Here is a 115343-nt window from a genome sequence, read left to right as displayed (position 1 = left end):
CCAGCCCGGCCTTCTTCATCCGCTCCGCCGCCTCGGCGAAGAGGTCCACCATGTCCTCGATCTCCGGCACGGTGAGTTCACGCGGGACCCCGAAGCCGGGACGCGGCATCTCCTCGAGCGGGATCGACGAGGCCGACACACCCGGCGGCACCTGGACGAGCAGCGGCGCCATCGGGCCGAGGTGGAAGATCTGGTGGAAGGCAAGGCAGTCGTACTTGTGGACGGCGTCGGCCCAGCGCTGCCAGCCCGGGATGTATTCATCGGTGAGGACCTTGAACCCGGGCATCTTGGCGTCCACGTCCCGGGTGAGCGGGCCGGTGGCGGAGGACACCAGCGCCGCACCGCCCTTGGCCAGGGCCTCGAAGAAGGCGATGTAGCGATCGTTCATGAAGCTGCCGGTCTCGGGGTCGTCCCAGAAGAAGCCGGTCCCGTTCTTCATGATGCGGTTCTTCAGACGCACCTTGCCGATGTCGATCGGCTGGGCGAGGGCCTCGAACGTCCCGCTCATTGCTTGCACCTCGTTGTGTGTGTGGACGGCGGCGACGGCAGACCGGCAACGATCGGCGGCGAGCGCTCCACGCAAGGGAGCGCTCGGAGGGGCCCCTAGGTCCTGTCGTCGGATTCCTGCCTGCCTCGCGGCGTCTGGCACGCACGCTCGCGGCGTTGCCGAACCGCCCACGTGGCTCCGCCACGAGGGCGCTCCGGCGCCTTGCGATCGCACGCACCAGACGCCGCGAGGCCCGCCCTTCGGGCGGACGACGGGAATCCGACGACAGGACCTGGGAGGGCGGACCGGCGCATCGCGCGCCGGTACGATCCCGGCGATCCGGACGGCCCGTCACATCTGCGGCGAGCGTAGGACCGCGGCGCTGGATGGTGAATTCCAGATATCGCATAGAAGCGGGGCGGCACGGGTTCCCCGCCGGCCGCCCTCCGCCATGGCCGGAACCGTCCCCCCGGCCCAAAGGTAAGGCTCAGCATACTTGACCTTCTGTGACGGCTGTCCCTCTGCTGTGCACCGTCATAACCACAACTGTTCTCATCCTGTGCCCCATTGCCTTTCGGGAATTGACAAGGGCCCATTAGGCCCTGTGCCGGAGTCCGGGCGGCGTCGGTCGTGGTGAGGCGTTTTATGCAAGATTTTGATTTCACCATCCGTCGAAAGTCAGCCAAATTCGCCTTCAGGCGCACAGGCCGTTCACGTCGGCGAGACGTGGCGCACGACCGAGGGCACACGGTTGCCCTCGTGCGTCCTGAGTGTCTCGCAGGCCCAGGCCACAACGCCGTGGGGTGCTTCCACGACGAAGTGGAACAGGAAGGAAGGATCGCCGTGGTCCATCTGAACATCGACGGGCAGACCGTCGATGCGCTACCAGGACAGACCGTCCTGGAGGCCGCCTTGGAGGCGGGCATCTACATCCCGCATCTGTGCGCCCACCCGGACCTCTCCGCGTCCGGAGGATGCAAGCTGTGCACCGTCGAGGTGGACGGCCACGACAAACCTGTCCAGTCGTGCGAGATCACTGTCACCGAGGGCATGGTCGTACGGACGTCCACGACCGCCGCCGAGCACGTCCGCTCGGTCGCTCTCGAACTGGTGCTGGCGAGCCACCCCAAGGACTGCACCACCTGTGCGGCCTACCTGAACTGCGAGTTGCAGGCGCTCATGCAGTACACGGGCGTCACCCACTCGCGTCTGAGGGAGATCGACAAGAAGAACGACGGCGTCGGCCAGTCCGACAGCATCTTCAAGAAGGAGATGTACCGCTGCATCCAGTGCACCCGCTGCGTTCGCGCCTGTGACGAGATGCGCGGTGTGGGCGTGCTCCAGCTGCAGCAGCGCAACGGCGAGACTTTCGTCGGGACCAAGGACGACGTGCCGATGACGGAGACCGACTGCCGGTTCTGCAGCGCGTGTGTCGCGGTGTGTCCGACCGGCGCGATCATGGACGCTCCCGGTCTCTTCGCCAAGGACGTGCCGCGGACGTCCGCCCAGGTCCCGTGCCAGAACAACTGTCCGGCCCGCACCGACATCCCCCTCTATCTGAAGCTGGCCGGCGAGGGACGCTACAGCGACTCCGTGGCGGTGTTCCGGGAGAAGCTCACCCTTCCGCTCGCCCTCGGCTACGTCTGCAACCACCCCTGCGAGTCCGACTGCAAGCGCGGCAAGCTCGACTTCCCGATCTCGATCCGCGAGGTGAAGAGGTTCGCGGTCGAGAACGACACCGAGCAGAGCTGGCGGGAGAAGTCCACCGTGGCCCCCTCGACGGGCAAGCGGGTGGCCGTGGTCGGCGCAGGCCCGGCCGGACTCACCGGCGCGTACTACCTCTCCCGCAAGGGCCACTCCGTGACCGTCCTGGAGCGCCTGCCCAAGCCCGGCGGCATGATGACCTACGGCATTCCGAAGTACCGCCTTCCGCAGCACGTGGTCGACTGGGAGATCGGGATCCTCACCGACGACGCTCCCTTCACCGTGGAGACCGGTGTGGACGTCACCGATGTCGGCGAGCTCAAGGACAGCGGCTATGACGCGGTGCTGGTGGCGGCGGGTGCGCAGGCGGGCCGCCGACCCCCGGCCTACCAGGGCTCCTGGACCAACGCCTACGACGCCGTGGACCTGTGCCGCCGCTGGAACCTGGGCGAGACTCCGCAGCTCGGCGACTCCGTCTCGGTCATCGGCGGAGGCAATGTCGCCTTCGACTGCGCCCGCAGCGCCAGGAAGCTGGGTGCGAGCACCGTGCGCATTCTGTGCCTGGAACCCCTCGACAAGATGCTCGCCGACCGTGAGGAACTGCGCGAGGCCCGCGCGGAGGGCATCGAGATCGTCAACTCCGTCTCCGTGGTCTCCATGGAGGCCGACGACGATCGCCTGACAGCGCTCACGCTGGCCAGGGTCAAGGAGTTCGGGTTCACGGCCGCCGGCCTGCGGCTCGAGCTCGAGGACGGGTCCGAGTTCGACCAGCCCATTGATTCGGTGATCTTCGCCGCCGGGCAGATGACCGACCTGACCTCCGACTTCGGAGTGGAACTCGGCCGCGGCGGCTTCGTGACGGCCGGGACCGACGCCGCCACCAGCCTCGACGGCGTCTTCGCCGCGGGCGACGTGGTGACCGGCACCAAGACGGTGATCGAAGCCATCGCCGGGGCCCGCAACGCGGCCTCCGCCATCGACCGGTTCCTCGGCGGGAACGGCGACATCGAGGACACGTTCTTCGAGCGCGAGGATCACGACCCGGAGCTGGGCGTCATCCCGGACTTCGCGAACCTGAAGAGGACCGACTGCCGGACGGAGGAAGCGATCCGGTGCGAGACCTCGCGCTGTCTGCACTGCGAACTCCGGCAGGACATAGACACGGTCAAGTACTGGACCGACGCCGCCTACCAGAACCCCAAGGGCGTGAAGTGATGAAGTGCGACATCGACGCGGCCGTACTCGCACCGCTGGACGACGCCGGGCTCGACGCCGGGACGGCCTGCCCGGTGGACCAGGCGCGACAGCAGATGGACCAGGCCTCCGCCGGCTCCTGCGGACGCGATGTGTTCTGCCGGGAGGGCACCCTCCAGGTGCGTGCCATTCTCGCCGACATCTCGAACGGCAAGGGCGAGAGCGCGGATCTCGAACTCGTCGAGGAGATCTGCTCCCTCATGGCCGGTACGGCCGGCTGCGGCATGGCCGCCACGGCCGCCGAGCGCACGCTCGATCTGCTGCGCGGCCGGTCCGAGGAGTTTGAGCTGCATCTGCGCCGCAAGCGCTGCACCAGCCTGACCTGCCGGATGTCCTTCACCATGTATGTCGCCCCGGGGTTCTGCACCGGTTGCGGCGACTGCGTCCCGGTGTGCCCGGAGAAGGCCATCACCGGAGGCGAGGGCCTGATCCACGTGATCTCCACCGATCAGTGCACCAACTGCCTGGCCTGTGTGCCGGCCTGCTCCGTCGACGCCATCCGCAAGGCCGGCCCGGTCAAGCCCAAGGTTCCTGCCTCTCCCGTCCCGGTCGGCAGCTTCGCCGAGGCGGACCGCGCCGGTGCCGGAGCCACCGGTATGACAAGGCGCCGCCGCAGGCGAAGCGAATGACGCCGGTCCCGGCACCACAGAACCCTCCCCGTTCCAAGTAAGAAGAGGTAGTCCCATGAGCGACGCCCGAGTCGAGGCAGACGTCATCATCATCGGTGGCGGAGCATCAGGTATCACCGCCGCGGTGGCCGCGGCAGAAAAGGATGCGAGCGTCATCCTCATCGAGAAAGGCAGCACCACCGGCGGAGCCGCCAACATGGGGATGGGATTCTTCGCCGTCGAGTCGAAGTACCAGAAGGCCCAGCTGGTCGACTTCTCCCAGGAGGACGCGTTCCGGCTGCTGATGGAGTACACCCACTGGCGCGTCGACGCCCGCCTGGTGCGTAAGTACATCGCCCAGTCCGCCAACACCATCGAATGGGTGGAAGGCATGGGCGTGGAGTTCCTGGGCGCCTTCAAGTATTTCTCCAAGTCGACGCAGACGTGGCATGTCGTGAAGTCGCACGGCTCGAACGCACCCGCCGAGCGTGCCGCCTCGAACCTCTACCGGGCTCTGACGGAACGCGCCGAGGAACTGGGCGTCAAGATCCTGTACCGCACGAAGGCCACCAAGATCCTCACGGAGGACGGCGCCGCGTCCGGCGTGGAGTGGGTCGACGAGCACGGCACCACCACGGTCGGCGAGTGCAACGCGGTCATCGTGGCCACCGGCGGCTTCGGCAACAACCCGAAGATGATCCACGACAAGATGGGCTACGACTGGGGCAAGGACCTGCACTCCTTCCGTATCCCGGGTGTCGAGGGCGACGGTCTGAACATGCTCTGGGACGCGGGAGCCGGCAGCACCACCCCGGTCATGGAGCTCACCTACACCACGCCGGGTGTGACCGACGTCTTCAAGACCATCAGCGAGACGATGCGTCAGCCCAACCTCATGGTCAACCTCGACGGCCGTCGGTTCATCGACGAAGAGATCATGAACAACACCGTCTACACCGGCAATGCCGTCGCACGGCAGCGTGAGCGGACCGCCTTCACGATCATCAGCGACAGCATCCTCCAGAACTACCGCAAGACCGGTCTGGACTACGTCACGGTGCACCACAACATCAAGACCGTCGACAAGTGGGACCGGGAGATCGAGGCATATCTCAGCGGTGCGGGAATCGAGGCGTCGGGCCTCAGCGAACTCCACAGCGAAGAGCAGAAGCACCAGAAGAACTTCTTCGTGGCCGAGTCCCTCGACGATGTCGCCGCGCAGACCGGTATTGACGCGGACAACCTCAAGGAGACCGTGGCCGAATACAACGAGGCCTGCCGTTCTGCCGACAACTTCTTCTTCAAGCCGCACAAGTATCTGCGTCCCATCGAGGGCGAGAAGTACTACGTCGCTCGCCATTTCCCGGCGGGCTACGGAAGCCTCGGTGGCGTGAATGTCAACGACAAGATGGAGGTTCTCGACCAGCAGGGCATCGCCATCCCCGGGCTCTACGCCTCCGGCACGGACGCCTGCAACATCTTCGGCGACAGCTACTGCTTCTACATGCCCGGCAACACCATGGGCTTCGCTGTCAACAGCGGCCGTATGGCGGGATACAACGCCGTGGACTACATGGAGTCCGACGAATTCTGACTGACTGAAATGCACTGATCCCACGGATCCCGGCAGTCTGCTGACGGATCCGCAGAAACAGCGACGAGGGTACCCGGAGACTTTTATCTCCGGCGATGCCCGAAATGTCCGCAAAGCCCCCGTCCCCACCCCGCATTTCCAGATGAATCAAAGGGGATTCATAGAAATGTCCACACCCAACAGCCCGGCCGAGCCTCGGTACCACTCCTTCCGTTGGTTCGTGCTGGCCACGCTGCTGATCGTCACCTCGACGACCGCCCTTGCCCTCATTTCCCCGGCACCGCTCACCGGGGAGATCATCAAGACGTCCGGCGGCCTCTCCGCGGGCGAGGTCACCTGGATGACCATGGGCACGTTCAACCTGTTCGTGGCCATCGCCGCCCTCACCGGCGGCTATCTCGTCGACAAACTGGGCTTCATCAAGATCTACATCGCCGGCGTCCTCCTCATCCTGACCGGCTGGCTGCTGATGCCGGTCATAGGCGGGGACTACTGGGGCATGGTCTTCATCCGCCTGCTCCAGGGCCTCGGCACCGGCCCGATCATGGCGTCCTCCGCCTCCGTCGCGGCGAACTACTTCCCGCGCAAGGAACGCGGCATCGTCACCGGAGTCCAGGGTGCCGCCATGTCGTTCGGCATCGCGATGGGCCTGGCTTTCGTTCCTCAGCTCTTCGACTCGTCCCACGACTGGCAGATCGCGCTGCGCAACCTCTGGCCCGTCGCCGTGGTCGCGCTGATCATGTCCCTGGTGGTGGCCTTCGGCCCCGCCGCGAGCCCCACGGCAGACGAAGGACCCGTCTCGGCCGAGGAGCAGGCAGAGCTGAAGGGCGCCCTGAAGGGGGCGCTCGCCAACCCGCTGACGTGGGTCGCCGTCGCCTGCATCGTCCTCCTGTCCTGGGTCTACCAGGCGTTCAACGACCTGACGCCCGGTTTCCTCGCCCTCAAGGCGCCGGTCGGCCTGGGCAAGGGCCCGCACGGCTCCGATCTGCTGGTCTGGGCCCAGGGCGCCAACGTCATCGGCTCGCTGGTCTGCGTCCTGGTGACCGAGAAGGTCTTCCGTGGCCGTGTCCGGCCCGGCATCATGATGGGCTTCCTGTTCGGTGCCCTCGGCGGTGCCGGACTGCTGCTCCCGGCCGTCCGGCACAGCGACGGACTGCTGATCATGGTCCTGGTCGTCGCGGCGTTCTTCTTCGCCTGGATCAACCCCAACGCCCTGGCCTACATCGCCAAGACCTACCCCGGGAAGATCACCGGCAAGCTCGGCGGTCTGGCCATGGGCATCGGGATCTTCGGCGGCACGGCCGGTGTGGCAGCCGGCGCGTCGGCCCTCCACAACACCGGGCGGTACACGCTCTCGATCATCATCATGTGCACCGTCTCCGTGGCGGGCGGCCTGGTCGCGCTGGCACTGAGGCAGTCCAAGAAGACTGAGCAGGTCGGCCCCGCGGCACCCGTGATCTCCGCGAGCCGTGTGGCGGACTCCCCGTCCTGACCCCCGTCCCCTCCCAGCGCGAGTGGAGTCCGGTTGCCACGAACCTCCGGACTCCACTCGCTGCCATTGCCGCGGGCAGGGCCAAAAGAATGCGGCGCCGCCTCGGAGAGCGATCCCATTGCCAGCCGATTCACAGGGGTGCCGGTCCGACAATTCAATTTCAAAGCGAAAGGCACTCGAAATGAGTCACTGTGTAATAGTCGCCTACGGCCGTTCCGCCATAGCGAAGGCCGGCCGGGGCAGCCTGGCACAGGTGCATCCGGTCGATTTCGGCGCCGAGGTCCTGCGGGGCGTACTCGCGAAGGTCCCTGAGCTGGATCCCGCCGACATCGACGACGTCCTGGTCGGCTGTGCCATACCGGAAGCCACGATGGGGCTGAACCCGGCACGCAACATCGTGCTGCGCGCCGGACTGCCGTTCGCGGTGTCCGGCCAGACCGTGAACCGCTTCTGCTCCTCCGGGCTCCAGACCATCGCCACGGGCGCTGCCCTGATCCGCAGCGGCATGGCCGATGTGATCGTGGCCGGCGGGGTCGAGCACATGTCCACGCCGGTCCTCAGCGACGCGCCGGAGCACCTCGACCCGTACCTGGTCGAGCACACCGACGGCTACATCTCCATGGGCATGACCGCGGAGCACGTCGCGGAGAAGTACGGCGTCTCCCGGCGCGACATGGAGCAGATGGCGGTCGACAGCCATGCCCGGGCCGCGGCGGCGAGGGAGAACCGTGTCTTCGCCGACCAGATCGTCCCGGTCCGGGGCGTCCTGCCCAGCGGCGAGGAGTACGTCTTCGACCGGGACGAGTGCATCCGGCCCAGCACCAGCATGGAGGCTCTGGCCGGGCTGAAGCCGGCGTTCGCGCCGGACGGTCTGGTCACGGCCGCGACCTCGTCGCAGCGGAGCGACGGCGCGGCGTTCGTCGTCATGATGACCAGCGCCAAGGCGCGCGAGCTCGGTCTGACCCCGGTGGCGAAGGTGTCCGGTTTCGCCGTGGCGGGAGTGGACCCGAAGTACATGGGCATCGGCCCGATCGCCGCCGTCCCGAAGGTGCTGCGCCAGACCGGTCAGCGACTGACCGACATGGACGTGGTGGAGCTGAACGAGGCGTTCGCCTCGCAGTCCATCGCGGTGATGCGCGAACTGGGGCTGGACTGGGCCGATGTCAACCGGCACGGCGGCGCGCTGGCCATGGGCCACCCGCTCGGTGCGACCGGGGCTGTGCTGACCTGCAAGGCGCTGTCGGAACTGCGCGCGACCGGCGGGACCCACGCCCTGGTCACGATGTGCATCGGCGGTGGTATGGGTGCGGCGGGCGTCCTCCAACTCCTGTGAAAACAGGGTCGGTTGCATGATCCGGACTGATGCCTGAATTGCATTTCTCTATTCGATGCACCAGGCCGAGAATCAATTTGCAAGCGATTCGGCGCGGCAAGGCCCGTGATTCCACCGGGCCTTGCTCCCGGCAATGGCGCCGGCGCAGGGAGGAACCAGAACATGACCAACGCCAAGTATGTGAAGTGGCCCAGCTTCGACGAAATCAAGGAGATGTTCAAGGAACTGTTCATCATGGACCGTCGTGAGGACGGCGTGGTGACGGTTCGGATGCACTGCAACAACGGGCCCCTCATCTGGTCGATGGAGCTGCACGACGCCATCGGGAAGATGTGGCGGATGCTGGGCACCTGCCGCGAGGTGGAGATGATCATCTTCACCGGCACCGACGACGTGTGGGTCACCGACTTCGAGGCGGAGAGCTGGCTCCCCGAGACGACCGACCCCGCCAACACCCGCTACGACCACATGTTCGTCGACGGCCGGCGCATGCTGATCGCGCAGATCCAGGACGTCGAGGTGCCCACCCTGGGTGTCCTGAGCGGCTCCGGCGGCCACACCGAGCTGGCGCTCATGTGCGACTTCGCGATCGCGGCCGACGACATCACGATCCTCGACCCGCACATGCTGGTCGGCAATGTGCCCGGCGACGGCATCCACAGCTGCTTCCTGGAGCTGATGCCGACCCGTCAGGCTGTCTGGTACCTGATGACCGGCGAGAAGATGACGGCGGAGCAGGCACTGCAGTTCGGCCTGGTGTCCGAGCTCGTGCCCCGCGAGAACCTGATGGACCGCGCGTACCAGATCGCCGACCTGCTCATGAAGCAGAACCGGATCGTCCGCCGTCTGGCCACGCAGGTCGTCCGCCGCCCCTGGAAGCAGCGGATCGTCGACGACCTGGACATGACCTTCGGCACCGAGATGTTCGGCTGCTTCACCGACTCCCACGAGCACTCGTTCATGCCGTCCATGAACGAGTACCTGGGTCTGAAGCCCAACTACCGCGGCAACACCAAGCTGCCGGCGGACTTCGAGGTGCCGGAGCAGAAGAAGGACTGACACCGCTCGGTCGCCGGGAAAGATGTGGGGAGCGCTCGTGGACTCGACATCACCGGGGTGCCCGGTGTTCCCCGCATTCCTTCCGCACCAGGTCCAGGAAATTGCCCAAGGTCTTCTGGTTGTTGTCCTTCCGGCGGATCAGCAGCATCGAGAACCGCGTGTCCAGATCGGACAGTTCGCAATGCCGGTACCGGCTGGTGTCGTAGGAATTCCTCAGTGTCGTCTCCGGAAGGAAGGTGACACCGATGCCCAGATCGACCTGGAGCATGGCGGTGCGGGTGTTGGGGACGTATTCGATCCCCGCGGCTGCCGGGGCGCCCTGCTCCTGGCCGGCCAGACGGAGCTGCCTCAGGAACGGCGGATCGACATGACGCGGGATGATCAGCGGCTGATTCAGCAGGTCGTGGATCGAGATGGTGTCGGCGTCATGGGGGAAGTCACGGCTCATGACCGCCACGAAATGGTCCTGCCCGACCGTCATGCTGTCCAGCTGGTCATTGTGCGGAACGGCGAAGTCGAGCGTGAACGCCAGGTCGTAGACGCCATGGATGATGCTGTCGGAGAGCTGGTCGAAGGGGATGTCGTCCATCCGCGTCTTGACTTTGGGATAGGCGGCCATGAACTGCTTCACGCGACGGGTGATGACCGGTCCGAAGTCGGCGACGGTCGCGATGCTCAACTGCCCGTCGTAGCCGCGCTTCGCGGCCTCGAGGAGCCGGAAGACCAGCTCATGGTGACGCAGCAGCAGATCGCAGTTGTCGTAGAGAATCCGGCCGGCGTCGGTCAGGTTGACGTTGCGGGTGTCCCGGTCGAACAGCTGGATGCCCAGCTCCTTCTCCAGATTGGCGATCTGCCGGCTCAACGCCGGCTGGCCGATGTAGAAGTGCTGCGCCGCCTTGCTGAAGTTGCGGTACATGGCAACGAACTGGAAGTACTTCAAAGACATCAAGTCCACAGAAAGTCAGCGCTCCTTGTCGGCGGTGGCTGCATATCGTAGGTGCGACGCCCGCACGTGTCAATGAATTGCGGCGTCAAACGATCTGAGGGAGCTGTTTCTACCGCAGAACGCGGTATGCACCAACTCATATCCTAGCCCGGGGAGTGCCCGATGAAGAAAATCTTCACCATCAACTGCGGATCGACCTCCACCAAGGTGGCTTATTTCGAGGACGCCGTCATGCGGCACAAGGAGTCCCTCGATGTGCCGCTCGCGGAACTCAGTACCATGCCGAAGGTCCTGGACCAGTTCGACTACCGGATGGACCAGGTCAGGACGTTTCTCAAGACCCATGAACTGCAGGCGGCGGACTTCGACATCATCGTCGCGCGCGGCGGCGCCATACCCCATGTCCCGTCGGGCGGCGCCTATGAAGTCAACGACTTGATGATCGCAACCCTGAAATACGCGCCGGCCGCGCAGCATGCGTCCACCCTGTCGTGTCTCATGGCCAAGGAACTGGCTGTCGGCCTCGACCTCCCGGTGATCATATACGACCCGACGGCCGTCGATTCGGTCGACGAGATAGCGAAGATCACGGGAATTCCCGAGCTGGTCAACATGCCCGTCTTCCATCTGCTGAACACGAAGATGGCAGGTATCACCTACGCGCAGTCCATCGGAAAGCGCTACGACGACCTCGACCTCATCATCGTGCAGCTCGGCGGCGGAGTCACCCTCGGCTTCCATGAGCACGGACGTGTCGCCGACTGGATATACGACGACGAGGGCCCGATGTCGCCGCAGCGGGCCGGACGCATTCCGACCCGCTATCTGGCGGACCTCTGCTACAGCGGCGAGAAGACGCACCAGGAAATGCGTATGTATCTCGCCGGGCGGAGCGGTCTCGCCGCGTATTTCGGCACCCAGGACGTGCGGGAGGTCGAAGAGCTCATCGAGGCGGGCGACGAGCGGGCCGAGCGGGTCTACCGCGCCATGGCTTATGGAGTGGCCAAGGGGATCGGCGAGCTGTCCGTCGTCCGCGGGGGCCGCGTGGACCAGATCGTCCTCACCGGCGGTATCGCCCACAGCCGGCTCTTCACCGGCTGGGTGAGGGAACTGGTGGAATTCATCGCACCCGTCACCGTTCTGCCCGGCGAGCGCGAAATGGAAGCTCTCGCGGCCGGTGGACTGCGCGTCCTGGAGGGAGAAGAGGACGTTCAGCCGTACACGGTCTATCCGCCCGGATACACCTCCCTCGAGGAAATCCTCGACCGACCGAGCTTCCTCGCCTGACGGAACACCGGCCAGGCAAGCGACCAAAGGGTCCGGGGCACCAATGCAGTCCGGACATTCCGGCTGGAGGAATTACACAATGGAACTGAAGAACAAGGTCATCGTCTCCGCCGCCCTGACAGGTGCAGTGACCCCGAAATCGATCAACGAGCACATTCCGCTGACACCGAAGGAAATCGCCGAGGACGCGTACCGGTGCTGGAAGGCCGGCGCGGCGGTCGTCCATCTGCACATGCGGGACGACGAGGGCCTCGGAACCATGGACAAGGAGAAGTTCAAGGAGACGATCGACCTCATCAAGTCCCACGAGGACTGCGACGTCGTCATCAACTGCACCACGGCGGGCGACAACCGGGCCACCGACGACGACCGCATGGCTCATCTCCCCTACGTGCTGCCGGAGATCGCCTCCTACGACTCGGGCTCCTTCAACTGGATGCCGGACGGCGTCTTCACCAACAGCCCCCAGTTCCTCGAGCGGCTGGGCCTGACCATGAAGGAGCTCGGGATCAAGCCGGAGCTGGAGATCTTCGACTCCGGGTTCATGGGCACCGCCGAGTACTACCTCAAGCGCGGCGTGCTCCTCGCCCCCCTGCACTACCAGTTCGTCCTCGGCGTCCTCGGCGGCCTGGAGGCCACGGTCGAGAACCTGCTGTTCCTCAAGAACCGGCTGCCCGAGGGCTCCACCTGGTCGGCCTTCGGCATCGGCCGCGACCACCTGAAGATCCTCTACGCGACGCTGGCGCTCGGCGGCCATGTGCGCGTCGGCCTGGAGGACAACGTCTACTACTCCAAGGGCGTCCTGGCCACCAACGTCAGCCTGGTCGAGCGAGCAGTCCGTGTCATCAAGGAGTTCGGCAAGGAGCCGGCGACACCGGACGAGGCCCGCCAGCTCCTCAAGCTGAAGTGATCGGGGCAGACAAATGACACTCGTCAACACCGTACGAGGTGAGCTGAGCCCCGAAGACCTGGGCCGCACCTTGATGCACGAGCACTTCCAGTTCGGCTACCCGGGCGTCGACGGCGACCGGACCATGTGGTCGTACGACGAAGAGGCGGTTGTCGCCACCGGGGCCAAGGTCATCGGGCTGGCACGCGGCGCGCAGTTCAGCACCGTCATCGACGCCACCCCGAACGACTGCCAGCGCAATCCCGAGGTGCTCCGGCGGATCGCGCAGGAGAACGACTTCAACATCATCTGCAGCACCGGCTTCTACTACGAGGCCGAAGGCGCCCCCGCCTACTTCAAGTTCCGCAGCCTCTTCGCCGACATCACCACGGAGATCTCCGAGCTGATGCAGAAGGAGCTCACCGAGGGCATCGCGGACACCGGGATCAAGGCCGGTGTCATCAAGGTGGGCACCAGCAAGGACGTCATCACCGACTACGAGGCCTGTCTGCTCAAGGCGGCGGCCCGCGCCCAGCAGGCCACCGGGGCTCCGATCATCACGCACACCCAGGCCGGCACGATGGGCCCGGACCAGGCGAAGATCCTCGTGGACGCCGGGGCCGACCCGAGCAAGGTCGTCATCGGCCACATGTGCGGCAACGTGACGGACCTCGACTACCAGGTGGACACCCTCCGCTACGGGGTCGGCATCGGCTACGACCGCATCGGCCTCAACAAGATGTTCAACGAGATCACCGACGACGACCGTATGGACGGCATCGCCGCCCTGCTGGAGAGGGGATACGGGGACCGCGTCTACCTCTCCCACGACAGCGTCAACCACTGGCTGGGCCGCGACGCGAGCGGATTCCACGAGCTGCCCGGAACGGCGGACTGGAGCATCTCCCGGATCGGGGACTACATCGTCCCGGGCCTGCTCGAGCGCGGATGTTCCACCCGCGACATCGACGGGCTGCTGATCGACAACGTCGCGAACCTCTGGGCCGACGGGCCGGGTGGCTCGCGGTGAGGGACTTCGAGGAACTCAAGCGCCAGGCCCTGACCGGGGACGTCAGACGGCGGTGCGCCGTCCCCGGGGCGGCCGACGCGCACGCCCTGGAAGCGGTCTTCCTGGCCCAGCGGCAGGGCTATGTGCACCCGGTGCTCATCGGTGATCCGCAGGAGATCCGCGAGATCACCGAGTCGCTGGGCTTCGGCGCCGACCTGCGCACCGTCGTCGAGTGCCCGCCCACCCGGAACCCCGCCGAGATCGCCGTCGAACTCGTCCGTGAGGGTCAGGCCGACTTCATCCTGAAGGGACGGCTGACGACGAAGGAGTTGCTGAAGCCGGTCCTCGACAAGAAGGACGGCCTCAACGACGAGGGCTTCGTCACCCACCTCGGAGTCATGCAGCTCGCGGGCTATCACAAGCTGCTCGCGATGAGCGACAGCGCGGTGATTCCCTACCCCACGGTGGACGACAAGCGCAGGATCGTGAAGGTCTGCACGGACGCCCTCCGCAAGCTGGGGATCGAGCGCCCGGTCGTCGCCGCCCTCTGCTCCGTGGAGGTCGTCAACCCGAGGATGACCGAGACCGTCGAGGCGCGTCGGCTCCAGGAGCTGAGCGAGAGCGGCGAGTTCGGTGACGCGGTGGTCGTTGGCCCGATCTCCTACGACTTGGCCACCAGCAAGGAGTCCGCGGAGATCAAGGGGTTCGCCTCACCCCACGCCGGCGATGTGGACATGCTGCTGGTGCCCCAGATGGTCACCGGCAATGTCATGAGCAAGATCTGGAACGCCGATCCGAAGAACATCCTGGCGGGCTGTCTGGTGGGGACACGGGCACCGGTGGCCCTCACCTCCAGAAGCGCCACGATGGAGGAGAAGATCCACTCCATTCTGCTGTGCAGCATGCTGAGCGGTGCTCCGGAACCGGCACTCACCCGGTCGAACGGACCGGCAGACGACCGGGCGGCCCGGTCGAGCCACGATGCGGAGTAGAACAGACATGCCATCAGCAACTAGCGAGAAGCTCCCGACCGACATCGTCGTGGTCGGTGCCGCACGCACCCCCCACGGCCGGTTCAAGGGAGGACTGGCGGCACTGACCGCCGTCGAACTGGGGTCCGTCGCCATCAAGGGTGCCCTCGAACAGGGCGGCATCGACCCCGCCGAGGTCGAGACCGTCGTGATGGGCAATGTGCTGCAGGCCGGCCTCGGACAGTGCCCGGCCCGCCAGGCGGCCATCGGCGCGGGCCTCGGCTGGGACGTGACGGCGAGCACCGTCAACAGGGTGTGCCTGTCCGGCCTGACCGCCGTCATCGACGCGGCCCGGATCATCCGCTCCGGCGGGGCCGCTGTCGCGGTGGCCGGGGGCATGGAGTCCATGTCCAACGCCCCCCACCTGCTGCTCAGGTCGCGATTCGGCTACGGCTACGGCAACGTCGACGTCGTCGACAGCCTGGCCAACGACGGGCTGTCGGACGCCTGGAGCCATGAAGCCATGGGCCTCGACACCGAGAAGCACCTCGCCGAGTACCCGGCCTCCCGCGCCGACCAGGACGCCCTCTCCGCAAGGTCGCACGAACTGGCCGCCAAGGCCTGGGCCGACGGTGTCTTCGACGCCGAGGTGGTCCCCGTGACCGTCAAGGGCAGGAAGGGCGACACCGTCATCGCCCAGGACGAGGGCATCCGCCCGGAGAGCACCGCGCAGTCCCTCGGCAAGCTGCGCCCGGCGTTCAGCCCGGACGGAAGCATCACCGCCGGCAATTCCTCGCAGATCAACGACGGGGGAGCGGCCGTGGTGCTGACCACCCGCGCGAACGCCGAGGCCAAGGGCTGGACCGTGATGGCGACGGTGAGGGCCGCGGGCCAGACCGCCGGCCCGTCCCCGGCACTGGCCCCGCAGCCCGTGAACGCCATCCGCAAGGCCCTGGAGGTCCAGGGCTGGACCGTGGACGACCTCGACCTCTTCGAGGTCAATGAGGCGTTCGCCGCGGTGGCGGTCCACACCACGCACGAGCTGGGGATTCCGCCGGAGAAGCTCAACGTCCACGGCGGCGCCGTCGCCCTCGGCCACCCGATCGGGCAGTCCGGTGCGCGGCTGGTCGCCCATGTCGCCCACGAGCTGGCGCGCCGCGGCGCGGGCCGTGCGGTGGTCGCGCTCTGCGGCGGCACCGGCCAGGGCGATGCCCTGCTGCTCGAAGCCTGACGTCCGACGGTCGATGCAACAGAGGATGAGACCGATGAACAAGCTCGTCGAGATCGATGAGGCAGTCTCGAAGATCACCGATGGAATGACGGTGATGGTGGGTGGCTTCATGGGGTGCGGCAATCCGCATCACATCGTGGAAGCGCTGGTGCGCAAGGGCGTCAAGGACCTGACGCTGATCTGCACGGACGCGTCGTCACCGGGCTACGGCGTGGCCAAGCTGGTCGAGGAGAAGCGGCTGCGGAAGCTGATCGCGTCCCATGTCGGCCTCAACCCCGCCGTCGCCGAGCAGATGAACTCCGGCGTGCTGGAGGTCGAACTGGTCCCGCAGGGCACCCTCGCCGAGCGCATCCGCTCCGGCGGCGCCGGACTCGGCGGAGTGCTGACGCCGACCGGCACGGGCACCCGGGTCGCCGAGGGGAAGCGGATCATCGAGGTCGGCGGACGGGACTTCCTGCTCGAGGAACCGCTTCGCGCGGACGTCGCGCTGATCAACGGATACCGCATCGATCCGAACGGCAATGTCTGGTACCGGGGCACGACCCGGAACTTCAACACCGTCATGGCGACCGCGGCCGACCTGGTCATCGCGGAGGCCGACTTCCTGGTCGGCCTGGGTGACATCCCCCCGGAGGACGTGGTGACGCCCGGTGTCCTCGTCGACTACATCGTGAAGGGAAGCGAGCTCTGATGGCCCCCGTCCTCGACAAGAACCTCATCAGGGCGATCATCGCGCGCCGGGTCGCCAGGGAGCTGAACGACGGCGACTTCGTCAATCTCGGGATCGGACTGCCCACCCTCGTCCCCGAATACCTGCCGGACGACGTTCATGTGACCTTCGAGTCGGAGAACGGGATCGCCGGCAGCGCGCCCGGGGGTGGGTCCGGATCCCGCTATGTCGTGGACGCCGGCGGAAAGCCCGGCACCTGCGTCGTCGGCGGTGCCTTCATCGACTCCGCGACCTCGTTCGGGCTGATCCGCGGCGGACATATCGATGTCACGGTGCTCGGTGCGCTCCAGGTCGACCAGGAGGCCAACCTGGCCAACTGGATCATCCCCGGGAAGATGGTGCCCGGCATGGGAGGTGCCATGGACCTGGTGGTCGGAGCCAGAAAGGTCATCGTGGCCATGGAGCACACCCAGAAGGGCTCACCCAAGATTCTCCGGAAGTGCACGCTGCCCCTGACGGCCCCGGCCTGTGTCGATCTGATCGTCACGGAGATGGGTGTCATGGCATTCGAGGACGGCAGGCTGGTGCTCAAGGAGATCAACCCGGAGTACACGCCCGACGAGGTGAAGGCCGCCACCGAGGCCGACCTCGTGATCGCGGAACCGCTGGTCGAGATGGTTTGAGGCGAGGCCGGACGCGAGGCCGGGACCCCGGTCGGGACGCGCGGTCGGGATGCCGGTCGGGACGCCAGGTCCAGGCGTTCCCGACCGCCGTCCGGGCACCCAGGCACTCGGTCATCAGGGTGTCAGGGCCGCGACAACTCCTCGCCCGCCGCCGCGTCGACACGCCGCCCGCAGCTGCGGGCGGCGTGCGCCACCGACCCGCGCCTCGCGCCCGCCCGCCGCATCCGCCGTAGCCACGCCGCCGACTGCTGTCCCCGCAGCCAGGCGCTCGGCTTCTGCTCCCGCAGCCGGGTGCCTCCACATACCGCCTGAACCGCCACAAATCCCTTGTGGTCCCAACCCGCACCTCCGAAAGGCACGGCATGTCACGTTTGACCCGACGTTCGGTTCTCGTCGCAGGCACGGTCGCCGCAGCTGGCCTGCTGGCACCGACCGCCGCTGTCGCCGCCCCCGCCACAACGACCTACCGCAGGATCACGGTCCGGGCCGGAGAAACCCTGGTGGTCAGCAAGACCACCAAGGTCGATGTCCTCACCATCGCCGAAGGAGGCACCCTCAGCGCACCGGACGGTTACAGCTTGACGCTCACCGTCGACGGCGTGGAGACCGGCCAGAAACTGACCGAGACGGGCGGCAGCAGAACGGCCGTCGTCGCCGGTACCTACCGCGGCGACGTGGTACTGACCGTGGCCACCGCCACTCCGCACGCCTACCAGAGCCTCACCTTCCCGTTCCGCCAGGGCCTGTATGTCGACTCCACCGGTGTCGTGACGGCCAAATCCGTGCTGGCGGGCGTCGTCGGGGGCCGGCTCACCGACACGTACGCCCGGAACATCGGGATCGCCTCGACCGGAGAGTCGTACAACGGCGTGTATGTGGCCGGTGGCGACTACCTGCTCAAGACCCCGCGGATCTCCCTCGTCGGCAATGGCCGCAGTGACTTCATCGGCTACGGCGCGGCCGTCCTGGGCTACGGCGACGACACCACGCTGGTGATCGACGGCGCCGCGATCAAGACCCAGGGCGTGGTCCGCACCGCGGTCATCGCCGACGGCGGCAGCAACGTGATCGTCAAGAACTCCCGCATCCTGACGAAGAACGGCGAACTGCCCGACGACTACGTGTCCACCGTCGAGACGGCCTACATGCAGGACGCCCCCTGGATGCTCGGCATCTCCGGCAACGTCCGTGCCACCAACCTGCTCGGCGAGAAGAGCCAGGCCACCTACATCAACTCCGCGGTGTACGCCGAGGGTTGGGGCGCCCTGTCGGTGGACAACGGCTCCAACTGCAAACTGACCGCCATCAACTCGGAGTTCGGCAACACCGGGGACGACGGCTACGGCTCGTACGCCATCGGCGACACCACCGAGCGCTTCCTCGGATGCGAACTGCATGTGTCCACCTACGCGGCCATCAACCGCGGCGGTGCGATCCACTACGGCGACAGCTCCCGCGCCACCGTCGCCGCGCTGAACGAGGAACTGGATCTCGGGCTGTCCGCGACCGAACTCGCCGGGCTCACCCCACGCCGTACCACGATCGACTCCCTGCGCTGGGGCGTGATGTGGCACGGCGCCGGCTCCGTCACCGTCGACGGCGGCACCGTCTTCAACACCGCCAAGAGCACCTTCCTCGACAAGGGCCAGAAGGTCTCGATCACCGTCGACGGCTCCGGAGGCGTCCGCCTCAACCCCGGCGACGGCATCATCCTCCAGGTGATGGAGGACGACGACCCGGGTCCGGTGATGGTCGACGGCAAGCTGATGAACACCGGTGTCTACAAGGAGCCCACCGGCGACCCGGACCGGGACAGCAGCTTCGACGTCGCCACCGTCCACGACGCGGACGCCACCGCGGCGTTCACCGACATCTCCGTCAAGGGCGACTTCTACAACGCCATGCGCGGCGGCAAGAACATGGCCGTGACGTTCACGGACTCCCGGGTCGAGGGCGTGATCTCGGCGTCCGCGGCGAAGCACGCCATCAGCACCATCAGCTCCGCGGAATACCGTCAGCTGGGCGAGATCACCAACACCGCCCAGGCCGTCGTCAACAACGGTGTGATCGTCGATCTGGCGGCAGGATCCCGCTGGGTCGTCACCGGCACCTCGTACCTCAGCAAGCTGGTCCTCGCCGACGACGCGAGCGTCACCGGCCCGCGCGGCCGGACCGTGACCCTGACGGTCGACGGCACGGCCACCGACATCACCCCCGGCACCACCTACACCGGCGCCCTCAAGCTGACGGTCGCCTAGCCCCCCTGAGCCCTAGCCCCCAGACCGCGAAGGCCGCCCCGCCACACCGGGGCGGCCTTCGCCTGGGTCATGAGGCCGTGAGGCCCCGAGGTCAGGAAAGACCCGACGCCCGGAGCACCGCCCGGGTCGTCTCGTCGTCGATGCGATGGCCCAGCCGGTCCAGGACATCGGCTCCCTGGCTGAGTGTCCCGCGCTCCAGCGAGCGGCGGACACCTGTGTCGAGTTCGTGCCAGAGCAGGGGGTTGGCGACGAGGACCCGGGGGTCGAGTTCCAGGTGCCCGCCGTGGACGTCCCGCAGGATGAGGTGGGAGGCTACGCCGTCGAATTGGTGCACCGATTCCAGGGCGTCGGTGCGGACGATGCGGCGGCGCCGCAGGCTGCGGACGGCGAGCCGGCCGGGGGCCGCGCTGACCCGTTGGGGGAGCAGGAGGACGCCCAGCGCGGCGGACAGGGTGACCCAGAGGAGGGCGCGCAGCGGTGTCAGGGTTCCCGCGTCCCAGTCGACCAGAAGGCTCATGGCGCAGAACACCAGGGCGCAGGAGAGCGCGAGCCGTGCGCTGCCTCTCCAGTGGCGGTCGCCGACCCAACCCGTTTGTTCACGCCGTCGCATGGCGCCGACTCTAGGTGCGGCTGTGGGGGTCGGCGACTGCCGTTGACGGGACGTTAGCGCTGTTCGGGCGGGTCTTGACGAGATCTTGACGCGGTCGCCCGGACGCCCCCGAGACCGAGGGTTTTCAGCCGACGTGCACGCGCGGGCGGAGGCGCCGGTTCGACTCGGCCCCGCGCAGGACTTCCCGGGTGACCGGGGCCACCTCGCCCTGGCCGAAGAGGAAGAAGCGCAGGAAGTTCGCGAAGGGGTGTCCCTCGGTCCACTCGAAGTAGATGTGCGGGGTGCGGCCGGTGGTGTCACGGACGTGGAGGACGAGGGCGGCGAGCGCGTTGGGGACGGAGGAGGACTCCACCGTCAGGACCCGGTACCGGTTGTGGAGCACCTCGCCGCGGACCATCAGTTCCGCCTCGAACTCGGAGGGGTCGGTGACCGTGACCTCGACGAAGACGAAGTCCTCCTGTTCGGGCATGTCGTTGTCGGCCCGGATCTGCTCCACCTTGTCGCGATACTCGGCCACATCCCGTCGGCCCGGTTCATTGGCGATGAAGCGGATCTTGCGGCTGGCGATGTCGCGGATGAACCGCTCGGCCAGGGTGTCGAGACGGACGCTGGTCACCCGCAGTTCGAAGGCGCGGGCCAGCCGGGACGTGAGGGAGACCAGGATGATGCCGACGATGAAACAGGCGCCGATCTTCACACCGTCCGGGCGCTCGATCACGTTCGCGACGGTCACGTAGAGAAGGACGGCCGAAACGACCGCGAACCCGATGGTCCAGCCCCGCTGGGCGGCCTTGCGGGCGGCGATGGTCACGGCGATGGCCGCGGAGGACATCAGGACCAGGACGCCGGTGGCGTAGGCGCCGCCCTGGGCGTCCACGTCGGCGTCGAAGATCCAGGTGACCAGGAAGGCGACCAGGGTGAAGACGATGACCATCGGGCGTACGGCGCGGGCCCAGTGGGGGGCCATGCCGTAGCGGGGCAGGTAGCGCGGCATGAGGTTGAGCAGTCCGGCCATGGCGGAGGCGCCGGCGAACCACAGGATGGCGATGGTCGACGCGTCGTAGACCGTGCCGAAGGTGTTGCCGAGGTATTCGTGCGCCAGATACGCCAGCGCACGGCCGTTGGCCTGACCGCCGGTCTTGAACTCGTTCTCCGGGATCAGCACGGTGGTGATGAAGCTCGTCGCGATCAGGAACACGCTCATGATCAGCGCGGCGGTCGTCAGCAGCTTCTTGGTGTCGCGGATCCGGCCCGTGGGGCTCTCCTCGGTGTCGGCCGGGTCGCCCTGGACGTGCGGCATCACCGCGACGCCGGTCTCGAAGCCGGACAGGCCGAGGGCCAGCTTCGGGAAGACGAGCAGGGACACGCCGATCATCGCGAAGACGCTGCCGTGCTCGGTGGTCAGGGCGCTGGTCCAGTCGGTCACCACGTGCCCGGCGGTCAGCACGTGCCACAGCCCGGTGACCACGACCACGGCGTTCAGCGCGAGATAGACCACGACCAGGGTCACCGCGACACCGATGGCCTCCAAGAAGCCTTTGAGGAACACCGCGCCGAGCAGCGCGACCAGCAGCAGGGTGATCAGCATCTGGCGGCCGTGCAGGACGCTGGTCAGGTGAGGGTTCTCTATCAGGTGGGTGGAGGCGTCGGCGGCCGACAGGGTGATGGTGATGAGGAAGTCGGTGGCGGCGAAGCCCAGCAGCGTGAGCACGAACAGCTTGCCCTTCCAGAAGGAGAGCAGCCGTTCCAGCATCGCGATGGAGCCCTCACCGTGCGGGCTCTCCTCGGCCACTCGCCGGTACACCGGGAGGGCGCCCGCAAGGGTGACGACGACCAGGACGAGGGTGGCGATCGGGGAGAGCAGGCCGGCCGCCAGGGCGGCGATACCGGGCTGATAGCCGAGGGTGGAGAAGTAGTCGACGCCGGTCAGGCACATCACGCGGTACCAGCGCTGGCCTCTGTGCGTGGGTTCGGGCTCGGCGTGGGGTGCGGATTGATCGCTGCCCTTGCCCATGTCGGACAGCCCTTCCAGCATCCACGTCCGTAGTCGGTCCGGCAGCGGCTGTTCGGTGGTGGCCATGGACGTGCTCTCCTGACATGCGGCTCAGCGTGGGATTCGGCCATCACCCGGACGGCCGCACCAGCGTAAGCAGGGAGCGCGGCAGGAGCCCCCGGGGCGCTCCCTCCCGGCCGTCAAGACGGTGTTAAGACTGCGGAGTCCGGCCGCCCTGCTCACGGATGCCGTAAGAAGCCCGTCAAGGCGGTGGCCGCGCACGTAAGAGACCCGTCAACGGCACTCGGATCCGGCCACCGGGCGGGGTTTCCTCTAACCGTCCGATCCGTTCGCGGATGGTTTCCCGCATCTGATCTAGGAGTTCGCGATGGCCGATCTGGCCTTCGTCGTCGCCGTGCTCGCCGGTTTCGCACTGGTGGCCCTTGTCGCCAAGGGGGTGACGAAGCTGTGACCGCCGAGAACGTCGTCGGCCTGATCGTGGCCGTCGCCCTGCTGGGCTATCTCGTCCTCGCCCTGATCTTCCCGGAGAGGTTCTGAGACACCATGGGTCCCGTCCTCGCCGGCGTGCTCCAACTGCTGGCCCTGGTGGGCGCGCTGGCGCTCGCCTACGTCCCTCTCGGTACCTACATGGCCCGGGTCTACTCCTCCGACAAGCACCTGCGGGTGGAGAAGTGGATCTACAAGGGCATCGGTGCCGACCCCGACACCGAGATGCGCTGGCCGGCCTACCTGCGCGGACTTCTCGCCTTCTCCGCCGTCAGCGTCCTCTTCCTCTACCTGCTCCAGCGGCTCCAGGGCGTCCTGCCCGGTTCGCTGCACTTTTCCGCGGTCAACCCGGCGCAGTCGTTCAACACGGCCGTGTCCTTCGTGACCAACACCAACTGGCAGTCGTACTACGGCGAGCAGACCATGGGGCACGTCGTGCAGACCGCCGGTCTCGCCGTGCAGAACTTCCTCTCCGCGGCCGTCGGCATGGCCGTGGCGGTGGCACTGGTGCGCGGCTTCGCACGCTCGCGTACCGGTGAACTCGGCAACTTCTGGTCCGACCTGGTGCGCGGCACCCTGCGGGTCCTGCTGCCGGGCGCGGCTCTCGCCGCCGTGGTTTTGGTGGCGTTCGGCGCGATCCAGAACTTCTCCGGAATCCATGAGGTCGGCCAGTTCCTGGGCGGCTCCCAGCAGTGGAACGGCGGCGCGGTCGCCTCCCAGGAGGCCATCAAGGAACTCGGCACCAACGGCGGCGGCTACTTCAACGCCAACAGCGCCCACCCGTTCGAGAACCCGACACCGTTCACCAACCTCTTCGAGATCTTCCTGATCCTGGTGATCCCCTTCTCGCTCACCCGCGCCTTCGGCGTCATGGTCGGCTCGGTGAAGCAGGGGTACGCGATCCTCGCCGCGATGGCCACCATCTGGCTGGGCTTCACGGCCTTGATGATGTGGACCGAGTTCGCCCACCACGGTGCGGCGCTGCAGGCCGCGGGCGGGGCGATGGAGGGCAAGGAGGTCCGCTTCGGTGTCGGCGGGTCGTCGATCTTCGCGGTCTCGACGACGCTCACGTCGACCGGTGCGGTGGACTCCTTCCACTCCTCCTTCACCGGGCTCGGCGGCGGGGTCGCGATGCTGGGCATGATGCTGGGCGAGATCGCGCCCGGCGGTACCGGCTCCGGCCTCTACGGCATGCTGATCATGGCGGTGATCGCCGTGTTCATCGCCGGTCTGATGGTCGGCCGTACACCCGAGTACCTGGGCAAGAAGATCGGCGCGCGGGAGATGAAGCTCGCGGCCTGCTACATCCTCATCACCCCGGCGCTGGTCCTGGTCTTCACGGGCCTTTCGACGGCGCTGCCGACCCCGCCGCACTCGATGCTCAATTCCGGTGCACACGGTTTCTCGGAGGTGCTGTACGCCTTCACGTCCGCCGCCAACAACAACGGCTCGGCCTTCGCCGGTCTGAACGCGAACACCGACTGGTTCAACACCATGACCGGACTCGCGATGCTGCTCGGCCGCTTCCTGCCGATGGTCTTCGTCCTGGCGCTCGCCGGTTCGCTCGGCGAACAGAAACCGGTCCCGGTCACTGCGGGCACCCTGCGCACCGAGAAGCCGCTGTTCACCGGGCTGTTGGTGGGCGCGATCCTGATCATCACCGGTCTCACCTACTTCCCCGCCCTGGCACTGGGGCCGCTGGCCGAGGGGCTGGCGTGATGACCACCCGCATAGAAAAGTCAGAGGGCTCCATGTCCACAGCCACTCCGACCCGGGCGCCGCACAGCGACGTACCCACCGGGCACAAGGCTCCCGGGGGCCGCGTCGGCGCGGGTCTCTTCGACCCCGGGCAGTTGGTCAGGTCGCTGCCGGACGCGGTCCGCAAGCTGGACCCGCGGGTGATGGCCAAGTCTCCCGTGATGTTCGTCGTGTGGATCGGTTCGGTCCTGACGACCGTGTTCTCCTTCAAGGACCCGGGGGACTGGTTCGGCTGGGCGATCAGCGCCTGGCTGTGGCTGACCGTGGTCTTCGCCAACCTGGCGGAGGCTGTGGCCGAGGGCCGTGGCAAGGCGCAGGCCGACACCCTGCGCAGGGCCAAGACCGACACCGTCGCGCGCCGCCTGCTCGCGGACGGCCCATCCGAGGAGCGGGTTCCGGGCACCGGGCTGAGGATCGGCGATCTGGTGGTCTGCGAGGCCGGTGACGTCATCCCCGGCGACGGCGATGTCGTCGAGGGCGTCGCGTCCGTCGACGAGTCGGCGATCACCGGTGAGTCCGCGCCCGTCATCCGTGAGTCCGGCGGTGACCGCTCGGCGGTGACCGGCGGCACCAAGGTCCTCTCCGACCGGATCGTCATCAGGATCACGACCAGGCCGGGCGAGACTTTCATCGACCGGATGATCAGCCTCGTCGAGGGCGCGGCCCGGCAGAAGACGCCGAACGAGATCGCCCTGAACATCCTGCTGGCCTCGCTGACGATCGTCTTCCTGCTCGCCGTCGCCACGCTGCCGCCGTTCGCCGACTTCGCCGGTACGCATCTGACGATGATCGTGCTGGTGGCTCTGCTGGTGTGTCTGATCCCGACGACGATCGGTGCGCTGCTGTCCGCGATCGGCATCGCGGGTATGGACCGCCTGGTGCAGCGCAATGTCCTCGCCATGTCGGGCCGTGCGGTGGAGGCCGCCGGCGATGTCTCGACACTGCTGCTGGACAAGACGGGCACCATCACGCTCGGCAACCGGCGGGCCGCCGAGTTCCTGCCGGTGCGCGGGGTGACCGAGGCGGAGGTTGCGGACGCGGCCCAGCTGTCGTCGCTGGCCGACGAGACGCCCGAGGGCCGCTCCGTCGTGGTCCTGGCCAAGGAGCGGTACGGGCTGCGCGAGCGTCATCAGGGTGAGCTGTCCGGTGCCGAGTGGATCGCGTTCACCGCTCAGACCCGTATGTCGGGTGTGGACGTCGACGGCCGCAAGATCCGCAAGGGCGCGGCCGGTTCGGTCATCGCCTGGGTGCGGGAGGAGGGTGGCGTAGTCGCCGAGGATGCGGACGGCATCGCCAACCGCATCTCCGAGGCGGGTGGTACGCCGCTGCTGGTCGCGGTCCACGACGAGCAGGGCGCCCGCGTGCTGGGCGTCATCCATCTCAAGGACGTCGTCAAGGACGGCATGTGGGAGCGCTTCGACGAGCTGCGCCGTATGGGCATCAAGACAGTCATGATCACGGGTGACAACCCGCTGACGGCGAAGGCGATCGCCGAGGAGGCGGGCGTCGACGACTTCCTCGCCGAGGCCACCCCCGAGGACAAGATGGCCTTGATCAAACGGGAGCAGGCGGGCGGCAAGCTGGTCGCGATGACGGGCGACGGAACCAACGACGCGCCGGCCCTCGCCCAGGCGGACGTCGGCGTGGCGATGAACACCGGCACGTCGGCCGCCAAGGAGGCCGGCAACATGGTCGACCTCGACTCCGACCCGACCAAGCTCATCGAGATCGTCGAGATCGGCAAGCAGCTCCTCATCACCCGGGGCGCGCTCACGACCTTCTCCATCGCCAACGACGTCGCCAAGTACTTCGCGATCATCCCGGCACTGTTCGCGGCGGTCTACCCGGGCCTGGACAAGCTCAACATCATGGGCCTGTCCTCGCCCGACTCCGCGATCCTCTCTGCCGTCATCTTCAACGCGCTGATCATCATCGCGCTGGTGCCGCTGTCCCTGAAGGGCGTGCAGTACAAGCCGGTCAGCGCCGACCGGATGCTGCGGCGCAACCTGACGGTCTATGGCATCGGCGGGCTGATCGCACCTTTCATCGGAATCAAGATCATCGACATGCTCATCTCCCTCATCCCCGGAATCGGTTGACCGGCATGAACAACTCCGTCATGAACACCGCCCGGCTGCTCGGGGCCGGTCTGCGCGCCCTCCTGGTGCTCACCCTGGTGACCGGCGTCGTCTACCCGCTGGCCGTCACGGGCATCGCCCAGGCCCTGTTCCACGACAAGGCGAACGGCTCCGAGATCAAGGCCGATGGCAAGGTCGTCGGCTCCTCCCTGATCGGACAGTCGTACAACCTGCCGCTGAAGAAGGGCCAGGACACCCCGGACGCGGACCTGAAGTGGTTCCAGGGCCGTCCGGCGAACGGGCTCGGCGCCAACAGCGTCAACACCCGGTACAAGCTGCTGTTGTCCGGTGCCACCAACCTGTCCGCCGACAACAAGGACCTGATCGCGCAGGTCGGCGCCGCCAAGGCCGCGGTGGTCAAGGACAACTCGGTGCCCGGCTACACCGTCAGGCCCTCGGACGTTCCCGCCGACGCGGTCACCTCCTCCGGCTCCGGCCTGGACCCCGACATCTCCCCGGCCTACGCGGAGTTGCAGGTCCACAGGATCGCCCAGGAGAACGGCCTGTCCGTCGCACAGGTGGACAAGCTGGTCGACTCCCACACCGAGGGCCGCACCCTGGGCTTCATCGGCGGGCCCCGCGTGAACGTCCTCGAACTCAACATCGCGCTCAAGGACCTCGTGGCGAAGCAGTGACGGCCATGCGACCCACACGGGGGCCGGCGGCTCCGGGAGATGCCCCGGAGCCGTCGGCTCCCGCCGCCCTGAAGCGGTCGCCTCGGTCCGGCACACGACAGGAGAGGCACGCCCCATGACCCGGGTACTCGTCGTCGAGGACGACCCGCAGCTCGTACGGGCTCTCGTCATCAATCTGCACGCCCGCCGCTACGGTGTGGACGCTGCCCCCGACGGGGCCGAGGCCCTGCGGCTGGCCGCCGCGCGGCAGCCCGATGTGGTGCTGCTCGACCTCGGTCTGCCCGACATGGACGGCGTCGACGTCATCAGGGGCCTGCGGGGCTGGAGCCGTGTCCCGGTCCTGGTCCTGTCCGCTCGGCAGGGGTCCGAGGAGAAAGTGGCCGCCCTCGACGCGGGCGCCGACGACTACATCACCAAACCGTTCAGCATGGACGAACTGCTGGCCCGGCTGCGCGCCGCGGTCCGCCGCACCGAGGACACCGCGCTCGTCCCCGAGACGACGCGGGTCGAGACGGCCGACTTCACCATCGACCTGCTCGCCAAGAAGGTCCAGCAGGACGGACGGGATGTGCGGCTGACACCGACCGAGTGGCATCTCCTGGAGATCCTCGTGGCCAGTCCCGGCCGGCTGATCACCCAGCAGCAACTCCTCCAGGAGGTCTGGGGCGTTGCCCGGCGGGACAAGACCAACTACCTGCGGGTCTACATGGCCCAGCTGCGGCGCAAACTGGAGAGGGACCCCGCCCACCCTCGCCATCTGTTCACCGAGCCCGGTATGGGCTACCGCTTCGAGGGATGACATGGGACGCGGAAAGCTACGGATCTACCTCGGCGCGGCGCCCGGCGTCGGCAAGACGTACGCCATGCTCTCCGAGGCGCACCGCCGTGTCGAGCGGGGCACCGACTGCGTGGTCGCGTTCGTCGAGCACCACCACCGGCAGCGCACCGAGGTCATGCTGCACGGCCTGGAACAAGTGCCGCGCAAGCAACTCGTGTACCGGGGCGGCACGTTCGACGAGATGGATGTCGACGCCGTGCTGGCCCGCCGTCCCGAAGTGGCCCTGGTCGACGAGCTCGCGCACACCAACGTCCCCGGCTCCCGCAACACCAAACGATGGCAGGACGCCGAGGAACTGCTCGCCGCGGGCATCGACGTCGTCTCGACCGTCAACATCCAGCACCTGGAGTCGCTGGGCGACATCGTCGAGTCCATCACCGGGGTGCGGCAGCGTGAGACCGTCCCCGACGAGGTCGTACGGCGCGCCGACCAGATCGAACTGGTCGACATGTCGCCGCAGGCGCTGCGCCGCCGCATGGCGCACGGCAACATCTACACACCGGACAAGGTCGACGCAGCCCTGTCCAACTACTTCCGGCCGGGCAATCTGACCGCGCTGCGCGAACTGGCGCTGCTGTGGGTGGCCGACCGGGTCGACGCCTATCTCACCGAGTACCGCAGTGAACACCATGTCTCCGCCATATGGGGCTCACGCGAGCGGATCGTCGTAGGACTGACCGGCGGTCCCGAGGGGCGCACCCTGATACGGCGCGCCGTGCGGCTCGCCGAGAAGGGCGCCGGCGGCGAGGTCATGGGCGTCTACGTGTCCCGCAGTGACGGCCTCACCACCGCCTCACCCGGAGAACTGGCCGTGCAGCGCACCCTCGTCGAGGATCTCGGCGGCACGTTCCACCAAGTCGTCGGCGACGACATCCCGGCCGCCCTGCTCGACTTCGCCCGAGGGGCCAACGCCACCCAGATCGTTCTCGGTGTCTCCCGGCGCAAGAACTGGCAGTACGTCTTCGGACCGGGCGTCGGCGCCACGGTCGCCCGCGCCTCCGGGCCCGACCTTGATGTCCATCTCATCACCCACGACGAGGCCGGCAAGGGCCGCGGACTGCCAGCGGCACGCGGCGCCCGCCTGTCACGGACCAGGGTCGTGTGGGGTTGGCTCGTGGGCGTGCTCGGCCCCGTCCTGCTCACCTGGCTCCTGACCGGCGTCACACCGTCGGTCGGTCTGGCCAACGACATGCTGCTGTTCCTGACGTGCACGGTGGCGGCGGCCCTGCTGGGCGGGCTCTTTCCGGCACTGGCCTCGGCCGTGGTGGGCTCCCTGCTGCTCAACTGGTTCTTCACCCCACCGGTCCACACACTGACGATCGCCGACCCGGAGAACATCGTCGCCATCGTGATCTTCGTGGGGGTCGCGGTGTCCGTGGCGTCCGTGGTGGACCTCGCCGCGAGGCGCACTCATCTGGCGGCCCGGCTGCGTGCCGAATCGGAGATCCTCTCCTTCCTGGCGGGCAACGTGCTGCGCGGGGAGGACACGCTGGATGCTCTGCTGGAACGCGTCCGCGAGACCTTCGCCATGGACTCGGTGGCCCTGCTGGAGCGCCCTGGTGAGACGGCCGCGTGGACCTGCGCGGGCAGCACCGGGCCCCGGCCCGCAACGATCCCGGAGGAGGCCGACGTCGACGTACCGGCGGGGGAGCACATGGCCCTGGCGCTGCGCGGCAGAGTGCTGCCGGCCGCCGACCGGCGGGTGCTGGCCGCGTTCGCCGCGCAGGCTGCCGTGGTGCTGGACCGTCAGCGCCTGCGCCGCGAGGCCGACCGGGCCGGGGAACTCGCCGAGGGCAACCGTATGAGGACCGCGCTGCTCGCCGCGGTCAGCCACGACCTGCGCACCCCGCTCGCCGGGATCAAAGCGGCCGTCTCCTCGCTGCGCGCCGACGACGTCGAGTGGTCCGACGAGGACCGGGCGGAACTGCTGGAGGCCATCGAGGAGGGTGCCGACCGGCTCGATCACCTGGTCGGCAACTTGCTGGACATGTCCCGGCTGCAGACCGGCACCGTCACCCCCATCATCCGTGAGACCGACATCGACGAGGTCGTGCCCATGGCGCTGGGCGGGGTGCCCGAGGACACCGTGGCGCTGGACATCCCCGAGACCCTGCCCATGGTCCAGGTCGACCAGGGGCTGCTGGAGCGGGCGGTCGCCAACGTCGTCGAGAACGCCGTCAAGTACAGCCCGCCCGGCGAGAAGGTCCTGGTCTCGGCGAGCGCCATCGCCGACCGGGTCGAGGTACGGGTCGTCGACCGCGGCCCGGGCGTACCCGACGAGGCCAAGGACCGCATCTTCGAGCCCTTCCAGCGCTACGGCGACTCCCCCCGCGGCCTCGGCGTCGGCCTCGGCCTCGCGGTGGCCCGCGGTTTCACCGAGGCGATCGGCGGCACCCTGCGAGCCGAGGACACACCCGGCGGCGGCCTCACCATGGTCCTCGCCGTACAGTCGGCCCCGCAGCGGGACGGCGCTCGGGGAGTATCCGCACCAGCGGTGGCGGAGCGATCTTGATTCCGGACCGGTGACGTGTCCGTTTTGCCTGGTCAGCGGAGTCAACCTCCTGGCTGTGCCCGCCGACTACCTGTCTGCTGGGCAACAGTGCGACCACATCGACTTCTTGGGCCGCCATGTCTTCAACCCGCCGACCGTGCCGGACCTGCGGCGATGTGTGACCCGCACACCGATGGCGGGACGCGGGCGGGTGCCGGGGCGGCACACAGAGGGCGACGGTGCTACGTTGATCGCAAGCGTGTTCGAATTGGTTGGGTGTTTGCCCGTTCGGGACGCTCAACCGCTGCACGGAGACGTACGCATCAGGAACGCCACCACGTGGAGATGACGCCATGCCGGCCATCAGCAGAACCCCGACCCCGTACAGTTACTCGTCCGCCGTCGCGGCAGGAGACTTCGTCTTCCTCGGGCTGCACCGTGGCTTCGGCACGGACTTCACCGAGCAACTGGACGACGCGCTCGACCGCCTTGACCAGACCCTCGGAGGTCACGGCCTGCCCCTCGCAGATCTGGTCAAAGTCAACGTGTGGCTCAAGAACATCGACGACCTGCCCACCATGGAACGGCACTTCGACCACCGCTTCCCTCCGGGCGGCTTTCCCGCCCGCATGACCGCGACCACCGAGTTCGTCGACGCCGACTGCCTGGTGATGATCGACGGTGTCGCGTATCGCGGCGCGACCCGCTGAGCGTCCTGATCGGCCATCATGGACGGGGCGCGGGTGTTTCCGGAGGTGGGTCGACTGTGCTGTCGCCGGAGCGGACCGCTGAGATCGGCGAGGTCATCGAACGGATCACGCATTGGGCGAGAGGCCGTGCGGACATCGTCGGTCTGCTCCTGGTGGGATCGTGCGCGCGCGACGCCGCGCGACCGGACTCCGACATTGACGTCGTCCTCCTCACCGCGGACGAGTCCCGCTATCTCAGCGAGGATGCCTGGATCCTGGAACTCGGGCTGGGCCAACCGATGCGCGCCCGCCAGTGGGGACCGATCACAGAGCGGCGCTGTTCCACGGCCTCGGGTCTGGAGGTCGAGCTGGGCATCGGCTCTCCGGCCTGGGCGAAGACAGATCCCGTCGATCCCGGAACACGTCGGGTCGTCATGGACGGCGCCCGAGTGCTGCACGACCCGGCAGGCATCCTCGCCGACCTGCTCGTCGCCTGCTGATCGGCGTCCTCTGCCATGAGCAGCCCACCCGTGCCGCTGTGGCGGAACGGGTGGGGGGGACCGCCGGGTCAGTCCGCCAGGCGGAAGGTGCCGAGTCGGCTGACCATCTCCGGGTCGCGGTGGCTGAAGAACAGTGAGCTGCCGGTGTCCAGGACGGCGATACGGGCCATCTGGTCGTCGGTGAGCTCGAAGTCGAAGACGTCGATGTTCTCCGCCATCCGGTCGGCGCGGACCGACTTGGGGATGACCACGACGTCCCGCTGGATCAGCCAGCGCAGTACGATCTGGGCCACGGACTTGCCGTGCTCCTCGCCGATCGCGCTGAGGACCGGGTGGGTGAACAGGTTGTTGCGGCCCTCGGCGAACGGGCCCCACGACTCGATCTGGACGCCGCGCTCGCGCATCAGCTCCTGGTCGGCCGTGCGCTGGAAGAACGGGTGGGTCTCGATCTGGTTCACCGCGGGCGTGACCTCGTTGTGGTCCATCAGGTCGACGAGCCGGTCGGAATAGAAGTTGGACACCCCGATCGCCTTGACACGGCCTTCGCGGTACAGCTCCTCCATCGCGCGCCAGGAGCCGTAGACATCGCCGAGGGGCTGATGGATCAGATACAGGTCGAGATGGTCCAGGCCGAGCTTGCGCAGACTCCTGTCGAAGGCCCGCCTGGCCCTCTCCTCTCCGGCGTCGGAGATCCACAGCTTGGTGGTGACGAACAGTTCCTCGCGCGGGATCCCGCTGCTCTTGATCGCCCGGCCGACGGCTTCCTCGTTCTGATAGGCGGCGGCGGTGTCGATCGCCCGGTACCCGGCGGCGAGCGCGTCGGCGACGGCCTGCTCGGTCTGCTCCGGCGGGATCTGGTAGACGCCGAAACCGAGGACCGGCATCCGGACGCCGTTGTTCAGGGTGACGGTGTGCATGGTGCTTCCTTCTTCGGCGAATCTCTGTGAACTTCTCTGCACTGCTCTGCGCTTCTCTGATCTTGGGTCACCGTTCGAGCATGCGCAGTCCGGCCTCGGAGTGGGTGGCGCCGGCGGCCGGGGGCAGACCGGAGAGCTTCTCCAGGATCTCCGGGCTGAGCCGCAGGCTGTCGGCGGCCGTGTTCTCCTCCACACGTGAGACGCGCTTGGTGCCCGGGATGGGCGCGATGTCGTCTCCCTGGGCGAGCAGCCAGGCGAGGGCGACCTGGGCGGGTGTGGCGCCCGCTTCGGCGGCGATCGTCTGGACTTCGTCGGCGATGCGCATGTTGCGCCGGAAGTTCTCGCCGGTGAAGCGCGGGTTGCCGCGGCGGAAGTCGCCTTCCTCGAAGTCGGCCTCGTTGCGGACGCTGCCGGTGAGGAACCCGTGCCCGAGCGGGGCGAAGGGGACGAGGCCGATGCCGAGCTCGCGCAGGACCGGCAGAACGCGGTCCTCGATCCCACGGGTCCACAGCGAGTACTCGGACTGCACCGCGGTGACGGGGTGGACGGCGTGGGCACGGCGGATCGTGTCCGGCCGGGCCTCGGACAGGCCGATGTACCGGACCTTGCCCTCCTCGACGAGTCCGGCCAGGGCGCCGACCGTCTCCTCGACGGGCGTGTCCGGGTCGACGCGGTGCTGGTAGTACAGATCGATGTGGTCGGTGCCCAGCCGCTTCAGTGAGCCTTCGACGGCGGTGCGGACGGTGGCAGGTCTGGAGCTGCGGTTCCACACGCCGCGGCCACCGTGGTCGATCATGCCGAACTTGGTCGCCAGTACGACCTTGTCGCGGCGGCCCTTGAGAGCACGGCCGACGAGTTCCTCGTTGATGTAGGGGCCGTAGATCTCCGCGGTGTCGATGAGCGTGACCCCGAGTTCGACCGCTCGGTGGATGGTGCGGACGGACTCCGCGTCGTCGGTTCCGGCGCCGGTCAGACCATGGGACATGCCCATCGCGCCCAGACCGATACGGGAGACCTCCAGATCACCCAGCTTGATGTATTTCATGCCTCTCAGCTTCTCCTGACGGGGTGTCGGGCCGGGGTTCACATTCCGGCCGGGTAGTCGGTGGACTTCGCCAGGTCGTGCTGCGTCTCGAAGTCGCCGATCCGCCGGCGCAGCACGCCGATGGTGGTGTCCAGAGCCTGTGACCCGAGCACCGTCCGCAGCGGCGCCGGTTCGATGTCGGCGGACTCGATGATGCGCGCGGCCATGCGCTGCGGGTCGCCCGCCGCCAGGCCGTTCGCGGGGTCGAGCATCGCCGTGAAGGCGTGCGCCGGAGTGCCGTCGTAGACGTCCATGAGGTCGGCGACCCGGGCGCTGCCGTAGCGGAACTCGGTGCGCGCACCGCCCGGTTCGACGATCGTCATGCCGATGCCGAAGCCCGCGACCTCTTGGGCGACCGACTCGACGAACCCCTCGATGCCCCATTTGGTGGCGTGGTAGAGGGAGTTGCCGGGGAAGGCGACCTGCCCGCCGTAGGAGGAGATCTGGATGACGCGTCCGCCGCCCTGGGCGCGCAGATGGGGAAGGGCCGCGCGGATCAGGGTGATGGAGCCGGTGAGATTGGTGGCGATGACGTGATCGACCTGGCTGTCGGTGAGTTCCTCCGCGGCGCCGAACAGGCCGTAGCCCGCGTTCGAGACGACCACGTCGACCCGCCCGGCCCCGAACGCCTCGTCCACCGTTTCGCGGACCGCGCCGGTGTCGGTCACATCCAGGATCTGTGCCCGGAAGGTGTCGGGGTACGTCTCGCGCAGACCGGCGACCTTGTCCATGGCGCGGACGGTGCCGATGACGCGGTCGCCGCGCGCCAGGAGCCGGGTGCTCAGGGCGAGGCCGAAGCCGCTGCTGACACCGGTGATGAACCAGGTCCGGGTGGTCACGCTTCTTCCTTCGCGGGCGCGGGCGCGGGCGCGGGCGTGGGCGCGGGCGCGGTGCCTGGGGCCGGGGCGACGGCGTCGACGGCGGCCAGGGCGTTGAGGGTGCGGGGGTAGCCGATGAACGGCAGCAGACCGGTCAGGACGGCGATCAGCGCGGCGCGGTCGTTGCCGACGTTCACATTCGCCGCCACGTGTCCCCGTACCTGGGGGTCCGCGCCGCCGAGCGCGGTGAGCAGGGCGAAGGTGAGCAGCTCCCGGGTGGGGACGTCGAGGCCCGCGCGGGTGTAGTGGTCTCCGAAGCAGTTGGCGCTCAGCAGCCGCTGGATGTGCTGCTCGTCGGCCGGAGCACGGGCGTACATGGCGTCCACCGCGGCGGCGCCGACGATCTCCTTCTGCACCGCCGATCCTCGCTCGAACCGGGTGGCCGGGCCAGTGGTGGACCGGCCCTCCAGCGGCAGCCGGATCCCGCGGTCGGTCAGGACGTCGTTGGTGGCGTGCAGGAAGTCGAAGACGCGGGCCATCCCGGCGTACGGCACCGCCTGGTAGACGATCTCCTTGGCCTCCACAGGGGTGACACCCACGGTGAGGGCGGCGCCGAGCATCACCCGGTACTCGGCGACCGCGCCGACGGCGATCATCGCGGCGAGCTGCGTCATCAGCCGGATGCGTTCCGGCAGCTGCGGCGTGTGCCGCAGCACCTCGTCGAAAGCGAAGTTGTCGAAGTACTCGATCAGCTCCGGATCCGTGACCGCGAGCCTGGACTCGTGGCCGGGAAAGAGCCGCTCGTGTACCGCCGCGGCGGCTTCGCCGGGCTTGCGGAACGTCACGGCCGCACCAGCACCTTCAGGTGCGAGCGGGAGCCCACCGTCCGGTAGGCGTCCGCGACGTCGTCGAGGGAGACCTCGGCGTCGAACCCCTTGCCCGGTTCGATACGCCTCTCCAGCACATCCGGGATCGCCTGCTCGATGTAGGCGCGCACCGGGGCGGGTCCGCCGGTCAGCCCGGCGTTCTTCCCGAACAGCGAGCCGAAGCCGACCGGGGCCTCCTCGTACTGCGGCACACCGACCCGGGAGATGACGCCGCCGGGACGCTGCGGCGGCCTGCGCGCAGCCGGTCACGCGTGCCGGCCGTGACCGGATACGCCGCAGACCCGCCCCGCCCGTCGCCCACGGGGTGGATCTTGCTGCTCGGCCCGGTGCGGGAGCGGCTGAGCCGGTGGTCTCGAGGGGCGGTCCCGCACGGCTCGCTCAGGCCGCTCTGCACAAACATCATTTGTAGGCCAAAATGGTGTTCGGCCTGATTGCTCCTGAAAGGGGGCCAGCGATGGCTGTGGAAATATCTCCACTTCTCAAGCCCTCCAAGCTCAGAAGCCGTGGAGGCCTGCTGGGTGAGTGCCTGGCAGAGTTCCTGGGGACCTTCGTCCTCATTTCGTTCGGTTGCGGTGTCGTGGCGATGGCCGTCGCGGCGCTGCCCGGGTCCGGGCGTGCGGCGACGTTCACGACGATCTTCCTCGCCGCCGGTGACTGGCTCCTGATCACCTTCGGCTGGGCCTTCGCCGTGACCTTCGGTATCTACGTGGCCGGCGGTGTCAGCGGCGCCCATCTGAACCCGGCGGTGACGCTGGCGTTCGCGGCGCGCCGCAAGTTCCCGTGGGCGAAGGTGGTGCCCTACTGGGTGTCGCAGTTGATCGGCGCCATGGCCGGGGCATCGCTCGTCTTTCTCGTCTACCACGACGCGATCAACGCCTTCGACGACCGCTCGATCGGGCCCAAGCACGGCGGGCACACTCTCGCCACCTTCTCGATCTTCTCCACCTTTCCGGCGCCGTACTTCCATGGCGGGAACTGGGGGCCGCTGATCGACCAGATCGTCGGCACGGCCTTCCTGGTCATGCTGGTCGTTGCGGTCATCGACGCGCGCAACACCGCCGTGGGTGCCAATATGGGGCCGTTCATCATCGGCCTGATCGTCGCCGCCATCGGCATGTCCTACGGGGCGAACGCCGGCTACGCGATCAACCCCGCCCGTGACTTCGGACCACGGCTGATCACCTGGTTCGCCGGATGGCAGAGCTTCGCATTTCCGGGGGACGGGGTGTGGTTCAACGACTACTGGTGGATTCCGATCGTCGGCCCGCTGATCGGCGGCCTGATCGGAGTGCTGATCTACGACCTGTTCATCGGCGACATCCTGCACGCCCGTCTCAAGCTGGGCGAGCTCCCGGAGCCAGGACGCACGCGGCCCACGATTGACGAGGGCTGACAGCGGCCAGGACTCCTTCGGCTATCCCGGTTGGCGACCCGCGGCGGGGGTTCCGGGAGAGGCATCACCCGGAACCCCGTGGCACTCAGTACCCGGAGGAAGCGTCGCCGCCCGCCAGAGGTGCGGCACCGGCGAGGCGACCCCGGAGGTCGTCCAGGATCGTGGCAGTGGCGGTCGCGCCGAAACGGGTGGCCCCCAGATGGTGCAGGTGCAGCAGGGCGTCGAGCGTTCGCACGCCGCCTGCGGCCTTGACCTGGATGTCCGGTGAGACCGTACGCCGCATCAGGGCAATGTCGTGGGCGGTCGCTCCCCCGGGGGCGAACCCCGTGCTGGTCTTCACGAAGGCAGCTCCCGCCGCTTCGGCCGCCCGGTATCCGGCGATCTTCTGGGCGTCGTCCAGATACGCGTTCTCGAAGATCACCTTGACTGTGCGGCCCCGCGCGGCTTCCACGACGGCGGCGATCTCGTCCCGGGTGTACGCAACGTCACCGCCGCGCAGCCGACCGATGTCGATGACCATGTCGATCTCCTGTGCCCCCAGAGCGACCAGCTCGGCGGTCTCGTAGACCTTGGCCGCGGTGGTCGCCCCACCGTGGGGGAAGCCGACCACGGTGCCGACCGCGACCCCGCTGCCGTCGAGTGCCACCACGGCGGCCGCTACGTCCGCCGGGCGCACGCACACCGAGGCTGTGCGGTACTCCAGCGCGGTCGCCACGCCCTGGGCGACCTCGGCCGGGGTCAGCTCGGGCCTCAGCAGCGAGTGGTCGATCATCTTCGCCACCTCTTCGCACGCGGGCAGCGGACCGTCCCAGCGTTCGACAGAGTTCGCGGCAGTAGGCATGGCGTTTCCCTTCAGTCGTCCATAAACTGTCTAGACAGTCTATACAGGCGAAGATGGTGTTGTCGTCAGGCCCGGCACGGACCCGCGACGAACACCCGACCCGGAGGACGACGCCCGCCATGGCCGCACCGCAGCCCCTGTACGAACGCATCGAGAAGCAGTTGCGCCGCCGCCTGGCCGACGCGGACGACGGCGATCCGTTCCCCTCGGAGCCGCGGCTGGCCGAGGAATTCGGCGTCTCACGCATGACCGTGCGGGCGGCTCTGGCACGGCTGGAACGCGACGGCCTGCTGGAACGTGTGCCCGGCCGGGGCAGCTTCGTCCGGAAGGCCGCCGCCGCACGCCCCGTCGGCACCCTGCTCAGCTTCCACGACCAGGCACTCGCGGCGGGCAGAACACCACGCTCCCGCGTCCTGGAGGCCGGCCTGCGTCCCGCCACACCGCCCGAGGCCGCCGCGCTGTACCCGGCAGACCCCGGTGAAGACGCGACCGTGATCGCGATCAGCCGTGTACGGTTCTTCGACGACCTGCCCGTCGCCATCGAGCACGCCACGTTCCCCGCGGCCCTCAAAACCCTGCTCACCGCAGATCTGGAGACCGGATCGCTCCACAACGCGCTGCGCCGGCTGGGCCTCCACCCGACCCTCGGCTCCTCCGTCCTGACGGCTCGCACCGCCGGTGACGACGCGCCCGAACTCGACGTGAGCGCCGCCACACCGATGCTCGTCGAGACACGCTCCATCACCGACCAGTACGGGGCCCCGCTGGAACACACGGTCAGCTCCTACGTGGCCCACCGCTACGCGCTCCAGGTCGACTTCTCCGTCGCCCTCCACGAGATCCCCTGACCGGATCTGGCGGGGCCGCAGCAAGTGACGCCACTCATAGCGGAGTTCGGTGAGCGGCGAGCCAGGTGTACGGGAGCCGGAGGGACGGGGTGTGACGTCAGGCCGCTCGTCGGGTGGGCTCGTCGGCATCCGGGACGGTGGTCTCCCGTGGGGGTGACGGGGCGGCCGGGGCCGCGCTGGGCAGCCGAAGTCCCTTGAGGGACAGGGCGTTGACAGCGACGATGAAGCTGGAGCCGGACATGGACAGTGCGGCGATCTCGGGGCGGAGGACAAGGCCGACGGCCGGTTCGAAGACGCCTGCGGCGATGGGCAGGGCAAGGGCGTTGTAGCCGATGGCCCAGCCGAGGTTCTGGCGCATCTTGCGCAGGGTGCCGCGGCCGATGCGCAGGGCCGTGGGCACGTCGAGGGGGTCGGATCGCATCAGGACCAGGTCGGCGGTCTCGATCGCGACGTCGGTGCCCGCGCCGATCGCGATGCCCAGGTCGGCCTGGGCCAGGGCGGGAGCGTCGTTGACGCCGTCGCCGACCATCGCCACCGTCCGGCCGGTGGCCTGGAGTTCGGAGACCTTGGCGGCCTTGTCGCCGGGAAGGACATCGGCGATGACGGTGTCGATGCCCAGTCGGTCGGCGATCCGCTCGGCGGTGGCCCGGTTGTCGCCGGTGAGCATGACCACCTCGACGCCGAGGGCGTGCAGTTCCCGCACGGCGGCGGCGGACGTGTCCCGGGGAGCGTCGGCGATACCGATCAGACCGGCCGCACGGCCGTCGACCGCGGCGATCACGACGGTGCGGCCCGTGGCGGCAAGTTCGTCCCGCTTCTTCGCCAACTCCGCGACATCGATGCCCTCGCGCTCGGCCAGGCGGCGATTGCCGATCACGATCCGGTGGCCGGCCACCTGCGCGACGGCGCCGTGGCCGGGGACGTTCTCGAAGGCGTCCGCGCGCAGGCCGATGAGTCCCTTCGCCTCGGCATGCCGTACGACGGCCTCCGCGAGGGGGTGTTCGGACTCCCGCTCGACCGCCGCCACCAGGCGGAGCAACTCGCTCTCGGTCATACGGCCTGCCGTGATGACGTCGGTCACCTCCGGCTCGCCCTTGGTGAGGGTGCCGGTCTTGTCCATCACGACCGTCTGGATACGGGCAGAGGTCTCCAGGCCCACGGCGTTCTTGAACAGCACGCCCCGCTTGGCCCCCAGTCCGGTGCCGACCATGATCGCGGTCGGCGTGGCCAGGCCGAGTGCGTCCGGGCACGTGATCACGACGACGGTGATGGCGAACAGCATCGCGGTGCCGAAGGAGCCGTCCGTCGCCAGCAGCCAGACGGCCAGGGTGGCGGCGCCGCCGATCAGTGCGACGAGGACCAGCCAGAACGCGGCGCGGTCGGCCAGCCGTTGGCCCGGCGCCTTGGAGTTCTGCGCCTGCTGGACCAGCTTGACGATCTGGGCCAGAGCGGTGTCCGACCCGACCTTGGTGGCGCGCACCCGCAGTGTGCCGTTGGCGTTGATGGTGGCGCCGACGACCGGGGCGCCGGGCTGCTTGTGCACGGGCAGGCTCTCGCCGGTGACCATCGACTCGTCGACCTCGCTGCTGCCCTCCTCGACCACACCGTCGACGGCGATCTTCGCGCCCGGGCGGACCAGCAGCAGGTCGCCGACCGCGATGTCGGCTGTGGGGACCTCGACGGGCTCGCCGTCGCGCAGCACCAGCGCCTTGGGCGGGGCCAGGTCGAGGAGTGTGCGGATCGCGTCGTTCGCACCGCCGCGGGCACGCATCTCGAACCAGTGGCCGAGCAGGACGAAGGAGGCCAGCACGGTGGCCGCCTCGTAGAAGACGTCCCCGCCGCCGGTGAGGGTGACGACCACGGAGTACAGCCAGCCGGAGCCGACGGCGACCGCGACCAGCACCATCATGTCGAGGGTGCGGGCGCGCAGTGCCCGCACGGCGCCGTCGAAGAAGATCGTGCAGGAGTAGAAGATCACGGGCAGGCTCAGCAGCAGCGCCCAGACGTCCTCGCGCAGCCCGAAGGGGACCGGTGCGTCGAGGCCGAAGACGTCCTCGCCGATCGGCGACCAGATCACGATGGGTATCGAGAAGAGCGCCGCGACCAGGAATCGGTTGCGCATGTCGGCCACCATGGCGTCCATGGACATGCCGCCGTGATCACCGTGGCCCATCACTGCGTGGGGTGATGGCACACCCGCCTCGTGCTCGTGGGCAGGGGGCCCGGCAGGAGGCGCCGGTGCGGTGAGGGCCGGTGGATCGGGCTCGGCCATCGGGTCGCACACATGGGCCGGGACGGACTGCCCCGCGCAGTGGTAGCCGCACTCCTCCACCCAGCGCCGCAACTCGGTCAAGGATGTGCGGCGCGGGTCGAAGACCACCGTCGCGGTCTGCCCCACCGGATTGGCCTCGACATCGAGCACCCCTGGGCGTCGAAGCAGGACCGCGGTGACGGTGCTCTGCTGGGAGGCCCAGCCGAGTCCGCGTACGTCGAGCACAGCGGTACTGCGTTCCTTCGGCGGGGGTGCCGGCTGCGGCTGCGAGGGACCGCCGTGATGCGAGTGGCCGGCATGTTCCTCGTGGTGGTCGTGCACAGTCACTTCTCCCTCGGCCGATCGTGTCGCGGGCGGGCGTGAAGAAGGTGCCTGGAAACATTGTGGCGCCGTGCGGGCTCATGGGCTTCGGGCGGCGCCACGTGGTGCCATGTGGCGCCACACGCCTGGGCCGCAACAGCTGCCTTCCTCACTGCACGGCCGGGTCGCGCATCCAGCCCCATCCGACGTGCGCTGCGCCATTGAGTCGGATTATGTGACGAGTGGCAACTCTCTGTGACTGTTGTGTGGCCGCGGGACGGTCGCACAACGCTGAGGAGGTACAACCCAGATGAAGCTTGTTTTCGCTTCGCGTCTCGCGGCGGTGGCCGTGACCGCGGCGACAGCGATCATGGCGGTGGGCCAGACGGCGACCGCCGTGCCGGCCGGCGGGGACGGGAACCCGTTCCTCGGGCCGCTGAACACCGTCTCGACCGTTGCGTCGACGGTCCCGGCCAACGGCGACCTGAACCCGTACGGCACAGCCCTGATCGAGAAGACCGTAGGCGACCTGCAACGCGGCAACGTGCTGGTCAGCAACTTCAACAACGCGGCGAACCAGCAGGGCACGGGGACCACGCTCGTGCAGGTCAGCCCGCAGGGCACGACCACGCTGTTCGCCCAGATCGACCCCCAGAACCTGCCGGGAGCGTGCCCGGGCGGCGTGGGCCTGACCACGGCACTATCCGTCCTGCCGGGCGGCTGGGTGGTCGTAGGCAGTCTGCCCACGGCCGACGGCACCTCCGCCACGGCGCAGGCGGGCTGCCTGCTCGTGCTGGACAGCCACGGAACGGTCCGGGAGACCTTCAGCGGCCAGGGGATCAACGGTCCCTGGGACATGACCGCGAAGAGCAGCGGCGAAAAGACCGATCTGTTCGTCACCAACGTGCTCAACGGCACGGTCGCTGGCGGCGGCGACATCGTACGACAGGGCACCGTGCTGCGGATCACCCTGCGTACCCACGGCAATCAGCCGCCGACCCGGATCGCCACGACCGAGATCGGGTCGGGCTTCGCCGAGAAGACAGACCCGGCTGCGCTCGTTATCGGACCGACGGGTGTCGGTCTGCGGGGAGAGACGCTCTACGTGGCGGACACCGTCGACAACCGCATCACCGCGATCCCGGACGCGCTCACCCGGCACACCAGCGCCGGCACCGGCCGGGTGATCACCACCGACCAGAACCTCAACGGCCCGCTCGGGTTGGCGATCACCCCGAAGGGCAACATCCTCACCACCAACGGCGGCGACGGCAAGATCGTGGAGACCACCCCACGCGGTGTCCAGGTGGCCGAGCGTACGCTCGACAGTGGCACCCCGCCGGGCGCGGGCGCACTGTTCGGGCTCGCGATCGCCCAGAAACCCGACCGGGTCTACTTCGTCGACGACGCGACCAACACGCTGAACCTGCTGAGCCGGCCCTGAACCTGCTGAGCCGACCCTGAACCCGTTTGCGCAGGGCCGATCCGGCCCTGCGTAAACCCAGGAGCACAGGCTCAGGAGCCGGCGGCTCCCTGGCCGCCGGGGTCCTACGGCTTCAGGATGCCGGCCAACTGTCTGACGTTCACTTCCTGCGGCCGCGGTCCGGGAGAAACGGGGCCGGTGCACCCTCCCGCCCCGGGGCCAATGGTCCCTGCCTGGCGTCCGCCCGCATGCCTACCATCGGATCATGTCCGACATGCGGCAGACGATCGGTCGGCTCGATGCCGTTCATCCCGACCGCGTTGGTCTCGGTCTGTGCGTCGCGACGCTGCGGCCGACGGGCGGGTGCATGGACCGCAAGCGTGAGAATCCCCTGCTTCGTGCGGACTTCCACGTCGTGCTGCTGTGCGCCGGCGGCTCGGGGGACCACGTGGTGGACCTGGCGACGCATCACCACCGGCCCGGGTCACTGCTGTGGATCCGCCCGGGCCAGGTCCACGAACGCCCGCCCGTGATCGAGGGAACGGCCGTCTGCTTCACCGACGACTTCCTGAGCGGCGAGATGCCCCTGCTCGTCGGGCCGTCGTCGTGGAACTTCGACCCGGCCGACCTGAGGGACGTACAGGCCCATCTCACGGTGCTCCAGAACGAGTACCGGCGCTATGTGTTCGGTCCGACCAGCAGGCGGCTCGCCACCGGCGAGCCGATGCTGCGCCACCTGCTGCTGGCGCTGCTGATGCGCATCGACCAGGTGCCGCCGCTCGACGAGGTCCGCCCCTTGCAACCGCACCCGGTGGCGCGAGCCTTCGTCGAGATGGTCGAGCGGTGCTTCCCGTCGATCCACACGGCCGAGGAGTACGCAGCCGTCCTCGGATACTCCCCGAGGACCATCGCGCGGGCGAGCGTCGAGGCCACCGGGCTGACGCCCAAGCAGGTCATCGACGCCCGGCTGGTCCTGGAGGGCCGTCGCCTGCTCGCCTACACCGACCTCTCGGTCTGCGCGGTGGGGCACCGCCTCGGCTTCGAGGACGCCGCCAACTTCTGCCGTTTCTTCGCCCGGGCCACGGGCATGTCCCCGGGCACGTTCCGAGCCTCGCACCGTTGGTGACCAGCCGCTCCCCGCGCCATCGGGCCGTGTCCGCAACCGACCACGACCGGTCCGGATCCCACCATGGTTCCCGCACTTCCGTGCCCTCCCGGTGAGCAGGCTGTGACGTGTCAGCCCGTACTGCCGCAGACCGCGGCAGCCGGACCAGGAACGCGGTGAGGACAGTGCGTTGACCAGAACAGTCGTGTGCGTCAAGTGGGTCGCCGACGAAGGCGAACTGAAGGTCGACCCCGCCACACGCGCGGTCGATGCCGGTCACGCACGCCGGAAGATCAGTGACTACGACCGCAACACCATCGAGGCGGCCCGGGTCGCCGCCGGTGAACTGGGCGGGGAACTCGTCGGCGTGACCTTCGGCGGGCGGGAGGCCAAGGGCGCGCTCAAGGACGTGCTCTCCCGTGGCGCGGACCGCGCCGTGCATGTGCTGGCCGACGGCGCCGCCCGCGTCGACGGCCACGTCACCGCGCACGCCCTGGCGGCCGGGATCGGCCGGGTCGGTGACGTGGGGCTGGTGCTGTGCACCGAGGGCGCGTCCGACACCTACGCCCACGAGACCGGCCCGCGGATCGGCGAGCTGCTCGGCTGGCCGGTCGTGACGAACGTGAGCAGCCTGACCGTGGACGCCGGACGGCTGCGCGCCACCCGGACCCTGGAACGGGAGACGGAGACCGTCGAGTGCGACCTGCCCGCCGTCGTCACCGTCGTACCGGAGATCGGTCCGGCGCCCATCCCCGGCCTCAAATCGGTGATCGCCGCGGGCCGTAAACCCAGCGAACAAGTGCCCCTGGCCGAACTCGGCCTGCCGCCCGCTGCCGCCACCGCACGCACGACGGTGACGTCGCTGCTCGGCCTCGCCGACGGACGCAGGCGCGTGCTCATCGCCGACGGCGACGCGCACGAGAAGGTCGCCGCGCTGATGTCCGCTCTCACCCGGGAAGGGGTGCTCTGATGACCCGTGCCTTCGTCTTCTCCGAGGATGCGCGTCTGGCGGCCGAGCTGGTTACGACCGCGACCACCATCGCGGACCAGGTACACCTCGTCTGCCTCGGCGCACCGCCCGCGACGCCGCCCGCCGGCGTGACCTCCGTCGTGGTGCTGGAAGACCCGAGCGACGCGCTGTTCGATGGCGGTGTCCGCCCCGAGGCCTACGCCCCCGCTCTCGCCCGGCTGGCCGGCGATCGGCACGCCAACGCCGTACTGATCGGAGCGACGGTGAGCGGCCGGGAGATCGCCGCCAGGGTGGCGGCGATCCTCGGGCTCGGCCTGGTCAGCGAGGCCACGACGCTGGATTCCCTGCCGGACGGCACCTGGCGGAGCGAACGCGTCACCTATGCCGGGGCGACCGTCCAGACCGAGACCTGGCAGGGTCCGGCGGTCGTGACGATGGCGCAGGGCCAGCGCGGGGACCGGACGGCCGCCGCGGAGCCGGGCGCGGGCGGCGTACCTGTCGAGACCGTCCCGGTGCAGGCCGATACCCGTGTCCGCGTCGTCTCCCGCGCCGTCCGCGAGCAGGAGGCCGTCGACCTGGCCAACGCCGCCCGGATCGTCTGCGTCGGCATGGGCCTCGGAGCGAGTGCCGACCTCGAACTGGCCACCGGGCTGGCCGACGCGCTCGGCGCGGAGGTCGCGTGCACACGACCGGTCGCGGAGGACCGCGAGTGGCTGCCGGCCGAACGGTACATCGGGATCTCCGGGGTCCGGGTACGGCCCGACCTCTACCTCGGCCTCGGTGTCTCCGGTCAGGTCCAGCACACGGTCGGTATCCGCGACGCCAAGGTCGTCGTGGGGGTCAACACCGACCCGGACGCGACCTTGTTCGGGGTGAGCGACTACGCGGTGGTCGGCGACCTCCGCGAGATCGCGCCGCTGCTCACCGCCGCGGTCCGTGCCGCCCGCGCCGCCGGCCCGGACGCGCGGTCATGACCGCCGACGACGCCTTCGACGTGATCGTCGTCGGCGCGGGCCTGGCGGGCACCGCCTGTGCCTACCGGCTCGCGCAGGCCGGCCGGTCCGTGCTGCTCATCGAACGCGGGACCACCCCCGGGTCGAAGAATGTGAGCGGCGGCCGTCTGTACACCTACGCACTGGAACTGGTCGAGGCCGGGCTCACCTGCGAGGCACCGTGGGAACGGCGGGTCGTCCGCGAGCAGTTGATGCTGATGGACGCCGACAGGTCGATGACGATCTCGATCGCGGGCGCACCCGCACCCGACGGCGCCCCGCCCGCCTCGGTCACCGTGCTGCGCGCCGGATTCGACGAGTGGTTCGCCGCAAGGGCGGAGGAGGCCGGGGTGCTCCTCGCCCCGGGCATCCGCGTCGACTCCCTGCTGGAGGAGAACGGGCGGGTCACCGGCATCATGGCCGGCGGGGAGGCGATGCACGCCGGTGTCGTCGTCGCGGCCGACGGAGTCAACTCCTTCCTCGGCCGGGAGGCCGGTCTGGTCGGCGAACTGTCCGCCCGCGCGGTCGGCGTGGGCGTCAAGGAGACCATCGCACTCGACGCCTCGACGATCGAGAACCGCTTCGCCGTGGCCCCCGGCGACGGCGCCGCCACCCTGATGCTCGGGTGCACCCACGGCGTGCACGGGGGAGCGTTCCTGTACACCAATCGCGACAGCCTCTCACTGGGCGTCGTCGCCTCACCCGAGCAACTCCCGGCGTCGGGCCGCACGATCCATGCGATGCTCCAGGACCTCAAGGCACACCCGGCAGTCCAGCCGCTCATCGACGGCGGCAGCACGGTCGAGTACTCGGCGCACCTGGTGCGTGAGGACGGCTGGCGCGGGGTGCCCAAGAGGCTGGCCCGGGAAGGCTTCCTGATGACCGGCGAGGCCGCCGGATTCGTGATGAACCTCGGATACACCGTGCGCGGTATGGACCTCGCGCTCGTCTCCGGTGTGGCCGCGGCCGAGGCGATCGAGGCGGGCGGAGACCTCGAACCCGCCTACCACGCGGCCCTGGACCGGACGGGCCTGACAGCGGCCATGAAGGCCACCGACGGCTACACCGACCTGCTGCACATCCAGCGCCTCTACCAGGCCTACCCCGGGCTCGCCCTCGACGTCGCCGAATCGGTCTTCACCGTGGCCTCCGGCCGGCCCCGCCGACTCCGCCGTCAGGTCAAGGAAGCGCTGCGCAGACGGAAGGTGCCGCTGCGCACGGTGCTGCGCGACGGCGTCACAGGGATGAGGGCGCTATGAGCACGACCGACCGCCTCACCGCCGCCGACCTGCTGGGCCGCAACACCTTCGACGTGGACGAGGAGGAAGCGCACATCGTCCTCGACCCCGCGATCTGCGCCACCTGCACGACCAGACCGTGCCTGTCCGTGTGTCCCGCACAGCTCTACGCGCTCGGCGCCGACGGCCAGATCACCTTCGACCACGCCGGCTGTCTCGAATGCGGCACCTGCCGGGTGGTCTGCGTCACCGGCGGCATCGTGCGCTGGACCTACCCGCGCGGTACGTACGGCGTCACCTACCGGCGCGGCTGACGGCCCGACCGACGCGGGCTCTGCGCCCGCGCCGGGCTCCGTCCGCCCAACGCCCTGATCAGCACAGCCAGCGATACAGCCAAGGAGCACGACGATGTGGTACCTCACCGAGGACCGTGCAGCGATCCTCTCCAGCGTCAAGGAGTTCATCAAGGAGGAGGTGGCTCCGGTCGCCCAGGAGATCGACCGCAGCAATGAGTTCCCGCTCGCGCTGTTCAAGCGCGCCGGTGAACTCGGCCTCCTGGGGATCACCGTGCCCGAGGACCTCGGCGGGCTGGGCGCGGACCAGACCACCCACGCGCTGGTACTGGAGGAGATCGCCAAGACCCTGCCGGTCCTCACCGTGGCGATGGGGGCGCACAGCCTGCTCGCCGGCGGTCTGATCGAGATGCTCGGGACCCCCGACCAGAAGAAGCAGTACCTCGTCCCCGCCGCTTCGGGGACGACCGTCCTGGCCTGCGGATCCACCGAGGCCGTCGGCGGGGACAACCAGGCCGAGTTCAAGACGCGCGCCGTGCTCGACGGCGACGAGTGGGTCCTGAACGGGGGCAAGGTCCTCATCTCCAACATCGGGGTCGCCGACGTGTACGTCGTCGTCGCGGTCACCGCCGACCACGTCGACCCGGTCACCAAGGCGGGCCTGAGCGCGTTCATCGTCCCGGCCGGCACCCCGGGGCTCGGCATCGGCAAGGCCGAGCACAAGCTGGGCTGGCACGGCTCGGCGACGGGCTCCATCTCCTTCACCGACTGCCGCATCCCGAAGGAGAACCTGCTCGGCCCGCTCGGCGGCTGCCTCCAGGCGATGTTCGTCAGCGCGACCGCGGAGTTCCTGAGCTGCGGCCCCGTCAGTCTCGGCATCGCCGAGGGCGCGTACGACATGGCCCTCACCTACAGCCTCCAGCGCGAGCAGCAGGGCAAGTCGCTCTTCGACCGGTTCCAGGTGACACGGCACAAGCTGGTGCGGATGTACGCCGAGATCGAGTCGCTGCGGGCCCTGGTGTACTCGACCTACGCCGAGCGCGACCGCGGCGAACTGTGCCTCGCCGAGGGCCGCCTGCTCAAGGTCAAGGGAGCGGAGGTCTCGGAGTACGTCGCCCGCGAGGCCATCCAGCTCTACGGCGGCGTCGGCACCGTCGTCGACACCGGCGTCGAGCGGTACTGGCGCGACGCGAAGGTCATGGCGATCGGAGGCGCGTCGGTCGAGGCCCTGACGGACGTCATCGCGGCCCTCATCAAGCGGCAGCACGCGTAGCGCAATCGCGCCCCTCAACGTTCAGTGCCCCTCAACGTTCAAAGGAGAACGTCATGCAGGACTATGGCAACAAGGTCGTCGCCGTCACCGGTGCGGCCAACGGCCTCGGCAGAGAACTCGCCCGGCGGTTCGCCGATGCGGGAGCCAGGCTGGCACTCGCCGACATCGACGCCGAGAACCTCGAGGCACTCCGCGCCGAACTGGCGCCGAGCGGCGCGGACATCCTCACGGCGGTCTTCGACGTGCGCGACGCCGAGGCCATGGAGGACTTCGCACGCCGGACGTACGGTACCTACGGCGCGGTCGACCTGTTCTTCAACAACGCCGGCGTCATCTCGGTGGGCACGATCTGGGAACAGCCCATGTCGGACTGGGACTGGCTGCTCGACGTGAACGTCAAGGGCATGGTGCACGGCATCAAGGCGTTCGTGCCCCGGATGATCGCGCAGGACACCGTGTGCCGGATCGTCGACACCGCCTCGATCGCCGGACTGCTCACGGTGGAGAACTCCCCGGCGTACGTCGCGAGCAAGTTCGCGGCGCTGTCGATGACCGAGGTGCTCGACCTTCAGCTCCAGGCCGCCGGCTCCAAGGTCACGGCGCATGTGGTGTGCCCCGGCATAGTCCAGACCGACCTCGACAACTGCCTGCGCCACCGTGACCCGGACACCTACGACGCGGACGACCCGTACTACAAGACCGAGGACTACCAGTCCAAGTTCGCCGTGGTCACCCAGTCCGTACCGATCGGCATGCCGGTCGCCGACGCGGTGAGCGTCATCATCGACGAGCTGGAGAAGGGCACCTTCTACATTCTCACCCACCCGATGTACAACCCTGCGGTCACCGGCCGGGCCACCGCCGTCATCGCGGGCACCCGCCCGACGCGCGTCGCACGCTGACCCACCGCCCACCGCAACGGAAGACGGCTGCTGTGTACCCGTACGAGAAGAAGTACGACCACGTCGTGACCACCGAGAAGGACGGTCACATCGCGACGATCACCTTCGACTGCCCCGAGAACATGAACCGCCTGTGCGAGCAGGTGATCGACGAGTTCGGCGCGGCCCTGGACGACGCCCACTGGGACGAGGACATCCGCGTCATCATCCTGCGGGGCAACGGCCCGGTGTCCTTCGGCCCCGGTGATCTCGACATCATCAGGACGAAGCTCGCCAAGAACCTGACCGCCGCACGCGAGGTCATGTACGAGATCGCGGGCCTGATCAAGAAGATGTACACGATCCCGACGCCGATCATCGGCCTGGCCGAGGGAGCGTGCCTGGGCGGCGGCTGCAACCTGCTGCTGTCCAGCGACGTCGTCATCGCCTCGGAGACGGCGTACTTCCACGAACTGTTCGTGGACTACGCCCTGACCCCGGACACCGGCGGTCTGTGGGCCTTGCAGCGACTGGTCGGGCCGATGCGTGCCAAGGCGATCTGCATGCAGGGCGACCCGGTCCCGGCCAAGGAGGCCGCGGACCTCGGCATGGTCTACCAGGTCGTCCCCGCCGACTCCGCCTACGAGCAGGCCCGTACCCTGGCTGCGAAGATCGCCGCGAAGTCGCCGGTGGGCATCAACCACATCAAGCAGATATCCAACCGTCTGCACGACTACTCGATGGACACCTACTTCCAGATCGAAGGCGACTACCTCGCCCTGGGCGCGCTGAGCGCGGACTTCCAGGAGACCAACATCGCCGCAGCGCAGAAGCGGCCGCCCGTCTACAAGGGGTACTGAGGGCGCTGAGGGCACTGGTCATTTGATGGCCTGTCAGGTGCGCGCAGCCGGTCAGTGACCGCACAGGGCCAGGACCCCGACCGGAGTCCTGGCCCTCCTGGCGGTGCCGTACACCTCGAAGCCGTTCAGGCCCAGCGGGTTGGAGTTGCCGAGCCTGTGGGCCGTCATACGGACCCAGCGGGCGCTGACCGGTCGCGGCAACTGGATGTTCACGACCCCACCGGTGCCGGCGGTCGTGCGGTACACACTGGTCCACGCGCTGTGGTCCAGGGACGTCTCGACGACGAACTCGACGGCGTAACTCGACAGGATCTCCTTGCCCGTGGTGCCGTCGGCCCAGTTGCCGCTCGCGGGCGGGACGAAGACCGGATCACTCGCGTCGGCCTCGAAGGCGAGCCGTATCCAGGTGACCTGGCAGGCGGCCTGGAGGTCGACGGATATCCACTGCAGATCACCGGCCCCCGCACGCCACCCGGTGCCCTGCACACCGGGGGCGGCGATCCCGTCGACCGCGAAATCGCTCGGGGTGGGGGCATAGGCGGTCGAGGAGACCTGCACAGGACGGTATGCGGCCGGTTCGTTCGTGGACGTCGGCGTGCCGAAGCCGGCCAGAAGGGTCGAGCCGCCGATGACGATCGATCGCCGGGAAGGGAAGGGCAGCGGATGTGGCTGATCTGCCATGAGAGGGACGTCCAATCACATAACGGTGCCAGCAAAGCCTGGATGGCAACGTTGTCACCTGAATGACAACGTTGTCAAGACTGTGGCGCGCGGTAGATCTTGTCAAGACTCTTGGTGATGCCCGAAGAGCATTGCGAACACCGGCGTCGGACGCCGGCGGGAATCCGACCCGGCGTTCGACCTACTGGTGCGTCGTCGAACGCCTGCGGACGTCGGCCTAGAGGCTGCCGAAATCGGGAAGGGTGATCGAGCCGTCGTCGGCGAGGGGGATTCCGGGATTGTGCGCGATCTCCCAGGCGTGGCCGTCGGGATCGACGAACGCACTGGAGTAGAACCCGATGGCGTTGACGGCCGCGGGCTTGGTGATGGTCCCGCCTGCCCGTTCCGCTGCCGCGAGCAGAGCATCCACCTCGGCGTCGGACCGGACGTTGTGGGCCAGGGCGATCCCGCTGAAACCGGCCGCCCGACCTGGCTCCAGGCCGCAGTCCCTCGCGAGTTTGTCACGATCCCACAGGACGAATCCCAGGCCGCCTGCCTGGAAGAAGACAGTCTCCTCGACTTCCTGTCCCTGCCAGCCCAGGGCCTCGTAGAAACCCTTGGCGCGAGCGAGATCGGAGACGCCCAGCGTGACCAGAGTGATGCGCTGTTCCATGCGATCACGGTACTTCGCCCCGGCGACGGCCGGGTCATGAACGCGTGACGTTCCCGACCGTCGTGTGCAGGTCCGTCTCGCCGACTACCAGCGGTGGCAGGGGAGTTGCGGTGGCGGGGTTGAGGGAGTCGAAGAGCAGGGCGATGAAGCGGGCGCGCAGTGAGGGCGGGGTGCCGGGCAGGGCCAGGCCGGCGACGGCCATGACGAGGAAGTGGGGGATGTCCTCGGCGGTGAGGTCGGAGCGGATCTCGCCCTGCTGCTGGGCGTGTTCGAGAAGCGGTTGGAGTGAGGCGCTGAAGCGCTGCAGAACGTTGACGGCGACGTCGGCGAAGTTGCTGGCGAAGGTCACCAGACCTCGTTCCTGAGTGATCAGGTCGAGCAGGCGCAGGGCGATGCTCTGGAGCTCCTGGCGCGGATGGGGTGCGTGGGATGCGTCGGACGCTTGCTCGACCATGGGCAGCAGGTCGGTCTCCAGGATGTCGTCGAGGACGGCCCGGACGATGGCCTCGCGGTTGGGGAAGTGACGGTAGAGCGTCGCGATGCCCACGCCCGCCTCGGCGGCGATCTGCTCCAGCGAGCCGTCGCCCTTGCCCAGCACCGTGCGGCCTGCGGCCGTGATGCGCTCCACGCTCGATCGGGCGTCGACCCGGCGCCGGACGGCGCGCTCCTTCGCGGGTGTCATGCGTCTTCCTTCCCTCTGCCGGGGCCGGCCTCCGACCCACGATCATCGACCCTCGACCCTCGATAGAACTCTATCGCATTGATAGTTACCTATCGGTTTGATAGAACCCTCTCACTTAGCTTTTGTGGTGGTGGCGGCTGTCGGGCCGCCGAGGGATGGGGAGAGATCTGTGTCCGTGCTGCTGTACCGGCTGGGACGGTTCGCCTACGGCAAACCCTGGTACGTCATCGGAGGCTGGCTGGCCGTGGTGGCGGCCGTCGTAGGACTCCTGGTGGCCAACCCCGTCAAGCTCAGCAACGAGGTGCGCATCGACGGCACCCCGTCGCAGAAGGTCGTCGACGACCTGGCCGTGTCCCTGCCGGAGGCGTCGGGTGGGCAGGGCATGCTGGTGTTCAAGGCCCCGCACGGTGCCCGGATCGGCGACGCCGGCGTCCGGCCCGCCCTGCTGGCGGCCGTGGACGCCGTCTACCGGCAGGACCATGTGATCGACGCGAGGAAGGTCCTGGCCGCGGAGACCGCCAAGGGCGACAGCAGCCAACTGCTCGCCGCGGAGGCGGCGGTGGCCGGTGCGACCGGTACGTCCTCCCACGCGGGGCGGACCCCCGTACCGTTGACGGCGGACGGCCGGCCGGTGCCGGGAGTGGTCGTGTCCGCGGACGGTTCGACCGCGCTGATGCAGTTCCAGTTCGACGAGCAGACCTACGAGCTTCCCTCCGGCACGATCGACCACACCGTCGAGGCGGCCGAGCGGCACGCCGCACCCGGAGGCATCGAGGTCCTGCCGTCGGCGGCCATGATGGAGATACCCGAGATCGTCGGCGTCGGTGAGATCGTCGGTGTGGCCGTCGCCGCCCTGGTTCTGCTGGTCACCCTCGGATCGGTCGTGGCGGCGGGTCTGCCCCTGGTCATCGCTCTCGTCGGCGTCACGGTCGGGGTCGGCGGGGCCTTCGCCCTCTCCACCGTCTTCGAGATCCACTCGCTGACCGTGGTGCTGGCCCTCATGCTCGGCCTGGCCGTCGGCATCGACTACGCCCTGTTCATCGTCAACCGGGAGCGGCGGCTCATCCTTGACGACGGTCTGGACGCCCGCGAAGCCACCGGCCGTGCCATCGGTACGGCGGGCAGCGCGGTCTTCTTCGCCGGCAGCACCGTCATCATTGCCCTGGCCGGGCTGCTGGTCGTCCGGATCACTCTGCTCTCGGTCATGGCCGTCGTCGCGGCCGCCACCATCGCGATCGCCGTCCTGCTCGCCCTGACCCTGCTGCCAGCACTGCTGGGCCTGGTCGGGGAACGCGTCTGCTCCACCCGTACCTGGCACCGAGCCCGGCAGCGGCAGACGGGCAACAGCCATGGGCGGGCCGTGCGCTGGGGACGGCACCTGGTCTCGCACCGGCACGCCGCCCTCGCCGCCACGGTCCTGATCCCCGTGATCCTCGCGCTGCCCGCCGCCGACATGAAACTGGGCCTGCCCTCCGGCGCCAGCTACGACCCCGACAGCGGCCAGCGCCGTAGCTACGACCTGGTCAGCAAGGCCTACGGACCCGGCTACAACGGACCGCTCATGCTCGCCGTCGGCTCCACCACCGACGGCACCCCCCTCACCCCCACCGCCCTCGCCGCAGTGGCCACGGAACTCCAGGGCGTCAAGGGCACCGACTCGGTCTCGCTGGCGGCGATGAACTCCGCCGGCACCACAGCCGTCCTCGCTCTCCTCCCCGAGAGCGGTCCCAACGACGACGCGACCAAAACGCTCGTCACCGCCGTGCGGGACAGGGCCGCACACATCGGCAAAGCCGACGGCGTCACCGTGGGCGTCGCGGGCTTCACCGCGCTCGCCATCGATGTCTCCGACCGGCTCGGCGACGTCCTGCCCGTCTACGTGGGAACCGTCCTCGGCCTCTCCCTGGTCGTCCTTCTGCTGGTGTTCCGCTCCCTCCTGGTCCCCGTGACGGCCACACTCGGCTTCCTGCTCAGCATCGCCGCCACCTTCGGCCTCACCACGGCCGTCTTCCAGTGGGGATGGCTGCAACCCCTGATCGGCCTCGACGCCACCGCACCCGTCGTCAGTCTGCTCCCCGTCATCATCACCGGGGTCCTCTACGGGCTCGCCATGGACTACCAGATGTTCCTCGTGACCTCCATGCGCGAAGCCCACGTCCACGGCGCGAGCGCACTCGACGCCACCGTCACCGGCTTCGCCCGCGCCAGCTCCGTCGTCCTGGCGGCGGCCACCATCATGGTCAGTGTCTTCGCCGGATTCGTCTTCAACGCCCAGCCCATGATCAAGCAGGCAGGTTTCGCACTGGCCGTGGGAATCCTCATCGACGCCTTCGTCATCCGCATGACACTCATCCCGGCCACCATGGCCCTCACGCGGGAGAAGGCCTGGTGGATCCCCGCCTGGCTCGACCGCATCCTCCCCGACCTCGATGTCGAGGGCGACCGTCTCGCCACCAGGATCCCGGCCCCTCGCACCGAATCCGAAGAGCCACCCACCCCGGCGCAACAGGCCGCAACCCACCTCTGAGACCGGGACCTTCATGCCGTGCCGCGCTTGTACACCTCCGTGACGTTCGGGCGTGGGGCGGGGCGGTGATGGGCGGCGGGGCCTGCTGCGAAGCCGTGCAGGAGATTCTCCGTCGTACGGGTGACAAAGGCGCGGGTGCGGGAGTCCATACCGTGGTCGCGGCCTCCGGCGGGGGTGCCGGCCTTCAGGGCCTCCACCCATCGCATGGTGCCGGTCGCGAAGACGCCCGCGCCGCTGCTCGCGGTGTAGTACGCCGAGTCGCTGTTGCTGCGGCGGCCGTTGCACACCAGGGGGGAGTGGGCCGTTATCTCCAGGGGCTCGGGGACGGGTGCGCCCGGGGTGACCCGGTCGTACTCGACACCGACCAGATGGTCGAAGCTGTCGCCGGGGCGTACGCCCGTTCCCTCGTACAGCCAGTGATCCGGCGCGTGGACGACGTAGGGCGCGTCCGTGGGAAAGCCCTCGTAGAGGACACCCGTCAGCGACGACTCCGGGTCTGCCGCCGGGAGTTGGCGGAAGTCCGCCGTCACCAGGGAAGGGCGGTCGGGGTAGTAGGGATCGGTCCGGAAGGAGGACTTGTAACAGACCACGGTGCGCTCGGGACCTGTGTCGTCCCGCTCCAGGCGGATCCGGCGAAAGCACGTATTGGCGCCCAGGAAGGCCACGTTGGTGCCGGAGTCGCGGGCCCGGGTGACGTGATGACGCTGCTCGGGGGTCCAGTACTCGTCGTGGCCGAGGGAGACGACGGTGACCGCCCCGTCCAGCACCGAGGGGTCGCGGTGCACGTCCAGCCCCGTGGTGTACGCGAGGGGGATGCCGAGCCGTTCGGCGAGGACCACCGCCGTCAGCTCGTACACCATGAACTTCTCCGCGCCGTCGGAATCGTAGGGCCGGTCGAAGCTCACAGCGAGGGACCGGGCGGCGTACCCCCCTGAGGGGCCGTCGTAGAGGCTGTAGCCGCCCCACCGGTTGTACGCCTGCCAGGTGGCGGGCGCGTGCATCAGCACCGTGCGCCCCTTTCCCTCTGCGGAGCGCACTATCAGCGGGACGTAACGCTGGTGGCCGTCCTCCGAGTCGAGCCGCAGCAGATACGCGCCCTCAGGCCAGCCCTTCGTACACAAGGTGAGTGTGCGCTGCCAGTCCGCGCGGATCGTGCGGAGGGGGGCCAGGAGCTTCGGCCCCGTCTGGACACGGCCGGGTATGCGCCCAGACGACCAGACCAGCCGGGCGTCCGCCCCTTTGTACCAGCCGATGCGGAACGCCGAGACGCGGAAGGACGGGGCGGTCGTCGAGACGTACAGACCGCACTCCTCGCCCGGTGTGACGCTCACCCGGTCGGCGTACCCCATGACGGCCGTCGCGGGACCCTGCGAGCGGATACGCCAGTCGGGTGTCCCCGGAAGGTCCCGTTCCGCCTGTGGCTGGTGCGAAGTGCCTGCCCGGCGGTCGCCGACCGGAGGGGAGGGGTCGCAGCCGCCGGCCGCCGTCGAGGCGAGCCCGATGCCCGCGCATGCTGCGAGGACGGTTCTGCGGCGCAGCACCGACGGGTGTTCGGTCGGCTGTTGCGATCCCTGCCGCGGTGTCTCCTGCCCGTCGGGGCCCACGTCGCCTCCCGTGCGTCCGGCTCGACATCGCCTCCCCTGCGAGTCAGCCTTGCACGGTACGGCGAGGCACGCCCCGCTCGACCCGGTGCCGAGCCGGGGGTCAGGCTCTCAGCCGATCAGCTCACGGTAGGCGGCAGCGTCCAGGAGGTTGTCGGTGGTTGCGTCGGCCGCCGGCTTGATCTTGAAGAGCCAGGCATCGTACGCATCGTTGTTCACCTCCTCGGGAGCGTCGGCCACGTCCTCGTTGATTGCGACGACCTCGCCGGCGACCGGGCAGTAGATGTCGGACGCCGCCTTGACGGACTCCACGACGCCGATCGCGTCTCCGGCCTGCACCTGCTTGCCGACCTTGGGCAGCTCCAGGAAGACGATGTCGCCGAGCGTCTTCTGGGCGTGGTCGGTGATGCCGACGGTCACTGTGCCGTCCGCCTCACTCCGGATCCACTCATGCTCGTCGCTGTACTTGAGGCTGGCAGGGATGTTCGACATGTCAGTTTCCCTTCATGGACTCACGCTTGGTCGACGCTCGGCACAGATGATCAGCGGCAGTGTGCTACACCACCTGCCCGTCCAAGCGGATTCGGGCGACGCCACGCGCCACGCACCGACAGGGGACCCCCACACGGACGAAGCGCACGGGTGGGCGTGGGCAGGTGTGATCGGCGTCCTACGCGCGGCGGTCGACGAGCGGCAAGACCACAGGGGTGGCCGATCATGTTGAGTTGGCTGATGTCACAACTCAGATGACGCACACGGTACTTCTCATGTCACGGGCCGATCGGTTGGTGGCCGCGGCACCCGGGAATGCGGCCCATCGTCTCAAGCGGACGATTTGTTCAGGAAGGCCCGGGCCTTGCGTTCGACCAGCACCGGAACGAACTCGCGCACGGGCCGGTCTGTGAACGAGGCGTGTGCTTCGGCTACGGCCTCTTCGACCTCGGCTGCGCTGTGCGTCGTGCCGAAGGCGTTCTTCAAGCGTTCCGTGATCCCGCGGACGGCTTCGTCTTCGCGTCCCTGGTCAGCCACAGTGCCACCTGCCCGGAAGAGTACTTCTCAGTCTCCGCTGAGATATTTTGTACGGGATTACTCTGCGGTGATCATTGCATGCGGTACGCGAGCCCTCACCGGGAACCGGCCATGCCTGAGGGGCCTGGACGGCCTGGCCGACCGAGGTCATCGGCCGGTCGACGTCCGCCGCGGTGTCCAGGCGTACCGTCGTTCATGGTGAGCCGGGCAGCAGGCGGACGGCGTCGGTCGGCTTGAGGTGCTCCCGGGGACGCCGTACGCCCTGAGCGGCGAGGTCGCAGGTAGACGTCCCGGGCGGAGTGGAAGCGGGTCATCTCACCCTGGGCGCGGCGGAGCATTCGGACCCAACCGCAGCTCGTCTGGACCCTGGTGACGTCGCGTCATGTCACCGGTTGTGGGAAGGTGCGTGCGGCCGACGTCATGTTTCCGCCATGACCAGCTCATCGCACAGCCACCAGAACGAGGGGTGGTTGTCATTGACCCACCCCTCCGTGAACGTCCGGATTTGAAGCGGAGCCAGGTGTCGGCATCCCGGGGTCTTGGATTCTTACAGGGGCGGGCCCGCGAGGTGGGGGCCGGGGCGGTGGTGGGTGCGGGCGGCCAGGGCGGCGACGTCGTCCTCGGCGTGCCGGGCGTCGAAGCGGTCCAGCACCTCGCCGAGCAGTTGCTGGACCGTGCCGCCCGGCGTGGGGTGCAGCCGGGTCAGACGGGCGAGGGAGTCGTCGATGTCCTGGCCACGGCGTTCGACCAAGCCGTCGGTGAACATCAGGAGCGTTTCACCCAGTGCCAGGCGGTGGCTGGACATCTCGTAGCCTCCGAACCCTGTCCCCAGTGGGGGACCGGCCGGTAGGGACACCAGTTCTGCGCCCGGCCGGTAGGTGGCTGCCGGTAGGCTGCGGTCAGCCGTCGCGGGCAAAGGCGTGATGGGAAATCCGCTTCAATCTTCGAGATTGTGACCTCAAGGTCTGAGCCGGTTCGAGTCCGGTAGCCCGCGACGGTGCGATTCCGCCTGGATCCCGGCCTCCTTGACGGAAGCCTCCGGGCCGGCTCGCGCCGCGACGGCGCCCGGCGGGAATGCACCCGCCGGGCGCCGTCGCGGCGCGGACCTTCCGATTCTGCCCGCCCGGCCGTCAGTGGCCGTCGAGGTCGGTGGTGAGCAGGGCCGCGAGCTGGTCGAGGGCAGGGCCGGCCGCCTCGTCCTCCGAGGCGAGGATGACCTCCTCGCCCTCCTTGAGGCCCAGGCTCATCAGCATCAGCGTGCTGCTCCCCGAGACCGGGTTCCCGTCCGCCCGGCGGATGGTGATGCGATGGCTGGTCTCCGCCGCCGCGCGAGCGAAGGCGGCGGCGGGTCGGGCGTGCAGGCCCTGCGAGCACAATACGGTGGCGATGCGTTCCGGCATTTCCCATTCCTTGGGGGTGTCAGGGGGCGGGGGGTGTTTCTCGGTGCCGTTCCTTTCACGGCGCCGAGGGGTCAGGGGAAAGAGACTGCGGTGGTGGTGTGGTCGGTGGACACGGGCGGCAGGAAACCCACTTCCACGACCTCGGCAAGGGCACCGGTGAACTCCACCGTCGACACACTGCAATTACCGAGCGGTACGACGCCGGTGCCCCCGATGTGTGTCAGGAAGGTGACGAGAGTGATGCCGTGACTGACGACGAGAACCTCGCCGTCCGAGTGGGTGCGCGCGATCCGCTCGAAGGCGTCCATGACCCGGGCGACGTAGGCCGCCGCCGGTTCCCCGCCGGCCAGCCCGGGATGCCTCCCATTGATCACATCCGCAAAGAACTGGCGAGGATCCACCTGGCTGAACAGCTCGCTCTCGGGGCGCCCGTCCAGCTCGCCGAACCCGTACTCCCGCAGTCCCTCGTGGGTCCGCAGCCGCAATCCGTCGTGGTGGCGCAAGATCTCCCGCGCGGTGGTCTTCGTCCTTCCGGACGGGCTGGCCCAGGCCGCCGTCAGCCCGATCCCGGCCAGGTGGGCGGCGGTGGCCCGCAACTGGCCGAAGCCGTCGGGTGTCAGAGGCGAGTCGCACCAGCCCTGGAGGTGGCCGGAGGCGTTGTACTCGGTGCGTGCGTGCCGTACGAGATGCAGTCTCATCGCCGCCCCGCCAGAGGTGCGACGGCGGGCGCATGCGGTGCGGCGGGGGCGGGCACACGGCCGCGGACCTCGTCCCCGGGTACTCGGTCGCGTACCCCTTCCACGAGCACTCGGCCGCGGATCTCGTCCAGAGCCCTCATCACCGCGACACTCTCGTCAAGCGGCATGAGAGGGCTCTCCAGCATCCCTTCGCGCAGGCAGCGTTCCACTTCGAGGGCCTGGAAGTGCAGGCCGCGCCCGGTGTGGGGCGGTGGGTCGTAGCGCCCCATGGGCTTGCCGGGGCGGCCCGCGTCGTAGAGCGTGAAGCCCGTCGAGGTGAACCAGTAGGGGTCGAGCGAGATCCACCCCTCCGTGCCGATCACCGCGGCGGTGTTCGGACCGGGCGTGACCATGCTCGTCACGGTGGTGGAGACGCTGCCGCCGCTGTGCCTCATCAGGACCGACGCGCCCGTGTCGACGCCGTACGGCGTCGCGGAGCCGGTGACGGTGATGTCGTGCGGGGCGCCCAGCAGATGGAAGGCGCACGAGATCCCGTAGACGCCGAGGTCGGCGATGGCACCGCCACCGAGCGCGGGGTCGTGGTGGCGGCCGGACGGTGAGTCGTCGAGCTTCTGGAAGTGGTGGGTGACGACGCCGGTGAGCTCCCCGACCGCGCCGTCGGCCAGTGCGGTGCGCACCTCGGCGAAGGTGGGCAGGAAGCGGGTCCACATCGCCTCCATCAGGAACACCGACCGGCTGCGGGCCGCCGTCACGAGCCGCTCGGCCGAGGGGGCGTCGGCCGTGAACGACTTCTCGACGAGCACCGCCTTGCCCGCCTCGACGGCGAGCAGCGCCTGTTCGGCGTGGAAGGGCTGCGGTGTGGCGACGTAGACGGCGTCCACGTCCGGGTCCTCGACCAGGGCCTGGTAGGAGCCGTAGGAGCGCGGGATCCCCGCCGCCCGCGCGAACCGCTCCGCACGGGCGGGGTCGCGTGCGGCCACCGTCGACACCCGCAGGCCGGCGGCTGCGAGGTCGGCCGCGAAGACACGGGCGATCTTGCCCGCGCCGAGGATCCCCCACTGGACGTCACGCGTTCGCAATCGCACTCCCTGTTGCCGTCGGGTTGCCGTCGTGCTGCTTCGGGCGGCGGCGGACCGCACAAAAAAAGACCCGGGAGCGGTTGCCGTCTGACAACGCGTCCCAGGTCTTGCCCGGCTGATGCCGGTCACAATCCGTGTCCCGCACCATAGCCGGGGCCCGGTCCGGACGTCAACGAGGCCCCTGTGGCGCCGTATACGAACCGGGAAACTGTGAAAACGCGCCCGAAGCCTGGACACGGAGAAATCCGCGGTCTATTGTCTCGCCCCAAGACACCGCCAGGTGTTCTGGCAAAAGCTGGGATTGTTACTGGACCGCAGGCAAAACCCAAGCTGAGACCCGCCTTTCCCCGGAAGGGCGTACAGGGTCACGGCTTGGGTTTTTTTGTTGCCCGATACCGGGTGAACGGGTCCGGGGCAGTGGGGCTCAAGGAGGAGCCGTGGCAACAAGCAAGTACACAACGATCGCCGAGGACGTCCTACGGGGCGTCGGCGGCAAGGACAACGTCAGATCCCTCGCCCACTGTGCGACCCGACTGCGTTTCGTTCTCGTCGATCCGTCCAAGGCCGACAGGGCCGCCGTGGAGGCCACGAAGGGTGTCATCACCGTCGTCGAGGCGGGCGGCCAGTTCCAGGTCGTCATCGGCAACACGGTCGGCAAGGTCTACGAGGAGGTCCTCGCCCAGGGCGTGGAGGCCGGCGCCGCCGGTTCCTCCGGCGGTCTGCTCGCGCGGACGATCGAGCTCGTCACCAGCATCTTCACCCCGTTCCTGTGGACCCTGGCTGCCGTCGGCCTCCTCAAGGCATTCCTCGCGGTCGCGGTCAAGATCAGCCCCGGCTTCGGCGCCTCGTCGACGTACGCGATCTGGTTCGCGGCCGCCGACGCGGTGTTCCAGTTCCTGCCGCTCCTGCTGGCCGTCACCGCCGCCAAGCGGTTCAAGGCGAACCCGTTCACGGCGATGGCCATCGCCGGCGCCCTGATCTACTCCGCCACCATCGCCGTCATACCCGGCAAGGACGGCGCGAGCGTGACGCTCCAGGCGTTCGACGCGGCAGGCGGGAAGCTGACCTTCCTGGGCATCCCCGTCGTGATGGTCAGCTATCTGTCCGCCGTCATCCCGACCATCCTGGCGGTGTACTTCCAGTCCCATGTGGAGCGCCTGGTGGAGCGGCTGGCGCCGTCCGTGGTGCGCAACTTCACGATTCCCCTGGTCACGCTCGCGGTCGTCGTGCCCGTCACCTTCCTTGCCATCGGACCGGCCTCGACCTGGGTCGGCGACGGTCTCGCGTCCGGCGTCGACTGGCTCTGGGGCCAGGCTCCCTGGGCGGCCGGCGGTGTGCTCGCCGGTCTGTGGCAGGTCTTCGTCATCTTCGGTGTCCACTGGGCCTTCGTCCCGCTCATGACCCAGCAGTTGGCGGGCACGGGGCACTCGGTGATGGTGGCGGCGCTGTTCGCCCCCGTGCTCGCGCAGGCTGCTGCGGCCTTCGCGGTGTTCCTCCGGACGCGCAACCGCGACCTCAAGCTGGTGGCCGGCCCGGCCGCCCTCTCCGGCTTCCTCGCGGGCATCACCGAGCCGGCGATCTACGGTGTGACGCTGCGCCTCAAGCGCCCGTTCGTCTTCGCCTGCGTCGGCGGCGCGATCGGCGGTGCCGTCGCGGCGGCGGGCGGCTCGGCGACCAACGGTTTCGTCTTCCCGGGCGCCATCACCGTGACCGCCACCCTGGGTGTCGGCAGTTTCGCCCTCCAGCTGATCGGCTGCGCGATCGCCATGGGCATCGCCTTCGTCCTGACCCTGGTCCTCGGATTCAAGGACCTGCCTGCGACGACCGGCACCCCTGACGCGGCGGCCGACGACGTGGTCGCGACGCTCCAGGCGCCGGTCGCGGGCAAGGTCGTACCGCTCGAAGAGGTTCCCGACCAGGTGTTCGCCTCTGGGGCGATGGGGCCCGGTCTGGCCGTGGTGCCCAGCGAGGGCAAGGTGTACGCACCCGTCTCGGGCACGCTCGAGAGCGTGATGCCGCACGCGTTCGGCATCCGCAGTGACACCGGCGTCGAGGTGCTCGTGCACATCGGCCTGAACACGGTCGAGCTGCACGGCAGGGGCTTCACGCCCGTCGTCACCCAGGGACAGCGCGTGAACGCCGGTGACCTGGTGACCGAAGTCGACCTCAAGGTGGTCATGGAGGCGGGCTACAACCCGATCACCGTACTGATCGTGACCGACCCGGGCAGCCACACCGCGGTCGTGCCCACCGCCACCGGTGTCGTGGAGCCCCGCCGCGCCGCACTCGATCTCATCGGCTGAGGAAGAACACATGACCGACTCCACCCCCGCCACTCCCTCCACCCCCTCCGCTCCCTTCCCTCCCGGCTTCCTGTGGGGCGGCGCGACGGCCGCCAACCAACTGGAGGGCGCCTACGACATCGGCGGCAAGGGCATCTCCATCCAGGACGTCATGCCCCGTGGCATCTCCGGCCCGCGGACCGAGCACCCCACGCCCGACAACCTCAAGCTGGAGGGCATCGACTTCTACCACCGCTACGCCGAGGACATCGCGCTCTTCGCCGAGATGGGCTTCTCGGTCTTCCGGTTCTCGATCGCGTGGAGCCGTATCTTCCCGAACGGTGACGACGAACTGCCGAGCGAGGAGGGCCTGGCCTTCTACGACCGTGTCCTCGACGAACTCGAGAAGCACGGGATCGAGCCGCTCGTCACGATCTCCCACTACGAGACGCCGCTGGCCCTGGCGGAGAAGTACAACGGCTGGGCGAGCCGCGAACTGATCGGCTTCTACGAACGCTACGTCCGCGTCCTGTTCGACCGCTACGGCCACCGGGTGAAGTACTGGCTCACCTTCAACGAGATCAACTCGGTCCTGCACGCGCCCTTCATGAGCGGCGCGATCACGACCCCGAAGGAGGAACTGTCCCCGCAGGAGCTCTACCAGGCCATCCACCACGAGCTGGTGGCCAGTGCGCTGGCCACCAAGATCGCTCATGAGACGGTGCCGGACGCGCGGGTGGGCTGCATGGTGCTCGCGATGCCCATCTACCCGCTCACCCCGCACCCCTCCGACGCCCTCGCCGTGATGCACGCGGACCACGCCAACCTGATGTTCGGCGACGTCCATGTGCGCGGCGCCTACCCGGGCTACGCGCTGCGCCACATGCGCGAGAACGGCATCGAACTCGACATCACCGACGAGGACCGCGAACTCCTCACGCACACGGTCGACTTCGTGTCCTTCAGCTACTACATGAGCATCTGCGAGACCGCCGATCCGCAGCGACGCGTGGCGGGCGAGGGCAACATCATGGGCGGGGTGCCGAACCCGACGCTCGAAGCCAGCGAGTGGGGCTGGCAGATCGACCCGACGGCGCTGCGCATCGTGCTGAACCAGTTCTGGGACCGGTGGCAGAAGCCGCTGTTCATCGTCGAGAACGGCCTCGGGGCCAAGGACGAACTGATCGAGGTCGACGGCCGGCTCACGGTCGAGGACGACTACCGCATCGCCTATCTCAACGACCACCTGGTCCAGGTCGGCGAAGCGATCGCCGACGGTGTCGAGATCCTCGGCTACACCAGCTGGGGCTGCATCGACCTCGTCAGTGCCAGCACCGCCCAGCTGAGCAAGCGCTACGGGTTCATCCACGTCGACCGTGGCGACGACGGCAACGGCACCCTCGTGCGGCGCCGCAAGAAGTCCTTCGACTGGTACGCCGACGTCATCCGCAGCCGGGGCGCCAGCCTGCTGCGGGGCGACGGGCGCTAGCCGCCACGCTCCCGGCCGGGCCCAGGGGACGGGATATCCTGCCCCCTGGGCCCGGCCAGTAAGGACTCACCCTGCGATGCTCGTCAAGAAGATCTTCAACAACAACGTGGTGCTCGGAGTCGACGAGCACGGCGCCGAGACCGTGTTCATGGGACGGGGACTCGGTTTCCAGGTCAGGCCCGGGGACGAGGTGGACGCCGGCCGGGTCGATCGGCAGTTCGTCGCGCAGGCGATGCCCGCCGAGCGCCTCGCCGCGCTGGCAGCCGAGATCCCGCTCGACGAGATCGAGGTGATGGAAGAGGTCGTCGCCGCCGCCCGGGCCATGCTCGGGGACAGGATCAGCGAACACATCCTGCTGCCGCTGGCCGACCACGTCCACTTCGCGCTCGCCCGTGCCCGCGAGGGAGCCTCGATCGAATACCCGCTGAAGTGGGAGATCGAGAATCTCTATCCTGCGGAGACCGAGATGGGCACGGTCGCGCTGGAGATCATCGAGCGGCGGCTCGGCGTGCGCATGGACCAGACCGAGGCACTGCCCATCGCCCTTCACTTCGTCAATGCCCAGATCGGTTCCGGTGACATCGCGGCGACCGTGCAGATGACGCAGTGGCTGAAGGTCGCGCTCGACACCATCGGGGAGGACTTCGGAATCGTGATCGACCAGCGCTCCCTCGCAGCGGCGCGGTTCATCACCCATCTGCGTTATCTCTTCCTGCGGGCCCGGGACGGCAAGCAGTCACCGGCCACCGGCGGCGCGATCGGCGAGGCGGTCCGCAGCGCCAAGCCCCTGGAGTACGCGTGCGCCGAGCGGCTGGCGGGCCGGATGGAGGAGCTCTTCGGCCGGGAGGTCGTCCGCGAGGAGATCCTCTACCTCGCGCTGCACGTCAGCCGTCTCACGGCACAGTCCGACACCACGGAGGGGACCCATGCCGGCACTTGACGGCGAACCTGCAGCAGAGACGTTTCTGCGGTACGTCGGCGGCACTGCGAACGTCACACGGCTGACGCACTGCTTCGTCCGTCTCCGGTTCCGGCTGCGCGATGCCGAGGCCGCCGACCTCGACGCCCTCGGCGCGCATCCTCTCGTCGCCTTCGCCGTATGGCAGGCGGGCGAACTCCACATCGCGCCCCGGCGCGACCTCTTCCGCCTGTTCGCCGAACTGCGGGACATGCTGGGCGACGCCGTCACGCCCTGAGGGCATGAGGACGAGGACGGCTGTCGGACGGCGGACCGCACATGGCCACGCCCCGCTCGGCGCGGTGTCGGGCGGGTGCGGCGATGCCGAGCGCGGCGAGACGCCTCTGACCCGCCGCCCGACAGCGTCAGAGCGTATGCGCCACCCGCGCCGCCAGCGCCGCCCGCGTCACCCGCGTCACGCGCGCCACCTGCGTCACCCGCGCCGACCCCGCCGTCCGCGTCCGCGCCGTTGCCGCATCGCGCGGACGGCCTTGGGCAGGGCATTTGCCATGACCAGGACCGCCAAGGGCAGAACGATGTCGAGCCAGGGGTCGCGGATGGGCTTGTAGACCGCGCTGCCGCCGCGGATCTCGATGTAGCCGAGGGGTTTGGCGCCCGCGCCTCCTCCTCCGCCCCCGCCTTCGCCGGTCTTGGCGGCGCCGACCTCGCGTCCGGCGCCGCCGCCGAAGCCGAAGCCGACTCTGGCGACGGGGATGACGGTGACGCCGTCCGCGGTGACGGGCTCACCGTAGACGGCGGTGACGGAGGCGCGGCCGCCGAGTTTTTCGGCCAGGCGTTCCAGCAGGGTCACAGAAACTTGCGCGGTCGGCAGGTCCGTGTCCGGCTGGGGCGGAGGAGCGCTCTCGTGCTCGGCGGCGGTCATGATGTGCCTCCTGAGTGTCGATGCTCGGCCTGTGCCGAGCATGTGGGCGCCGGGCGGCAGCGGGCGGCGAGGTGCACTCCGCCGGTGCCGGTCTCGATCGTGCCACCGGTCGGGCCGGTCGGCAGCCCTGCGGTGCTCGGCGAAGCCGGCTTCGTCCGGGGCCGGACCACGCTCCTGGGCACAGGCGTACAGCGCGCGCCCGTCAGGCCTCGTCGGTGTGGAGGGCGAGGCGGGGGCAGGCGGCGACGGCACGACGGGCGTGGGCACGCAGCCGGTCGGGGACGGTCTGGTCCTTGAGGACGGGGTAGCCCCATTCGTCGAGGTCGATCAGCTCGGGGAGCAGTTCGCCGCACAGGCCCTGACCGGTGCAGGCGATCCGGTCGACGCGCAGGGTCAGATGTGCGGTCATCGCCAGGTCTCCGGAGGTACAGCGGGCGGGACGGGGATCCGGGGCGGTCGTCGAGCCGCGGGGCATGTGCCGTGGGCGAGGTGGTGGTCGACGTCGTCGGCGAAGGTACGCAGCGCGGAGGCGGCAAGGCGGGCGGCGCCGTCCGGGTGACCGCAGGCGCCCCGGCCCGGCAGCAGACCCGTGCGGTGACGCAGGCGGGACAGGAGGTGCGGGTCACCCTGTCCGGTGGCCAGTACGGAGAAATCCTCGGCCACGGCGGGAATCCCGAAGCGGCAGGGACCGCACTGGCGGGCGCCGTGAGCCGCCAGGAAGGCGAGTATCCGGGCCGTCTCGCACAGCCCGCACGCCGAGTGGGGAAGCGCGACGAGGACACCCGCGCCGGGCGTTGCGCCCAGCGGAGTCAGGTCGCGTCGTGTGAGGGGCGTGTGAACACTCTCCGCCGGGAGCCAGGTGCCGGCGAAGCCGCCGAGTAGGACGGCGCCCAAAGGTTCCGTGGGACCTCCGGCACGTTCGAGCACCGTGGCGAGCGGTGTGCCGAGGGCGACTTCCAGGACACCGGGAGCCGCCACGGCGCCGGAGACGGTCATCAGCGTGGTGCCGGGCTCGTCCGGTGTGCCGGCCTGTCGGAACCATTCGGGTCCATGGCGGGCAATGAGGGCCAGGTGGGCGAGGGTCTCTGCGTTGTGGACGAGTGTGGGACGGCGGGCCACGCCCTGCTCGTGGCTGCGCGGTGGGCTGCCCTGCGGGCGCGCCGGACCCCCGTTGAGCCAGCGCACCAGAGAGGTCGACTCGCTGGAGACGTAGCCGTGCGGAAGGTCGTGCAGACACAGTTGTACGGGATCGAGGCGGGCCCGCCGTCGCTCCTCCAGGGCAGCGCCGAGCTGCCGGTACTGGGCGGTCCGGGTCCGGGGCAGGCACACATGGACGGTGTCGGCGCCGACCGCCGCCGCGGCCAGGACGGCGCCGTCGAGGACCGTATGGGGTGCGACGGCGAGCAGGAACTGGTCCTTGCGGCTGGCGGGTTCGCTCTCCATGGCGTTGACGACGACAACGGCGCGGCCCCGACGCGCCGCGACGGCACGCAGTTTCTGCGCGGTGGGGAACCCGGCACCGCCGCGCCCGGAGAGTCCGGCCGCCTCGACGACGTCCACCAGCGGCATCGACGCCCTGTCAGCCCTGTCAGCCCTGTCGGCCCTGCCGTTGCGGGCGGTGGCGACGGGGGCCGGCCCGTGACTCCTGAGATGGTCCGTCAATGCGGCCGGTCGTCCGGTGGCTTGCCAACCCGCCAGCAGCCGTCCGGCCGGGTCGTCCGGCGCGGGCGTGCGGTGCCGGATCGTGAAGGGTGCCGCGGCAGAGGAGTTCACCGTCCGCCTCCGAGCAGGAGCGTCGACGCGGCGGCGCGCTGGGCCCAGCCCGGCTGGAGCGGGCCACCGGCCAGGAACGCCGTCAGCACCACGGGTACGGCCGTCGCGGCCAGGGCGGCCACCAGACGTCCGGCGACTCGGCCCGGCCCCGCTTTCACCAGCCGCCACCATACGGCGGCGACGACCGAGGCCAGGCAGGCGGCGTACAGCCACAGTTGGAGGGGCAGACGGGTGTCGGTCCCGGTCCCGGCGCCGTGGAAGAGGGCGAGCGGCCAGGCGGCGTAGGCCAGCCAGTGCACAGCCTTCCAGCGGCGTACCCCCAGCCGATGCCGCAGCGCGCTGGTGACCAGCACCGCGAGCAGCAGGTCGAGCGCGGCCGTGCCCAGCCCCAGCCAGAGCGGACGGTAGGACGACCCGAACGGCACCACGGACACCGCCCACCCCAGGTGAACGAACGGATCGAGTACCGCCGTCACCACATGCACGACGAGGAACACCAGGGTGAGCAGGGACAGGTTGCGGTGCAGCAGCCCGATCTCGAACCGGCCGATCCTGCGGGGCGCGGCCCGGCCGCCGGAGACCACTCCGAGCATCACGGTGGCCGTGAGCAGGATCAACGTGAGGGTGCCGCCGGCACGGCTCGCGTACCACAGGGGGCTGCCGGTCAGGGCGAGGGCCGTCATCGTGAACCTCCGGGCTCGGGAGCCGGGCAGTCGGGCGGCCAGCCGCCGAGACACAGTACGGTGCCGTCCGCACCGACCAGGCGGGCGGGAAGGCCGGTGGCGCGCAGCCAGTCCACGGCCCGGTCGCCGAGTACGATCGCCGCGGTACTGGCGGTGTTCGCGTCCACGCAGGTGGCGGCCGCGACGGTGACGGTGCGCCACACGGCAGCGGCCGACTCTCCGGTGGCCGGGTCGACGATGTGGTGCAGTGTGCGTCCCGCGCGCCGCCAAGTGCGGACCCGGATGCCTGAGGTCGCCAGCGCACCGCCGGTGACGGCCACGGCGGGGCCCGGCGCCGTCGCGGGCTGTGCGTGGTCGTCGGCGAGGGCGATCCGCCATCCGCCCGCGGGAGCCGGTCCGGCCACGGCGAGGTCGCCGCCGAGGCTGACCAGGATCCCGCAGCCGGTCGCCGCGGCGGCCTGCTGGGCGGCGCGGTCGGCGGTCCGGGACTTGGCGGTGGCGCCCAGGTCGAGGCGGGTGTGCGGCGGCAGGCACAGCGTCCGGGTGCGCGAGTCCCATCTGATGCGTTGCCAGCCGGGCGCGGGGCGGGCGACGGGCAGGGGCCGGGCGTCCTCGGGGCGCAGGGAGGCGAAGGTACGGTCGTAACCGAGCGCGATCATCGCATGGCCCACGGTCGGGTCGACGGCGCCGTCGGTGATCCGGGCGGCCCGCAGGGCGGCGCTCAGCGCGTCGGTGAACCGTGGGCTGACCGTCGTCGGGACGCCTGCGCGCAGATTGACACGGGTGAGCTCGGAGTCCGGCCGGAAGCGGCTGCACGTCACGTCGACAGCGTGCAGTTCGGCCCGCAGCACTGTTTCCGCGGCGTGCAGGGCGCTCGGGTCGGTGACCAGCAGCACGGCTGTGCTTCCCAGAGCCGGGAAGACGACCTGCGCGGGGGAGAGCACTGGCGCGCGCGTGGTCATGACGCGCCCGTCGTCGTGTGCGGCTGCTGCTGGGTGGGCACCGGCGGCTGGGCCGGGGGCTGCGGCGCCGGCCGTGCGGCAGAGGCGGCGCCCTCGTTCTCGTCGTCTCCTTGTTCGCCCCGGTCATCGTGCTCCCCGGCCCCTCCTGCGGTGGCGGACGACGACGTCGCGGGGCCCTGCACGGGTGCGGGGCCGGACGGCAAGGGGGCCGCCGAACTCCCTGGCAGCAGGTGGGTGTAGACGCCGCCCAGGGCTGCCGCGCCAGCCACGGCCGTGACGGCGATCCACCGGGTGACACGGCGGCTCCGTCGCAGGCCGCGATCGCGGGCATGCGCGGAGCCGCTCGGAGAGGGGACCGGCTGGAAGTCGTCGGGCGGAAACGCCATGGCAGCACTCCTGGTGATTCGGCGGCCCGGATCGGCTGCGTGCACCTTCAGGCTGTGCCGTCGGCACTCAGGAACTCGCTCACGTCCTCTTCAGAACCGGTTAAGATCTTGGCCCCGCCTCGTTGCCTGCGCCGGATTCCTGCCACAGCGGCAGCCGCAGTACGACGGTCAGCCCGCCACCGGGGGTGTCCTCCAGCAGGACCGCGGCACCGTTGACGGTGGCCAGCCGGTGGACGATGGCCAGTCCCAACCCGGTGCCCCTGGCCTCCCTATTGCCGAACCGGCGGAAGGCGACCTCCTTCGCCCCGGCCGTCATCCCGGGACCGTCGTCCCTCACCCGCAGCCGGGCGAAGTCCCCCTCGGCACTGACATCGAGGGTGACGCTCCCGCCCTCGTCCACGGCGTCCACGGCGTTGGCGATCAGATTGTCGAGGATCTGCTCGAGATGACCCGCCCCCAACGCGACGGTCGGCGACGGACGGCCGGACACGACGGTCAGCCGCACGCCGCGCTCCTCGGCCACCGGCGACCAGGCGGCCACCCGCTCCGCCACCACCGCCTCGGCCTGTACGACTGTCGGGCGCGGCGTGGTCTGTTCGGCACGTGCCACCGCCAGCAGCCCGTCGACCAGCCGGGACAGCCGGGCGATCTCCTCCTGCGCGGCGGCCAGCTCTCCGGCGAGGCCGTCCTCGGCCCCGGCGGCCAGAACGTCGAGCCGCAGCCGCAGCGCGGCCAGCGGGGTGCGCAGCTGATGTGAGACATCCGCGATCACGGCCCGGTGACCGTGCACCAGTGTCTCCGTGCGGGCCGCCATGGTGTTGAAGGTGGAGGACAGACGACGCACCTCCGGCGGACCGGACCCGACGTCCGCGCGCTCGTCGAGGGCGCCCTCGCCCAGCCGCCGCGCAGAGGCGTCCAGCAGCGACAGCGGGCGGCCGACCCAGCGGGCGAGGCGGACGGACAGCAGCGCCGAGGCCGCCAGCCCCGCTGCGCCGATCACCGCCGACCAGCCCCAGATCGCGGCGATCCGGGTATCGAGCGGAGCCGCCGAACGGGCCAGGACGACCGCGCCGGCAGGCTGCCGCACCTCACCGGCCGGCTCCGCGGCCAGCAGTCGGCCCTCGCTCTCCGGCGGCTCCGGCTCGTGCCCGTCCAGGACGTCCCTGACCAGCTCCGTCGTCTCCCCACCCTGCGCCGCAGTACAAGGGGTACTGGCCACCAGACGTGCTGAGGCGTCGTACACGGCGGCGCAGTCGCCCGCCCGCGCAGCGGCAGCCAGCTCCCTGCGCATGGCGGTTGCCGGCTTGTGATCGGAGAGGTGCTCCTCCGCTGCCGCGGCGATCACCCGGGTGGCTGCCCGCTGGCTGTCTCGGTAGGCGATCCGCTCGCGCCCGGTGATCAGCACCGCCAGTGGTACGACCGCCAGGACCAGCAGCACGGAGGTCAGGACCAGGAGTGTCCAGGTGATCCGGCGGGTCACGTGTGCTCCCGGGACTCCTGGACCGCGCCGAGGCGGAAGCCGTGCCCGTAGACCGTCTCGATCAGTCCCGGCACGCCGAGCTTGCGGCGCAGCGCGGCGATATGCACGTCCAGTACCTTCGTCGGCCCGTACCAGTGGGCGTCCCAGGCGCGCTCCAGGATCTGCTGTCGGCTCATCACCCGGCCCGGATCGGCCGTCAGGCACTCGAGGACGGCGAACTCCTTCGGCGTCAGCGCCACCGGACGTCCGTCCACCGACACCTGCCGTACCCGCAGATCGAGCGCCAGCGGCCCGTGCCGGACGATCTCCGGTCCTGCCGGGCGCCGACGGCGCAGCACAGCCCTGATCCGCGCGAGCAACTCGGCCAGCCCGAACGGTTTGACCAGGTAGTCGTCCGCGCCCTCGTCGAGGGCCACGACACGGTCCGCCTCCTCGCCCCGCGCGGTCACCGCGATGATCGCCGCGTCCGAGCGGGCACGCAGGATCCGGCACACCTCGACACCGTCGATGTCGGGCAGCCCCAGATCCAGCAGTACGACATCGGGGGTGCGCGCGGCAAGGGCGTCCCGGCCGCTTCGGACGTCCTCGGCCACGTAGCCGGCCTGCCGCAGTCCGCGCACCAGGGACTCCGCGATGCCGCGATCGTCCTCCACGACCAGCACCCGCGTCTTCTCGGCTGTGTCGGCAGCCTGGGCGTTCATGCGTGTCATGCCTCCCGGGCGGTGCGATCGACTCCACCGGTCCGTCTCCCAGCGTGCGCCTCGCTCAAGCCCGGGAGATACGGGCCGATCGGCCTCCGTTCGGCATACCGGCGGGCGGCGGTCGTCCGCCGGCTTCGTGCCGGGTGCGCCGAGCGCGCTCCCCGGCGTGCGATGGGCACCGGCCGCCCTTCGGGTTGTGGTGGAGGGAACGCGGTGGTCACCGCTGACGCGCCGGGAGCCCGGCGCACGCGAACTCCTCGGGGGTGAACGGGGGAGGGGCAGCGTGGGTGTGGCCCCGGGAACCGCGAAGGATCGCCAGCAGGACGGCGGGCGAGAGGACGGTGCGGGCGGAGACCGAGAGGGTGAAGAGATCCGCGACGGCCTCGGCGGCGGCGATCCGGTGGGTGGCCGCGGCATGGAGCCGATCGACGAGCCGGTTGACCGGTCGGGCCAGGACCGGGCGGCGCCCGCCGGTCAAAGGCCGGCGGGCATCCTGAACCGTGGCGATCAGCCAGGCCATCCGCCCGGCGCGGGCCACGGCCTGCTGCGTCCGGCGCGCGGTGCCGCGTCGCGGACCGCCCCGGGACAAGCCGTCCCGCAGGGCCCGCGCATGCAGGGCCGCCACGGACATGCCGTGGCCGTAGACCGGGTTGAAGGTGGCGAAGGCGTCGCCGACGACCACGAACCCGTTCGGCCACCGCGGCATACGGTGGAAATTCCGGCGCCGGTTGGCCAGATGGCGGAAACCTCGCACCGCACCGACGGGCTCCGCCTGCGCCAGGGTCTCGGCCAGCACGGGATGCGCGAGGTCCCTGGCGAACCGCTCGAAGCCCTCTTCGTCCACCGGCGGCTCCGCACCACGGGTACCGGCCAGCGTGACGATCCACCGGCCGTCCTCGACGGGCAGCAGTATGCCGCTGCGCCCCGGCTCCCGGGTCGCCGAGTCCGGCTGGATTATCACCATGGGGAACGCCTCTTTCGCCCGCGCGGGTGCCTGGAACATCCTTGTGGCGTACGCCAGACCGGGATCGACGACCGTCTCCGACACCTGGGCGAGCCCGATCTCGACGAGCCACCGTGGAGCGTCCGAGCCTCTGCCGGTGGCGTCCACGACGAAGTCCGCGCCGAGTTCCCGGGTGGTGCCGCTGTCACGCTCGCGCACCCTGCAGCCGGTCACGGCCGTGGCGCTGCCCAGGAGAGCGACCGCCTGGACCGCAGGCATGACGGTGATCCTCGGGTGTCGCAGAACGCGCTGCCGGATCACGTGCTCGAGAAGGTCCCGGCTGCACGCCAGGAAGTACCGGTCGCCGGGAGACCGCCGAAGCCACCCCTGAGAGCCGTGCACCAGCGAGTCCCCGGGCATCCCGAAGCACCGGGCTCCCGCCTCGACCAGTGCCTGCACCGTGCCGGGCACCAACTCCTCCAGGGCTGCCGCCCCGCGGGACATCAACGCGTGGGAGTGGCGCGCCTGCGGTGTACCGGCACGGGGCACCGGCTCATACGGCAGCCGGTCGCGCTCCACGATCGTCACCGCGTCCAGGTGCCGGGCGAGCACGTGCGCACTCAGAAGTCCCGCGAGCCCGCCGCCCAGCACCAGCCCGTGCGTGGCACCCGACACCCTCACGACAGGTTGTCCTGTGCGCGGTCGCCTCCCGAAGCCGATGTGTAGACGTCCACGTCCATGATCTCCGCGAGAGTGAGCAGACCCTTCATCTGCGACGTGTACTCCGCGCTCTCACCGATCCGCTGATACACGCCCAGGCTCTCCCACCACCCCACATGGCTGAACTGCCGGGGATTCGAGACGGACCGGAGTAAGTAGCAGTCCACAAAACCCTCTTGGGCCCGCATGTACTCCTCGTGCTCAGCGAAGAGCCGGTCGAACTCGGCCTGATCACCTGTCACGGTGAACCTGGTCAGGACCGCGATCCGCCCGGCCACCCCGTCCGCACTCACCCGCATGCCGAACCTCCTCCGTCTGTCGTGGACACGGCATGCTCCCCGGCGGGGTGCGCCCGTAAACCGGATCTGACTCCGCATGCGCCCGTAAACCGGATCCGACTCCGCACGGCCGGCGGCACGGCCGCGGCGGCACGGCCGACCGGCCGCTGCGGAGACTGTGTGATCGCACGTCACGTCGAGGGCCCGCCCGGAACGTGGACGTATAGCATCGCGAACATGTCGGACCTCACCGCCCGTCCCGAACCGTTCACATCGCAGACTTCCCCGGAGACGCTTGCCGACCTGCAAGCCCGGCTGCGCGCCACGCGCTGGCCCGACGCTCCCGAGGACGCCGGCTGGTCGATGGGCACGGATGTCGCCTACCTTCGTGACCTCGTCGCCTACTGGGCGGACGGGTTCGACTGGCCGGCTGAGGAAGCGGCGCTGGCCGCCCTGCCCCGCTTCCATGTCCGCCTCGGCGGCCTGGACATCCATTACGTGCATGCTCGGGCCGCCGGGCAGACCGGGACGCCCCTGCCCCTGATCCTCAACCACGGTTGGCCCGATTCGTTCTGGCGCTATCTCAAGGTCATCCCGTTGCTCACGGACCCAGGCGCACACGGCGCGGACCCCGCCGACGCATTCGACGTGGTGGTCCCCGACATGCCCGGCTTCGGCTTCTCCCAGCCCCCTGCCGGCCGCCCCCTGGACTCCGTGGCCGTCGCCGGCCTGTGGGCCGAGCTCATGAGCGTCCTCGGCCACCGGCGGTTCGGCACCGCGGGCGGCGACATGGGCAGCCACGTGAGCCGCTACCTCGCCCTCGACCACCCCGATCGGGTCGTGGCCGTCCACCGCATGGACGCGGGTCTGCCCGTCTTCACCGGCGACCCCGCCGATCTCACGGCGGAGGAACGCGAATGGATGGCGACTGCCGCGGCCTGGGGCGCGGCGGAAGGGGCCTATGCCGCCATGCAGCGTACGAAGCCCCAGACCGCCGCCGTCGGACTCACCGACTCACCGGCCGGGCTCGCCGCCTGGATCGTCGAGAAACTGCGGGCGTGGAGCGACTGTGGCGGGGACATCGAACGCTCCTTCACGAAAGACGAGATCCTCACCGGCGTCATGCTGTACTGGCTGACGGGAACGATCGGCTCGTCGATGCGCATGTACCGGGCCAACGCCGCGATCCCGCCGCAGCAGCTCGCCCGCCGGGTCGAGGTGCCCTCCGGGTTCTCCCTCTTCCGTGGCGACGTCGTCCGCCCTCCGCGTGCGTGGCTGGACCGCACCGCGAACGTGGTGCGCGTCACCGAGCCGGTGCGGGGCGGTCACTTCGCGCCGTTCGAGGAACCCGAGCTGTACGCCGAGGAGTTGCGGGCGTTCTTCCGCCCGTACCGGGAGGCGGCCCAGGGCTGACGGCGCCACAGCCCACGTGCCGGCAGGCATCTGCGACGCGTGGGCGGGCGCACGGCAACGGCTCAGCCCGCTATTTCGTGTCCGACGCCTCCACCCGCACGCTCCCGCCGTGCGTCGATCCCGTCACCGTGATCACATGCGTCACCGCCGCCCCGGGCACCGTGTGCCGTGAGGCATTGTCGCGGACCCGTCCGCCGTGCGTCGAGATCCCGCTCAGGTCCACCGCGATCCCCGGCGGCACCGTCAGCCGCACACTTCCGCCGTGCGTCGAGACACGGAGCGTGCTCCGCCCGCCCTCCGGCAGCCGCGCCACGGTGTAGTCCAGCCGCGCCGAGCCGCCGTGCACCTCCAGCTCGATGATGCGCGGCACCATCCATGCGCCCTCCCGGCGAAGCTGCTGGCCGTGCACCTGCCACCGCTGCACCTCCTCGTCCGCGGGGGCCGTCGGCGCCGGCGCACGGACGGTCGGCGGAGCAGGCGCCGCGACCGGCAGGTCCGCCACGAGCGGCTCCAGATCCGCGAAGGTGCGCGCTGTGAGAGCGAGCTCCACCCGCTCCTCCAGCTCGTCCATGTCCAGTCGGCCGTCCGCCGCCGCATCCCGCAGGATCTCCACCATCCGGTCACGGTCCGCATGCGAGAGACGCAGCAGACGCGGATCGCGCCCCGCTCGGTCGCTCGGCTCCTCGATGCTCATGACCATGTACGTTACGGCCCGACCCGCACCCCAGGCGAGCGCGAACGACGGATACTCCCTGCACGAACGCGGGGAATCCGGCCCGGCACGAATGTCTGAAACATTGCGGTTGCCGCCTCCAACCATTTTGTTGCCCTCTTTGTCTCACACGGCGTGGATGTGCACCGCACAAGGAGCAGAAGGGGGTTGTTCACCGATGAGACGTTGGGCAACGGTGCTGGCGACGCTGGCGCTGGTACTGACAGGGGCAGGCGCCGCGCCGGCCGTCGCAGCCACGTCGCAGGCCACCGCTTGCGAGACGGGCTGGGGGAGCATGGCGAAGTCGGAGCCGGGATCGCTCGCGATGACCGGGGATCTGGCAAATGTCCGGACCGGCCGTCACACCTGCTACGACCGGATGGTCTTTGACATCCCGGGTATGACCACGGCCGATCCGGCCATGTACTGGGTGCAGTACGTGCCCGGCTTCGCCCACGTCCCGTCCCAGACAGGAATTCCTGTGAAGGGCGGGGCCATCATCGAGGTCGAGATCACCGCGCCGGTCGACCAGTCGCAGTACCCGGTCGAGCTCGCGGATCCACTGCCGGGTCTGGACTTCAGCGGCTACCAGACGTTCCGGGACGCGAAGTTCGGCGGCTACTACGACGGGGCCACCCACATCGGACTCGGGGTCCGGGCCAAGCTCCCGTTCCGGGTGCTCGTACTGCCCGACCGGGTGGTGGTGGACGTGGCGCACACCTGGTGACCGCGCGGCGTCGATGACGGATGCTGCGTGATCGTCTCTGTGGCCCCTGTCGTATCGCGGGCCACAGAGGCTTCGCGCGCGAAGGGTTCGTGCGCGAAGGGCAAGGACGGCTGCAGGACCGGTAAGTCATCGCTGCAGGACCGGTAAGTCACCGGGTGGCCGGGCTCTATGCGAGATTTGGATTTCTTCATCCGACCGCGGTGGACGATCGTTCGGCATGTCCGGACGGCCGGTCGGCGATGAGGAGACGCGTCCCATGCAAGCAGTGCGATACGACGGCCCCGGCAAGGTCGGCCTCGTCGAGATCCCGACGCCGAAGCCCGGTCCCGGAGAGGTCCTGGTCAAGATCTCGATGTGCGGCATCTGCGGCACCGATGTGCACGCCTACAAGGAGGAAGGCGTGCTCTTTCCGGGTACGGTGCTCGGTCACGAGGCCGTCGGCAGGGTGGCCGAGCTCGGGCCCGGCGTCACCGGACTGACGACCGGTGACCGCGTCGTCATCGGGGCGCCCGGGCTGTGCCCGGAGGGCTGCCCGCCGTGCCGGGCGGGCCGGTCGACCCTCTGCGAGCACGGCTTCGAGAGGACGCCCGGGATCGGGCCCGGCACCCAGGGTGCCTACGCCGAGTACGTCCTCGCGCGCCACCCCGACCACCAGCTCGTCAAGGTCCCGGACGCCGTGACGGACGAGGCCGCCGTCCTCTTCGACATCTTCTCCACAGCCTGGCACGGGCTGCGCGGCTCGCAGTTCCAGGCCGGCATGGACGTCGCCGTCGTCGGGGTCGGCGCGATCGGCCTCTCGATGGTCCAGTTGCTCAAGGTCGCCGGCGCCGGCAGCATCACCGCGGTCAACCGCTCGCTGCTCAAGCGCGAGACAGCCCTGCGCCTCGGTGCCGACCTCGCACTGTCCCCGGCCGAGGAGGCCGATCTGGCCGCCCGGTACCGCGACGCGCACGGCGGCCGCAGCGCGGACATCGTCTACGAGTGCGCGGGCAGCGCGGCCGCGGTGGGCGAGGCGTTGCGGCTCGTCCGCCCGGGTGGGGAGCTGATGATCCTCGGCACGACACCGGAACCGCTCTCGACGATCAACCCGATCCAGATCCAGCTGTTCGAGATCGACGTCCGCGGCTCGTTCGCCTACACCGAGGACGAGATCCGGACCGTCCTGTCCTTCATGGAACGCGGGCTGCTCGTCACCGAGGGGCTCGTGCAGAAGACGGTCCCGCTGGACGGCGTCCCCGACGCGCTGGAGGAACTCGCACACGACAACCGGCCCGTGCGGTACGTCGTCGTGCCCTGAGTCACCACCAATTGCTGCCCACCAGGTAGGTGACCAGCATGAGGACGGCCAGGATCAGGGCCGTGAGCGACACGCCTTTCGTCACGGAGGTCAGAGGCTGCACAACGTTCGATGCCGACTTCGCGTAGAGCTCCCGTCGGCTGTCCAGTTCGTGCCGGGCGAGCGCGCCGAGGACGAGTGCCGCAGCGGCGGTGAACAGGGAAATGGTGAGCGGCGTGAACACCCCGTGCTCGTTGACCACCACCGCGATGCTGCCTCCCTCTCCGTCATGGCTTCGCTCCACCACGGCTTCCACCGCGGCCTGAGCGGCCAGTACGACCGTGATGACCGCGGCCGTGGCGATGGCGACGGCGGCAGCGGCGAGGGCAGGGGCGCGCTTTGGCCAGGTCCGAGCCACGGGCGTCGGCTGCTCCGCAGGGCCGGCCGGTTGCTTCGGCGCCGGCGGAGGGGGGACGCTTGGCCTGGGCGGCGGAGTGTGGACGACGACCGTCTCCTGGTCCTTCGGCGGCTCGGGCGGGCCGTCGGTCGGTGGTGGCCCGGGAACGGGCTCGTGCTCGTCCTCGTGCTCCGGCTCCACCACCGCCTCGACGTGGATCACCGCCTCGTCGGCGACGCCCTTCAGCACGACGTCCCCGGCGAGGTGGCCCTCGGTGCGGGTCTCCACGCGGACGTTCAGCCCGGTCGTGGTGGGGTCGACCCGTAGCCAGGACTGTGTGGACTGGGCCACGCAGTGGCGGGCGAGGGGCGGGCCGCCCAGGGTCACCGACTGCTGCGGCGGGGCCGAGCCCTGTGGCAACGTGCCGAAGTCCAGGTGGTCGGAGGAGGGTGCCAGGCGGATCTCGCGCAGGGCCTGGCTCGCTTCGTAGGCGATCTGCCGGATGTCGTTGCGGGCGACCTCCTCCAGGTTCTGGCGCGCCCCTTCGGCGATACCGAGGGAGTCGTTGTACATCCGGGAGCGCAGCTCCAGGACGGCGCCCTGCCGGGTGTAGGCGTTGTCGCTGTCGACGGCGGCCAGCAGGGAAGGCGGAGTGGGGATTGCCGCGATCTTGATGCGGCCGTGCCGATTGTGCGCGAGATGCAGTTCCCCTTGCATCTCCACGGTCCGGCTGGGCGTCTGGTTGGGGTTCTGGTCCTGTACGTGTTCGAAGACGTAGTCGTACAGCTCGTGGAGGGAGATCTCGCCGTCTTCGTCGAGATCGGCTTCGCCGGTCTTCAGACCGTGCACCACCGCGTGAGTGAACACCGATGGCTGCGGCTCGGAGTTCTCGGCGAGTTCGGTGCCTTCGAAGGCGTACTCCATGGAGTTGGACGCGGTGATGACCGCCCAGCCCCGCCCGCCGGGCGGCTTGGTGGCGGTGAAGGATTCGAGGACGTTCACGTCACCGGACGCGCGTACCGAGGACGCCCCTCGGGAGAAGGCTCCGCCGTAGCAGCAGTCGAGGAACAGGACGGTGCTGCGGGCCCGGGTGCGGGACATGCAGTGGCGGACGAAATGGGCCGGGACGGCCGTGGCGTCCAGCATCCGGGGATCGGTGTCGGTGGCGGCGAAGTACAGTTCTCCGGCCTCGCTCTTGATGCCGTGGCAGGAGAAGTGCACCACTGTGGTGTCGTCGCGCCGGCGGTCGTTGAAGAAGCCCTGGATACGTCGGCGCATCGTGTCCGCCGATGCGTTGTGCACGACATCGACCTCGAAGTCGCCGATCTCGGGATCGTGCAGGACCTCGGCGAGGGCGGCGGCGTCCTGCGCCGGTGCCCGGAGCTTCTTGAGCCCCTCGTCGTCGTAGCGCTCGTTGGCGATGATGAGCGCGTGCCGGACATCGGATTCGCCCATGGCTAGGCCCCCGTCGTGGAGTGGCGCTCGACGAAGATGTCGAACGCCGCGGTCACCTGCTCGTTCGTCGCCTCGGAGATCTCCAGTACGTCGTCGCCCAACGCCACACGCAACGAGGGACGTTGTTCCCGGGATTGCTCCCGGGACCGGCCCAGCCAGCCACGGAGCACGGTCATCACCTGGTTCAGCGCACCGGGCGCGCGCCCCAGAGTCACCAGCAGTTCGCCGATCTGCGTTACGTCCATGCCGCGTGCGCCGGGTGGAGCCGCCTCGCCGGGCGCGGCGGTCACGTCGTCCACGTCGAGCTGGAGCAGTTCCTCAAGCAGATAGCCGGTCAGATCGGCCACGTCCTCGGCGTCCGCACCCTCCTCGGAAAGGAGGATCCGCAGTTCACCCTCCACCGGGTCAGCCCCCTTCCCGCTTCGGAGAGGGCGCAGAGTCGACCAGCGGTAGCTCTACGTCATTACGTCCAGTCTGTGCCGCCCGCCGTGCGCTCGCAAATCGTACGCACCTGCACAGCGGGACGGGCGGCACGGTGAGCCCGGGACTGGGCTCGTGAAGCACTGGAAGTGTGTTCAGAGGTCGCGGCACACGAGGAAGTCCAGGAGTGTGCGCAGGGCGTCGACGGGGCCGGGCTCGAGCGGCAGGTTCGTGAGGGCCGCCTCCGCCGCCGTGAGATGGCGGCGGGCCTGCGCCAGGGCCGTGGAGCGGCCGCCCATCGCGTCGATCAGCGCGGCCGTCTCGCCGGGAGCGTCGGCATGCTCCAGAAGGACGGCCAGCCGACGGGTCTCGGGAGCCGGGGAGGCGAGCGCGGCCAGCACCGGGAGGGTCTTCTTGCCTTCCCGTAGATCCGCGTGGACGGGCTTGCCGGTGACGTCCGGATCCCCCCAGATCCCCAGCACGTCGTCGGCGATCTGGAAGGCGACGCCCAGTTGCCGGCCGACGCGGTCGAGTGCGTGGGCCGTCGTCGGCGGGGCCCCGGCGAGCAGCGCACCGAGCGCCGTGGCGCAGCCCAGCAACGCACCCGTCTTGCGCTCGGCCATCAGCCGGTACTCCTCCGGCCGCACCCGCCGCGGACCCGTCCACGGACGCCCGGCGAACAGCAGGTCGTCGGCCTGTCCCCGCACCAGGTCGCCCAGCGCCGTGGACAGCACACGCACCGCCTGCGGGCCGGCGGATGCCGCCGCGAGGGTCTCGACGGCCAGCGCGAACAGCGCGTCACCGGCCAGCACGGCGGGGCCGGTTCCGTACGCCTTCCACACGGTCGGACGGCATCGCCGGGCCGGGTCGCCGTCCATGATGTCGTCGTGCAGCAGCGAGAAGGTGTGCACCAGTTCCACCGCGACGGCCGCCGGCACCCCGGCCCGTCCGGGACCGCCCACCGCTTCCGCGCCGAGCACGGCCAGGGCCTGGCGCACCCCCTTCCCGCCGGACGACGAGACCGGCGCGCCGCCCACCTCGCACCAGCCGAAGGAGTACGCAGCCATCTCGCGCGTCCAGGGGTGCAGCCCTTCGACGGCCTCGGCCAGGGCAGGGCGTACCAGCGCCCGGCAGCGGTCAAGGACATGTGCCACCGCGGCCGGTGCCCGCAGGGGCGTGGTCGCCGCCGTCATCGGACGGCCTCCGCCGCGATACCGAACTCCTCTTGCGCGCGCGTCACCATCTCCCGCGCGTGACGCAGCCCGATCCGCTCCAACTCGGCCGCCAGTCGCACGAGTTCGGCCCCTATCTCGTTGAGGTCGTGGCCCAGCCGGGCCCGGGACTTGGCCAGTCCGAGCCGGGACAGCGCCTCTCCGCGCGGCTCGTTCATCGCGCGGAACTCCGCCAGGGCCTGCTCGTACAGATCCCTGGCCTCGGCGTGACGCCCGGCCCGGTAAAGGACGTTGCCGCGCATCTTGTGGTTGTAGGCCAGCGCGCTGGAGAGGTGCATCGCGCGGCACGTCGCCTCCGCCTCGGACAACAGGGCCAGGGCCCGCTCGGCGTCCCCGTCCCGTACGGAGACGACGTCGGCGAGCCCGCGGAGCGCCCAGGCGTGTCCGCGCCGGTCGTCGGCCCGTTCGGCGATCTCGGCCGCCTCCTCGAACAAGGCGTACGCACTGTCGTACCTGCCGGTGTTCCGGTGGATCTGTGCGATGCCCTCCAGCGCCCACACGGTGTGCCGTGCCTCGCCCCGCCGGCGGGCCTCGGCCAGCAGCTGCTCGTGCAGCCTGCCGACCGCTTCGTAGTCGCCCTGGATACGGCCGGTCTCCGCGAGTCCGGCCAGCGAGTACCCGCGTACGACGACATCGCCGCCGCGCTCGCCGAACTCGGCCGCGAGCCCCAGAAGCCGCCAGGCCAGCGGGAACGCGCCCCGCTGCCGGGCCAGCGTGCCGCCGCTCCACAGTGCCCAGGCCATAGCGGCGGTGTCTTCGGCGGCGCGCGCCGCGCGGTAACTGGCCTTCCACGCCCGGTCCGCGTCCCCGACCTGCCCCAGGCGGCGGCACGCCTCGGCGACCGCCAGCCCGCAGCGGGCCGCCTCCCCGTGCCGCCCCGAACGCTGCGCCGCCTCCAACTCCTTGGTGCCCGCGGAGAGTACGTCGGTGAGCGAGGAGTTCACGGAGAGAGTGGTGAGGGCGCCCTGATACTCCGGGGCGAATGCCTTGCCGTACATGGATGCCTTTCGGTCTGCATGAGCACTCCTATACACAGCATGTATACGCGGCATGTATACACAGAGTGTATAGAGGGCCGGAAATGGCCCTCGACCCGCTGGGGTCAGGGTGCCGTCTGTCACGGATCAAGACGTGATCAGCGCCTGACGGGTTGCCCGCGGGATGAAATCGGATCGCCGTCGTCGGGCGGCAGCTCGCTTCGCCCGCGTAAAGGAACGATCGTTCTTGACTGATCGTTCTTTAACGTCGTAGGGTCGGCGACATGGGACGACCACGTGCTTTTGACACGGATCAGGCCGTGACGACCGCGGCCGCCCTCTTCGCCGCTCGCGGTTATGAGGGCACCTCGGTGGACGACCTGGTCACCGCCACCGGTATCCACCGGGGCAGTCTGTACAAGGTTTTCGGCTCCAAACGGAATCTGCATCTGACCGCCCTGCGCACTCACCTCGACCGCGAGATCCGCCCGGCCGCCACCGCCGTCGCTGCCCTCACCGACCCCACGCAGGCCCTGGCCGAGGCCATCGCCTCGTACGACGACGGCCCGGCCGCCGGCCTCCTTCTCCTGGCCGCCGCGGAACGGGCCCCCCAGGACCCGGAGGTCGCCGCGCTGGTCGCGGACGCCTTCACCGCACTGGAAGACGCCCTGCGGCCCTCCCATGGTGAGGCTGCCCCTCAGATCGCCTCCACCGTCCTGGGCGCCCGCCTGCGCCTGCGTGCCCAGTCCGACATCCCCAAGGAGCTTTGACATGGCCCGGATCACCATCGATCGCGAACACGGCCTTCTGGCCGCCGAATTCCAGGGCCTCGACAAGCTCTGGACTCTCAAGAGCCGCCTGGAGATACCCCTCGCCCATGTGCGCGGCGCCACCCACGACCCCGGCATCGTCCACGAACCGAAGGGCTTCCGGGTCGGCGGTACCCATCTGCCCGGCGTGATCATCGCCGGAAGTTTCCGTCACGACGGCGAACGTGTCTTCTGGCAGGTGAAGAACCCGGAGAAGGCGATCGTCATCGAACTCGCGGACGCCGAGACCTACGACCGCCTCGTCATCGAGGTCGACGACCCTCGCGCCGCTGTCGCCCTCATCGAGAGATCCATCACCCGCGGCTGAGACGCGGCTGACGGCCGGCACTCCGGGGTGACGAGCCGTCGAGGTCGGTGCGCGGTGACGGACCCTCCAAGGGCCGTCACCGCGGCGCGGATGTCAGACCACCATCCAGTCGAGTACCGGGGTGGACTGCAGATAGACAAGGATCGCGGTGATCAGCAGAAGCAGCATGCTCCAGCCGAAGACCCGGCGGAACAGGGTGCCCTCCTGCCCGACGATCCCCACGGCCGCCGCACCGACCGCCAGTGACTGCGGCGAGATCATCTTGGCCATCACCCCGCCGGTGGAGTTGGCCGCACCGAACAGATAGGGGGAGATGTCCAGTTGGTGGGCCGCCGTCACCTGGAGCCCGCCGAACAGGGCGTTGGCCCCGGCGTCCGTGCCGGTGATGGCGACGCCGAACCAGCCGACGGCCGGTGACAGGAAGGCGAAGAAGCCGCCCGAACCGGCGAGCCACTGGCCCAGCGTGACGATCTGTCCGGACTGGTTCATCACATACGACAGGGAGAACACACAGAGGATGGTGAAGATCGCCCAGCCGAACTGGCGGATGGTCTGCCCGTAGACACGTATCCCGGTACCCGGGCCGGTCTTGAGGACCAGCATGGTCAGCAGACCGGATATGAACAGCAGGGTGCCGGTGTGGGACGCCCAGTTGAGGACGTAGTCGGTGGTTACCGGGTCACCGTGCGAGTTGAGGATGTGCAGCCCCGGCCAGGCGAAGCTGTAGGTGCCTTTGGCCAGCCAATTCTTGATGGAGTCGATCTGGGCCAGCGAGAAGAGCAGCACGATGATGACGTAGGGGGCGAAGGCCCGGATCCGGTCCGTCGTGGAGTCCGTTACGTTCTCCGGCTCCTCGCGCCCTTCGTCGCTGGTGCCGGCTTCCGCCAGGCCACCGTCCTGCCCATCGGCCGGCTCCGGCTTCCAGAAGCGGTTCAGCAGCAGGATGGCACCGACCGACACGAGCGCCGCGAAGATGTCGGTGAGCTTGTACGCGAAGTAGTTCGAGAAGACGAACTGCGCTGTGGAGAACGACAGTCCGGCGGTCAGCGCGGCGGGCCACACCTGGCGCAGACCCCGCCGTCCGTCGGCCATGTACAGCAGCACAAAGGGAACGAGCGCGGCGAGCAGCGGGGTCTGCCGCCCGGCCATCGCCCCGAACTGGTCCGCGTCCAGACCGGTGGTCGCGCCGATGATGGTGATCGGGTTGCCCATGCCGCCGAAGGCCACCGGGGCGGTGTCGGCCACGAGCGTCAGCGCCGCGGCCTTGAGCGGGCTGAAGCCCAGAGCGATCAGCATCACCGCGCAGATGGCTATCGGGGAGCCGCCGCCGGCCAGTGCTTCGAGCAGCGCCCCGAAGGCGAAGGCGATGACGATGGCCTGGATACGGCGGTCGTCGCTGACCGAGGCGAACGCCCGGCGCAGCGTGTGGAAGTCGCCGGTCTCCACGGTGAGGTTGTAGATCCAGATGGCGTTGAACGTGATCCACAGGATGGCGAGCACGCTGAACGCCGCGCCGAACGCGGCCGAGTCCAGGGCCTGACCGATCGGCATGGAGTAGCCGAGGACGGCCACCCCCAGGGCGACAAGAAGGCCGGCGAGTCCGGCCCAGTGTGCTTTCAGGCGCATTCCGCCGAGCAGGACGAGCAGGACGACCAGGGGGAGCAGGGCTAGCAGCGCGGAGAGGAACAACGATCCCGTCGGATCGAAGTCTTGGGTGTACATGATCACCTCAAGTGCGGGTTGGAGCGGCCTCCGGATGTTCTGTCACACGGAACGCGAGTCCGTAGGATGGACTATAGACTGATCCGTGTAGCCAGCGATCCCGCGAAATGAGGGGCAGATCATGGAAGTTCGTCATCCGACACACCCGGAGCAGGTCCCGGGCTTCGACACCGAGCAACTGCGAGCCCATTACCTGGTCGAGGACCTGTTCCCCTCCGGCCGGGTGGCTGCCGTGTACACGCATCAGGACCGGCTGGTGCTCGCGGGCACCAGCCCGGAGGTGAACGCCCCGGTCACCCTGCCCACGTTCGACCCGCTGCGCGCCGAGTACTTCCTGATGCGCCGTGAGGCAGGCGTGGTCAATGTCGGGGCGCCCGGCACGGTCACGGTGGACGGCACCGATTACCCGCTCGGCACCAAGGACTGTCTCTACATAGGACGCGGGGCCCGTGACGTGACGTTCGCCACAGATCCCGGCTCCAGCACCGACGGGGACGGTGACGGACGGGCCCGCTTCTACATCGTCTCGACACCCGCCCACACCGCCCACCCGACCAGCGTGGCCCGGCTGTCGGACACCGAGGGCGAGCGGCTCGGCGGCCGCGAGGGCTCCAACGACCGCGTCATCCGCCGTTACATCCACGAGAACGGCATCCGCAGCTGCCAGCTCGTACTCGGTGTGACGATCCTCGAACCCGGCTCGATGTGGAACACGATGCCGTGCCACACCCATGACCGGCGTACCGAGGCGTACCTCTACACCGACCTCCCGGCCGACGCCAGGGTGGTGCACCTGATGGGCCGCCCCGACCAGACCCGGGACATCATCGTCGCCGACGGACAGGCGGTCATCTCGCCCAGTTGGTCGGTGCACTGCGGGTTCGGCACCCGCTCCTACGCGTTCGTGTGGGCCATGGGCGGCGAGGACCAGACCTTCGACGACATGGACCATGTCGCCGTCACGGAAATGCGGTGACCGTGGTGAACGCAGTGAACACGCAGTCCGCAGAGAACGCGGTGCACGCGCAGTCCACAGGCGACGCAGTGAACACGCAGTCCGCAGAGAACGCGGTGCACGCGCAGTCCACAGGCGACGCAGTGAACGCGCAGTCCACGCAGAACGCGGCGCGCCCGGCCGACGGACTCGGCGGCCTGTTCTCGCTGACCGGACGTACCGCCCTGGTGACCGGGGCGGGAACGGGCATCGGCCAGGCCATCGCCATCGGCCTGGCCCGGGCCGGAGCGGACCTGGTCCTGGTCGGCCTGAGTGCCGACATGGAGGAGACCGCCGCACCGGCTCGCGCCGCGGGCGCCGAGGTCGAGTCGGTCGGTATCGACCTGGGCGACCCGGAAAGCATTCGCGCGCTCGCCGAGGACCTCACCAGCCGCTATGAGATCGACATCCTGGTGAACAACGCGGGCATGATCTCCCGTGCGCCGGCCGCCGAGGTCCGGTACGCCGACTGGCGGCGGGTGGTGGCCGTCAACATGGACGCGGTCTTCCTGCTGTCCCAGGCGTTCGGGCGGAGGATGGCCGAGCGCGGCTCGGGCAAGATCATTTCCACCGCCTCGCTGCTGGCCTTCCAGGGCGGTATCAACGTCGCCTCGTACACCGCCACCAAGCACGCGGTGGCCGGGGTGACCAAGGCCCTGGCCAATGAGTGGGGTGAGCGCGGAGTCCAGGTCAACGCGATAGCGCCCGGGTACATCGCCACCCAGAACACCGCGCCGCTGCGCGCCGACGCCGAACGGGAGAGGGAGATCAAGGAGCGCATCCCGGCAGGTCGCTGGGGGAGTCCGGACGATATCGTGGGGGCAGCGGTCTTCCTCGCCTCCCCGGCATCCGACTATGTCAACGGTCATGTGCTCGTGGTCGACGGTGGATGGATGGCGCGGTGATAATGCCACGATGAGCGGGCTCCCGCGACGGGCGCCCCGGACGGACGACGGGTGACGGTCAGCCAGTGAAGAGCAATCCAGGTGGGGGCAATGCCTCGGAGAAGGTCTTGACCGTCCTGGAGGCGCTCGCCGACCATGAGCGCGTCACCGACATCGCCGAGGCCACCGGCCTGCCCAAGTCCACCGTGCACCGCATTCTTCGGGTACTGGTGGATCACCAGTTCGCACTGAACGTGGGCGGTGGCCGGTACCTCGGCGGTCCGCGGATCCTCACGCTGTCCAGCAAGCTGCTGGGCCGCTTCGAACCGGCCCATTACGCCGATGCGGCGCTGCGGAAGCTGCAGCACGAGACCGGGTACACCGTCCACCTCGGGCTGCTCGTCGGCGACGACGTGGTGTACGTGGCCAAGGTCGAGGGCAGCAGGCCGTACCACATGCCGTCCCGGGTGGGCATGAGCATCCGGCCGCACAGCACCGCCGTAGGCAAAGCAGCACTGTCCTGGACGGATGAGGCCGAGGTGCGGGAGATGGTGCGCCGCGCCGGGATGGAACGGCGCACCGCCCACACCATCACCGACGAGGACGCCCTCGTCGCGGAGCTGCGGACGATCCGGGAGCGCGGTTACGCCCTCGACATGGAGGAGAACGAGAACGGCATCGTCTGCCTCGGCGCGCCCGTCTTCGACCATGCCGGCAAGGCCGTCGGCGGGGTCAGCATCTCCACCCTGACCCTGGAGCCGTGGAACCGGCCGGTGGACGAGCTGGCGGGGACGGTCGTCAAGGTGGGCGAGGAGATCTCCCACTCCTTCGGCGCCCCGGCTCCCGCCGACCGGTGACCGGTCGCCGGACGGCTCACTCCCGGCGGCACATCACTCCTGAACGGCGGCCCCCGCATACGGCGGGCCGCCCTTCCATCGCGGTCTCCACCCTGCTCAGCCTGCTCTGACAAAACGATCTTTCCCTGCCTTGCCCCACTGCAATCAACGTGATGGAATATCGTTCCATGCAACAGAACAAGGAGCCCTGATGAAGCCGGACGCCTCCCGTCCCCGAACCGGTCCCGGCCGACCGGTGCGTGTCCTTGCGATCGGCGAGTGCATGACGGAACTCATCCACCTGGACGACTCCACGCTGCGCCTGGGATACGCGGGCGACACCTTCAACACCGCCGCCTACCTCGCCCGTTGCACCGATCCCGGGCAGGTGGAGGTGGACTACCTGACCATGGTCGGCACCGACCGCTACAGCGAACGCATCGTCACCGCCCTGCGGCAGGAAGGCATCGGCACCGGGCCCGTACGGCGGATCGACGGGGCCCTGCCGGGGCTGTACCTGGTGGACACCGACACCGAAGGCGAACGGACCTTCACCTACTACCGTTCGCAGTCCGCCGCCCGCCGGCTCTTCGGCCCCTTGTGCCCGCCGGAGGTGGACAGACTGCCGGAGGCCTACGACGTGGTCTACCTGTCGGCGATCACGCTCCACATCCTCCCGCCCGATGCCCGCGACCGGTTGCTGACCGCACTCCGCGCGGCGCGCGCCGGCGGCAGCGACGTGGTGTTCGACAGCAACTACCGCCCTGCCGGGTGGCCCGACCACGACACCGCCCGAGCGGCGGTCTCGGCCGCCTGGCGGCTGACCACGATCGCACTGCCGACCTTCGCCGACGAAGCGGCGCTGTTCGGCGACGGCACCGCGACCGACAGCGTCCTGCGACTGGCCGGCCTCGGCATCCGGGAGGTCGTGGTCAAGGACGGAGCCCGCGGCTGCGTGGTGTGGGACGGGGAACGCCCACGCCCCGTCCCGGTGGCCGCGGTCCCCTCGGTCGTGGACACCACGGCGGCCGGCGACGCCTTCAACGGCGGATATCTGGCTGCCCGCCTCACCGGGTCCGATCCGCTCACGGCGGCCCGCAGCGCCGGCGCCCTCGCGGGCCAGGTGATCGGCCACCGCGGTGCCCTGCTCCCTGCCACCGTTCTGCCCCCGCGCGCGTGCCGCGCCGAGGACACCCCCGCACCCCGACCGGCCGCCGGCGCGGACTCCGTGTGCGGCACCGCCTCGAACCACCCGGAGGACGCCCGATGACCTCGACACTCCCATCCCCCTCATCACCCTGCTCACCGCTGGACATGGCCCCCGTCCTGCCGGTCGTGGTGCTGGAGGACGCCGCCAGGGCGGTGCCCCTCGCCCGCACCCTGGTCTCCTGCGGCCTGACGGCGATCGAGGTGACACTGCGCACCCGTGCCGCCGTCGAGGCCATCCGGGCCATCACCGCCGAGGTTCCGGACGCCGTGGTGGGGGCCGGTACGGTGCTCACCACGGCGCAGGCCCGCGGCGCCGTGGCCGCGGGAGCCCGGTTCCTGGTCAGCCCGGGCGCGACGGAGGGGCTCGTGGCGGCGATGCGGGACACCGGGGTTCCCTTCCTGCCCGGGGTGGCCACGGCCTCGGAGATGGTGGCCCTCCTGGAACAGGGCGTCACCGACATGAAGTTCTTCCCGGCCGAGGCCGCTGGCGGCGCCGCCTATCTGAAGGCACTGGCTTCACCGTTGCCCCAGGTGCGGTTCTGCCCCACCGGGGGGATAACGGCGTCCAACGCACCGTTGTATCTGTCGCTGCCCAACGTCGCCTGTGTGGGCGGCAGTTGGATGCTGCCGAGCGCCGCGGTGCGAGCCGGTGACTGGACCGCCGTGGCAGCGCTGGCCCGCGGCGCTGCCGCCCTCGGGCAGCACGCCGCCGAGACGGGCTGACGTGATCCGTCGCCGAAGGTGATCGGCCCCCCACCGCCGGTTCGGTCTGCGGGGCGTCGCGACGGGGCCGGGATCACTCGGTCGTCCGGCGCCGGGACAGTCGCACCTCCTCGATGTCCAGCAGCCGCTGCACCTGGCGCAGCACGGTGTCGTCGATCTCGCTCTCGTCGCGCAGACGCAGCACGGTGGCGCGTTTGCGGGTGAGCAGGGCCAGGCGCAGGGCGGTGTAGTGCCGGTCGTGGCGCAGGGCGTCCTCGTGGTCGGTCCCGCCGCCCGTATGCACGACCTGGAGGTGGGTCTCGTATTCCTGCCGCATGCGGTCGACGACGTCGGGGTCGGTGCCGAGGTCGGCGGCCACGTCGTCGAGTGCCTTGAGGGCCTCCTCGGTGGCGGTGGTCTCGGCGAGGAGGCGCTCCTCCTCCACGGAGGTGTCACGGGGCAGCCGGGCCCAGCGGATCACGCCCGGGAGTAGCAGGCCCTGCACGACCAGCGTGGTGACGATGACTCCGGAGGTGACGAAGACGATGAAGTCGCGGTCGGGGAACGGCGCACCCGAGTCCACGGCGGTCGGCCCCGACAGGGCCACCGCCAGCGACACCGCTCCCCGGAAGCCCGACATGGCACTGACCACCCGGTGGTGGTAGGTCATGCGGCGCAGTCGTTGCTGCGGACGGCGATCGAGCAGGCGGATGAGGTAGGGGACGGTGAAGAGGAACGCGAAGCGCGCGGCGACGACAACCGCCGAGACGGCGCCGACGGCGATCAGGGCGTGGGTCAGATCGGTACCGGTCAGACCACGCACGGCCGACTGCGCCTCCACACCGACGAGGACGAAGAGGGAGCCGTTGAGCAGGAAGGTGGCCAGCGACCAGACCTCTTCCGCCTGCCGGCGGGTGGCGGCCCGCACCATGCGAGGCCCTGACTGACTCATGATCAGTCCGGCGACGACGACGGAGAGCACACCGGAGGCGTGGACGAGTTCAGCGAGCAGAAAGGCCGTGAACGGGGTCAGGATCGTGGCCACGTTGCCCGGCAGCGGTGTGTCGAAGACGCGACGAAGCCGGATGCCGAGCCACGCGGTCAATGCTCCGGCGGCAGCTCCTCCCAGACAGGACACCAGGAACAGTCGGCCGACGTGCACGACGGTGAAGTGCTGCTCGCCGGCCGTGATGCCGACGGCGAGGCCGTAGACGACCAGGGCGGTACCGTCGTTGATCAGGCTCTCGGCCCGCAGGAGGGTGACGTTGCGGCGGGGCAGCGCCCGGGCGAGTACGCCGACGGCCGTGGCATCGGTGGGGGCGACGGCCGCGCCGAGCACCCAGGCCGGCCCCCAGGGCAGTCCCAGTCCGTGCGCCGCGGCGGCCACGGCGCCGGCCGTGCCGATGACCAGCATGGTGCTGAGCAGCACGATGCCGCGCAGATCCCGGCGGATCTCCCGCAGTGAGGTGGTCAGGCTCTCCCAGTAGAGCAGGACGGGCAGGAAGAGAAGCAGCACCGCCTCCGGCGGCAGATGCACCTCGCGCAAGGCGGGGATGAAGCCCAGCAGCGCACCGGTGATCAGCAACAGGACCGGCGGGGCGACCTTCAGACGCCGCCCGATACTTTCGGCCAGCAGGACCGCAACTCCCAGGACCACGACAAGTTCCAGACCGAGCACCGTGTTCCTCCTGGCGGATCAGTGGGGTGGCCACCTGCGCAGTTCACCGGCCCGTGAACCAGACTGCGGGCACCGCGCCCGAAGTGGCAGGCCGCGTTGTGCCGGGGAGCGGTGTTCGGGGGTGTGACAGGGCCCCCATGCGGCCCCCGCAGCAGCTCACGGCCACGGGACTTTCCCCAGCTCATGGCCCCCTCGGGGGTGACCTGCCAGACTGAACGCATGGCACGTGAGTGGCAGAACGGCAAGGGCGGCTCGGAACTGGGCACCTTCCTGCGGGCCCGCCGTACCCGGGTGACCCCTGAGGAGGCCGGTCTGCCCGCCGGGCCCGGACTACGGCGGACCCCAGGACTGCGCCGCGAGGAACTGGCCACGCTCGCCGGGGTGAGCGTCGATTACTACGTCCGCCTGGAGCGCGGCAAGGAAGCCAACCCGAGCCCCTCGGTCGTGGACGCCCTCGCCCGCGCCCTGCGCCTGCACCCGGCCGAGCATGAACACCTGCGCGACCTCGCCGCCCGGGCCGCGCGCAGCGCGCCGGTGGACTCCGCGACCCCGCCCACTCGGACCGTGCGGCCGGGGATCGAGCTGCTGCTGAAGAGCCTGCGACCCTTCCCTGCGTACGTGATCAGCCGCACCATGGACATCCTGGCCTGCAATCCGGGCGGGCTTCGGCTGTTCGCCGGGATGGCGGACTGGCCGGCCGACCAGCGCAACGTGGTGCGCTACGTCTTCCTCCACCCCGCCGCCGCCAAGCTGTTCGACGACTGGGACGAACAGCTCCGCGCGGTCGTGGGCCGGTTGCGGGCGTTGCACAGCCTGACCCCGGACGCCCCCGACCTCACGGACCTCGTCGCCGAACTCCTCGGCAGAAGCCCAAAGTTCGCCGATCTGTGGGAGCGCTACGACGTACGCTGGCACACCCACGGCTGCAAGACCTTCCACCACCCGGAGGTCGGCGACCTGACCCCCGGCTACCAGTCCATGCAACTGGAAGGCACCGAGGGACAGCGGTTCATCGCCTACTACGCCGAGCCCGGCACCCCCGACCACGACAAGCTGGTGCTCCTCGACACGTCGGAGACGTCCGAGTACACAGTCGATGGTTCTATGGCCTTATGGCCTGACGAGGACCTTCAAGTTCTCGCGGTCTGCCATGGCCCTGTAGCCGTCCGGTACCTCGCCGAGGTTGACGGTGCGGTCGAAGACACGGCCCGGCTCGATCCGGCCCTCCAGGACGTCCGGCAGCAACTCCTCTATGTAGGCGCGTGCCGGGGCGACACCGCCCGTGAGGGTGATGAGAAGTGCACCATGTTGGCGCGCATCCGGGACGGTTCTTCGCCGGCGTAGACGACGTCGAACCAGACGTCTCCGGTGAACCAGTCGGCGGGCGCCTTGGTGGTGGGCAGGTGCTTGAGGAGTTCCATGGCTCTCTTCCGGGAGGCGGTCGTCAGGGTCGCGGTGACGTGTGACCTGGTCAGCCGTAGCGGTCAGGCGTCGGTGGGTGTCCCGAGCGCGTCGAGGTCGTCGCGGACTCGTTGCGGCTCCCGCGCCGGCGGCATGTTGGCCTCGTCCCGGACCCCGTCCAGGGCCCCGAGCACGTCCTGTTCCAGTGCTCCGAACAGCGGGATCAGGTCGCTGGGGGCGGGGCCTCGTTCCGCGACCAGTTCGAAGGTGCGGCGCACCGCCTCGGGAGCCGTGAGGGCCCGCACCAGCACCTGGGCGATCTGTTCGCGGGCGATGACGCCGTCGGAGGGGGTACCGGAGCGTCGGGTGTCTCCCTGCAGGAGAACGAGCCGGTGCTCGTCGGGGGCGTTCATGTCGAACCAGCCAGGCCGCACGATCGTGTACGGCAGACCGCTGGCGCGGACGAGCCGTTCCGAGCGGCGCTTCCAGTCGAGGAGATGGTTGTACGCGCTGCCGCGAGCGGTGACGCCGATGGCGGTCATCAAGGCGATGCGGGGCGTCTGCCCGGACAGTGCGGCCAGGATGTTGCGCACTCCGGCGTAGTCGACGTCCTCCGGCGAGGAATGCGCGCTGCCGTCGGATCCCAGGGTCAGCACGACGGCGTCGACGCCGGCCACGGCCTGCGACAGCGTGCCGGGCCGCGTCACGTCGGCAACGGCGATCTGCGTCTCCGCCGGGAGCCGGCGCCGGGCCTTGGCGGCGTCGCGTACCAGGGCACGGGTGGTGTGCCCCCGCGCGATCGACTCGGCCACGACGAGGCGTCCGATGCTGCCTGTCGCACCGACCACCAGGACGGTCATGGGTGCGGTTGTCATGAATCTTCCTTCTGCCATGAGCGGGAATGGGGTGTGGGTGGTGGGGGTGGTTACGGGGTGTGGACGTCGTGTGCGGGTGGGGCCGCGGAGGCCGCGACGAGGACGACGGCGAGCCGTGCCGCGTCGTCTTCCCACCCGGATCAAGCCTGTCGGAGCGATGCGCAATGTGGCAGGCCGCGCTGTGCCAGGGAGTGTTGTTCGGGGGAGTGACGGGGCCCCTCAGACGGCTCCCGCGCAGATGACGGCGTATCCACACTGGAGGGCATGACACGTGAGGCCGGCTCCGACGTCGGGCACGGTCTCTTGCTCCTGACGCCCGAGGGAGCCGTGCCTGACCCGCTCAAAGCCCACCGGAGTCACCTCATGCCCACGCAGCCCGCCCCCACCGATCACGACGAGGTCGTCATGGCCTACCGCGCGTACCTCCAGGCCATGACGGACGGTGACACCGATGCTCTCGACGACCTCCTCGACGACGATTTCACCCTGACCCACATCACCGGCTACATACAGCCGAAGGCCGAGTGGCTCGCGCAGATGCGCGCCGGCCGGTTCGTCTACCACGGGACCGACGAGAAGGACGTGACCGTCGAGGTCGAGGGCGACAACGCCCACCTGGTCGGCCGGATCGTCACCGACGCGACGGTGTACGGCGCACACGCCGACTGGCGGCTGCGCCTGACGATGGACTACGCCCGCGACGGCGAAACCTGGACCGGGCTCCGGGCCGTCGCGACAACCTGGTAGCCCGCACCGGCGGGAGCGTTCCGACAGCGTTTGACAGGGCCTGTGCGGTGACGCGTACTGAAGGAAGGCCCGGACGGCGGCGGGTGGGACCGGCTTCGGCACGGCAAGTCCGATGTTTTCGGCAGCCGTCCTGCTTCACAGGCGCAGCGTCTGCTCGCCGGGCAAGGCGCCGACAGGCGGGAGGGGCCCCTGGACACCGCTCTCCGGACAACGCGACGGCCTTGATGCCTACCGAGACAGTGACAGCCGGGAACCGGCAGGTGTGCTGGAGGTGGAGCGGGGCATGGCGGTTCTGTGGGGCGTTTCCTTCGATGCAACACCCTTGTCCGGAGTGGTCGTCGAATTCGCGAAGACCGCCCGGCACTTCCATGAGCGGGGCTATGAGGTCCATCTGGACCTCGGCTACGACATCAAGGCGGACAAGGGGAGATTCTTCGTCCCCTACCAGGACGAGGCCCGGCTGCTGCCGCCATGGGTGCGGCTGTCGCGGCTCCCGGCTCTCGACACCGTCGACGGCTACGACGCCTCGCTGGCGACCGCGGTCCTCCAGGAAGTGGTGGAGAAGGGCGACCTGCGGCTGATGCCGGAGGTGGAGCGGATCGCGGATGCCCTGTGCGAACGGGTGCTGGCGCTGTGGGAATCGCTCGGTGTCACCCGGGTACTGGTGGAGAACGGCACCCTGCCGGAGAACATCATGGTCACCCGTGCCCTGCAACAGGCGATCGTCGTCTACGGCACCCGGCACCGCCTTGGCCGCTTCGTGCTGTGGCGTGACCACGACCTGATGTGGCAGAGCGAGCCGGGAAGCGGCAAGTACGGCAGCCCGCCGTACCCGAATGTCCCGCCGCTGCTGGATTCCGTCCATGTGCGGTACGTGGTGCTGCACGAGCAGGCGAGGGCGCTGACCCGCGCCTGGGCGCCGCACGTACGGTGCGTCGACGTGCTGCCGAACGCCTTTCCCCACCGTGCGGCCACGGTCGGGCCCGGCAACGCGTTCTTCCGCGCCGCCCATGCGGTACCCGACACCGCCCAGCTGATCGCGCGCACCACCCGGATCATCCCGCAGAAGCGCATCGACCGCGACATCCACCTGGTCGCCGAGCTCGCCAGGACGGTCGACGTCCGTCTCTTCGTGGCGGGCGACACAGGTGAGGACCCCTACGAGTACCGGCGGCTGACCGCGCTCGCCGACCGGCTCGGCGTCGCCGGCCGGGTCGTCTTCGGCGGCTGGCTCGCGCCGGACACCGACGCGATCGGCGCGCCCGCCGGCGGCGGATACTCCGTCCGCGATCTGCTCGCGCACGCCGATCTGGTGTCGTTCCTGACGTCCTACGACTACGAGAGCTACGGAAACCCGATAGGGGAGGCCATCGCCGCCAAAGTGCCCTACATCACGAGCGGGTACGAGCTCTATCCGACCGTGTACGGCGACAAAGGCTTCCGCGCACCCGTCCTGCACGACGACCTCCCGACTCCCGGATTCGTGAACGAGGTGGCTCAGTTGATGAACGACGAGACCCTTCGGTCCGCCACGGCAGAGCACAACCACCGGCTGGGCACCCGGTACTTCGGACGGTCCGCCGCCGCGAGCATGCTCGACCGCCTCGTCCTCACCCCGATGGGCGCCCGGACCCGCGCGAGCGTGATCCTCCCGGTGTACAACGAGGCAGCCGCCCTGCCCGCCGTGCTGGAGTCGCTCCACCGGCAGCGCGACCGCGACGGCCGACTCGACCCGGAGCTCTACGAGATCGTGCTCGTCGACAACAACTCCACCGACGACACGGTGGCGTTGGCCAAACACTTCGCGGCGGAGCATCCGGACCTCGCCCTGCACATCGTCCACGAACCCGAGCAAGGCGTCTCCTGCGCCCGCCGCACGGGCATGCGCTTCGCCGCCGAACGCAGCGCCGGACGACCCGCCGCCTTGCAGCCCGCCGACGACTCACGCACAGGCGCAGGCACCGAACGGTTCTACCTGGTCTCCGCGGACGCCGACTGCCCAGTGGATCCGATGTGGCTGTCCACGCTCGTGGAGGCGATGGACGACAGCGGCGCCGCCATCGGAGTGTGCACCTACTTCTACCGCGAGGAACACTTCAAAGACCGGCCCCGGCTGTGGGACGCGATCTCGCGCACGCTGCGCTGCCGGGAAGCGGCCTTCTCGCTCTTCGGCGGCTTCCCCGACGGGAAGGGGTTCGCCGTCGAACGCGAAGCGCACGACCGGGCGGGCGGCATCGAGATCTTCTACCAGGTGGAGAACGGCCGCTTCGTCAACCACCTCTCCGACGACTGGGACTTCGGCATCAAGGTCTCGGCGCTCGGCGGCAGCCGGGTGTATGTCCCCGCCTCCCTGGTGGAGATCAACCCCCGCCGGGTGGACCACGCCCTGGAAGAGGTGATCGAGGGCAAGGCCTACGGAACGCACGGCACCATCGTCATGCGCGACATCCGTCCCGGAACCTGCGCCGCCGGCGCCGCGCCGGCCCGCGATCTCACCGAGGACGAGGCACGCCGCGCCTGGGACTTCTCGATCAAGGACTTCACGCCCAAGAACCTGCTGCTCCCCGTGCTGCTCGACCCCGGCCTGCTCGCGACCGCGCCGGTACGGGAGTTCTTCGGCACGTCCCTCGCGGATGCCCTGCGGCAGCGGGTCGACGAGATCCTCGACGAGATGCGCATCGTGGACCTCACCCCCATCCACGCCTACAAGACGCCTTCGTTCCGGCTGTACTTCGAGTTCGCCGACCGCCTGTTCGAGCGGCTGCGGGCGGCCGTCGGCGACGACATCGGCTACCCGCCACCGTTGCCGGCCTGCCTGGAGGACATCCCCCGGGAGAGGTTCAGCGAGTTCGTCGCGTACTACTGCGAGGACCGGGAATCCGGAGAGGCACACGACTACTTCGGCAACGGGGGTGTGTTCTGATGACCGCTGACCCCGCGCTGGCCTCCCTTCTGACGCTGGACCCGGCCGCACCGGTCCCCGCCGCCGTGCACGCCCTCGCCGCGCCCGGGAACCGGCATCTGCTGGAGTACGTGCGGGAAGACCCGTTCGGCGCCCACGTCTTCCCGGGAAACATCGAGGACTACGACCCCGAGCGCTTCCTCGACGACCTCGACGGGCAACTGCGCGCCACCCCACCGATCCACTTGTGGGCCTACATACCCACCTGCTCCTACCGCTGCCGGTTCTGCCAGTACCCGGTCGTCATCGTCAAAGGCCCGCAGGAGAAGGTGGCCCGGCGGGCGGCGCAGTGGGTGGACTGGAACATCCGGGAGGCCCAGCTGTGGCTGCGCAGGGTTCCGCACCTGGCCACGGCACCGGTCGGCGAGTTCAACGTGTTTGGCGGAACGCCCTCGCTGCTGCCCGCCGACGAGATCCGCCGCCTCCTGGACTTCTACCGGGAGAACTTCGCCTTCGGCCGCGGCACGACGGTCCGCTTCGAGGGCGACCCCACGACCTTCACACCGCAGAAGCTGGAACTGCTCGCGGCACTCGGCTGCACCAAGGTCTCCAGCGGGGTGCAGTCGTTCGACGACCATGTGCTGCGCCTCAGCGGCCGCGAGCACACCGCGGCCGCCTGCACGGATTTCGTCCGCCGGGCGAAGGCCACCGGTTTCGACCGGACCGGCATCGATCTGATGTACGGCCTGCTCGACCAGACCCTGGACAGCGTCAGACGCGATCTCGACACCGTGCTGGAGCACCAGCCCACCGCCGTGGTGTGCACCAAGCTGCATCTGCGCGACTTCAGTGACACCCGGACCGGGGTCTCCGGGGTGCAGCCCGCGGCCTGGCAGCTTCCGGAGTACCGCGCCCGCCAGGAATCCCGGGGGCACCGCTGGCCCACGCTCGGCGAGCAGTACCAGATGCGGGAGATCCTCACCGGCGGGCTGCGGGAGGCCGGCTGGATCGAGCATCCGACCATGTACTTCGCCCGGCCCGGTGCCGGGCCGGAGAAATGGAAGTCCATCATGGCCGACCAGGACCAGCAGCAGCCCGAGGTCGCCATCGGCCTCGGCGGCAGCTCCAGCTGCCGCCGCTCCGAGGGGATGACGGATGTCGACTGGCAGCGGTACGGCGCTGCGGTCGAGGCCGGTCGGATTCCCCTCGGCTCCGCCACCGCGTTCACCGAGCAGGGGCAGCAGACGCGGGCGGTGAACATGGCGCTGACCACGCTGCAACCCGTGCGGGAGGACGTTCACCGGCGGCGCTTTCCCGGCGCGTCGCTGTTCTCCCCCCGACGGCGGGAGACCTTCGACTCCCTGCGCCGCCGGGGCCTGCTGGAGCCGGACAAGAGCGCCGGCACGGTCACGCTGACCCCGGTGGGGGAGACCCTCGTGGAGGCGATCATCAACACGGAGCTCATGGCGGAGCCGGCTGAACTGCCGGCTTGAGGTCCGCAGGGTGCCGAGGGCGGGATCGGCCCGCCCCCGCTGAAGAAGCGAAGGCGGGCACCCGGACGGTGCGTCAGTCGCCTCGGCCCCGGAGGAGGGCCGGGGCGTCGATCGCGGTGACATCGGAGGCGTAGACGCGCGCCACCCGGTGGTTGTACTGGATGGTGTACATCTGCCTGCCGCCGGTCACGACCGTGTCGCTGGAGGAGAAGAAGTCGTCGGTGAGGAAGGCCGGCTGTGCGGCGACGTAGGCCTGGCCCGCGGGCACGGTGTAGTAGCTCAGCGGCGCCTGTGTCGACGGTGACAGCCCCGCCGGGTACTCCGACGCGTCCGGGTAGGTCGAGCCCCAGACGGAGACGGGGGCGGTGCCCGCGGCGCTGATCACCTTCACACCGGAGGCCGGAGTCGTGTACCGGCCGCCAGGGTTGTAGAACCACACCTTGGCGCCGCCGTACCAGATCGCCGTCCAGTTGCCGCAGCGTCCGGCGACCACGAACTGCTGACCGTCGACGATCGTGCCGCCCCAGTCGTTGATCCGGTTCGTGCCCACGCCGTCGGCGTGGATCGCCGGGTCAGCGAAGAGCGGGGCGTCCGGGTCCGGGGCGGTGCGCACGTACAGGAAGTCGGAGGGCTGCTCCCGCTCGGTGCAGGCGGTGACGGCGCCGGTGGGGTCGTCGGACGGACACACCTGGACCGTCTGGAGGTTGTGGCGGTAGTGGGGTGTGACGGTGACGACCGAACCGACCGGGCCCACTCCCCGCGCGCCATGTGTGGGGGCGCCGAGAAGACTCATGAAGTAGCCCCAGTCCCACTGCGGTCCCGGGTCCCAGTGCATGCCGGAGATGAGATTGGACCTGGGCCCGGCGACGTTGTCGTGGCCGAGGATGTGCTGGCGGTCGAGGGGGATCCCGAAGCGCGCCGCGAGGTACTTCACCAGGTCGGCCGTGTTCTGGTAGACGGTCGGCGAGTACCAGGCGTCGCCCTGGGCTGCGTAGCCCTCGTGTTCGATGCCGATCGAGTGCATGTTGTCGGAGTAGTTGCCCGCATGGAAGGAGAGGTCCTTGGTGGGCACCATCTGGGTCACCGCACCGTCGGACGCGCGCATCACGTAGTGCGCGGAGCCGCCTCCGGGCTTCTGGAAGCTGCTGATGGCGGACTCGTACGACCCCTCGGTGTCGTGGATGACGATCGAGTCGATCCTCATGCCGTCGGCCGGACGGTTGGCCACCTGGCCGTTCGACGCCGAAGCCGCGACGAACGTGCAGTCCAGGGTGGGAGGACACTCGGTCGCCGAGGTGCCGGAGGCCTTGAGACCGAGCCGGTTCAGCCCGGTGGTGACGGGCGTCGCCGACGGGTCGGCACCCAGGCGGACCCGCTGGCCGTCGTCGGTCGTCCGCAGGGCGCCGTTCCTGATCGTGGCGAACACGTGGTCGGCGAACGACGTGGCGGTGTGTTTCTCGGACGACTGGCTGTAGAGGGCGACGGCCGCGTACCACTGCCCGGTATCCGCCGGTGTGCCACCGCGCAGTTTCTTCTCGTACGAGGCGAGGAGTGCCGCCCCGCCCCGTATGTTCGCCCGGGGGTCGTTCCGTAAAGCGTCGGCGGGGAGTCCGGTCAGCTTCGCGGCGGCCCGGAGGGTGTGCAGTGCGGGATCCGCGACGAGGGAGGCGAGGTCGCTGCGCCCGGCTGCGCCGGTGTCGCCGCCCGCCGCCATGGCCGGTGTCGCGTCGGTGAGGTGCATGGGGCCGTAGCCGGCGCCGGTGCTGGGCCTGCCGGTGTGCCCCTCCCACAAGGACTCCTGGTAGGCCACGCCGAGCAGGACCTCCTGCGGAACCTTGTACTCGGTGGCGGCTGCGGCGAAGTCCGCCTGTCTGGCAGTCGTGGCGGCGTCGCCTGCGCTGTCCGCGTGTGCCGTCGTGGGCAGCAGCGCGACGCAGCCTGCCACGACCGCACCTGTCGCGATGACGGAGCGAAGCCGATGCCGTGACGTTCTCCGGTGCAAGTGAATACCTCTTCGTCGGTGTCGTGTCTGTTCAGGCAACGAGATACCGAGACAGCAAGGACCCGTAGCTGTCCGTAAGTTGGTCATTCCGTCCCGCCGACTCGCCACATGTGAAGTCTCTCTGACGAAAGTCAGTTACTCGTCGGCCTGCAAGGCACACGGTAGCGGCACAGGCGGTACCCAGGACGACCGGACATGCCGTGGGATCACACCCAACTCGTGCTGAGCCTCCGAGGGGGCGCAGCCGTGCTGATGCTTCCGCCCCTGCCACTACATGTAGTGTTCTCCCTGTCGGTTCGGCCCGCCATCTAGTGGGCCGAGGAAACAGGGAACCCGGTGGGAATCCGGGACTGTCCCGCAACGGTGTGCGCTCCCCGGAGCCGCGAGTCCGATACCTGCCGACGGCTTCCGTGCGCAGTTCCGCGCACGGAAGGTATCTCCGTATGCCTCGTGGGAGGGCTGACGTGACGCACATCGATGCCGTCGACTCGGTGACCGAGTATCTGGACCGCAGTGACTGGCGGGTCAACGCAAACGCCAATCAGGGGTACTCGCTGGGCGGGTTGATCCTGAACACGGCGGGCAAGGTCATCGCCAACTACTGGCTCGAGCAGGTGTATCCCCCGGATGTCTCGCGTGCTCACCGTGAGGGCGACCTCCACATCCATGATCTGGACATGCTGTCCGGTTACTGTGCGGGCTGGTCGCTGCGGACCCTGCTCACAGAGGGTTTCAACGGCGTTCCAGGACAGGTCGATTCGGCGCCCCCGCGGCACTTCTCCTCCGCGGTCGGACAGATCGTCAACTTCCTGGGCACGCTGCAGAACGAATGGGCCGGCGCCCAGGCCTTCAGCTCCTTCGACACCTACATGGCGCCGTTCGTCCGCAAGGACGCGATGACGTACGACGAGGTGTACCAGTGCATGCAGGAACTGGTGCACAACCTCAATGTGCCGTCCCGCTGGGGCACCCAGACCCCCTTCACCAACCTCACCTTCGACTGGAGCTGCCCTGCCGACCTGCGCGAGCAGGTGCCGGTCATCGGCGGCGCCGAGACGGACTTCAGCTACGGCGATCTGCAGGCCGAGATGGACCTGATCAACCGCGCCTACATCGAAGTAATGACGGCGGGCGATGCCACCGGGCGTGTGTTCACCTTCCCGATCCCGACGTACAACATCACCGAGGACTTCCCCTGGGAGAGCGAGAACGCCGACCGTCTCTTCACGATGACCGCGAAGTACGGGCTGCCCTATTTCCAGAACTTCATCAACTCCGACCTGTCACCGAACCAGATCCGCTCCATGTGCTGCCGCCTCCAGCTCGACCTCACCGAGCTGCTCAAGCGCGGTAACGGGCTCTTCGGCAGCGCCGAGCAGACCGGCTCGCTCGGGGTGGTCACCGTCAACTGCGCCCGGCTCGGACACCTGCACGCCGGGGACGAACGTGCCCTCTTCGACACCCTCGACCGCCTCCTGGGCCTGGCCCGGGACAGCCTGGAGATCAAGCGGGTCACCGTCCAGGACCTGATCGACGGCGGCCTCTACCCGTACACCAAGCGGTACTTGGGAACCCTCCGCAACCACTTCTCCACGATCGGCGTGAACGGGATCAACGAAATGATCCGCAACTTCACCCGAGACGCCCACGACATCACCGCTCCCGAGGGCCACGCGCTTGCCGTACGGCTGCTCGACCACGTCCGCGCCAAGATGGTGGAGTTCCAGGAGCAGACCGGACACCTCTACAACCTGGAGGCCACCCCGGCCGAGGGAACCACCTACCGCTTCGCGAAGGAGGACCGGCGGCGCTTCCCCGGCATCCTGCAGGCCGGCACGGAGGACAACCCGTACTACACCAACTCCTCCCAGCTGCCCGTCGGTTTCACCGACGACCCCTTCGAGGCACTGGAGCGGCAGGACGAACTGCAGGGCAAATACAACGGCGGCACGGTCCTGCACCTCTACATGTCCGAGCGGATCTCCACCGCCGACGCCTGCCGCAACCTCGTACGCCGCTCCCTGGAACGCTTCCGGCTGCCCTATCTCACCGTGACCCCGACCTTCTCCATCTGCCCCGACCACGGCTACCTCGCCGGTGAACACCTCACCTGCCCCACCTGCTCCGGTACCTGCGAGGTGTGGACCCGGGTGATGGGGTATCACCGCCCGGTCTCCTCCTTCAACATCGGCAAGAAGGGCGAGCACGGCGAGCGCGTGCACTTCGACGAGGCGATGGTCACCGCGTGATCCGTCTCGGCGGCTGGGCCCGGCTGTCCACCTGCGACTGGCCGGGCCGCCTGGTCACCACCGTCTTCTGCCAGGGCTGCCCCTGGCGGTGCCGCTACTGCCACAACCCGGAGCTGCTGCCGCCGCGCACCCCGTCCTCCGTGGCGTGGGAGACCGTGACGGACCACCTCCACCGACGCCAGGGCCTGCTGGACGGCATCGTCTTCTCCGGCGGCGAGCCACTGCTGCAGCGTGACCTCGCGACGGCCATGCGGCAGGCACGCGCGCTCGGCTATGCGGTCGGGCTCCACACCGGCGGAGCCTATCCGCGCCGCTTCAGGCAGATCCTGGCCGAGGGTCTGGTGGACTGGGTCGGATTCGATGTGAAGTCCGCACCGGACGCGTACGACCGGGTCACCGGCGCACCCAACAGTGCCGCGCCCGCCCTGCACAGCCTGCGCCTGCTTCAAGCCTCCGGGACCGCATACCAGCTGAGGACCACGGTGGACCCGTCCCTCCTCGACGACGGTGACGTCGCCGCCCTCAGGGCCTGGCTGACACGGCAAGGGCTGCGCGACCACGTATGGCAGGAAGCACGAGCCGCATACATCGGCTGAAAGGCCAGAGCCTGGTGCGCCCGGCCGTTCCCGGGCGCACAGGACCGGCCCGGGGGCCGCCGGGGCCTCGGGTTATCCCCACCCCGATCCACCAGCAGCCGTCATGGTCCGCGATGACCGCGATCCGTAGTTTCGAGGTATCGGCACGAGGAGATCGCGAGAGGTCGGGGTATGGGGCTGCGCAGGGGCGAGCGGCAGAACGCGGATGATCGGCCGGAGGCCCAGGGCTCGCCCGGTCTCGCCGTCGAACTGCGCGGTGTCCGGCGGCAGTACGGCCGCGGCAACAGTGCCGTGCACGCCCTCGCGGGCATCGACCTGGCCCTGCCGCGTGGCACGTTCACCGCCGTCATGGGGCCCTCGGGCTCCGGTAAGTCCACCTTCCTGCAGTGCGCCGCCGGCCTGGACCGGCCGTCGGCCGGCTCGGTGTGCCTCGGCGGTACGGAGATCACGGGCATGCGCGAGAGCCGGCTCACCGAGCTGCGCCGCAGCCGCCTCGGCTTTGTCTTCCAGGCCTTCAACCTGCTGCCCTCCCTCACCGTCGAGCAGAACGTGCTGCTCCCGATGCGCCTCGCCGGGCAGCGCCAGGACCGCCGACGCGCCGCCGACGTGCTGGCGCAGGTCGGGCTCGCCGACAAGGCGCGGCGTCGGCCCGACGAGCTCTCCGGCGGCCAGCAACAGCGCGTCGCCATCGCCCGCGCGCTGGTCACGGCGCCGGACGTGATCTTCGCCGACGAGCCCACGGGTGCCCTCGACACCGGCACCGCCGCCGAGGTCCTCGGCCTGCTCCGGCAGGCGGTGGACGCCCTCGGCGCCACCGTCGTCATGGTCACCCACGACCCGGGCGCCGCCGCATGGGCCGACCGTGTGCTGTTCCTCGCGGACGGCGTCTTCGCCGGTGGCCTCGACGGTGGCTCGGCGGAGCAGATCGCGGCACGGATGGCCGCGCTCACCTCCCGTACGGGTGTGATGGCGGGGGCCGCAGCATGAGCAGGTTCGCCCCCAACGGCCTCGCCCGCGCGGCCGTCCGCTTCAAACCCGCCTCGTTCGCGGGCACGTTCGTCGCGCTGATGATGGCGGCGCTGATCGTCTCCGCCTGCGGCATCCTCCTGGAGACGGGCGCCCGCGCCTCGGTGCCGCCGAAGCGGTATGCGAAAGCGGCGGTCGTCGTGGCGGCGGACCAGTACGCCCGCATCGTCACGGGCAGCGGCGACAGCCGCTCGGAGTCGGCCGAACTGCTGCCGGACACGGCGCGCGTGGACGCTGCGCTGGCGGACAAGGCGGCCCGCGCGCCCGGCGCGAAGGCGGCGGTGCCGGACTTCACGTTCCCGGTGCGCCAGGGCGACGCCGTGCTCACCGGCCATGGCTGGGGATCGCACACCTTCACCGGTGCCGCGCTCACCTCCGGGGCCGCGCCCCGTACCGGCGAGATCGTGCTCGATGCCGCCGCCGCGCGGGCCGGGAAGGCCGACGTCGGCGACACCGTCGCGCTCGAAACAGCCACCGGGCGCGTCGACTTCCGCGTCTCGGGGCTGGCGAAGGCCGGATCCGGCGACGTGGCCCAGGGCGCCACGGGCTGGTTCGCCGACGCCCAGGCCCCGGCGCTCGCCGGGCATCCCGGCAAGGCCGACGCCATCGCCGTGGTGGCGAAGGACGGGGCGGACGCCGACGCCCTCGCCTCCGGTGTGAAGAAGGCGCTCGCCGGATCCGGCGCCGAGGTGCATACCGGCGACAGCCGCGGCGCTGTCGAGGACCGCGGGCTCGAGTACGCCAAGGAGCTGCTCACCGGGCTCGGTGGATCCTTCGGCGGGGTCGCCGCCATGGTTGCTGTCTTCACGGCGTCCGGCACCGTCGCGCTGTCCGTCGCCCAACGCGCCCGGGAGTTCGCGCTGCTGCGCGCCGTCGGCGCCACTCCTCGGCAGATCCGCCGCGCGGTCGCCGCCGAGGCGGTGCTCGTCGCTCCGCTCGCCGGGCTGGTCGGATGCCTGCCCGGGATCGGACTCGCGTACTGGTGGTTCGGGCAGTTGAAGGACCGCGGGGCCATCCCGGCGGCCGTGGACCTGCGTGTCTCCTTCATCCCGCTCGTCGTCGCCGTCGGCACGGGGCTGCTGACCGCGCTCGCCGCCGGCTGGGCCGCCGGCCGCAGACCCGCGAAGATCAAGCCGCGGCAGGCGCTCACCGAGGCGTCGGTGGAGCGGCTGCGGCCGGGCGTGATCCGTACCGTGCTGGGCCTGGGCGCCCTCGGCGGCGGCGGGTTCCTCAGCGTCCTCGCCGCCCGCTCGGCCGGGGAGGACGCGGCCAACGCCTCCCTCGGCGTCGTGATGCTCTTCATGCTCTCCGTCGCGCTGCTCGGCCCGCTGGTGGCGCGGCTGTGCGCGGCTCTGTTCGGGCTTTTGCTGAGCGCAAGCGGCGCCGCGGCCTCGCTCGCGGCCGCCAACTCCCGTACGAACGCACGTCGGCTGGCCTCCGCGATCACCCCGATCGTGCTGGCCATGGCCTTCGCCTCGACGCTCGTCTTCATGCATACGAGCGAGAGCCACGTCGCTGCGAAGCAACTGCGCGCGGGCGTCACCGCGGACCATGTGGTCACGAACCCGGCCGGTCTGCCCGCCGACGCCGTCGGCCGGGCCGCCCGCGCGCCCGGCGTCGACGCGGCTGTGGGCCTGCTCGGCACACAGGTGCTCGTCCCCGTCGGCTCCGGCGGCGACAGATGGCTGCAGGATGCAGCGGCCCAGAGCATCTCCGGCTCCGGCGCGCAGCTCGCGAAGGTGCAGGACCTCGACGTGCGCAGCGGCAGCCTGGACCAGGTCGGCAAGGGCCGGATCGCCGTCGACAGGACGCTCGCCATGTCGGCGAAGGTCGAGGTGGGCGACAAGCTGCCGATCTACCTCCCGGACGGCACCAGGAGCAGCCCCGAGGTCGTCGCCGTGTACGGCCGCGGCCTCGGCCTGGCGGAGGTGACCATGGACCGCGCGTCCCTGGCCACCCACGTCACATCGGGCTTCGACAGCACGCTGCTGGTACGGGGCGGAGACGCCAAGGCCCTCGCCCCGCTGGGCAAGGTCACCGACGCCTCCGGCTATGCCGTCGAGCAGGACACCGACCGCGAGCTCAACGCCTGGGCCAACTACACGATGGCCGGTGTCCTCGGCGGCTTCGCGGCCGTCGCCGCCGTCAACACGCTCGTGATGACCGTCCTCGACCGCCGCCGTGAGCTGGACATGCTCCGCCTCGTCGGCGCCACCCGGCTCCAGGTGATGCGGATGCTCCGCTGGGAGAGCCTGCTGGTGACGGTCGCGGGCGTGGTCCTGGGCTCGGCCGTCGCGGCGGCCACGCTCATCCCGATGATGCGCGGCCTGACGGGGGAGTCCCCGTACGTGCCCCCACTGGTGTACGGGGCATTCGCCGCGGCCGCGGTGGCCCTCGGCCTGCTCTCCGTCAGCCTCCCGGCGCGGGCGGCACTGCGCGTCGGGGCGTCCTGATGGCGGCGGCCGGGCCGGATGGCTCAAGCTCGGCATCACCTGGGTTCCCCTGTCGGTCGGCAGTCGCTGAGGCGGGTGCTCCCGCCTCAGCGACGTCACGGGAGGAGAGGGGGCCCCGCGCACCTGAATGTTCGGCATGTGCGGGGGCCGCACCCGCCTGACCCGCCCTTCAGCCGGGCTGCGCGGCGATCAGGCCTCGCAGCACCCTCAGCAGCCGGCTGTTCCGGGTGGCGGGGCCGCCGTGCTCCCGCGCAGCACGAGCCGCGTCGGGACCAGCGTGGTGCCCTGCTCGGGACCGGCTCCGCGCACCTTGCGCAGGACGTCCTCGACGCAGAGGCGTCCCACCTCGGCGAAGTCCTGGTGGACCGTGGACAGCGGGGGCAGAAAGTGCGCCGCCTCGGGGATGTCGTCGAAACCGATGACACTGACGTCCTCGGGCACACGCCGGCCGCGTTCGTGCAGAGCGCGCAGGAGTCCGAGGGCCATCTGGTCGTTCGCGACGAAGACGGCCGTGCAATCGTCATGTGCCGCGAGTTCGAGGCCGGCGAGATATCCGGACTCCGTCGACCAGTCGCCCTGGACGAGCGGTGGCGGGACACGCCCCGATGCGGTGAGGGTGGCACGCCAGGCGTCGGTGCGGCGCTGCGCGGCGAAGGAGCCCTCGGGGCCGGAGAGATGCCAGACGGTCTCGTGCCCGAGGTCGAGCAGGTGCTGCACCGCGGCGCGGGTGCCGCCGGCCTGGTCGGTGTCCACGACCGTGTAGCGATCGCCCGCGTCGGAGTCCACCACCACGACCTGCACATGCGGTGGCAGGGTGACGGTCGCCGCGTCGAGGAGGTGCACCTCCATGATGACGATCACCGCGTCGACGGTGAGTTCTTCCAGGCGGGAGAAGGCGCCCCGCACCTCGTCCTGGGTGGGTATGGCGACGGGCAGCAGTGTCACCGCGTAGCCCTCGTGTGCCGCGGAGGTGGCGATGGCCTCCAGCGTCCGCACATTGCCGGTGGTGGCGAGTGTGAAGGTGATGACGCCGATGGTGCGGAACTCGCCCCGCTTGAGTGCCCGGGCGGCGCTGTTGGGCCGGTAGCCGAGTTCCTTCATCGCCGCCAGGACGACGCTGCGGGTCTCCTCGTTCACTCCGGCGAAGCCATTGGACACCCGCGAGACGGTCTGTGAGGAAACCCCGGCCAGTCGGGCCACGTCGGCCATGGAGGCCGTGCGGACCGTGCGGCGGGATCGGGCGTTCTGCCGAGCTGTGCCGTCCGGCTCGGCAGCGGCTCCGCCGGCGTCGCCGCCGTCGGCCTTCGCCACGGGTCCCCTGGACCCCCTGGACCCCGTAGAGCCCCTGGACATGGTCACTGGCCGTCAGCCGCCTTCCGTCGTTCTCCGTGCCACGGCTTGCTGTGAGACCGCTGGACCGCCGTTGTCACGGCAGTGTAGACATCAATCTGTGGATGTTTACGTAAACATAACATTCAAACACCCTGTGGACGAGCGATGTCCCATGCGAAACCAAGCTTGAGGCCTTCCGGCCCACGGGTGCAGAGCCACGCGGCGGCGCCCGCCTCGGCGGCCACCCCTCGCCGCGGCTTCCTGCCGGCTTCGATGCGCCCCGCGGCACCTGCCATTTCACGCCACCCGAGACGCGGGGGCACGCCCGTCGGCCGGGCCTGTTCCGCAGCGTTGCCCACACTGCCCTTGACCGCTGCCACCAGGGCGTGTAGACATTCGGCCATCGAAATGTTTACGTAAACATAACAGCCCGCAGTGACATCTGGACAAGGGATGTTTACGTAAACATCATGAGGTCGTGCCTCCTGGCCCGAGGCTGATTAACGCTGTTGGTTCCGCAACCTGGAAGAGCGAGGAACGACATGACAACGCTGCAACCGCCTGCGGCCTCCGCGCCCCGGTCGGCTCCGCCACCGACCAGACGGGACCGTCGATCGTGGGCGGGTTGGGGCTTCATAGCCCCTTTCGTGGCCGTGTTCGCCCTGGTCTTCCTCGCTCCGATCGCGTACTCGATCTACCTGAGCCTCTTCCGTGACCGCCTCATCGGCGGCACCACCTTCGTCGGCTTCGACAACTACCGGCAGGCCCTGGAGGACGACCGGTTCTGGGCCGGCCTCGGCCGGATGTCGCTCTTCCTGTGCGTGCAGGTACCGATCATGCTCGGCATCGCCCTGCTGGTCGCCCTCGCCGTGGACAGCGGACGCCTCTACGGCAAGAACTTCTTCCGCATCTCGATCTTCCTGCCGTACGCCGTGCCCGCCGTCGTCGCCACCCTGATGTGGGGCTTCATGTACGGCACCCGTTTCGGCCTGGTCAGCGACATCAACAGCGCCTTCGGCATCTCCCTGCCCAACCCGCTCTCACCCGACCTGGTGCTCACCTCCATCGGCAACATCGTCACCTGGGAGTTCGTCGGCTACAACATGCTGATCTTCTACTCGGCGCTGCGTGTCATCCCGCACTCCCTCTACGAGGCGGCCGAGATCGACGGTGCCGGGCCGTTCCGCGTCATCACCGCCATCAAGCTGCCGGCGATCCGCGGAGCCCTCGTCATCGCGACGATCTTCTCCATCATCGGCAGCTTCCAGCTCTTCAACGAGCCCAGCGTTCTGCAGAAGCTCGCCCCCAACGCCATCACCACGGACTACACCCCGAACTTCTACACATACTCGCTGTCCTTCTCCGGCCAGCAGCACAACTACTCCGCGACGGTCGCCATCGTCATGGGGCTGATCACCATGGTCGTCGCCTATGTCGTCCAGCTGCGCGGCATGCGCAAGGGAGCGTGAAGAAGCGATGACCGCCACCATGACGTCCGCCTCCTCGGACTCCTCGCCCTCGCCGTCCCACACCTCCGGATCCGTGCCCCGGCTGCGCGCACCCCGGCGCGGACACACCCCCGGCCGGCCCCGGCGCAGCGTCCTGCTCACCGTGCTCACCGGCGTGGTGCTGGTCTACAGCCTGGCGCCGCTGGCCTGGCTGATCATCAGCGCCACCAAGACCCAGGAAGGCCTGTCCCGTTCGTTCGGCCTGTGGTTCGACCATGACTTCGCCCTCTGGGACAACATCACCGAGACGTTCACCTACCACGACGGCGTCTTCAGCCGCTGGCTGCTGAACACCCTGCTCTACGTGGTAGTGGGCGCCGGAGGTGCCACCTTCCTCGCCGTGCTGGGCGGGTACGGCCTGGCCAAGTTCGACTTCCCCGGACGGGGCGCCGTGTTCGCCGTCGTGATCGGCGCCGTTGCCGTACCGGGAACCGCGCTCGCGGTGCCGACCTTCCTGATGTTCAGCAACATGGGGCTCACCAACACCCCCTGGGCGGTGATCATCCCGTCGCTGATCTCCCCGTTCGGCCTCTATCTGATGTGGGTGTTCGCCGGTGAGGCCATCCCGACCGACATGCTGGAAGCGGCCCGCATCGACGGCGCGAGCGAGGCGCGCATCTTCTTCACCGTCGCCCTGCCGCTGCTCGCGCCCGGCATCGTCACCGTCTCGCTGTTCACCATGGTCGCGACGTGGAACAACTACTTCCTCCCGCTGATCATGATCAAGGATCCGGACTGGTATCCGCTCACCCTCGGTCTGAACAGCTGGAACGCCCAGGCCGCAACAGCCGGCGGCCAGCCGGTCTTCAACCTGGTCATCACCGGCTCCCTGATCACCATCGTCCCGCTGATCGCGGCGTTCCTGATGCTGCAGAAGTACTGGCAGTCCGGTCTCGCCGCCGGAAGCGTCAAGGAATGAGCCGCCCGGCCGAGCAATGAGCCGCCAGGCCCCCCAGGGCCTAGCTCCTCCGCGCCCGTTCAAGCGCCGTGCCGGACGCCGGCACGGCCAAGACCCCGAAGTCCGCCTCCCCGTCCAGTCCTTCGACCTCCACCCATCGGCACTCCAGGCCACGAAGAAGCACTCAGGCCACGAAGAAGTGGAACCACATCCATGCACAAGCACTCCCGCCGCCTCATGCGCGGTATCGGTCTCCTCTGCGCCCTCGCCCTCGGAGCCACCGCCTGCGGCAGCTCCGACGACGGCGGATCGAACCAGAACAAGACCGTCTCCAAGGCGGACGTCCAGGCCGCGCTGAAGAAGGGCGGCACCGTCACCGTGTGGGCGTGGGAGCCCACGCTCAAGCAGGTGGCCACCGACTTCGAGAAGGAGCACCCCGGTGTCAAGGTGAACCTCGTCAACGCGGGCACCGGCAATGACCAGTACAAGGCCTTGCAGAACGCCATGTCGGCGAAGAAGGGCGTTCCCGACGTCGCCCAGGTCGAGTACTACGCCATGGGCCAGTTCGCGCTGACGAAGCAGCTCACCGACCTCAAGGGCTTCGGCGCCGACGCGCTCGCCACGAAGTTCTCCCCCGGGCCCTGGAACGGGATCAAGGCCGGCGGCACGGGCCTCTACGGTCTGCCGATGGACTCGGGGCCGATGGCCCTGTTCTACAACAAGAAGGTCTTCGACAAGTACAAGATCAAGGTTCCCACCACCTGGGACGAGTACGTGGCCGCGGCCAAGACCCTGCACAAGGCGAACCCCAAGGCGTACATCACCAACGACGCCGGTGACGCCGGCTTCACCACCAGCATGCTGTGGCAGGCCGGTTCACGGCCCTACAAGGTCGACGGCACGAAGGTGAAGATCGACTTCAGTGACGCGGGCGCCACGAAGTTCACCGGCACCTGGCAGAAGCTCCTCGACGACAAGCTGATAGCCCCGGTCACCAGCTGGTCCGACGAGTGGTACAAGGGCCTGGGCGACGGCACCATCGCCACCCTCGCCATCGGCGCGTGGATGCCGGCCAACCTCGCCTCCGGAGTGAAGAACGCCGCCGGTGACTGGCGGGTGGCCCCGCTGCCCCAGTGGACGGCCGGCGCCGACGCGAGCGCCGAGAACGGCGGCAGTGCCCTCGCGCTGCCCGAGCTCGGCAAGAACCAGGCCCTGGCCTACGCCTTCATCGAGTACGCCAACGCCGGTAAGGGCGTGGACACCCGGATCGCGGGCGGCGCCTTCCCGGCAACCACCGCGCAGCTCAACTCCACGGCGTTCCAGGACACCAAGTTCCCGTACTTCGGCGGGCAGCAGGCCAACAAGATCTTCGCCGAGTCCGCCGCGAAGGTCGCCGACGACTGGTCGTACCTGCCGTACCAGGTGTACGCCAACTCGATCTTCAACGACACCGTCGGCAAGGCCTATGTCTCCAGCACGAAGCTGACGGCCGGTCTGAAGACCTGGCAGGAGGAGTGCGTCAAGTACGGCAGCGAGCAGGGCTTCACCGTCGAGTAGCGACCCGTCGGGGGGCGCGCACCGCGCCCCCCGGCCCACAACCCTTTTCCACCCGGAAGGATCACTATGATCACCACCCTCCTGACCCGCCGCAGCGGGTCGGACGGTGCCCCCGCGTCTCACCTCGTATACGGCGCCGACTACAACCCCGAGCAGTGGCCGAGGGACGTGTGGGAGGAGGACATCCGGCTGATGCGCGAGGCCGGGGTGAACCTCGTGTCCGTGGGGATCTTCTCCTGGGCCCATCTCCAACCGCAGGAGGACACCTGGGACTTCGCCTGGCTCGACGAGGTCATGGACCTGCTGCACAAGGGCGGCATCGGCGTCGACCTCGCCACGGCCACCGCGTCCCCGCCGCCGTGGCTCACCACGGCGCATCCGGAGATCCTGCCGGTCACGGCCACCGGTGAGACCCTGTGGCCGGGAGCGCGCCAGCACTGGCGGCCCACCTCTCCGGTGTTCCGGCACCACGCCCTGAACCTGGTCCGGAAAATGGCGACCCGCTACGCCGGTCACCCCGCGCTGGCCGCCTGGCACGTCAACAACGAGCTGGGCTGCCACAACATCTACGACTTCTCCGACGACGCGGCCCGCGCCTTCCGGGACTGGCTGCGGAGCCGGTACACGAGCGTGGACGCGCTGAACGAGGCATGGGGCACCTCCTTCTGGTCACAGCGCTACAGCGACTGGGAGCAGATCCTGCCTCCCCGGCAGGCGGCCTCCCATCCCAACCCCTCCCAGCAACTGGACTTCAAGCGCTTCAGCTCGGACGCGCTCAAGGACTACCTGCGCGAGGAGCGCGAACTGCTGCGCCAGATCACCCCCGACGTCCCCGTGACCACCAATTTCATGGTGATGGGCGGCACGAAGGGCATGAACTTCGCCGACTGGGCGGACGAGGTCGACTTCGTCTCCAACGACCACTACGTCCTCGCGGGCGGCCCGCAGGACCGCGACGAACTGTCCTTCTCCGCCAACCTCACCAGCGGCATCGCCGACGGGCGTCCCTGGTTCCTGATGGAGCACTCCACCAGCGCCGTCAACTGGCAGCCTGTCAACGTCGCCAAGCGTCCGGGTGACATGGCCCGCGACTCGCTGCTGCACGTCGCACACGGCGCCGACGCGGTGTGCTTCTTCCAGTGGCGTCAGTCGGCGGCCGGCGCCGAGAAGTACCACTCCGCGATGGTCCCGCACGCCGGGGCCGACAGCGACCTGTTCCGATCCGTCACCCAGCTCGGCAGCACCCTGAAGACACTTGCGCCGGTCGCCGGGACGGTGCGCGAACCTGCCCCCATCGGCATCCTCTACGACTGGGAGTCATGGTGGGCCAGTGAGCAGGACTCCCACCCCACTTCGCTGCTGGACTACCGGCAGGAAGCGCTCGACTGGTACTCCGCGCTGCTCTCCCTCGGGCTGCGCGCGGACCTGATCACGACCCGGACCGACCTGCACCGCCACCGGGTCGTCGTCGCGCCGGTGCTGCACATGGTGCCCGCCGACCTCGCCAAGGCCCTCACGCAGTACGCCGAGCAGGGCGGCCACCTGATCACCACGTACTTCTCCGGCGTCGTCGACGAGAACGATCACGTCTGGCTCGGCGGCTACCCGGGTGCCCTGCGCGACCTGCTCGGCATCCGCATCGAGGAGTTCGGCCCGCTGCTGCCCGGTGACACCGTGGACCTCGACGACGCCACGACCGGCAGCCTGTGGACCGACCGTATCACCGTGACCGCCCCCGACACCGAGGTCCTGGCCCGCTACCGCACCGGTCAGTACACCGGACAGCCCGCCGTCACCCGGCGGCCGGTATGCGGCGGCTCGGCGGCCTACGTCTCCACCCGCCTCGGCGTCGCAGGGCTCACCTCGCTGCTGCCCCGCCTCCTGGCACCCGCAGGACTGGAGAGCGAGCTGCCTGCCGACGCTCGCGGCCTGGTCGAGCTGACGGTACGCCAGAACGCCGGGGCCCGTTTCCTGTTCCTGATCAACCGCACCGACGACACGGTGCCGGTACGCGGAGTCGCCGGAACGGTCCTGCTCGGATCCCCTGTCGACAACGGCGTGATCCTCGGCCCCAGGGAGGTCGCCGTGCTGCGCCAGGCCACCGACTGAGGAAAACGTACCGAGGCGCGTACCTGGCGGGCTGCCCTCCCACAACCGGCACCGCCTTCCACCCCACTACCCGAGCCCCGCCGCCGGGGTCCTCTTGCCCGCCGGGGCGGAGGGGCCGCCGCAGCCTCTCCGCCCGACGCCGGGGCCCCAGGTCGCCAGGCCGCAGATGAGTACGGGCAGCCCGGAAGCCCCGGCCAGCAGGGGGCCGCTGACCAGCATCAGCGCCACTGAGCTCCGGGTGAGGGCGCGGTTCCTCACTCGGCCGATCAGGATCAGGGTCACGGTGATCGCGACCAGATCTCCGAAGGCCGACGACATGCCGACCAGCCCCCAGACGGTGGTGTCCGCACCGACGTTCCTGCGGATGTCGGGGATCCGTGAGGACCAGGCGGCGTTGGTCACGCCGAGCGCGGCGAATACCAGGCAGATGGAGATCCGGGCCTGCTTAAAACGTTTCACCGCGGCGAGGTTGGCATGGCTCCGACAGGCTCGTCATGGGCGCGTTTTT

The 115343-nt window shown here is 69.4% G+C and carries 101 protein-coding genes, 3 pseudogenes and 1 riboswitch (1 of these 105 only partly in view); of the genes and pseudogenes, 60 read left to right on the top strand and 44 right to left on the bottom strand.

Going from position 1 to position 115343, the window contains the following annotated elements; all coding sequences use genetic code 11:
* A protein-coding gene (locus ACSYGN_RS37310) for an oxidoreductase (protein ID WP_460404582.1) crosses the window boundary here: on the bottom strand, positions 1–508 show its start. Its footprint begins 1595 nt before the window's first position; only the first 508 of its 2103 coding nucleotides appear in the window; it begins with the start codon at positions 506–508; the stop codon falls past the left edge of the window.
* Between the two features lie 822 nt (positions 509–1330).
* On the opposite strand from ACSYGN_RS37310, the gene ACSYGN_RS37305 reads away from it, so the two are divergent.
* From ACSYGN_RS37305 to ACSYGN_RS37280, 6 genes are all read left to right on the top strand, one after another.
* Positions 1331–3406: an FAD-dependent oxidoreductase gene (locus ACSYGN_RS37305; protein ID WP_460404580.1), complete on the top strand. Its 2076-nt coding sequence runs from the start codon at positions 1331–1333 to the stop codon at positions 3404–3406.
* On the top strand, positions 3406–4074 hold the full coding sequence (locus tag ACSYGN_RS37300; RefSeq protein ID WP_460404578.1) for a DUF362 domain-containing protein: 669 nt from the start codon (positions 3406–3408) through the stop codon (positions 4072–4074). The genes ACSYGN_RS37305 and ACSYGN_RS37300 overlap by 1 nt, the downstream gene beginning before the upstream one ends.
* Before the next feature lie 55 nt (positions 4075–4129).
* Complete coding sequence (locus tag ACSYGN_RS37295) at positions 4130–5647, top strand: FAD-dependent oxidoreductase (protein ID WP_460404576.1); 1518 nt, start codon at positions 4130–4132, stop codon at positions 5645–5647.
* A gap of 166 nt (positions 5648–5813) precedes the next feature.
* Positions 5814–7139: an MFS transporter gene (locus tag ACSYGN_RS37290; protein WP_460404574.1), complete on the top strand. Its 1326-nt coding sequence runs from the start codon at positions 5814–5816 to the stop codon at positions 7137–7139.
* Between the two features lie 181 nt (positions 7140–7320).
* Positions 7321–8472, top strand: a complete 1152-nt coding sequence (locus ACSYGN_RS37285; RefSeq protein WP_460404572.1) for a thiolase family protein — start codon at positions 7321–7323, stop codon at positions 8470–8472.
* Positions 8473–8634: 162 nt separating this feature from the next.
* Positions 8635–9531, top strand: a complete 897-nt coding sequence (locus ACSYGN_RS37280) for an enoyl-CoA hydratase/isomerase family protein (protein ID WP_460404570.1) — start codon at positions 8635–8637, stop codon at positions 9529–9531.
* 49 nt (positions 9532–9580) lie between these two features.
* Here the strand turns inward: ACSYGN_RS37280 and ACSYGN_RS37275 are convergent, their stop codons facing one another.
* Positions 9581–10477, bottom strand: coding sequence for a LysR family transcriptional regulator (locus tag ACSYGN_RS37275; RefSeq protein WP_460405752.1), 897 nt, complete (start codon positions 10475–10477; stop codon positions 9581–9583).
* Between the two features lie 162 nt (positions 10478–10639).
* Here ACSYGN_RS37275 and buk point away from each other — a divergent pair, with 162 nt between their 5' ends.
* The 7 genes from buk to ACSYGN_RS37240 all read left to right on the top strand — a co-directional run bounded on the left by buk (position 10640) and on the right by ACSYGN_RS37240 (position 17217).
* On the top strand, positions 10640–11764 hold the full coding sequence (gene buk / locus ACSYGN_RS37270; protein ID WP_460404568.1) for a butyrate kinase: 1125 nt from the start codon (positions 10640–10642) through the stop codon (positions 11762–11764).
* A gap of 79 nt (positions 11765–11843) precedes the next feature.
* Entirely contained in the window at positions 11844–12674 is an 831-nt protein-coding gene (locus ACSYGN_RS37265) for a beta-keto acid cleavage family enzyme (RefSeq protein WP_460404566.1), read from the top strand.
* Positions 12675–12687: 13 nt separating this feature from the next.
* Positions 12688–13683: a phosphotriesterase family protein gene (locus tag ACSYGN_RS37260; protein ID WP_460404564.1), complete on the top strand. Its 996-nt coding sequence runs from the start codon at positions 12688–12690 to the stop codon at positions 13681–13683.
* The gene (locus ACSYGN_RS37255; protein WP_460404562.1) at positions 13680–14654 is read left to right on the top strand and encodes a phosphate acyltransferase; all 975 of its coding nucleotides are present in this window, start codon (positions 13680–13682) and stop codon (positions 14652–14654) included. The genes ACSYGN_RS37260 and ACSYGN_RS37255 overlap by 4 nt, the downstream gene beginning before the upstream one ends.
* Before the next feature lie 7 nt (positions 14655–14661).
* Positions 14662–15864, top strand: a complete 1203-nt coding sequence (locus ACSYGN_RS37250) for an acetyl-CoA C-acetyltransferase (RefSeq protein WP_460404560.1) — start codon at positions 14662–14664, stop codon at positions 15862–15864.
* A 34-nt stretch (positions 15865–15898) separates the two neighbouring features.
* Positions 15899–16555, top strand: a complete 657-nt coding sequence (locus tag ACSYGN_RS37245; RefSeq protein WP_460404558.1) for a CoA transferase subunit A — start codon at positions 15899–15901, stop codon at positions 16553–16555.
* Positions 16555–17217, top strand: coding sequence for a 3-oxoacid CoA-transferase subunit B (locus ACSYGN_RS37240; protein ID WP_460404556.1), 663 nt, complete (start codon positions 16555–16557; stop codon positions 17215–17217). The genes ACSYGN_RS37245 and ACSYGN_RS37240 overlap by 1 nt, the downstream gene beginning before the upstream one ends.
* 122 nt (positions 17218–17339) lie before the next feature.
* Here the strand turns inward: ACSYGN_RS37240 and ACSYGN_RS37235 are convergent, their stop codons facing one another.
* Complete coding sequence (locus tag ACSYGN_RS37235) at positions 17340–17537, bottom strand: hypothetical protein (protein WP_460404554.1); 198 nt, start codon at positions 17535–17537, stop codon at positions 17340–17342.
* A gap of 42 nt (positions 17538–17579) precedes the next feature.
* On the opposite strand from ACSYGN_RS37235, the gene ACSYGN_RS37230 reads away from it, so the two are divergent.
* Positions 17580–19475: a hypothetical protein gene (locus ACSYGN_RS37230; RefSeq protein WP_460404552.1), complete on the top strand. Its 1896-nt coding sequence runs from the start codon at positions 17580–17582 to the stop codon at positions 19473–19475.
* A 91-nt stretch (positions 19476–19566) separates the two neighbouring features.
* Here ACSYGN_RS37230 and ACSYGN_RS37225 read toward each other — a convergent pair whose 3' ends face one another.
* On the bottom strand, positions 19567–20085 hold the full coding sequence (locus ACSYGN_RS37225; RefSeq protein ID WP_460404550.1) for a hypothetical protein: 519 nt from the start codon (positions 20083–20085) through the stop codon (positions 19567–19569).
* Positions 20086–20209: 124 nt separating this feature from the next.
* Positions 20210–22165 (bottom strand): APC family permease, encoded by a 1956-nt coding sequence (locus ACSYGN_RS37220; RefSeq protein ID WP_460404548.1) that lies wholly within the window; start codon positions 22163–22165, stop codon positions 20210–20212.
* Positions 22166–22546: 381 nt separating this feature from the next.
* Here ACSYGN_RS37220 and kdpF point away from each other — a divergent pair, with 381 nt between their 5' ends.
* The 8 genes from kdpF (at position 22547) to ACSYGN_RS37180 (ending at position 31634) form a co-directional block, all read left to right on the top strand.
* Entirely contained in the window at positions 22547–22636 is a 90-nt protein-coding gene (gene kdpF, locus ACSYGN_RS37215) for a K(+)-transporting ATPase subunit F (RefSeq protein WP_018566520.1), read from the top strand.
* 6 nt (positions 22637–22642) lie between these two features.
* Positions 22643–24304, top strand: a complete 1662-nt coding sequence (gene kdpA / locus ACSYGN_RS37210) for a potassium-transporting ATPase subunit KdpA (protein ID WP_460404545.1) — start codon at positions 22643–22645, stop codon at positions 24302–24304.
* Between the two features lie 32 nt (positions 24305–24336).
* Positions 24337–26442: a potassium-transporting ATPase subunit KdpB gene (gene kdpB / locus ACSYGN_RS37205; protein ID WP_460404543.1), complete on the top strand. Its 2106-nt coding sequence runs from the start codon at positions 24337–24339 to the stop codon at positions 26440–26442.
* Positions 26443–26447: 5 nt separating this feature from the next.
* The gene (locus tag ACSYGN_RS37200) at positions 26448–27116 is read left to right on the top strand and encodes a potassium-transporting ATPase subunit C (protein WP_460404541.1); all 669 of its coding nucleotides are present in this window, start codon (positions 26448–26450) and stop codon (positions 27114–27116) included.
* Positions 27117–27231: 115 nt separating this feature from the next.
* Complete coding sequence (locus ACSYGN_RS37195) at positions 27232–27915, top strand: response regulator (protein ID WP_460404539.1); 684 nt, start codon at positions 27232–27234, stop codon at positions 27913–27915.
* Position 27916: 1 nt separating this feature from the next.
* Positions 27917–30466 carry a DUF4118 domain-containing protein gene (locus ACSYGN_RS37190; protein WP_460404537.1) on the top strand — a complete coding sequence of 850 codons (2550 nt, stop codon included), beginning with the start codon at positions 27917–27919 and terminating at the stop codon, positions 30464–30466.
* Between the two features lie 332 nt (positions 30467–30798).
* On the top strand, positions 30799–31155 hold the full coding sequence (locus tag ACSYGN_RS37185; protein WP_460404535.1) for a RidA family protein: 357 nt from the start codon (positions 30799–30801) through the stop codon (positions 31153–31155).
* Between the two features lie 56 nt (positions 31156–31211).
* Complete coding sequence (locus tag ACSYGN_RS37180; protein WP_460404533.1) at positions 31212–31634, top strand: nucleotidyltransferase domain-containing protein; 423 nt, start codon at positions 31212–31214, stop codon at positions 31632–31634.
* Positions 31635–31702: 68 nt separating this feature from the next.
* Here the strand turns inward: ACSYGN_RS37180 and ACSYGN_RS37175 are convergent, their stop codons facing one another.
* The 5 genes from ACSYGN_RS37175 to ACSYGN_RS37155 all read right to left on the bottom strand — a co-directional run bounded on the left by ACSYGN_RS37175 (position 31703) and on the right by ACSYGN_RS37155 (position 35531).
* Complete coding sequence (locus ACSYGN_RS37175) at positions 31703–32551, bottom strand: aldo/keto reductase (RefSeq protein WP_460404531.1); 849 nt, start codon at positions 32549–32551, stop codon at positions 31703–31705.
* Between the two features lie 67 nt (positions 32552–32618).
* On the bottom strand, positions 32619–33596 hold the full coding sequence (locus tag ACSYGN_RS37170; protein WP_460404529.1) for an aldo/keto reductase: 978 nt from the start codon (positions 33594–33596) through the stop codon (positions 32619–32621).
* Positions 33597–33634: 38 nt separating this feature from the next.
* Positions 33635–34474 carry an SDR family oxidoreductase gene (locus tag ACSYGN_RS37165; protein ID WP_460404527.1) on the bottom strand — a complete coding sequence of 280 codons (840 nt, stop codon included), beginning with the start codon at positions 34472–34474 and terminating at the stop codon, positions 33635–33637.
* Positions 34471–35298, bottom strand: a complete 828-nt coding sequence (locus ACSYGN_RS37160; protein ID WP_460404525.1) for a carboxymuconolactone decarboxylase family protein — start codon at positions 35296–35298, stop codon at positions 34471–34473. Before ACSYGN_RS37160 ends, ACSYGN_RS37165 begins: the two co-directional genes overlap by 4 nt.
* The gene (locus ACSYGN_RS37155; protein ID WP_460404523.1) at positions 35295–35531 is read right to left on the bottom strand and encodes a hypothetical protein; all 237 of its coding nucleotides are present in this window, start codon (positions 35529–35531) and stop codon (positions 35295–35297) included. Before ACSYGN_RS37155 ends, ACSYGN_RS37160 begins: the two co-directional genes overlap by 4 nt.
* Before the next feature lie 263 nt (positions 35532–35794).
* Here ACSYGN_RS37155 and ACSYGN_RS37150 point away from each other — a divergent pair, with 263 nt between their 5' ends.
* On the top strand, positions 35795–36733 hold the full coding sequence (locus ACSYGN_RS37150; RefSeq protein WP_460405750.1) for an MIP/aquaporin family protein: 939 nt from the start codon (positions 35795–35797) through the stop codon (positions 36731–36733).
* An 85-nt stretch (positions 36734–36818) separates the two neighbouring features.
* On the opposite strand, the gene deoC is transcribed toward ACSYGN_RS37150, so the two are convergent.
* Positions 36819–37574, bottom strand: coding sequence for a deoxyribose-phosphate aldolase (deoC, locus tag ACSYGN_RS37145; RefSeq protein WP_460404521.1), 756 nt, complete (start codon positions 37572–37574; stop codon positions 36819–36821).
* Positions 37575–37693: 119 nt separating this feature from the next.
* Here deoC and ACSYGN_RS37140 point away from each other — a divergent pair, with 119 nt between their 5' ends.
* On the top strand, positions 37694–38422 hold the full coding sequence (locus tag ACSYGN_RS37140; protein WP_460404519.1) for a GntR family transcriptional regulator: 729 nt from the start codon (positions 37694–37696) through the stop codon (positions 38420–38422).
* A 97-nt stretch (positions 38423–38519) separates the two neighbouring features.
* Here the strand turns inward: ACSYGN_RS37140 and ACSYGN_RS37135 are convergent, their stop codons facing one another.
* On the bottom strand, positions 38520–41021 hold the full coding sequence (locus ACSYGN_RS37135; RefSeq protein ID WP_460404517.1) for a heavy metal translocating P-type ATPase: 2502 nt from the start codon (positions 41019–41021) through the stop codon (positions 38520–38522).
* Positions 41022–41304: 283 nt separating this feature from the next.
* Between ACSYGN_RS37135 and ACSYGN_RS37130 the strand changes: the two genes are divergently transcribed.
* The 9 genes from ACSYGN_RS37130 to ACSYGN_RS37090 all read left to right on the top strand — a co-directional run bounded on the left by ACSYGN_RS37130 (position 41305) and on the right by ACSYGN_RS37090 (position 50029).
* Positions 41305–42438 (top strand): NHL repeat-containing protein, encoded by a 1134-nt coding sequence (locus ACSYGN_RS37130; protein ID WP_460404515.1) that lies wholly within the window; start codon positions 41305–41307, stop codon positions 42436–42438.
* A gap of 244 nt (positions 42439–42682) precedes the next feature.
* Positions 42683–43543 carry a helix-turn-helix domain-containing protein gene (locus tag ACSYGN_RS37125; protein WP_460404513.1) on the top strand — a complete coding sequence of 287 codons (861 nt, stop codon included), beginning with the start codon at positions 42683–42685 and terminating at the stop codon, positions 43541–43543.
* 169 nt (positions 43544–43712) lie between these two features.
* Positions 43713–44492, top strand: a complete 780-nt coding sequence (locus ACSYGN_RS37120) for an electron transfer flavoprotein subunit beta/FixA family protein (protein WP_460404511.1) — start codon at positions 43713–43715, stop codon at positions 44490–44492.
* The gene (locus ACSYGN_RS37115; RefSeq protein WP_460404509.1) at positions 44492–45466 is read left to right on the top strand and encodes an electron transfer flavoprotein subunit alpha/FixB family protein; all 975 of its coding nucleotides are present in this window, start codon (positions 44492–44494) and stop codon (positions 45464–45466) included. The genes ACSYGN_RS37120 and ACSYGN_RS37115 overlap by 1 nt, the downstream gene beginning before the upstream one ends.
* A complete protein-coding gene (locus tag ACSYGN_RS37110) occupies positions 45463–46743 on the top strand; it encodes an FAD-dependent oxidoreductase (protein WP_460404507.1) in 1281 nt (426 codons plus the stop codon). The genes ACSYGN_RS37115 and ACSYGN_RS37110 overlap by 4 nt, the downstream gene beginning before the upstream one ends.
* The gene (locus ACSYGN_RS37105; RefSeq protein ID WP_460404505.1) at positions 46740–47036 is read left to right on the top strand and encodes a ferredoxin family protein; all 297 of its coding nucleotides are present in this window, start codon (positions 46740–46742) and stop codon (positions 47034–47036) included. Before ACSYGN_RS37110 ends, ACSYGN_RS37105 begins: the two co-directional genes overlap by 4 nt.
* 94 nt (positions 47037–47130) lie before the next feature.
* Positions 47131–48288 (top strand): acyl-CoA dehydrogenase family protein, encoded by a 1158-nt coding sequence (locus ACSYGN_RS37100; protein ID WP_460404503.1) that lies wholly within the window; start codon positions 47131–47133, stop codon positions 48286–48288.
* 53 nt (positions 48289–48341) lie between these two features.
* Positions 48342–49190, top strand: a complete 849-nt coding sequence (locus ACSYGN_RS37095; protein WP_460404501.1) for an SDR family NAD(P)-dependent oxidoreductase — start codon at positions 48342–48344, stop codon at positions 49188–49190.
* Between the two features lie 32 nt (positions 49191–49222).
* Positions 49223–50029: an enoyl-CoA hydratase/isomerase family protein gene (locus tag ACSYGN_RS37090; protein ID WP_460404499.1), complete on the top strand. Its 807-nt coding sequence runs from the start codon at positions 49223–49225 to the stop codon at positions 50027–50029.
* 93 nt (positions 50030–50122) lie between these two features.
* Here ACSYGN_RS37090 and ACSYGN_RS37085 read toward each other — a convergent pair.
* From ACSYGN_RS37085 to ACSYGN_RS37075, 3 genes and pseudogenes are all read right to left on the bottom strand, one after another.
* Positions 50123–50710, bottom strand: a pseudogene (locus ACSYGN_RS37085) (discoidin domain-containing protein); the annotation flags it as partial.
* A gap of 217 nt (positions 50711–50927) precedes the next feature.
* Positions 50928–51362 (bottom strand): VOC family protein, encoded by a 435-nt coding sequence (locus tag ACSYGN_RS37080; protein WP_460404497.1) that lies wholly within the window; start codon positions 51360–51362, stop codon positions 50928–50930.
* A gap of 34 nt (positions 51363–51396) precedes the next feature.
* Positions 51397–52044, bottom strand: a complete 648-nt coding sequence (locus ACSYGN_RS37075) for a TetR/AcrR family transcriptional regulator (RefSeq protein WP_460404495.1) — start codon at positions 52042–52044, stop codon at positions 51397–51399.
* A gap of 169 nt (positions 52045–52213) precedes the next feature.
* Here ACSYGN_RS37075 and ACSYGN_RS37070 point away from each other — a divergent pair, with 169 nt between their 5' ends.
* Positions 52214–54571 carry an MMPL family transporter gene (locus ACSYGN_RS37070; protein WP_460404493.1) on the top strand — a complete coding sequence of 786 codons (2358 nt, stop codon included), beginning with the start codon at positions 52214–52216 and terminating at the stop codon, positions 54569–54571.
* 11 nt (positions 54572–54582) lie between these two features.
* Here the strand turns inward: ACSYGN_RS37070 and ACSYGN_RS37065 are convergent, their stop codons facing one another.
* From ACSYGN_RS37065 to ACSYGN_RS37035, 7 genes are all read right to left on the bottom strand, one after another.
* Entirely contained in the window at positions 54583–56175 is a 1593-nt protein-coding gene (locus ACSYGN_RS37065) for a N,N-dimethylformamidase beta subunit family domain-containing protein (RefSeq protein WP_460404491.1), read from the bottom strand.
* Between the two features lie 108 nt (positions 56176–56283).
* A complete protein-coding gene (gene gcvH, locus ACSYGN_RS37060; protein ID WP_460404489.1) occupies positions 56284–56664 on the bottom strand; it encodes a glycine cleavage system protein GcvH in 381 nt (126 codons plus the stop codon).
* A gap of 330 nt (positions 56665–56994) precedes the next feature.
* Positions 56995–57201 (bottom strand): three-helix bundle dimerization domain-containing protein, encoded by a 207-nt coding sequence (locus ACSYGN_RS37055; protein ID WP_460404487.1) that lies wholly within the window; start codon positions 57199–57201, stop codon positions 56995–56997.
* A 547-nt stretch (positions 57202–57748) separates the two neighbouring features.
* Positions 57749–58117, bottom strand: a complete 369-nt coding sequence (locus ACSYGN_RS37050) for a SpoIIE family protein phosphatase (RefSeq protein ID WP_460404485.1) — start codon at positions 58115–58117, stop codon at positions 57749–57751.
* 214 nt (positions 58118–58331) lie between these two features.
* Positions 58332–58601 carry an HPr family phosphocarrier protein gene (locus ACSYGN_RS37045; protein WP_460404483.1) on the bottom strand — a complete coding sequence of 90 codons (270 nt, stop codon included), beginning with the start codon at positions 58599–58601 and terminating at the stop codon, positions 58332–58334.
* A gap of 71 nt (positions 58602–58672) precedes the next feature.
* Positions 58673–59299, bottom strand: coding sequence for a histidine phosphatase family protein (locus ACSYGN_RS37040; protein WP_460404481.1), 627 nt, complete (start codon positions 59297–59299; stop codon positions 58673–58675).
* Positions 59296–60378 carry a Gfo/Idh/MocA family protein gene (locus ACSYGN_RS37035; protein WP_460404479.1) on the bottom strand — a complete coding sequence of 361 codons (1083 nt, stop codon included), beginning with the start codon at positions 60376–60378 and terminating at the stop codon, positions 59296–59298. The genes ACSYGN_RS37040 and ACSYGN_RS37035 overlap by 4 nt, the downstream gene beginning before the upstream one ends.
* Positions 60379–60815: 437 nt before the next feature.
* On the opposite strand from ACSYGN_RS37035, the gene ACSYGN_RS37030 reads away from it, so the two are divergent.
* From ACSYGN_RS37030 to ACSYGN_RS37015, 4 genes are all read left to right on the top strand, one after another.
* Positions 60816–62681, top strand: coding sequence for a beta-glucoside-specific PTS transporter subunit IIABC (locus ACSYGN_RS37030; RefSeq protein WP_460404477.1), 1866 nt, complete (start codon positions 60816–60818; stop codon positions 62679–62681).
* A 10-nt stretch (positions 62682–62691) separates the two neighbouring features.
* A complete protein-coding gene (locus tag ACSYGN_RS37025) occupies positions 62692–64149 on the top strand; it encodes a glycoside hydrolase family 1 protein (RefSeq protein ID WP_460404475.1) in 1458 nt (485 codons plus the stop codon).
* Positions 64150–64225: 76 nt separating this feature from the next.
* Positions 64226–65089: a PRD domain-containing protein gene (locus ACSYGN_RS37020; protein ID WP_460404473.1), complete on the top strand. Its 864-nt coding sequence runs from the start codon at positions 64226–64228 to the stop codon at positions 65087–65089.
* A complete protein-coding gene (locus ACSYGN_RS37015; protein WP_460404471.1) occupies positions 65076–65345 on the top strand; it encodes a PTS transporter subunit EIIB in 270 nt (89 codons plus the stop codon). The genes ACSYGN_RS37020 and ACSYGN_RS37015 overlap by 14 nt, the downstream gene beginning before the upstream one ends.
* A 195-nt stretch (positions 65346–65540) precedes the next feature.
* Here the strand turns inward: ACSYGN_RS37015 and ACSYGN_RS37010 are convergent, their stop codons facing one another.
* From ACSYGN_RS37010 to ACSYGN_RS36965, 10 genes are all read right to left on the bottom strand, one after another.
* Positions 65541–65990 carry a spore germination protein GerW family protein gene (locus ACSYGN_RS37010; RefSeq protein ID WP_460404469.1) on the bottom strand — a complete coding sequence of 150 codons (450 nt, stop codon included), beginning with the start codon at positions 65988–65990 and terminating at the stop codon, positions 65541–65543.
* Positions 65991–66192: 202 nt separating this feature from the next.
* Positions 66193–66399 (bottom strand): ferredoxin, encoded by a 207-nt coding sequence (locus tag ACSYGN_RS37005; protein WP_460404467.1) that lies wholly within the window; start codon positions 66397–66399, stop codon positions 66193–66195.
* Positions 66396–67763, bottom strand: coding sequence for an NADH-ubiquinone oxidoreductase-F iron-sulfur binding region domain-containing protein (locus tag ACSYGN_RS37000; RefSeq protein WP_460404465.1), 1368 nt, complete (start codon positions 67761–67763; stop codon positions 66396–66398). The genes ACSYGN_RS37005 and ACSYGN_RS37000 overlap by 4 nt, the downstream gene beginning before the upstream one ends.
* Complete coding sequence (locus ACSYGN_RS36995; RefSeq protein WP_460404463.1) at positions 67760–68446, bottom strand: ferric reductase-like transmembrane domain-containing protein; 687 nt, start codon at positions 68444–68446, stop codon at positions 67760–67762. The genes ACSYGN_RS37000 and ACSYGN_RS36995 overlap by 4 nt, the downstream gene beginning before the upstream one ends.
* Positions 68443–69408, bottom strand: a complete 966-nt coding sequence (locus ACSYGN_RS36990) for an FAD:protein FMN transferase (RefSeq protein WP_460404461.1) — start codon at positions 69406–69408, stop codon at positions 68443–68445. Before ACSYGN_RS36990 ends, ACSYGN_RS36995 begins: the two co-directional genes overlap by 4 nt.
* On the bottom strand, positions 69405–69794 hold the full coding sequence (locus tag ACSYGN_RS36985) for a hypothetical protein (RefSeq protein ID WP_460404459.1): 390 nt from the start codon (positions 69792–69794) through the stop codon (positions 69405–69407). The genes ACSYGN_RS36990 and ACSYGN_RS36985 overlap by 4 nt, the downstream gene beginning before the upstream one ends.
* 100 nt (positions 69795–69894) lie before the next feature.
* On the bottom strand, positions 69895–71274 hold the full coding sequence (locus ACSYGN_RS36980) for a sensor histidine kinase (protein WP_460404457.1): 1380 nt from the start codon (positions 71272–71274) through the stop codon (positions 69895–69897).
* Complete coding sequence (locus ACSYGN_RS36975; protein ID WP_460404455.1) at positions 71271–71984, bottom strand: response regulator transcription factor; 714 nt, start codon at positions 71982–71984, stop codon at positions 71271–71273. Before ACSYGN_RS36975 ends, ACSYGN_RS36980 begins: the two co-directional genes overlap by 4 nt.
* Before the next feature lie 208 nt (positions 71985–72192).
* Positions 72193–73599, bottom strand: a complete 1407-nt coding sequence (locus tag ACSYGN_RS36970; protein ID WP_460404453.1) for an NAD(P)/FAD-dependent oxidoreductase — start codon at positions 73597–73599, stop codon at positions 72193–72195.
* Positions 73596–73937 (bottom strand): antibiotic biosynthesis monooxygenase family protein, encoded by a 342-nt coding sequence (locus ACSYGN_RS36965; protein ID WP_460404451.1) that lies wholly within the window; start codon positions 73935–73937, stop codon positions 73596–73598. The genes ACSYGN_RS36970 and ACSYGN_RS36965 overlap by 4 nt, the downstream gene beginning before the upstream one ends.
* A 216-nt stretch (positions 73938–74153) precedes the next feature.
* On the opposite strand from ACSYGN_RS36965, the gene ACSYGN_RS36960 reads away from it, so the two are divergent.
* Positions 74154–75329: an epoxide hydrolase family protein gene (locus tag ACSYGN_RS36960; RefSeq protein ID WP_460404449.1), complete on the top strand. Its 1176-nt coding sequence runs from the start codon at positions 74154–74156 to the stop codon at positions 75327–75329.
* Positions 75330–75399: 70 nt separating this feature from the next.
* On the opposite strand, the gene ACSYGN_RS36955 is transcribed toward ACSYGN_RS36960, so the two are convergent.
* A complete protein-coding gene (locus tag ACSYGN_RS36955; RefSeq protein ID WP_460404447.1) occupies positions 75400–76023 on the bottom strand; it encodes a DUF1707 SHOCT-like domain-containing protein in 624 nt (207 codons plus the stop codon).
* Between the two features lie 196 nt (positions 76024–76219).
* Here ACSYGN_RS36955 and ACSYGN_RS36950 point away from each other — a divergent pair, with 196 nt between their 5' ends.
* Positions 76220–76768 (top strand): AMIN-like domain-containing (lipo)protein, encoded by a 549-nt coding sequence (locus tag ACSYGN_RS36950; RefSeq protein ID WP_460404445.1) that lies wholly within the window; start codon positions 76220–76222, stop codon positions 76766–76768.
* A 256-nt stretch (positions 76769–77024) separates the two neighbouring features.
* On the top strand, positions 77025–78065 hold the full coding sequence (locus ACSYGN_RS36945) for a zinc-dependent alcohol dehydrogenase (protein WP_460404443.1): 1041 nt from the start codon (positions 77025–77027) through the stop codon (positions 78063–78065).
* A gap of 1 nt (position 78066) precedes the next feature.
* On the opposite strand, the gene ACSYGN_RS36940 is transcribed toward ACSYGN_RS36945, so the two are convergent.
* The 4 genes from ACSYGN_RS36940 to ACSYGN_RS36925 form a co-directional block, all read right to left on the bottom strand.
* Positions 78067–79896 carry a caspase family protein gene (locus ACSYGN_RS36940; RefSeq protein ID WP_460404441.1) on the bottom strand — a complete coding sequence of 610 codons (1830 nt, stop codon included), beginning with the start codon at positions 79894–79896 and terminating at the stop codon, positions 78067–78069.
* A gap of 2 nt (positions 79897–79898) precedes the next feature.
* Complete coding sequence (locus ACSYGN_RS36935) at positions 79899–80297, bottom strand: hypothetical protein (protein ID WP_460404439.1); 399 nt, start codon at positions 80295–80297, stop codon at positions 79899–79901.
* A 174-nt stretch (positions 80298–80471) separates the two neighbouring features.
* On the bottom strand, positions 80472–81509 hold the full coding sequence (locus ACSYGN_RS36930; RefSeq protein WP_460404437.1) for a polyprenyl synthetase family protein: 1038 nt from the start codon (positions 81507–81509) through the stop codon (positions 80472–80474).
* Positions 81506–82546 carry a tetratricopeptide repeat protein gene (locus ACSYGN_RS36925; protein WP_460404435.1) on the bottom strand — a complete coding sequence of 347 codons (1041 nt, stop codon included), beginning with the start codon at positions 82544–82546 and terminating at the stop codon, positions 81506–81508. Before ACSYGN_RS36925 ends, ACSYGN_RS36930 begins: the two co-directional genes overlap by 4 nt.
* 299 nt (positions 82547–82845) lie before the next feature.
* Between ACSYGN_RS36925 and ACSYGN_RS36920 the strand changes: the two genes are divergently transcribed.
* Together ACSYGN_RS36920 and ACSYGN_RS36915 are read left to right on the top strand one after the other, a co-directional pair.
* Positions 82846–83295 carry a TetR/AcrR family transcriptional regulator gene (locus ACSYGN_RS36920; protein WP_460404433.1) on the top strand — a complete coding sequence of 150 codons (450 nt, stop codon included), beginning with the start codon at positions 82846–82848 and terminating at the stop codon, positions 83293–83295.
* A 1-nt stretch (position 83296) separates the two neighbouring features.
* Complete coding sequence (locus ACSYGN_RS36915; RefSeq protein ID WP_460404431.1) at positions 83297–83662, top strand: hypothetical protein; 366 nt, start codon at positions 83297–83299, stop codon at positions 83660–83662.
* A 93-nt stretch (positions 83663–83755) separates the two neighbouring features.
* On the opposite strand, the gene ACSYGN_RS36910 is transcribed toward ACSYGN_RS36915, so the two are convergent.
* A complete protein-coding gene (locus tag ACSYGN_RS36910) occupies positions 83756–85384 on the bottom strand; it encodes an L-lactate permease (protein WP_460404429.1) in 1629 nt (542 codons plus the stop codon).
* Between the two features lie 121 nt (positions 85385–85505).
* Between ACSYGN_RS36910 and kduI the strand changes: the two genes are divergently transcribed.
* The 5 genes from kduI (at position 85506) to eda (ending at position 90030) form a co-directional block, all read left to right on the top strand.
* Positions 85506–86360: a 5-dehydro-4-deoxy-D-glucuronate isomerase gene (gene kduI / locus ACSYGN_RS36905; protein WP_460404427.1), complete on the top strand. Its 855-nt coding sequence runs from the start codon at positions 85506–85508 to the stop codon at positions 86358–86360.
* A 176-nt stretch (positions 86361–86536) separates the two neighbouring features.
* A complete protein-coding gene (kduD, locus tag ACSYGN_RS36900; protein ID WP_460405748.1) occupies positions 86537–87283 on the top strand; it encodes a 2-dehydro-3-deoxy-D-gluconate 5-dehydrogenase KduD in 747 nt (248 codons plus the stop codon).
* Positions 87284–87348: 65 nt separating this feature from the next.
* The gene (locus tag ACSYGN_RS36895) at positions 87349–88119 is read left to right on the top strand and encodes an IclR family transcriptional regulator (protein ID WP_460404425.1); all 771 of its coding nucleotides are present in this window, start codon (positions 87349–87351) and stop codon (positions 88117–88119) included.
* A 190-nt stretch (positions 88120–88309) separates the two neighbouring features.
* Positions 88310–89368, top strand: coding sequence for a sugar kinase (locus ACSYGN_RS36890; protein WP_460404423.1), 1059 nt, complete (start codon positions 88310–88312; stop codon positions 89366–89368).
* Positions 89365–90030 (top strand): bifunctional 4-hydroxy-2-oxoglutarate aldolase/2-dehydro-3-deoxy-phosphogluconate aldolase, encoded by a 666-nt coding sequence (eda, locus tag ACSYGN_RS36885; RefSeq protein ID WP_460404421.1) that lies wholly within the window; start codon positions 89365–89367, stop codon positions 90028–90030. Before ACSYGN_RS36890 ends, eda begins: the two co-directional genes overlap by 4 nt.
* Before the next feature lie 73 nt (positions 90031–90103).
* On the opposite strand, the gene ACSYGN_RS36880 is transcribed toward eda, so the two are convergent.
* A complete protein-coding gene (locus tag ACSYGN_RS36880) occupies positions 90104–91687 on the bottom strand; it encodes a Na+/H+ antiporter (protein ID WP_460404419.1) in 1584 nt (527 codons plus the stop codon).
* Positions 91688–91906: 219 nt separating this feature from the next.
* On the opposite strand from ACSYGN_RS36880, the pseudogene ACSYGN_RS36875 reads away from it, so the two are divergent.
* A pseudogene (locus ACSYGN_RS36875) lies at positions 91907–92755 on the top strand (helix-turn-helix domain-containing protein); the annotation flags it as partial.
* A gap of 42 nt (positions 92756–92797) precedes the next feature.
* Here the strand turns inward: ACSYGN_RS36875 and ACSYGN_RS36870 are convergent.
* Positions 92798–92980 (bottom strand): annotated as a pseudogene (locus ACSYGN_RS36870) (IMP dehydrogenase); the annotation flags it as partial.
* Positions 92981–93171: 191 nt separating this feature from the next.
* Positions 93172–93963, bottom strand: coding sequence for an SDR family oxidoreductase (locus ACSYGN_RS36865; protein ID WP_460404417.1), 792 nt, complete (start codon positions 93961–93963; stop codon positions 93172–93174).
* Between the two features lie 363 nt (positions 93964–94326).
* On the opposite strand from ACSYGN_RS36865, the gene ACSYGN_RS36860 reads away from it, so the two are divergent.
* From ACSYGN_RS36860 to ACSYGN_RS36850, 3 genes are all read left to right on the top strand, one after another.
* Positions 94327–94710, top strand: coding sequence for a nuclear transport factor 2 family protein (locus tag ACSYGN_RS36860; RefSeq protein WP_460404415.1), 384 nt, complete (start codon positions 94327–94329; stop codon positions 94708–94710).
* 283 nt (positions 94711–94993) lie between these two features.
* Positions 94994–97633, top strand: a complete 2640-nt coding sequence (locus ACSYGN_RS36855; protein WP_460404413.1) for a glycosyltransferase — start codon at positions 94994–94996, stop codon at positions 97631–97633.
* A complete protein-coding gene (locus tag ACSYGN_RS36850) occupies positions 97633–99105 on the top strand; it encodes a radical SAM protein (protein WP_460404411.1) in 1473 nt (490 codons plus the stop codon). Before ACSYGN_RS36855 ends, ACSYGN_RS36850 begins: the two co-directional genes overlap by 1 nt.
* 73 nt (positions 99106–99178) lie before the next feature.
* On the opposite strand, the gene ACSYGN_RS36845 is transcribed toward ACSYGN_RS36850, so the two are convergent.
* Positions 99179–101107 (bottom strand): N-acetylmuramoyl-L-alanine amidase, encoded by a 1929-nt coding sequence (locus tag ACSYGN_RS36845; protein ID WP_460404409.1) that lies wholly within the window; start codon positions 101105–101107, stop codon positions 99179–99181.
* A gap of 275 nt (positions 101108–101382) precedes the next feature.
* Positions 101383–101524, top strand: a riboswitch (cobalamin riboswitch).
* Positions 101525–101571: 47 nt separating this feature from the next.
* Here ACSYGN_RS36845 and ACSYGN_RS36840 point away from each other — a divergent pair.
* The 4 genes from ACSYGN_RS36840 to ACSYGN_RS36825 all read left to right on the top strand — a co-directional run bounded on the left by ACSYGN_RS36840 (position 101572) and on the right by ACSYGN_RS36825 (position 107431).
* On the top strand, positions 101572–103356 hold the full coding sequence (locus ACSYGN_RS36840; protein ID WP_460404407.1) for a ribonucleoside triphosphate reductase: 1785 nt from the start codon (positions 101572–101574) through the stop codon (positions 103354–103356).
* Positions 103353–103952 carry an anaerobic ribonucleoside-triphosphate reductase activating protein gene (locus tag ACSYGN_RS36835; protein ID WP_460404405.1) on the top strand — a complete coding sequence of 200 codons (600 nt, stop codon included), beginning with the start codon at positions 103353–103355 and terminating at the stop codon, positions 103950–103952. The genes ACSYGN_RS36840 and ACSYGN_RS36835 overlap by 4 nt, the downstream gene beginning before the upstream one ends.
* Positions 103953–104123: 171 nt before the next feature.
* The gene (locus ACSYGN_RS36830; RefSeq protein WP_460404403.1) at positions 104124–104939 is read left to right on the top strand and encodes an ABC transporter ATP-binding protein; all 816 of its coding nucleotides are present in this window, start codon (positions 104124–104126) and stop codon (positions 104937–104939) included.
* The gene (locus ACSYGN_RS36825; RefSeq protein WP_460404401.1) at positions 104936–107431 is read left to right on the top strand and encodes an ABC transporter permease; all 2496 of its coding nucleotides are present in this window, start codon (positions 104936–104938) and stop codon (positions 107429–107431) included. The genes ACSYGN_RS36830 and ACSYGN_RS36825 overlap by 4 nt, the downstream gene beginning before the upstream one ends.
* A gap of 207 nt (positions 107432–107638) precedes the next feature.
* Here ACSYGN_RS36825 and ACSYGN_RS36820 read toward each other — a convergent pair whose 3' ends face one another.
* On the bottom strand, positions 107639–108640 hold the full coding sequence (locus tag ACSYGN_RS36820) for a LacI family DNA-binding transcriptional regulator (RefSeq protein ID WP_460405746.1): 1002 nt from the start codon (positions 108638–108640) through the stop codon (positions 107639–107641).
* Between the two features lie 665 nt (positions 108641–109305).
* Here ACSYGN_RS36820 and ACSYGN_RS36815 point away from each other — a divergent pair.
* The 4 genes from ACSYGN_RS36815 to ACSYGN_RS36800 all read left to right on the top strand — a co-directional run bounded on the left by ACSYGN_RS36815 (position 109306) and on the right by ACSYGN_RS36800 (position 114835).
* Positions 109306–110232, top strand: coding sequence for a carbohydrate ABC transporter permease (locus ACSYGN_RS36815; protein WP_460404399.1), 927 nt, complete (start codon positions 109306–109308; stop codon positions 110230–110232).
* Positions 110233–110239: 7 nt separating this feature from the next.
* Entirely contained in the window at positions 110240–111190 is a 951-nt protein-coding gene (locus tag ACSYGN_RS36810; RefSeq protein WP_460404397.1) for a carbohydrate ABC transporter permease, read from the top strand.
* 192 nt (positions 111191–111382) lie between these two features.
* Complete coding sequence (locus ACSYGN_RS36805) at positions 111383–112726, top strand: ABC transporter substrate-binding protein (protein WP_460404395.1); 1344 nt, start codon at positions 111383–111385, stop codon at positions 112724–112726.
* A gap of 66 nt (positions 112727–112792) precedes the next feature.
* Complete coding sequence (locus ACSYGN_RS36800; RefSeq protein WP_460404393.1) at positions 112793–114835, top strand: beta-galactosidase; 2043 nt, start codon at positions 112793–112795, stop codon at positions 114833–114835.
* A 66-nt stretch (positions 114836–114901) separates the two neighbouring features.
* Here ACSYGN_RS36800 and ACSYGN_RS36795 read toward each other — a convergent pair whose 3' ends face one another.
* On the bottom strand, positions 114902–115294 hold the full coding sequence (locus tag ACSYGN_RS36795; protein WP_460404391.1) for a hypothetical protein: 393 nt from the start codon (positions 115292–115294) through the stop codon (positions 114902–114904).
* Between the last annotated feature and the right edge of the window lie 49 nt (positions 115295–115343).

Source organism: Streptomyces sp. YIM S03343, assembly GCF_054729195.1.
This window is presented reverse-complemented; position numbering and strand designations above follow the sequence as displayed.

Bases quoted from the DNA above. Each gene is read 5' to 3' on its own strand.
- ACSYGN_RS36890 (WP_460404423.1), top strand. From the start codon at position 88,310: ATGAAGCCGGACGCCTCCCGTCCCCGAACCGGTCCCGGCCGACCGGTG.
- ACSYGN_RS37245 (WP_460404558.1), top strand. From the start codon at position 15,899: ATGAACAAGCTCGTCGAGATCGATGAGGCAGTCTCGAAGATCACCGAT.
- kduI (WP_460404427.1), top strand. From the start codon at position 85,506: ATGGAAGTTCGTCATCCGACACACCCGGAGCAGGTCCCGGGCTTCGAC.
- ACSYGN_RS37280 (WP_460404570.1), top strand. From the start codon at position 8,635: ATGACCAACGCCAAGTATGTGAAGTGGCCCAGCTTCGACGAAATCAAG.
- kdpA (WP_460404545.1), top strand. From the start codon at position 22,643: ATGGGTCCCGTCCTCGCCGGCGTGCTCCAACTGCTGGCCCTGGTGGGC.
- ACSYGN_RS36960 (WP_460404449.1), top strand. From the start codon at position 74,154: ATGTCGGACCTCACCGCCCGTCCCGAACCGTTCACATCGCAGACTTCC.
- ACSYGN_RS36805 (WP_460404395.1), top strand. From the start codon at position 111,383: ATGCACAAGCACTCCCGCCGCCTCATGCGCGGTATCGGTCTCCTCTGC.
- ACSYGN_RS37015 (WP_460404471.1), top strand. From the start codon at position 65,076: ATGCCGGCACTTGACGGCGAACCTGCAGCAGAGACGTTTCTGCGGTAC.
- ACSYGN_RS36950 (WP_460404445.1), top strand. From the start codon at position 76,220: ATGAGACGTTGGGCAACGGTGCTGGCGACGCTGGCGCTGGTACTGACA.
- buk (WP_460404568.1), top strand. From the start codon at position 10,640: ATGAAGAAAATCTTCACCATCAACTGCGGATCGACCTCCACCAAGGTG.
- ACSYGN_RS37285 (WP_460404572.1), top strand. From the start codon at position 7,321: ATGAGTCACTGTGTAATAGTCGCCTACGGCCGTTCCGCCATAGCGAAG.
- ACSYGN_RS36815 (WP_460404399.1), top strand. From the start codon at position 109,306: ATGACAACGCTGCAACCGCCTGCGGCCTCCGCGCCCCGGTCGGCTCCG.
- ACSYGN_RS37100 (WP_460404503.1), top strand. From the start codon at position 47,131: ATGTGGTACCTCACCGAGGACCGTGCAGCGATCCTCTCCAGCGTCAAG.
- ACSYGN_RS37020 (WP_460404473.1), top strand. From the start codon at position 64,226: ATGCTCGTCAAGAAGATCTTCAACAACAACGTGGTGCTCGGAGTCGAC.
- ACSYGN_RS37260 (WP_460404564.1), top strand. From the start codon at position 12,688: ATGACACTCGTCAACACCGTACGAGGTGAGCTGAGCCCCGAAGACCTG.
- ACSYGN_RS37170 (WP_460404529.1), bottom strand. From the start codon at position 33,596: ATGAAATACATCAAGCTGGGTGATCTGGAGGTCTCCCGTATCGGTCTG.
- ACSYGN_RS36810 (WP_460404397.1), top strand. From the start codon at position 110,240: ATGACCGCCACCATGACGTCCGCCTCCTCGGACTCCTCGCCCTCGCCG.
- ACSYGN_RS37075 (WP_460404495.1), bottom strand. From the start codon at position 52,044: ATGACACCCGCGAAGGAGCGCGCCGTCCGGCGCCGGGTCGACGCCCGA.
- ACSYGN_RS36850 (WP_460404411.1), top strand. From the start codon at position 97,633: ATGACCGCTGACCCCGCGCTGGCCTCCCTTCTGACGCTGGACCCGGCC.
- ACSYGN_RS37275 (WP_460405752.1), bottom strand. From the start codon at position 10,477: ATGTCTTTGAAGTACTTCCAGTTCGTTGCCATGTACCGCAACTTCAGC.
- ACSYGN_RS36985 (WP_460404459.1), bottom strand. From the start codon at position 69,794: ATGGCGTTTCCGCCCGACGACTTCCAGCCGGTCCCCTCTCCGAGCGGC.
- ACSYGN_RS37295 (WP_460404576.1), top strand. From the start codon at position 4,130: ATGAGCGACGCCCGAGTCGAGGCAGACGTCATCATCATCGGTGGCGGA.
- eda (WP_460404421.1), top strand. From the start codon at position 89,365: ATGACCTCGACACTCCCATCCCCCTCATCACCCTGCTCACCGCTGGAC.
- ACSYGN_RS36955 (WP_460404447.1), bottom strand. From the start codon at position 76,023: ATGAGCATCGAGGAGCCGAGCGACCGAGCGGGGCGCGATCCGCGTCTG.
- ACSYGN_RS37130 (WP_460404515.1), top strand. From the start codon at position 41,305: ATGAAGCTTGTTTTCGCTTCGCGTCTCGCGGCGGTGGCCGTGACCGCG.
- ACSYGN_RS37240 (WP_460404556.1), top strand. From the start codon at position 16,555: ATGGCCCCCGTCCTCGACAAGAACCTCATCAGGGCGATCATCGCGCGC.
- ACSYGN_RS36945 (WP_460404443.1), top strand. From the start codon at position 77,025: ATGCAAGCAGTGCGATACGACGGCCCCGGCAAGGTCGGCCTCGTCGAG.
- ACSYGN_RS37025 (WP_460404475.1), top strand. From the start codon at position 62,692: ATGACCGACTCCACCCCCGCCACTCCCTCCACCCCCTCCGCTCCCTTC.
- ACSYGN_RS37190 (WP_460404537.1), top strand. From the start codon at position 27,917: ATGGGACGCGGAAAGCTACGGATCTACCTCGGCGCGGCGCCCGGCGTC.
- ACSYGN_RS36930 (WP_460404437.1), bottom strand. From the start codon at position 81,509: ATGACGGCGGCGACCACGCCCCTGCGGGCACCGGCCGCGGTGGCACAT.
- ACSYGN_RS37010 (WP_460404469.1), bottom strand. From the start codon at position 65,990: ATGACCGCCGCCGAGCACGAGAGCGCTCCTCCGCCCCAGCCGGACACG.
- ACSYGN_RS36910 (WP_460404429.1), bottom strand. From the start codon at position 85,384: ATGTACACCCAAGACTTCGATCCGACGGGATCGTTGTTCCTCTCCGCG.
- ACSYGN_RS37200 (WP_460404541.1), top strand. From the start codon at position 26,448: ATGAACAACTCCGTCATGAACACCGCCCGGCTGCTCGGGGCCGGTCTG.
- ACSYGN_RS37230 (WP_460404552.1), top strand. From the start codon at position 17,580: ATGTCACGTTTGACCCGACGTTCGGTTCTCGTCGCAGGCACGGTCGCC.
- ACSYGN_RS36925 (WP_460404435.1), bottom strand. From the start codon at position 82,546: ATGTACGGCAAGGCATTCGCCCCGGAGTATCAGGGCGCCCTCACCACT.
- ACSYGN_RS37095 (WP_460404501.1), top strand. From the start codon at position 48,342: ATGCAGGACTATGGCAACAAGGTCGTCGCCGTCACCGGTGCGGCCAAC.
- deoC (WP_460404521.1), bottom strand. From the start codon at position 37,574: ATGCCTACTGCCGCGAACTCTGTCGAACGCTGGGACGGTCCGCTGCCC.
- kdpB (WP_460404543.1), top strand. From the start codon at position 24,337: ATGTCCACAGCCACTCCGACCCGGGCGCCGCACAGCGACGTACCCACC.
- ACSYGN_RS37265 (WP_460404566.1), top strand. From the start codon at position 11,844: ATGGAACTGAAGAACAAGGTCATCGTCTCCGCCGCCCTGACAGGTGCA.
- ACSYGN_RS36995 (WP_460404463.1), bottom strand. From the start codon at position 68,446: ATGACGGCCCTCGCCCTGACCGGCAGCCCCCTGTGGTACGCGAGCCGT.
- ACSYGN_RS36820 (WP_460405746.1), bottom strand. From the start codon at position 108,640: ATGGCCGACGTGGCCCGACTGGCCGGGGTTTCCTCACAGACCGTCTCG.
- ACSYGN_RS37195 (WP_460404539.1), top strand. From the start codon at position 27,232: ATGACCCGGGTACTCGTCGTCGAGGACGACCCGCAGCTCGTACGGGCT.
- ACSYGN_RS36915 (WP_460404431.1), top strand. From the start codon at position 83,297: ATGGCCCGGATCACCATCGATCGCGAACACGGCCTTCTGGCCGCCGAA.
- ACSYGN_RS36965 (WP_460404451.1), bottom strand. From the start codon at position 73,937: ATGCGGGTGAGTGCGGACGGGGTGGCCGGGCGGATCGCGGTCCTGACC.
- ACSYGN_RS37040 (WP_460404481.1), bottom strand. From the start codon at position 59,299: ATGAGACTGCATCTCGTACGGCACGCACGCACCGAGTACAACGCCTCC.
- ACSYGN_RS37250 (WP_460404560.1), top strand. From the start codon at position 14,662: ATGCCATCAGCAACTAGCGAGAAGCTCCCGACCGACATCGTCGTGGTC.
- ACSYGN_RS36865 (WP_460404417.1), bottom strand. From the start codon at position 93,963: ATGACAACCGCACCCATGACCGTCCTGGTGGTCGGTGCGACAGGCAGC.
- ACSYGN_RS37185 (WP_460404535.1), top strand. From the start codon at position 30,799: ATGCCGGCCATCAGCAGAACCCCGACCCCGTACAGTTACTCGTCCGCC.
- ACSYGN_RS36825 (WP_460404401.1), top strand. From the start codon at position 104,936: ATGAGCAGGTTCGCCCCCAACGGCCTCGCCCGCGCGGCCGTCCGCTTC.
- ACSYGN_RS36830 (WP_460404403.1), top strand. From the start codon at position 104,124: ATGGGGCTGCGCAGGGGCGAGCGGCAGAACGCGGATGATCGGCCGGAG.
- ACSYGN_RS36975 (WP_460404455.1), bottom strand. From the start codon at position 71,984: ATGACACGCATGAACGCCCAGGCTGCCGACACAGCCGAGAAGACGCGG.
- ACSYGN_RS37300 (WP_460404578.1), top strand. From the start codon at position 3,406: ATGAAGTGCGACATCGACGCGGCCGTACTCGCACCGCTGGACGACGCC.
- ACSYGN_RS37290 (WP_460404574.1), top strand. From the start codon at position 5,814: ATGTCCACACCCAACAGCCCGGCCGAGCCTCGGTACCACTCCTTCCGT.
- ACSYGN_RS37150 (WP_460405750.1), top strand. From the start codon at position 35,795: ATGGCTGTGGAAATATCTCCACTTCTCAAGCCCTCCAAGCTCAGAAGC.
- ACSYGN_RS37105 (WP_460404505.1), top strand. From the start codon at position 46,740: ATGAGCACGACCGACCGCCTCACCGCCGCCGACCTGCTGGGCCGCAAC.
- ACSYGN_RS36940 (WP_460404441.1), bottom strand. From the start codon at position 79,896: ATGGGCGAATCCGATGTCCGGCACGCGCTCATCATCGCCAACGAGCGC.
- ACSYGN_RS37005 (WP_460404467.1), bottom strand. From the start codon at position 66,399: ATGACCGCACATCTGACCCTGCGCGTCGACCGGATCGCCTGCACCGGT.
- ACSYGN_RS37045 (WP_460404483.1), bottom strand. From the start codon at position 58,601: ATGCCGGAACGCATCGCCACCGTATTGTGCTCGCAGGGCCTGCACGCC.
- ACSYGN_RS36855 (WP_460404413.1), top strand. From the start codon at position 94,994: ATGGCGGTTCTGTGGGGCGTTTCCTTCGATGCAACACCCTTGTCCGGA.
- ACSYGN_RS36990 (WP_460404461.1), bottom strand. From the start codon at position 69,408: ATGACCACGCGCGCGCCAGTGCTCTCCCCCGCGCAGGTCGTCTTCCCG.
- ACSYGN_RS37175 (WP_460404531.1), bottom strand. From the start codon at position 32,551: ATGCACACCGTCACCCTGAACAACGGCGTCCGGATGCCGGTCCTCGGT.
- ACSYGN_RS37220 (WP_460404548.1), bottom strand. From the start codon at position 22,165: ATGGCCACCACCGAACAGCCGCTGCCGGACCGACTACGGACGTGGATG.
- ACSYGN_RS36800 (WP_460404393.1), top strand. From the start codon at position 112,793: ATGATCACCACCCTCCTGACCCGCCGCAGCGGGTCGGACGGTGCCCCC.
- ACSYGN_RS36860 (WP_460404415.1), top strand. From the start codon at position 94,327: ATGCCCACGCAGCCCGCCCCCACCGATCACGACGAGGTCGTCATGGCC.
- ACSYGN_RS37110 (WP_460404507.1), top strand. From the start codon at position 45,463: ATGACCGCCGACGACGCCTTCGACGTGATCGTCGTCGGCGCGGGCCTG.
- ACSYGN_RS37080 (WP_460404497.1), bottom strand. From the start codon at position 51,362: ATGGAACAGCGCATCACTCTGGTCACGCTGGGCGTCTCCGATCTCGCT.
- gcvH (WP_460404489.1), bottom strand. From the start codon at position 56,664: ATGTCGAACATCCCTGCCAGCCTCAAGTACAGCGACGAGCATGAGTGG.
- ACSYGN_RS37225 (WP_460404550.1), bottom strand. From the start codon at position 20,085: ATGCGACGGCGTGAACAAACGGGTTGGGTCGGCGACCGCCACTGGAGA.
- ACSYGN_RS37140 (WP_460404519.1), top strand. From the start codon at position 37,694: ATGGCCGCACCGCAGCCCCTGTACGAACGCATCGAGAAGCAGTTGCGC.
- ACSYGN_RS37125 (WP_460404513.1), top strand. From the start codon at position 42,683: ATGTCCGACATGCGGCAGACGATCGGTCGGCTCGATGCCGTTCATCCC.
- ACSYGN_RS37115 (WP_460404509.1), top strand. From the start codon at position 44,492: ATGACCCGTGCCTTCGTCTTCTCCGAGGATGCGCGTCTGGCGGCCGAG.